Genomic DNA, 111,719 nt, shown 5'->3' on the forward strand with positions numbered 1-111,719 from the left:
GGCCTACAAGCACGCGGGCATCGAGCTCGACGCCGACGGCGGACCGGGCGTGTACCCCGACGACATCAAGGACGACGCCAGCACCGTCATCTACAGCACCCGCAGGTGATGACGTCCCGGTGAACGGAGCGCACATGTCGAAAGCCAGGCGAATTCTCGCCTCCTCCGTCGCGGCGGCCGCAATTGCGGGAACGGCGTTGACCGGCCTGCTCGTCACGCCGGCTCAGGCGGCGGAAATGTCCTCCGACAGCGATTGCACGGAAAAGGTGACGGTCGGGAACTCGCGCTACAAGGGAGACATCTTCCACTCCTACGCGAAACTCGCCCAGGGCACCGACAATCACGTCGGAATCTTTTACACGACGAAAGTCGTCGTGGAAGCGCCTGGCCCCGGCAGCAGGAGCCAGGCCCGCACCGCGGCCACGCTCACGAAGTGCGGTCCCGTCCACAAGATGTACGTCAAGACGACGCAGGCCGGTCGCGACTCGGCGGCCGACCACGCGTACCGAAAGCTCCGCGGCAAGCCGTTCGACACGCACGCCAACAAGAACAAGGTCAACGGCGACCACGAGCTGAACGGCGCGGAACTGGTCTGGCGGGCCTACCGGTCCGTCGACGTCGATCTCGATCGCGACGGCGGAACGGACGTGCACGCCGACGACATCAAGAACGACAGCAGCACCGTCATCTACAACACCCGCAGATGATCACACCCCAGTGAGCGGTGCGGCCCGCCTCGTGCGTGCCGCACCGTCTCCCGCCTGAGAGGACTCATCCGGTGCCCCTGCGCCGACTGGCCGCACTCGTCGTCGGCGCGGTGCTGACGACGACGGCCTGCACCACGCCCGCCGTCGAGCCCGTCGTCAAGCCCGACAAGGCGAAGCTGGGCGACACCGTCCTCGCGTTCTACCTCAGCGCGGACTCCGAGGTTGCGACCGAGCGCCAACCGTCCTACCTGGTCCTCGTGCGGGCGGACGGCGGCAAGGAGCTGGTCGAGACCAACGGGATGCGCGAGCCGCACCTGGCGTGGTCGGGACGCGGCCTGTTCTTCAGCGACGACACCCGTGACTACGTCCTCGGCAGGGACGGACTGACCACCTTCGAGAACAAGAAGTCCTCGCTGCAGCAGTCGGCTTTCGCGCTGCCCGACGACAAGGGGTTCGTGGCGGTCTACAACGAGGGCTTCTCCGACGCGGAATCCGGCTACACCAACCAGGTGGCCGTCACGACCTCGGCCGGTTCGCAGCTGTACCAGGTCGAAGGCAACTACTACATGAACGCGCTGTGCGGTGACGTCCTCAACGGAATCGCCACCCAGTCCGGCACCCACTTCCCGGCGTCGGCCGCCGTTCCCGGCATGCGCTCGAACGTCGACACCTCGGCCGAACCGGAGCTGCTCTCCCAGCTGTACCCCGCGACCCAAGGGCGCGAAAAGGCGCTCGCCTGGCGCGCGGCCTTCAACGCGGGTGACCACAACCGCCACGTGCCGTGCCACGACGGCGTCATCACGTTCCTCTCGGATTACGCCGACGCCGACGACAACCCGCACATGGTCGTTGTTTCCTGGGACACCAAGACCGGCGAGTACGCCGAACGTCCCCTCGTCGACGCGCGAAACCGCCCCATCGCCGAAGAACTGCCCGACCCCGAGACGTTCGCGCAGAAGTCCTACGACGCACGGGCCGTCCGTGACGGCCGGCTCGAATGGCTCGCCGGTGACGGCCGGATCATGAGCACCGACATCGCTTCGGGAGTCACCGCGGCGCGGTTCGACACCGGCCTCGGCTCCAGCGTCACCTCGTCCGGCCAGGCGGTCTTCACGGAGCGGTCGATCCACGTCGTCCAGGAGACGTTCGACGGCAGGACGCCCATCAGGATCAAGCGCTTCGACCGCGCCACCGGGAACCTGGTCAGCGAGACGGCCGTGGCCGGGCTGGCGGAGCAGCTCGGGCTTCAGCTCAACCTGAGGAGCATCGCCGTTCCTCCTGGGGCATGAGGGAACTCCGGGAACCGCGCGTTCGGCGCGGTTCCCGGAGTCGCGGTGCTACTACCCCTGGAGATGTCAGGCGGGGAGCAGGACCGAGTCGATGAGGTACACGGTGGCGTTCGCGGTGTGCACGCCGCCGCAGATCACGTTGGCGTCGTTGACCTTCAGCGCGTCCTTGGTGCCGGAGACCTTGACGGTGCCGGTCTCGACGGTCTTCTGGTCGCCCACGATCTTGTCGGGCGTGATCTGGCCGGGGACGACGTGGTACGTGAGGATCTTGGTCAGCAGCGCGTCGTCCGTCTTGAGCTTCTCGATCGTCGCGGCGTCGATCTTCGCGAACGCCGAGTCCACCGGGGCGAAGACGGTGAACTCGGCGCCGTTCAGGGTCGAGACCAGGTTGACCTTCGGGTTCAGCTTGCCGGAAACGGCATCCACGAGCGTCTTGAGCAGCGGGTTGTTGCTCGCGGCGACGGCGACCGGGTCGGCGGCCATGCCCGCGACGGAACCGGCACCCGACGGGACCTGCTTCGCGTAGTCGGCACAGCCGGGACCCACGAGGTCCTTGGCCGGGTCTGCCATCGCGGCGGACGAGGTGGTGGTCGGGGCGGCCGCGGTGCTGGAGCTGCCGGAGCTCGCCGTGTCAGCCGAGCCGCACGCCGCGCCGAACAGGGCGAGCGAGGCGGCGCCGATGGCCAGGACGGTGTTGCGGACGGTCTTGTTCATGACGGGACATCTCCCAGTGGTGTTCCGGTTGGTGATGCCGGTGATTCGCCACCGCCCGCCGAACGGATGGGTGCGGTTATCGACCCGTTACCAACGAATCCGCAAACATCGCCTCACCAGCACGAATGCCCCTTTCGTCCACAGTGGACTCCAGAAGTCCGTTCACTCGTCCGCGTGACGAGCACTGCAGAATCGCGGGCAATCCGCCCGGCCCCCGGCTCCGAACCACCAGCATGAAACGAGGCGACACCGCTCCGGACTTCACGCTGCCCGACCACCACGGCGACCCGCGCACGCTGTCCGAGTTCCTGGCCACCGGCCCGGTGGTGCTGTTCTTCTACCCGATGGCGTCCTCCGGCGGCTGCACCCAGGAGAGCTGCCACTTCCGCGACCTGGCGGAGGAGTTCGCCGAGGTCGGCGCGCACCGGATCGGCATCAGCCCGGACTCGGTCGGCAAGCAACGGGCGTTCGCCACCGCCAACGGCTTCGACTACCCGCTGCTGTCCGACGTGGACGGTGCCGTGGCGAAGCAGTTCGACGTGTGGCGGCGCTTCAGCCCGTTGCACGCCAAGCGGCGCACGTTCGTCATCGACACCGATCGCCGGATCCTCGACGTGGTCACGGGCGAGCTGAAGTTCGACGTCCACGCCGACCAGGCACTCACCGTGCTGAGGCAACGCGCCGCGTAACCGGCCCGTTCGGCCGTCCAGGTGAGAGTCGCGCCGGAACCACCGCCAGGCCTACCGGCGGTGGTTTTCGCGAGGTAAGCCATGCGGCATGCAGACCAAGAAGGCGGCATGGGGCTCGGTGGCGTTCTTCGTGATCGCTCCGGGTGGTGTGGCCGGGCTCGTCCCCTGGCTGCTCACGCGCTGGCGCTTCGAGCCGTTCTGGCCGCCGTTGCGCGTGGCCGGCGCGGTGCTGCTGGTGGCGGCGCTCGTCGTGCTGATCTCGGCCTTCGCCCGGTTCGTGTCCGAGGGGTTCGGCACGCCCGCGCCGGTCGCCCCACCGGACCGGCTGGTGGTCGGCGGCCTCTACCGGTACGTGCGCAACCCCATGTACCTGGCGGTGTTGTCGCTGATCCTGGGGCAGGCCCTGCTGTTCGGCCAGTGGATCCTGCTGCCCTACACGGCGGCGGTCGCCCTCGCGTTCGCCTCGATGGTCCGCTGGCACGAGGAACCCGTGCTGCTGCGGGACTTCGGCACCCAGTACGAACGCTACCGGGCCGCCGTCCCCGGCTGGTGGCCGCGGCTGCGCCCCTGGTCTGCGGACTGAGGCCGCCGCGTGGTGAGCGAACTCCTGAGGGCCCTGGCGGGCGTCACCGCGTAGGGTCGTTCGCGTGATCGAGACGCTGGAGCCGTTCCGGGTCGAACTGACCGGCTACTGCTACCGCGTCCTCGGCTCCGGTTCCGAGGCCGAGGACGCCGTGCAGGAGACGCTCGTGCGCGCGTGGAAGGCGTACGACACCTACGATTCCGCGCGCGCGTCGCTGCGCACGTGGCTGTACCGGATCGCCACGAACATCTGCGTCGACATGCAGCGCAGTGCTCAGCGGCGGGCCCTGGCGGTCGACCTGGGGCCGTCCGGTGGCGCGCTCGACGCTCCGTTGCTGGAGAACGTGTTCGTGCAGCCCGTGCCCGACGCGCTGGTGCTGCCGGAGGACCAGGCGATCCGGCGGGAGACCGTGCGGCTCGCGTTCGTGGCGGCGTTGCAGCTCTTGCCGCCGCGGCAGCGCGTGGTGCTGATCCTGCGGGACGTGCTGGCGTGGCAGGCGGCCGAGGTGGCTTCGCTGCTGGAGATCTCGGTGGCGGCGGTGAACAGCGCTCTGCAACGGGCGCGGGCGACGTTGCGGGTCGTGGACGCGGGCGAGGCGTTCGATCCGGTCGATCCGGCGCAGAAGTCGTTGCTCAGCCGGTACTGCGAGGCGTTCGCGCGGCACGACGTGGCGACTTTGGTGTCGTTGCTGCACGAGGACGCGACCATGTCGATGCCGCCGTTCAGCTGGTGGCTGCGCGGGCGTGACCTGATCTCCCTGGCGCTGAGCGACCCCGAGGCCTCGTGCGCCGGCGCGTGGCTGGAGCCGGTGCGGGCCAACGGATCGCCCGCCTACTGGCAGATGAGGCCCGGTCTCGACCAGCCGTTCGGGCTGGTGTTCGTCGACGTGCGCGACGGGCTGGTCACGGGCGTCACGACGTACCTGAACGTGGATGAGCTGCTGCCGTTGTTCCGGGAGGGTTCATGATCCGGATCGTGCCGTCGGACGAGGTGCCGTGGGAGGACGTCGAGGCGATCTTCGACGGCTCCGAGCCGCGCAAGTGCCACTGCCAGCGGTACAAGGTCAAGGGCTGGATGTGGCGCGACTCGACGTTCGACGAACGCTACGAGGCGCACTGCGCGCAGTCCGCCCTGGGCAGCGGTCTGGTGGCCTATGTGGACGGTCAGCCCGCCGGGTGGGTGGCGGTCGAGCCGCGTCCGTCGTATCCGAAGCTGCTGGACATGCCCATCCCGTGGAAGGGCCGGTCAGAGGACAAGGACGACCCGGACGTGTGGGCCGTGACGTGTTTCGTGGTGCGCAAGGGTTTCCGCCGGCAGGGGCTCACCTACGAACTGGCGGCGGCGACCGTTGCTCATGCGCGTTCGCGAGGCGCCAGCGCACTCGAGGCGTATCCGATGGTGGCCGATCCCGCTCGTTCCGTGACGTGGGGCGAACTGCACGTCGGCGCGCGGCAGGTGTTCGAGGAGGCCGGGTTCGTGCAGGTCACGCACCCGACGAAGCGGCGGTTCGTGATGAGGGTGGACTTCTGACGTTCTCCGAGATCGTGATCCCGACGGCCCGGCTCGACGTTCCGGCGCTGGTCGCGGGCGACGGCCCGGTCGTCGTGTGCTGGCACGGATTTCCCGACCACCCGGCGTCGTTCGAACCGCTCGCCCAGCGCCTGGTCGCCGCCGGACGCCGGGTCGTGGCACCGTTCCTGCGCGGGCACCACCCGTCGACCGTCTCGTCGCTGCCGTTCAGCGACGGCCTGACGCTCGCTTCGGACGCCGCCGCGCTGAACGAGGCACTCGGCGGCCCGGTCGACGTGATCGGGCACGACATCGGGGCCGGGGTGGCCGGGCGACTCGCGGCCCTGCGGCCCGACCTGGTCCGGCGGGTGGTCACGATGTCGGTGCCGCCACCCGCCGCGTTGGGCCGGATCTTCGCCGACCCCGCGCAGCAGCAACGGTTCTTCTACCTGTTCGTGTTCCAGGTGCCCGGCGTCGGCGAGGCGTTGCTGAACGACACGTTGATCGACTACCTGTGGCGCACCTGGTCACCCGGCCTCTCCGTGCCTTCCTACGTTCGCTCGCTGTACGCGGACCCCGCGATCCGAGCCAACTCTCTGCGGTTGTACCGAGCGAACTTCGACCGTTCGTTGCACGATCCCGAGCTTGCCGAGCTCGCGTCGATCTCGGAGCAACCGGCTTCGGTACCTCTGCTCGTGCTGGGCGGCGCGGACGACGGCTGCATCACGCCCGACAACTACGCCGAAGCCGCCACGGCTCTCGCCCCGGGTTCGCGGGTCGAGATCGTGGCGGGCGGGCACTTCCTCCAGCTAGACAACCCCGACGAGGTCGCGGCGCTGGCGCTGGACTGGTTCCGCTGACTTCCGGACGCGCCCCCACGGCTTGAACACCGACAGCACGTAGGCGATCAGCAGCAGGGTCGGCGCGACCACCACCGGGTACAGCATCTCGCTCGAGATCACCGCCGCCGGGTCACCGCCGAGCATCCGCTCGCCGATGCGCGCCGCCTCCGCCACCCCCGGCCGGAGCGAAAAGGCGATCAGCAACGACATGCCGACGTTCAACACCAGCTTGATCGCGACCCACCAGTACCGGACCAGGCCGTACTTGCTGCCCAGACCGAGCACCACACCGGACACCATGCACACGATGCTGGCCCCGAACATCGGCCAGATCGCGAACAGGTCGATCGACTGGATCGCCACACCGGCGGTGCTCGTGTCCGTTGTGGACAGTGCGACCACGACCAGGATGCCCAGCGCGAGGTCGATGCCGAGCCACGCCGCCGCCGACAGGACGTGCACGAGCAGCACGGCCTTGCGGGCGCGACCGCCGAGCTTGCGGGTGGTGGTAGCCATCGCGATGCACTCTCCTTCTCTCGTGGTGTCGCGTCCTACTCTCGCCACCACGAGGGCGTGCATCATCCGCTCACGTTCTGATCTCGCGTACGTCAGTTTGCGTACGTGTCTGCGCGACGACCATCGCCGCAAGCACAACGGCCGCACCCGCCAACTGCAAGACGGTGAGCTTCTGCCCGACGGCCGCCCACCCGACGACCGCCGCGAACGCTCCCCCGAAGACCACGAGGAACGCGTAGCCGCCGACGTTGCGCGCGGTGAACGCCGACAGGTCTTCGAGCACGAAAGTCAACGGCACCAGCACGAACGAACGCCACCACACTCGCCGCGCGGGAGCCGCCGGGTGAGGGCGAGCAGGATCAGGCCCGCCGGAAGGGCCCGGAGCAGCGACGCCAGCACCGGCCGGTCCGGCGGGAGGTACTCGGTCGTGACGTAGAAGGTCGTCCCCCAGATCGCCGGCGCCAGAGCGGTGGCGGCGACACGATGATTGAGCACCACCCCGAAGTTAGCCGCCCGGCGTGACGATCCCTCTCTCGTAGGCGAACACCACGGCGTGCGTGCGGTCCCGCAGGTTGAGCTTCGTCAGCACGCGCGACACGTGCGTCTTCACCGTCGTCTCCCCCAGGAACAGGGTCGCGGCGATCTCCGCGTTCGACGCGCCCTTGGCGAGTTCCACCAGCACCTCGAACTCACGGTCGGTCAGCTCCGGTGGGCGCGTGCGTTCGCGTGCTGCCGTGCTGAAGCGGGCGATCACACGGCGCGTGACCTCGGGCGAGAGCAACGCGTCGCCGCGGGCCACGACTCGTACGGACTCCACGAGGTCTTCCGGGGAGGCGTTCTTGAGCAGGAAGCCGCTCGCGCCCGCCTGCAACGCCTCGAAGAGGTAGTCCTCGCGGTCGAACGTGGTCAGGATGACGACACGGGTGCCGTGACCTGCGGAAAGGATCTGCCGGGTGGCTTCCAGGCCGTCCATGCGCGGCATCTGGACGTCCATCAGCACGACATCGGGCCGCAGCCGGGCTACCAGGTCGACGGCCTCGCCACCATCGCCTGCCTCGCCGACCACCTCGATGCCGGGTTCGGTGCCGAGGATGACGCGGAAACCGGCGCGGACCAGGTCCTGGTCGTCGGCCAGCACTACTCGCAGGCTCACGCCTTCTCCTCCAACGCGGTCGGCAGTGACGCACGGACCAGATAGCCCGCTTCACGCCGTGGGCCTGCTTCCAGCGAACCGCCGTGCACGGCTAGACGTTCGCGCATGCCGACGAGTCCGAAACCGGGGTTTGTGGGCGTGGCGCGGCCACGGCCGTCGTCGGTGATTTCCAGCTCCAGTGCGCTTTCCAGGAAACGCATGCGCACGTCCACGTGGTGTGCGTCGGCGTGTTTGACCACGTTCGTGAGTGCTTCCTGCACGACGCGATACGCCGACAACGCGACGCCGGACGGCACCTCGCGCGCGTCGCCGTACACGTTGTGCGAGACCTCCAGGCCCGCGGCGCGGGCGCTGTCGAGCAGTTCGGGCAGGTCGTCCAGGCCGGGGGCTGCTTTGAGGTCCGTGTCGGCGTCGGCGCGCAGGACGCCGAGCAGGCCGCGCAGTTCGCTGATGGCGGTGCGGGCCGTTTGCTCGACGGTCTGCAGGGCGTCGCGGGCCAACGCGGGATCCGAGTCCAGCACCCGACGAGCGGCGCCGGCCTGGATGCCCATGACGGACACGTGGTGCGCGACGACGTCGTGCAGGTCGCGGGCGATGCGCATGCGTTCGGCGGCGATGGCGCCGCGGGTGTTCTGCTCCTGCGAGAGGCGCAGTTCCTCGGCCTGGAACTCCAGCTGCGCGCGGCGGCGGGCACCCGACCACGCCATCTCGCCCACCACGTAGGCGAACAGGAAGAAGAAGACGTTGAACTCGAGTCCATAAACGACGGACGCGAGCACCGGGTCCATCGGTCCGGCGGCGTCCTCGAACTCGTCCTTGGGGCCGAGCAACGCGCGCACGAGGTTGAAGCCGAGCCACAGGAACATCGCGACGATCACACCGATGCGCGACCACCGCGCCCGCAGCCGGTCCTGCCCCCAGGCGCCGACGGTGAAGATCGCGCAGAACAGGATCGCGGACGGCACCAGGTTGTCGCCGACGCGGTTCATCTGCGCGGCGATGAACAACGCCGACACCACGAGCATCACGGTCATCGGGTACCGGCGGCGCACGACCAGCGGCACGGACAGCGCGATCACCCAGAGGAGCTGGACGAGCAGGCTCGGCGGGTTGCGGTACGTGAAGGCGCCCATGCTGTTGACCAGCACGGTGACCTCGATGGCGCACAGCAGCACGATGACGGCGATGCCGATGTCGCGCTGCCGTTGCCGGGGCGTCGGACCGGGCCTGCGCCATTCGTCCCACACGGGTTCTTCCTGCACCGGATCAAGGTACCCGGACGGCACTTTCCATCGGTAATCGAAGCTATTACCCACCCCGAGGTGTTCCGGAACACAAAATTGGACGAACGCTGACTCGCTGCTCAATACTGCGCCTCACCGCCGACCGAAATCATCTGCGACAGGGCCGGGAATGTCTATTCGTCATCTATTCTTGTCCACCGTCCTGCTCCTCGGCGCGGTCACCGCCTGCGGTTCCGAACCGAAGTACGCCGAGACCGTTCGCACTGGTCCAGGGGTGTCCCCTGAATCGATCTCGCTCGGTGTGCTCACCGACATGACCGGCCCGTTCAAAGGAACGTCGGTTCTCAGAATTCGCGGATATGAACTTTATCTGGACCAGGTCAACAAACGCGGCGGCGTGTGCGGACGGCGCATCGAACTGAAGCAGAAGGACCACGCGTACGACGTCCAGAAAGCACTGGACGCCTATTTCGAGCTCGAACCCCAGGTGCTCGGATTCATCGACGTGACCGGCCAGCCGATGACCGCCGCGATCGAACCGGACCTGATGCAGACGCGGGCGCTGACCGTACCCAGCTCGTGGGCCGCCTCGCTGCTCGGCAACCCGCACATGATGATCGTCGGCACCACCTACGACCTCGACGTCATCAACGGCCTGGACTTCTACAAGCGCCAGGGCGCCATCACCGACGGCGACACGATCGGCCACCTGCACCTGCGCGGCAGCTTCGGCGACAACGCCCTCGAAGGCACCCGGTTCGTCGGCGAGAGCTGGAACATGAAGGTGTCCGAGCAGGCGGTCACCGAGGCGACCGCGAACCTGACGGAGCAGATCACCGCCCTGAAAACAGCGGGCGCGAAGGTCCTGGTGCTCAGCCTGACCCCGCCGCAGACCGCCGCCGCCGTGGGCATCGCCGCGCAACTCGGCTGGACCGTGCCGATCCTGTCGAGCGCGGTCAGCTACGACCCGGTGATGATGCAGTCGCCGGTCGCGGCCGTGTTCGCCAAGCAGGTGCTGCTGACCTCGCCGGTCGCCCCGTGGAGCGCCGACGCCGAGGGCGTCCGCCAGTTGCGCGCCGGCTACGAGGAACGGTGGCCGGGCGAGCCGGGATCGCTGAACACGGTGCACGGGTTCACCGTCGCGATGGCGTTCGTCTCAGTGCTGGAGAAGGCCTGCGAGAAGAAGGACCTCACCCGCGACGGGATGCTGCGGGCGTTCCACGACACCAGCGCGCTCGACACCGCGGGACTGACCGGGCAGCTGCGGTTCTCGCTGGTGGGACGGCCGTCCGCGACCGAGTCGTACCTGAGCCGCCCGGACGGGAAGGTCGCCGGGACGTTGAAGGTCGAGGAGAACCTGCGCGAGTCGGACCTGGTGAAGCTCAAGGGCACACGGGCACGGTGACCCAACAGTGGTCCGAGGCCACGCGGCCTCGGACCACCGCCGTCAGAGCTGGTTGATGCGCACCAGGTTGCCCGCCGGGTCGCGGAACGAGCAGTCGCGCACACCCCACGGCTGGTCCTCCGGCTCCTGCAGGACCTCGCCGAACCCGGTCTGCTCGACCCACGTGCGGGCCTTGTCGAACGTGCCCTGCAGGTCCTTCGACGCGAGCGACAACGCCGTGTAGACGCCTTTCGCCATGAGAACGGCGATCGTGCGGCGTTCCTCGTCGCTCACACCGGGGTCGGCGGCCGGCGGGTGCAGGACGATGCCGGTCTCCGGCTGGTCGGGCGGGCCCACGGTGATCCAGCGCATGGTGCCCTGGCCGACGTCCTGGCGGACCTCGAAGCCGAGCGCGTCGCGGAAGAAGCCGAGGGACTTCTCGGGGTCGTCTGCGGGCAGGAAGGCCGCGGCGATGATGACTGACATGCGGCCAACCTAATCGGACGGACCGGTCGCCGCTTCTCGATTCCTGATCGGCCGCATCACGGCCTTGGCCAGGCAGTTCGGGATGCCCTGGCCGTCCTCCGCCGCCGTCTTCTTGTACTGACTCGGCGACATGCCGACCAGCTCGGAGAAGCGGGTGCTGAACGTGCCGAGCGACGTGCAGCCGACCTCGAAGCAGACGTCGGTGACCGACATGTCACCCCGGCGCAGCAACGTCATGGCCCGCTCGATCCGGCGGGTCATCAGGTAGCTGTACGGCGACTCGCCGAACGCCGCGCGGAACGCGCGGGAGAGATGGCCCGCCGACAGGTGCACACCACGAGCCAGCGCCGCCACGTCCAACGGCTGGCGGTACTCGCGGTCGATCCTGTCGCGCACCTTGCGGAGCAGCAGGAGTTCCTGCAGGCGCGGGTCCTGGGCGGTCACGAGAGACAGCCTAGTGCCGCGTCAGTCGGCCTTTGCCTCGTATTCGGCGTTCAGACGGTCGCATCGTGGTGCCGGCCCCGCGTCCCTGTACTGGTTGTACCGGGGCGCGGGGCCGGTGCCGCGAGGTGACCTGCTGGGCGTCGAAGACGCGGCGGAGGTTGGCTGGCGCGGCACTAGCACCCGCGCCCGGTCAGAGCTACGAACTAGCAGGCACCCTGGTCACGCCAGACGCCCCACTCGCCGGTGGTGCCGGGCTCCTCGCCCGTCGTCCACCACTGGGCCCGCCACTTGCGGCCCTTGTGCGACACCTCGTTGCCGCCCACGTAGACCTTGCCGCGATCCCACGCCGGCAACGCGCACGTCTGAGGCGTGGTCGTCGTCGTAGTGGTGGTCGTGGTGGTGGTCGTCGTCGTGGTCGTGGTGGAGGTCGGAGTCGTCGTGGTGGTCGAGGTCGGCGTCGTGCCGCCACCGATGCGCGGGTAGTCGGCGCTGATCGCGTACGACTGACCGCCGAAGGTGAAGACGAAGTTCGACGGCGAGGCGATCGGCAGCTGGTAGCTGACGGTCACCTCGATCGACGCGCCCGGTGCGAGCGACTGCCACGACGGCAGCGTGAGCTCCGCCTTCTGGAAGTCGCCGCGAATGCCGCCGACGTTCGCGCCGCTGTGTCCCTTGGAGACGATGCGGAGCCCGAAGCCGGACTGGTCGGCCATGCTGCCGGGAGCGCTGGTGCCGTAGTCGAACGCGATCTTCGTGCCACCGGGGATGGTGACCGTGGAACGGTTCGTGAACTTGATCTTCGGGGTGATCGGGTAGTTGTTGTCGCCCAGCGCGAAGCCGTACACGTCGACGTCCACGGCCAGCACCTGAGACTGCTGCGTCGACGCCTTCAGGTTGCCGTACGGGGCAGCGCCGTTCAGACCGGTGTTGATGGTCGACAGCAGCGTGTCACCCATGAACCACTCGTTCTTGGCGGAGTTGAACCGGTAGTCGCCGGCCAGCTCCCAGATCATGATGCCGCCGAGGCCCTTGTCCTTGACGTACTTGGCCTTCTCCGCGATCGACTGCTCGGTCTCGGTGGAGAGGAACACCTTCTTGTCGTTGTTCCACAGCCATGGCGACTTCAGCGTCGAGTCGTAGTACGGCGTGTACGTGCCGGTGAGGCGGTCGGTCGGGTCGTTGACCGGGTCCAGGCCGTACTGCGAGAGGTACGACGGCGTGATCTTGGCTTCGAGGTTCTTGGTGTGCCACAACGGGTTGGCGCCCGACGGCACCTCGGCGCTACCGGCCGTGACGTCGTGCCAGACGTTGTCGATGCCGACCGCGCCGTTGCCGCACGGCGTGGTCGAGCCGACCGACGAACCCGTGCCGGGCGGGCACTGCGACTGGTTCGGCAGCGGGGCCTTGCCCCACAGGCCGTTCGTGCCACCGGTGACGCCCTGCCAGCCGCGCGAGTAGAACGGCACGCCGATGTTGATGCGTCCGGCCTGCATCGCGCCGCGGAAGTAGTGGTACGCCCAGTCGGTGTTCAGGTAGCCCATGCCCTCGTACTGCCCGGCGCCGTACACGCCACCGGCCGCGAGTTCCGCGTCCTTGCCGTCGTCGTAGAGCGCCGCGTTCGGGCCCACGAACTGGTTCCACGACCCGTGCAGGTCGTAGCTCATGACGTTGAGGTAGTCGAGGTAGCGGGTGACCTGGTAGGCCTCCTGGCCGCGCAGCAGCCAGCCCGAGGCGGGCACGGCGGCGGTCAGCAGGTAGTGCTTGCCGTCGGCGGCACCGGCGCGGTCGAGCTTCTCGCGCAGGGTCTTCATGATCTTCTCGTAACCGGCCCACAGCGTGGCGCGGTTCGCGTTGGAGATCCAGAAGTCGTCCGGGTTGCCGGCGTGGTTGTTCGACGTCGCGTACTCGTAGTCGATGTCAGCGCCGTTGAAGCCGTACTTGCGCAGGAACTCGACGGTGCTGTCGGCGAACGTGTCGATCGCGGCCTGGTTCTGGCCGAGCTTGTAGAAGCCGCCCGACGCGTTGCGCGTGCCGTCGGCGTTGAAGAAGCCTCCGGTCTCCGCCCAGCCGCCGACCGAGATCAGCGTCTTGACGTTCGGGTTGGTCTTCTTGAACTTGGTGAGCTGGTTGAAGTGCCCCTTGTAGGGCAGCGACGGGTCCATCTCGGAACCCGCCACTCCCGGCCACTCCATGCCGATGGAAGGGTTGTTCGCGTCGTTCGCCCCGACCGAGATCTTGTTCTGGGCGTCGATGTGCGCGAACGCGTAGTTCAGGTGCGTGACCTTGTTCCAGGGGATGTCCTTGGCGAGGTACCCCGGCTGACCGTTCTTGCCGGTCCGCCAGCTGGTGAAGTACCCGATGACGCGTCTGGACTTGTCACCCATCTTCTCGCGCCCGGCGGTGTCGTAGGCCGTGCAGTACGGCGATTCGACACCCGGCGTCTTGTACAGCCCGTCCGGCCGGCAGTCCTCGTGGGCTGCGGCTGCGGTCGGTGCGTTGGTCACGGCTATCACGGTCCCGGCTAGCAGGGCTAGCACCGGGACCACTCTGGCGAGCAGTCGCAAGGGAAGGACCTCCTGGCTAGGGCGGCGGCCACTGCCGGGAACGGTAAAATGGTCCAGACCTTTAGGTCAACAGTTGATCACACGACAACGTTGACCCGTTATGGGAGCTTTATCCGCTCCGCAACCGGTACCGAGGGCGTCTACCTGCAATATTCGCCATCACTGACACTTCTTGTCAGTGATGGCTCCTAGCGTCGGGGCCATGAGCGCAAGCGACTTCGACTTCTTCCACGGCCGGTGGCACGTGGCCAACCGCAAGATCGCCGACATCGTCGGACGCGGCTCCGAGTGGGTCGAGTTCGAGGCGGAGTGCGAGGCCAGGCCGTTGCTGGGCGGCGCCGCCATCATCGACAGCTTCTTCGCCGACGGCTGGGAGGGCATGACCCTGCGCCAGTACGACCCGGCGGACGACGTGTGGCGCATCTGGTGGGCCTCCACCCGTGCGCCGGGGCACCTCGACCCGCCGCTCGAGGGCAGGTTCACCGACGGGCACGGCGTCTTCTTCGGCGACGACGTCGTCGGCGGGCACGAGGTGAAGGTGCGGTTCGACTGGACGACCGGCGACCGGCCCACCTGGCGGCAGCGGTTCTCCTACGACGGCGGCGCGACCTGGGCCGAGAACTGGGTGATGACCTTCAGCCGCGCCTGACCCGCCGGAACGAGGGAGTCAGTGGTGGTGCTGGTGAACAACCGCGTGGCCCTTGCCACGCGCGATCATCCACCGGTTCACCGGCACCGTCACGACGAACGCCACGGCCAGCGAGAACGCCAGCGCCGCCCAGAACACCCAGTTGCCGAGACCCGCGTCCATCGCGCCGGGAACCAGCAGCATCACGCCGTTGTCGACGATCTCCATGACCGCGATCGACACGGTGTCCGCCGCGAGCGCGACCCCCAGGGCCGCCTTGAACGCGAGGCCGGACCGCAGCACCGGGCGGATCGTCAGCGAGTAGCCGAAGATGAAGGCGAGCACCACGGCCAGCACGATCGTGGCGAGGTTGCCCCAGCCCAGCGCCGTGCCGATGACCATGCCGAGCACCTCGCCGATCGCACAGCCGGTGAGGCAGTGCAGCGTCGCCGAAATCGCCTGCCTGGTCAGGCTCGCCGGTGCGTGGTGGTCCATGTCGCGCCTCCTCTTCCCCGAAGTCGAGCCGAACCATACCCCTAGGGGGTATCCGTATCAAGGCATACCCCCGTAGGGTGTGTCACATGGCGACGCACCGGCTCACCCAGTGGGTGTTGCTGTGCGCGCTCGTCTTCGCCGTCGTCGGTATGCACCATGTCGCAGCGGCGGAAACTCCGCACGCCGAGCACACGGTCTCCCACCAGCAGGAACCCGAACAGCCGCACGAGCACGACCTGCTGCACCTGTGCCTCGCGGTCCTGGTCGCCGCCGCGGTCGTGCTGCTGGGCTGGTTCCTGGTCAGGACGGCACTCCCCCGGCTCGCCGCGCCGCTCGCGGAAGCGCCGCTGAGCACTCCGCAACGTCCGCCACCGGGCGGCAGACAGCTCCTCACGTCCCTCTGCGTGCTGCGGAACTGAGTTCGCCTCAGTCCACTCGGCACTGTCCACAAACGCAGAGAGAAGACCTGAAGTGAAGAAGTCCCTCATCGGGGCTGTCGTCGGCATGCTCGTGCTAGCTGCCTGCGGTGGTCCCGCGAACAGTCCTGCGGACGTCGAGTTCGCACAGCAGATGATCCCTCACCACCAGCAGGCGCTGGACATGGCGAAGCTCGTGCCGTCCCGCAGCAGTGACGAGAAGGTCCGAGCCCTCGCGCAACGCATCGAGGACGCGCAGGGTCCTGAGATCACGCAGATGAACGACTGGCTCAAGCAATGGGGAGCCACCGCCGCGAAGGACGAACACCAGGGCCACGACGCGGCGGGGCTGGAGAAGGCCAGCGGCGCCGAGTTCGACCGCATGTGGCTCGACATGATGATCGAGCACCACGAAGGCGCGGTCGAGATGGCGAAGAAGGAACTCGCCGACGGCGAGGACGAGAACGCCAAGAAGCTCGCCCAGGCCATCATCGACGGTCAGCAGAAGGAGATCACCGAGATGAGGGAACTCCTGAAGTAGCTACCCGATCTGGGTCAGCGCGAGCCCGCCCGCCATCAGCACGGCGCACGCCAGGCCGTGCACGACGGGGTTGCGCACCAGCAGCGCCACGAACTCCCGCAGGAACGCGCTCGGCACGAAGTACCAGGCCGTGGGCGCGCCGATGACCTGCAACCGCAGGCCCTGGTTGCGGGAGAGCACGGCGGTGCGGAACACGTGGTAGTTGTTCGTGACCGCGACGACCCGGCCGTGGAGACCCCGCTCGGCGAGCAACGCCTTGCTGTAGCGGAGGTTCTCCTCGGTCGTGGTCGCCTGGTCCTCCATCACCACGTCGGCGTCGGGCACGTCGCGTTCGAGCAGGTACTGCCGCATCGCGAACGCCTCGGACACCTGCTCGTCCGCGCCCTGCCCGCCCGTCACGACGATCACCGGTTCGCGGCCCGCCTCGCGTTCGCGCCAGTACAGGCGCATCCCGCGGTCGAGCCGGTTCGCGAGCAGCTTGGGCACGCGGTCGCCGATCAGACCGGCGCCGAGCACCACGATCCCGTCGAACCCGTGGCGGCGGCCGGTGCGGCCGTAGACCACCGAGTACAGCAGCAGGCTCACGAACAGGAACGCGATGTAGGCCGACACCAGGAACAACCCGATCGCGGAGCCGCGGATCCAGTCGTTGGGCTGGAGAACCCCCCAGCCGAAGTAGACCATCTCGCCGAGGAGCGCGAGGCCCGCGAGCAACGACAGCAGGTTGCCGAGCGACCTGCCCTCGCGGCGCAGCATCACCACGCCGTTGGCCAGCAACGCGAGCGGCAGCAGGAACAGCCCGAGCAACGCGAGCAGGAACGCCAGCAGCAGCGGCAGGCTCACCACCGGGTTGTCGCGCCCAGCCTCGGCGAGCAACAGCAGCAGCATCACCAGCGTGACGCCGAGCCAGATGGCGTTGCTCAGCCTCCGGCGATCACGGACCATCCCGACGACGAAGAACGTGGCGGGGATGAGGAACAGCAGGCCGGCGAGCACCGGCACAGCGTAGTACCGATGATCACTCGGTGCTGTCGGTCTGCTCCGGTTTCGGCGCGGGCTTGGGCCGCGGCCGCAACGTCACGGCACCGGCCGTGAGGTCGAGCGGACCGGTCTCCTCGTAGTCCTCGCCGGTGCCCGCGTCCGTCGCCTCGCGCCGGACCTTGGGGCCCGGGAACAACTCACCCAACTGTCCCATGACCCCGACCCTACCCTCAGAACAACGCGATGAGCAGCACGATCACGGCGATGGCGACCGCGAGGAGGATCCACTTCGAATTGGCCGGCCTGCGGTAGTGGCTGCGGACCGTGGTGGAACCGAACCAGCTGTAGGGACGGCTGCGGCGGTGCCGGCGAACCCAGGGCATCTCGTCCTCCTTGCGGGGAGTGGCTTGTCTGCCTCCGGTTACCCGAGTTTCAGGCGTTCGAGTACTCCAGCCAGACCAATCTCAGCGACTTCCGGATCGCCGATGTCGTTGCCGTGGAGGACTTCGTGCCACGGCCCCAGTTGGTGCCAGAGCGACGCCCGTTCCCTCAGTTCGGACGTGACTCCGTAAGCCTCGGCGAGCGCCGCGGCGAACTCCGGCGGGGTCGAGTGCAGCGCCCAGGCGAGGTCGATCGCCGCGTCGCCGACGTGCAGGTCGCCGAAGTCGATCACCCCGGTCAGCACGCCGGCGCGGCCCAGCACGTGTTCGGGGCCGAGATCGCCGTGCACGAGCGTGTCGACGGGCAGGCCGTCGATCCGCGCGAGCAGCTCCTCACCGCCGGGCACCCGGACCTCGGCCCGGAACCGGTCGACGGGCAACGGCATAGGTCCGACGCCCCTCGAAGCAGCCTCGTGGACGGGCACGGCGTGCAGCGCGCGCAGGAACTCCCCCAGCTGACGACCCTGGAAAACGTTGAGCGCCACCAGTTCCTCACCCGGCACCAGCTCGTGCCGCACGACCACCGGGTCCTCGGACACGACCTCCGGCACCGGCACGGGCAACGGCAACAACGGCGCGAGCCACGGCATCACCACGGTCTCGCGCAGCAGCTGCGGGCCGATCTCCGCCCGCCGCGGCCGCCGTTGCACCCACCCGTCGACCAGGACCGCCGTGCTGTCCCAGCCCTCACCCAGATACGTCACGAGCCCAGTGTTACCAGCAACTCCCGCGCGTCGGCAGCGACTTTCCCCTGACCCCGCTCCTCGGCGGCGGCCAGCGCCTCGTGTGCCGTGTGGACGGACCCGGTGAGCTGGGCGCGCACGAGCAGCGCGCGGGAGAGGTCCATCAGGCTGTCGGTCTCGTGGATCGTGCCGAGCGTCTCGTCGATCAGCTCGACGGAGGCGGTGGCGCGGGCGAGCAGGATCGACGCGGTGATCACTCCGGGCCCGTAGCCGATCTCGCGGCCCAGTTCGACCGCCTCCTCCGCGTACCGCCGCGCGTCGCCGGGTGCCAGCACCGCCATCGCGACCAGGCAGTCGATGCGGGCCTTGGGGTGTTCGGCGTCCTTCGCGACCTCGAAGCACCTGGCCGCCACCGCGAGACCTTCGTCGATCTCACCGCGTTCGGCGTGCACCCGAGCGAGCGTGGCCAGCGCGTTGGCGAGCGCGCGTTGCTGGTCCTGGGTCGTGTGCAGGCGCACCGAGTCGTGGCTCGCCTCCAGCGCGAGATCCAGCTCGCCCAGTTCGAACCAGGCGACGGAGACGTTGTCCAGGGCGACCGCGAGCAGGTTGAGCAACCCGAGCCGTTCGCAGATCTCCTTGCACTCCTGGAAGTACTCGGCCGCGAGGCGCAGGTCGCCGCGCATGCCATGAACGATGCCGAGGTTCGTCAGGGTGCTGCCGATGCCGCGCTCGTCACCGATCTGGCGACGGATCTCCAGCGCCGCCTTGAGGTTCTCCTCGGCCTCGCGCCCCTCTCCCATCTCCAGGTGCACGAGCCCGGCCGAGTTCCTGATCGACGCCACCGCGAACGGCGTCTGGGCGAACCTCAGCGCCTCGGCGAAGTCCTCCAGCGCGTCGGAGTACGCGCCGCGCGTCCACTTGGACATGCCCAGGCCGAAGAGCGAGGCGCACTGCCCGACCGCGTCCCCGGCGTCGCGCGCCGTGCGCAGTCCCGCCTGGAACACCAGCGCCTTGTCCGACTCGAACCGGCCGATGTGGAGGTAGATCCGCAGGGCGTCGGCGAGCTGCTGTGCGTACGGCGACGGCGCGGCCACCGCGACGGCGACGAGGTTGGCGTGTTCGGACTCCAGCCACTCGGCCGCCTCGTCGCGGTCCGCGAACCGCAGGCTCGGCCCGTCGAGGTCCGGGTCGGTCATGAGGCTCGTCTCGGGCACGATCTTCAGCACGGCGTTGTGCGCCGTCCTCAGGTACCACCCGTACATGTCCAGCAATGCGGCCCGGTCGTCGTCGTAGGCGGCGTCTGCGGCGAACAACCTGATGAGGTCGTGCAGCTGATAGCGAACGCCCACGTGGTCGACGAGTCCGGCGTTCACGAGCTCGTCGAGCTGCGGTTCGGGGTCGTGGCCCGCGAGCGCGGTGGACGCGTCGAGTCCGATGTCCGCGCCCGGCTGCAACCCGAGCCGCCGGAACACGCTCTTCGCCCCGGTGCTCAACGTCCGGTACGACAGCCCGAACGCGGCGCGCACGGCCGTGTCGCCGTCGATCTCCAGCCCGTCGAGCCGGTCGCCGCGCAGTTCTTGCAGGTAGTCCTCGATGTGACCGTGCGCCGCGTTCGCCCCGGCGATGCGCAACGCGAGCGGCAGGTGCGCGCACAACCGCACGAGCTCGGCGTGGTCCTCAGGCGACCCCTGCACCCGCATGCCCTCCAGCAACGCGTGCGCGTCGTCGTCCGCGAGCACGCCCAGCCGCAGCTGATCGGGCAGGTCGTTGCGGCTCGTGATGATCGCCAGGCAGTCCGGTTCGCGCGGCAGCAGCGGTTCGACCAGGTCCTCGACCGCGTTGTCGAGCACGACCAGCACCTTCTTGTCGGCGAGCTTCTGCTGGTAGAGCTCGGCCTGCGCGTCGAGTTCCGCCGGGATCCCCGCTTGCGGCACGCCGAGCGCCCGCAGGAAGCCGCCGAGCGCCTGCTGCGCGGTGACCGGCGGTGCCGCCGCGAACGCCCGCAGGTTCACGTAGAGCTGGCCGTCGAAGTACCGCTCCCGCAACCGGTGCGCGAGCCGCACGGCCAGCGCGGTCTTCCCGACGCCGGGCGGGCCGGTGATCGCGACCCGGCTCCGGTGTTCCAGGCGCGCGAGTTCGCGTTCGCGGCCGACGAAGTCCGGCAGGTCGGCGGGCAGCTGGCACGGGCCGGGCGTGCGGATCCGCAGCCGGTAGCCCGAGGCGTCGGTGACGATCTCGTCGGGGACGGCCCGGCGCAGCCGCATGACCAGGGTGCGCAGGGCGGGCAACGGGCCCGCGGGCGGCTGGTCGCCCCAGACCTCGCGGATCAGGTCGGCGAACAGCACGGGTTCGCCGGGTCGCGCGGCCAGTGCCCGGTGCAGGGCACGCAGCTTGCCTTCCGGAGTCGCGGCCATTCATCGGATCCTAGGTCGAGTCCGGTCGTCTCGTCCGGTTTCCGCGAAGGGGGCAGAATCAACCGGATGTCCGCCACGGTGTCCTCGAAGCTGCTGTCGCTGCTCGGCACGTTCGACAGCAGGCACCGCCGCCAGACCCTGAGCGGCATCGCCCGGCGGTGCGGCCTGCCGGTCAGCACCACGCACCGGCTGCTGGCCGAGCTCACCGAGTGGGGCGCGGTGCGGCGGCTCGACTCCGGCGAGTACGTGATCGGGCGGCGGATCTGGCGGCTCGGTCTGCTCGCGGCGGGCGAGGTGGACCTGAGCCGGGTCGCGGAGCCGTTCCTGCACGACATCCACGCCGCCACGCGCGCGGTGGTGCACCTGGCCGTGCGCGAAGGAACAGAGGTGCTGTACCTCGACCGCGTGTCGGGGCACGCGTCGGTGCCGATCGTCAGCAGCACGGGCAGCAGGTTGCCGTTGCACTCCACCGGGGTCGGGAAGGTGTTGCTCGCGCACGCCCCGGCGGAGGTGCAGGAGGAGGTGCTCGCACACGGCCTGACGCGCATCACGGCGTTCACGGTCACCGAACCGGGACGGATGCGCGCGCAGCTGCACCGGATCCGCCGCGACGGGTACGCGCAGACGTTCGAGGAGATGACGCTCGGGGCGTGCAGCGTGGCGGTGCCGGTCGAGGTCGAAGGGCACGTCGTGGCGGCACTCGGGATCGTGGTGCCGGACCTGCGCAACGTCCGTGCCCGGCTGGTCGCGGCACTGCAGGTGGCGTCGCGCGGCATCGCCCGGATGCTCGAGCCCAGTTTCCACCCACCGGAAGCCGGGGTTGGCTGAGCAGCCCCGATGCCGCTTGAATCCGTGCCGTGGCAAGCGAAACTCGTGAGCTCTTCATCGGCGGCGACAGCGTTCCGGCGCTGGACGGCCGCACCACCGACGACCTCAACCCCTTCACCGGCGAGGTCCACGCCGTCGTCGCCGCGGGCAGTCCCGCCGACGTCACGCGGGCCGTCGACGCGGCTCAGGCGGCCTTCGCAGGCTGGGCCGCGACCTCACCGTCGGTGAAACGCGGCATCCTGCTCCGCGCCGCCGACGGCCTGGAGGCGCGCACGGCCGAGGTCGTCGCGCTCATGGCCGCCGAGGTCGGCGGCGTCGGCGGCTGGGCCGGGTTCAACGTGATGCTCGCGGCCAACGTGCTGCGCGAGGCGGCCGCCGCCGTCACCCAGCCCATCGGCGAGGTGCTCACCACCGAGGCGCCGGGCCAGCTGTCCCTGGCCGTCCGGGAACCCCTCGGCGTCGTGGCGGCGTTCGCGCCGTGGAACGCGCCGGTCATCCTCAGCACCCGCGCCGTGGCCGCGCCCCTCGCCGCCGGCAACACCGTGGTGCTCAAGCCCAGCGAGGACGCGCCGATCGCGGCCGGGTTGCTGATCGCGGACGTCCTGCACGAGGCAGGACTGCCCGCCGGTGTCCTCAACGTCGTGACGAACGCGCCCGCCGACGCCGCCGCGGTGGCCGAGGCGCTGATCACCGACCCGCGCGTGCGGGCGGTCAACTTCACCGGCTCCACCGAGGTCGGGCGGATCGTCGGAACCCTGGCGGCACAACACCTCAAGCCCGCCGTGCTGGAACTCGGCGGCAAGAACTCGTTGCTGGTGCTGGACGACGCCGACCTCGACCACGCGGTGGACGCGGCGACGTTCGGCTCGTTCCACAACGCCGGGCAGATCTGCATGTCGACCGACCGCATCCTGGTGCACCGCTCCGTCGCCGAGGAGTTCACCGCGAAGCTCGCGGCCAAGGTGGGTTCCCTGCCGCACGGCGATCCCGCCGACCCCGGCACCGTGATCGGCCCGGTGATCAACCCGCGCGCGGCATCACGGGTGGCCGCGCTGGTGGACGAGGCCGTGGCCGCGGGTGCGCGGGTGCGGGCCGGTGGCAACGGCGGCGCGACCGTGCTGGACGAGGTCACGCCGTCGATGCGGGTGTTCCGCGACGAGATCTTCGGACCGGCCGTGGTGGTCGTGCCGGTGGCCGACGACGACGAGGCCGTGGCGATCGCCAACGACACCGAGCACGGGCTGACCGCCGGCATCCTGACCGAGGACTCGCGGCGCGGACTCGGTCTCGCGCAACGGATCCGGACCGGCATCGTGCACGTCGGCAACCAGACGGTGGACGACGAGCCGCAGGCGCCGTTCGGCGGGGTGAAGTCGAGCGGGTACGGCAGGTTCGGCGGCCGGTGGGGGCTGGAGGCGTTCTCGGCGACCCGGTGGGTGACCGTGGCTTCGGAGCACGGCCACTTCCCGTTCTAGCTTCCGGTCAGCCCCGCCTCGTGGGCCACGATGGCCGCCTGGACCCGGTTCTCCGCGCCCAGGCGGCCCAGGATCGCGCTCACGTGCCCCTTCACCGTGCCCTCGACCAGGTCCAGCCGCCGGGCGATCTGCGCGTTCGACAGGCCCTGGCCGAGGAGCTTCAGCACGTCGCGTTCGCGTGCGGTGAGCCCGTCGACCTGGGTGCGCGCGTGGCTCGTCCGGCCGCCCCGGAAGCTCGTGATCATCCGGGCCGCCACCTTCGGCGCGAGGTAGGCGCCACCGGACGCCAGTGCGTGCACGCAGGCGATCAACTCGCGCGGGTCACCCGACTTGAGCAGGAACCCCTTCGCGCCGCCGTCGAGCGCGCGTTCCAGGTAGCCGTCGTCGTTGAAGGTCGTCAGGATCGCCACCGCGAAGCCGAGTTTCGCGAGTTCGGCGGCGGCGTCCAGGCCGTCGAGGCGGGGCATCCGGACGTCGAGCAACGTCACGTCGGGGCGGTGTTTGAGCGCCTTGTCGACGGCGTCGCGGCCGTCCTCCGCCTCGGCGACGACCTCGATGGCGGGGTCGGCGCCGAGGATGGCGCGCACGCCCGCGCGCACCATCGCCTCGTCGTCCGCGAGCAGTACCCGGATCACCGTTCCCCCGTGTGCGGCACCGTCGCGACGAGCTCGAACCGGCCGTCGTGCCGACTGGTCCGGAGCGTACCGCCCGCGATCCGCACCCGTTCGCCCAGCGCCACGAGGCCGAGTCTGCTGCCCGCTCCCCTGCGCCCGCCGACGTCGTTGCTCATCTCCACCACCGTGCTGCCGTCGGCCGACGTCACCCTGATCCGGACTTCCGCTCGTGGCGCGTGTTTGGCCGCGTTCGTCAGTCCTTCCTGGACGATCCGATGCACGGTGCGCTCCACTGTGGAGGGTGGGTCGCCGTCGACGGTGAACTCGACGACCATGCCCGCCTCGGTCGCCCGCTCGACCAGGTCGCGCAGGCTCGTGAGCGCGGCCGGTTCGCCGTCGCGCAGCAGGAACACCAGTGCTGCCAGGCGTTCCGTGGCTTGGGATGCCGTCTCGCGGAGCTGGGCCGCCGCCCGCTGGTGCTCGGGCGGCACCGTCATCTCCAGCGCGCCCGCCTGCAACGCGAGCAGGCTGAGCTCGTGGCCGAGCGAGTCGTGCGCCTCGTGCGCGATGCGGGTGCGTTCCCGCAGGTGAGCGGCCTCGACCTCGGCCCTGGCGAGCGCGGCCTGCTGATACCCGGTCCGCCCGAGGAACCACGGCACCGCCACCGTCACCCCGACCAGCACGACCCCGGTCACCCCACCGGCCGCACCACCCGCGAACACCACCGCCGGCCAATGCGACCTGGTCCGACGCCCAAGCAGGAACGAGATCCCGAACAACGGCAACCACACCGCAGCCGTCCAGGGCGGCACACCGCTGTCCATCGCGAACGACGTCACGACCGCGGCCGCCACGCACCCGGCGAGCGCCGCCGTCCTCACCGCCTCCACCGCACCACCGCCACGCTCAGGTTCATCACGCTGGACACGCCCAACCACACCACAAGCGGCAGCGAATAGTGCATCAGTTGACCGAACGTGATGTCGCGCCCGCCGTACAGCACCCCGATGGTCGTCGTCATCGTCAACAGCACTGCGAGCGGCACGAACCTCAGCACCTGCCACGCCTTGTGGAACCTGCGCGGCCTCCGCAGCGCCCGCACGCCGAGCCCGATCGACAGCAGCGTGAGGCCTGCCAGCACGAGGTCGATCAGCAGCCGGTACGACTCGGGCTCCGGCGGCGTCCGGCCCGCGACGACGTCCGCGATCCCGTTCTCCAGCAGGTAGGTGCCGTCGTTGCCGAGCGTCAACCCGCTGTTGGACAGCACCGCGATGCCGTAGCCGTCCTTCGTGAGCAGCTGCCCGGACGTGCCGGTGAACCAGATCCCGTTGTGCCGCAACCGTCCCTGGTCGTCGTCCACCCAGCCCATGCCCTCCTGCGGCTTGAGCTTCGGCTGCGCGGCGAGCCACTTCGCCATGTCGTCGCCCGTGGTGATCACCCCGTCCGAGCCCGTGACGAACCTGTCGGGTTCGGTGAGCGGCACGTCGAACCCGTAGGCGTAGCCGAAGCCCTTGGGGTAGTCCGGCGGCAGGTCGCGCGGCGTCACGTCGATCGCGGTCGTGTCGCGCATGTCGAGCGGCTCGAAGACGTGCTTCTTGAGATATGCGTTGAAGTTCTCGCCCGACGCCTCCTCGACCACGCGCGCGAGCAGGTGGTAGTTCGTGTTGTTGTACCGGAACTGGTCGTCGGGGACGGTGGTGCGGAGCACTTCCTCGGCTCGCTCGACTGCCTCTTGTGGACTGTTCGGTTGCGGGAGGCTCTTCTCCTTCAACGTCTTGTCGCTGATGCCGGACTTGTGGTTGAGCAGGTTGCGCGTCGTGACCTTCGAGCCGAACACCGGCTGGTCGAGGTCGAGCCTGCCCGCGTCGGCGAGTTGCCGGACGGCCAGCGCGGTGAAGGACTTGCTGACCGACGCGATCGGCATCTTGGTCCTGCCCGTGATCGGCGCGCCGGTCGAGTCGTGGCCGAAGCCCTGCACCGAGACGATCTGGTCGTCCTTGGTGATGGCGACGGCCATGCCCGGAATCGAGGCCTCGCCCATGTACGTGGTCACCAGCAGCGTGAGCGCTGCGCCCCAGGAGATCATGCGGATGAACGTATGGATCAGCGCGCGGGGAAACCCGACCCGAAGGACAGGGCCGACCCCTGACCAAAGTCAGGGATCATGGGTGGGGTGAGCGACGAGAAGTGGGCGGCGAAGCACTGGCTGAACGTGCCGGGGCCCTTCTACACAGGGGACACCGACACGTGCTGGACCGGACGTCTGCACGCACCGCGCCACGTCCTGTACGGCGGCCGGTACCAGAACGAGTTCATCTACCGCCAGCCCAGGACGCCCGACGAGATCCAGAGCGTCCGGGAGGCGGGCGAGCAGGACCCGTTGGACGGCTACGCGGACGACGGCGACGAGCGGTGGACGCCGGGGGCCGTCCGCGCCTGGTGGCACGACCGGGACAAGGTCGTCGAGCACATCACCGAACTGATCGCGGAGTGGACGGCCGGGACCCGCTCGGACGAGCCCGACGCGGCAGAGGGCGGCCGCGACTTCCTCGCCTACCTGGCCGGCGACCTCGAAGCCGACCTCCGCGCGTACGTCTTCCGCCTGGAGAACGGCAGGTACCCGGCCGCGAGCGACCGGGTACCCGAACTCTGAACTCGGGACTCAGTGACCGGCGGCCATCTCCGCCGCCAGCCGGTCGTCCCCGCTCGTCTCCTTGAGCGGCTTCTCCTTGATGAACACCACCGCGAGCAACGCCAGCACCGCGAACGGCGCGCCCACCAGGAAGATCTCCGCGGTCGCCGTCGCGTAGATGTCGGCGATCACGGCCCGGACCTCGGGCGGCAGCACCGACAGGTCCGGCACCTGGTGGCCGCTCGCGCCGCCACCCATGTCACCGAACTTCTCGGCGGCCAGCGACGAGACCTTGTTGGCCAGCACCGCGCCCAGCGCCGAGACGCCGATCGCACCACCCAAAGAGCGGAAGAACGTCAAGGTCGAGGTCGTCGCACCGAGGTCCTTGGCCGGCACGTCGTTCTGCGCCGCCAGCACCAGGTTCTGCATCAGCAGACCGACGCCGACGCCGAGCACGAACATGTGCACGGACACCATGAACACCGTCGTCTGCGCGGTGATCGTGGACAGCAGCAGCATGCCACCGACCATCACGACACCGCCGGAGACCAGGAACGCCTTCCACTTGCCGTACTTCGTGATCAGCTGACCGGCCACTGTGGACGAGATCAGCAGGCCGAAGATCAGCGGCAGGCCCAGCAGGCCGGCCTGGGTCGGCGTCTTGCCCAGCGAGAGCTGGAAGTACTGCGACAGGAACACCGTGCCACCGAACATCGCCACACCGACCAGGGCGCTGGCGATCGTGGTCAGCGACACCGTGCGGTTGCGGAAGATCGACAGCGGCACGATCGGGTCGTGCGCGGTGGCCTCGACGCGAACGGCGGCGACCAGCAGCAGCACGCCCAGCGACACCAGGCCCGCGGTCCAGCCCGACGCCCACTCGAACTTCTGGCCCGCCAGCGACGACCAGATCAGCAGAGTCGACACGCCGGACACGATGAGGAACGCGCCCAGGTAGTCGATCTTCGTCTCCTCCTTGCGCACCACCGGGAGGTTCAGCGTGCGCTGGAGCATGAAGATCGCGGCCAGGGTGAACGGGATGCCGACGAAGAAGCACCAGCGCCAGCCAAGCCACGAGGTGTCGACCAGCACGCCGCCGATCAGCGGGCCCGCGACCGTGCCGACGCCGAAGACGGCGCCGAACATGCCCGAGTACTTGCCCAGCTCGCGCGGCGGGATCATGGCGGCCATCACGATCGTCGCGAGGGCCGTGACGCCACCGGCGCCGAGGCCCTGCACAACGCGGCTGACGATGAGCATCTCGATGTTCTGCGAGAAGCCCGCGATCAGCGAGCCGACGACGAACAGGCTGAGCGACGCCTGGATCAGCAGCTTGCGGCTGTAGAGGTCGGCGAGCTTGCCCCACAACGGGACGGTGGCGGTCATCGCGAGCAGCTCGGTCGTGACGATCCACGCGAACACCGACTGCGAGCCCTGCAGGTCCGCGACGATGCGCGGCAGCGCGTTCGACACGACGGTGCCCGCGAGGATGGCGACGAACATGCCCATCATCAGGCCCCACAGGGCCTGGACGACCTCGCGTTTGCTGTGGACCGGTGTCACTTCTGCTTCGGTGCTCATGATCCCCCTTCGGAACGACTCGGTACGTGAGCCAGCCCGGTGCCGAACAGGTCGAACGCCTCCGCGACGAGAGCCCCCAGCGAGAGGCTGTCGTCGTGGGCCCAGCGCGTCACGGCGCACCGGAACGCGGCGCTGCCCGCGTGCACGATCAGCCGCGGGTACAGGTCGGACTCGGGAAGCCCGGCCCGTGCGGCGACGGCCGCGCTGAGCAGCTGTTCGGACTCGGCGCTGTTGGCGAACGCGCGGACCAGCAGGTCCGGCCGCTGCATCAGGACTTCCTTGCGCAGCAGCCACAGGTCGCGTGCGTTGTTCAGCTCCTCGGTGATCTCGGCGAGCACCGACGACCGGTACGCCTCGAAGGGCGGGACCTCGTCCGCGGCCGACGTGATGCGCTCGGCCATCCGCGGGCCCGCCTCGGGGTCCGCGCCGATGAGCGCCTCGTCCTTGCTCGCGAAGTAGTTGAAGAACGTCCGCACCGACACGTCGGCCTCGGCGGCGATCTCCTCCACGGTGACGTGGTCGTAGCCCCTCTCGGCGGCGAGACGCACGGTCGCCCGCTCGAGCGCGGCACGCGTCCGTCGCTTCTTGCGGTCGCGCAGGCTCTCCCCCGGCTGGTTCACGGGGGCAACGATACGTACCTTTTTGCAGTCACTGCAAGTTTGCAGTGTGTGAACTAGGACTCGCTGTCCGTGAGCTTTGACCAGGGAGTTTCCGGCGTAGCCTGGAGCTCGCCATCGATGAAGAGGTCGACCTTCTCGCTGAAGAAGCAGGCCATGCCGGCGACTTTCTGGCTCTCCGGCAGCGGCGACCGGTAGATCCAGACCAGGTCGTCGTGCACGACCCCGCCGACCTCGACGGACCAGTAGTCGGCGGTCCCCTTGTACGGGCACTGCGTCCGGGTCGCGGAAGGCCTGAGCAGATCGAACCGGACGTCGCTCAACGGCAGGTAGTAGCGCGGTGGAAGGCTCGTCTCGAACAGGATCCGCGGCTGCGCGGAGGCCGCCAGCGTCACCCCGTTCAACGCCACCCGCACGTGCCGTGAGCTGGCCAGGACGTCGACGCGCTTGTACGGGTCACGCGGGTGGACGTAGATCGGCTCGTCCTCCTCGAGCCACTCGTCCATCGCCCCGAAGTCGAACCGGACCAGGTCGCGCAGGTCGTCGGAGTCCGAGAACGTCTTCGCGGCGCCCGCCGCCGTTCCGCCCCGCGTGACGACGTCGAACACGCCGTCCTCCCCCGCCGGCTTCAGCTCCGCGCGCACAGACGCCAACGGCACGTAGTACTGCGGGTAGTGCGGAATCTCCCACACCAGGCGCGGCTCGGTCGTGTCCGCGACCAGCTCGCCGCCGAAGTACGCGCGGACCCGTTTCGCCGAAAGCTCCACCCTCAAGTCGCCCATGTCACATACGAACACGAGCGGAGCTCAGGTGCTTCCCGGCAGGGCCTGTGTCGAAGTCCGGGTTCGATGAGAGGCGCGCCTGAGGTGGTTCCTGGTGGTGCGGCCGGACGGCCCGCATACCGGAGTCGTACGTGGGTCGTCCGGCCGTGCCGCCAGGGGCCGCCTCAGGCCCGGCTATCGCGGACTCGGACTTCGACACAGGCCCTACGCGTTGCCGTCGAACAGGCTCGTCACCGAGCCGTCCTCGAACACCTCCTGGATCGCCCGCGCGAGCAACGGCGCGATGCTCAGCACCGTGAGGCCGGGGAACCGCTTCGAGGCCGGGATCGGCAACGTGTCGGTGAGGATCACCTCGCGCGCCTTGCTCGCGATCAGCCGGTCGTAGGCGTCGCCGGACAGCAGGCCGTGCGTGGCCACGAGGATCACGTCCTTCGCGCCCTGCTCCAGCAACTGCCGGGCGGCCGAGGTGCTCGTCATCGCCGTGTCGATCATGTCGTCGACCACGACGCACGTGCGGCCCTCGACGTCACCGACCACGCGGTTGGCCATGACCTCGTTGGGACGCAACGGATCGCGGGTCTTGTGGATGAACGCGATCGGGCAGCCGCCGAGCAGGTCGGCCCACTTCTCGGCGAGCCGGGTGCGTCCGGCGTCCGGGGAGACGATCGTGAGGTCCTCGCCCCGGTAGCGGCTGCCGACGTGGTCGCACAGCAGCCACATCGCGTGCAGGTGGTCGACCGGGCCGTCGAAGAAGCCCTGCGCCTGGGCGGTGTGCAGGTCGACCGTCACGATCCGGTCCGCACCCGCGGTCTTGAACATGTCCGCGACCAGCCGCGCCGACACCGGTTCCCGTCCGGCGTACTTGCGGTCCTGCCGCGCGTACGGATACGACGGCACCACGGCCGTGATGCGCTTGGCCGAGGCGCGCTTCAACGCGTCGACCATCAGCAGCTGTTCCATCAACCAGTCGTTGATCGGCGCGCTGTGGCTCTGCATGACGAACGCGTCCGCGCCGCGCACCGACTCCTCGAACCGGACGAAGATCTCGCCGTTCGCGAAGTCGTAGGCGGCCTGCGGGGTGATCGACACGCCCAGGTCCTTGGCGACGGCCTCGGCGAGTTCCGGGTGGGCTCTGCCGGTGAGGAGGATGAGCTGTCGCTTGGCCACACCCGGCTTGCCGCTGACCATCTCCCACGCTCCACGCTCGTCCGAACCTGCCCCCGATCGTTCAGCATCCCGTCGCCGTCCCGCAATCCGCGCGTCCGACCGCTGAGATTCCACGTCGCTGCGCAATTCGAGTTAACCCGATCGAGGGCACCCACAGGGGGTCCAATACCAGGGATGGACCTGCACGCTCGGTATAGATCGGGCGAATCGCATTCACCTCTTGGGGTAGAGCCAGAGTGATTTCTTGATCAGCGTCCTTGAGGGGTCAATGACCCTCCCTACGCTCCCCTCCATGCCAGAGAACCCGGACACACCTGGAACAACGACGCAAGCGCCGCCGACGAGCCCGATCGTGATGAGCACGCCGATCCACGACCAGATCGCCGACAGCCTCGGGGTGCGCCAGAAGCACCGGCGGCCGGACTGACCACCCGAGACCCGGTCGCGACTTTCGGCGGTCGACGCGCCCGGTGGTGAGCCGATAGGAAGAGCCCTTCTGCGGACAAGAGGGGAGCTTGTCGATGCGTCTCACCGTGCTGGCCGCCGCGGCCGCGCTCATGATCACCGGCACGCCTGCCGTGCAGGCGTCGGGCGACGTGGCCGTCCCGCGCATCAACTGGGCGTCGTGCGGCCCGGAGAACCCCGGCTTCGAGTGCGCCTCCGTGAAGGTGCCGCTCGACTACGACGAACCGCGTGGCGCGACGACGACGATCGCGTTGGCGCGCAAACCCGCCACGGACAAGGCAGGCCGGATCGGATCGCTGTTCCTGAACCCCGGTGGCCCCGGCGGTTCGGGGGTGAACTTCGCGCTCGGGGCCGGCAACACCCTGTCGGCGAACCTCAAGGGCCGCTTCGACATCGTCGGGTTCGACCCGCGCGGCATCGGCAAGTCGGACCCGCTGCACTGCTTCGCGAGCGAAGCCGAGCTCGACGAGTTCTTCGAGGGCGTTCCCGGCTTCCCGTACCAGGCCGCGCAGGAACGGCCGTTCTACGACCGCTACCGCTCGCTCGGCCCCGAGTGCCGCGACGACCAGCGCATCGCCAGGCACATGAGCACCGCGGACGTGGCCCGCGACCTGGACCTGCTGCGCCGCGCCGTCGGTGACCGCAAGCTCAACTACCTGGGCTTCTCCTACGGTTCGTTCCTCGGCGCGACCTACGCGAACCTCTTCCCGAACAACATCCGCGCGCTCGTCGTCGACGGCGTGCTGAACCCCGAGCTGTGGTCGAGCGGCCGCCAGGTCGAGTCGGACCGCATCGCCACCAAGGAGGAGTTCCGCGAGTTCCTGCGCACCTGCGACGAGGCGCGGTGCGTCTTCGGGCCGAAGTCGGAACAGCGCTGGGACGCGTTGCTGAAGTCGGTGCGCGCCAAGCCGATCCAGCTCGGCGACCAGCTCTACACCTACGACGCCGTGATCGGTGCCGCGATCGGCGCGATGTACTCGCCGTCCGACTGGCCGGACGCCGCCGCGCTGTTCGACCAGCTGTCGGACGCGGCGGGCTCGCTCTCCGTCGCGGCGGAGGCGGACTACTCCAACGGGTTCGACGCCTACAACGGCAACGTGTGCGCGGACATCGAGTTCCCGCGCGCGTTCGAGTCGTACCAGGCGACTTCCCGTTACGCGGCAAGGGGTTCCGAATTCGGTCCGTTCTGGTGGTGGAGCAACGCGGCGTGCGCGAACTGGCCCGTCAACGAGGACCGCTTCACCGGGCCGTGGCGGACCCGCACGAACGCCCCGGTTCTGGTGGTGGGCAACCACTTCGACGGCGTGACGGACTTCCGGGGCGCGCAGGCCGTGAACCGGCAGATCGCCGGCAGCCGGTTGCTGGCGTACGCGGGTTGGGGACACACGGCGTACGGGATCAGCCAGTGCGCCACGGACCACACGAACGCCTACCTGTTGGAGGGCAAGCTGCCTGCCGTGGGGACGGTGTGCCCGGCGAACCCGAACCCGTTCCTGCCGTCGGTCACGGCGGCGGCGGAACCGCTGTTCAAGCCCGCTCGGAGGTGAGTTCCTGAGCCAGTTCGACGGCTGCCCGCGCCGGGTCGTCGCCGAACCGGCTCCCGAACGCGTCGTGCACGCGCCACCCCGCGTGGCGCAGCGCACGCCAGCGCGCGAGATGCGCCTGCACCCCGGCCGGGTGCGGGCGCGTCTCCACCGCGACGGCGTTCTCCTTCTCCCCCACCACGAGGTCGACCCGCCACTGCCCCACCGGGTACCCCGTCCGCACGGTCAGCCCGGCCGCCCGCAGTTCGGCCGCCAGGCTCGCCGTCCAGCCGTCCTCGGGCTCCTCACCGGCGGTCTCGGTCGGCGCGACGTCCGCGTGCCGCAGGTACTCGCCGATCAGGCCGGGCGGTTCGGGCACCGACGTGATCACGTGCACCTGGCGCCGGGCCCGCGTGGTCAGCACGGCGAGCAGGTTGCGGTCGTTCACGAACCGCCACGCGCCCGGCTTGGCGTCGGCGGCCAGGCTGATCACGACCTCGTCGAACTCGCTGCCCTGCACCCCGTGCACGGTGCCCGCGCGGACGCCACCGGTGGTGATCTCGTCCAGTGAGAGCTCGCGGAGCAGGGCTTCCTCGACGGCGTCGGCCTGGGCGCGGAACGGCGTGACGACGCCGATCGACCGCACGCCCGCGGCGACCCGCTTGCGGACGTGGGCGAGCACGGCGTCCACTTCGGCCTGGTTGGCCCTCTTGGTGGTGCGCTCGCCTTCGACGCGTTCGGTGTCGATGCAGTCGACGTCCGCGATCGACGGATGCGTGGTCAGCAGCGCGATCCGGCCGTCGTAGAACCGGGTCGCGGCGAACCCGATCAGGTGCGGCGCGCAGCGGTGGTGCTCGTCGAGCCAGTGCACGCCCGCCGTGGCCGCGCCCGCGTCGAACAGGCTCACCTTCGGCACGTCGAGGCGGTCGCGCAGCGCCTGCGTGCCCTCGGCGTCGACGGCCGCCTGCACGGCCTGGTCGCTGACGAACGACACGTGCCGCAGCTGACGAGGGTCGCCGCCGATGACCGCCGACCTGCCGCGCAGCAACGCGGGTGCGGCGAGCGGCTGGTCGACGTGGCTGGCCTCGTCGATGATCACCAGGTCGAACATGCCCGGCACGGGCGGCAGGATGTCCTCGACGTCGGCCAGCGTGCCGACCCACAACGGCAGGGCCGCCACCAGATCCGCGCTGTCGATCTCGGCGAGTCCACGTCGACGCGCGGCCCGCCCTGACCGCAACGCCTTCGCGAGCGCCGCCACCGCCCGGCGTGCTCCCGCTCCCCTGCGGCTGACCGAGAACTCCTTGAGCCACAAGGCCGTCGCGGCCCGGCTGTCCGCATCGCTCTCCGCCAGCAACGGCCGCAGCTCGCCGAACGTCGTGCCGGTGGTCGCGACCCGGACGGCGGCCGCGCTCTGCTCCGCCGCCGCCACCGCCGCGGCGAGGTCCACTGTGGTCACATCACCCGCGCCGGTGAGCTTGCGGGCCTTGCCCACCGCCCAGTGCGTCCGGAGTCCACCGAGGAATCCGGTGCGCGGCTTCAGAAGCCCTTGCAGCTGACCGAAATCGACGTCCGCCTCGAACGCCCTGGGCGCCACGGACCGGTGTCCCGGCATCAACGCCTGGTGCTTGCGCGCCTCGCCGGCCAGCCGTTCGTCGGTGAGCGAGGCGTCGGCCGCGCGTTCGATCCGGGCGACGGCGGCGGCAGCTTTGGCGCGTTCCCGGTCGAGGTCGGCGAGCTTGCCGGGATCGCTCGTGGCGGTCAACCCGTCGCTGAGCTCGCGCGCCATCTCCTGCCGCAGTTCGGAGTCGCCGAACAGCACAGGTACCGGCCCGCCCGCCTTCCGCAGCGCCGCGCCGAGCACGTCGGCGGCATTGCGGGTGCGGCTCGCCAGCAGCACGGACTTCCCGGCCGCCACGGCGTCGAGCGCCAGCGCGGCGAGCGTGTGCGTCTTGCCCGCGCCGGGAGGGCCACCGACGACCGTGATCCGCGCCCGCCGCGCGTGCTCGACGGCGCGCATCTGGCTGTGGCTGAGCGGCAACGCCGAACTGATCGGCTCGTCGTGCTCGTCCGGTTCGCTGACGGCCCCGTACAGCGCCGCGAACGCCGTACCGTCCAGGCCCTTCTTGCCCGACCAGTCGAACAGCGCCGTGCCGTGCTCGGTCTTCACGACGGGCTCGCCGGCGTGCAACCCCGCACCCATCGCGACCTTGAGCTCGCTGCCGGAGATCAACGACTTGGGGTCGTCGTGCACGATCGGCACGTCCCCGAATCCGGCGAGGCGCAGCGTCTCGGTGATCCACTCCTCGGTCGGCGCGAGCGCGGCCTCCCGTTCGGCCGCCTGCGCCCAGTCGTCGATCAGCGGGATCACGCCGGCGTCACCGGCGACGTGGAAGGAGTAGCCGAGCCCGATCCCGTGGTGCAGCCGTACCGGCCGCGACACCAGCGGCAGGCACACGCGGCGCCGTTGCCCGCCGATCTGCGCGGGCCCGGCCAGAAACGCCCAGCCCAGCCGCAGCAACCGGTCCTCCTGGTGCAACGCGTCGAACGCGGCCAGGTGCGCGACCTCCGCCTTGGCCTGCCTGGGCGCGGTCCACGGCACCGGCGTCCACTGCGGACCCTCCTGCACCAGCGTGATCGCCCGCCACGACGGCTCGTGGTCGCCGAGCCACAGCAGCCCCGCCGCCTTGCTGAGGTCGAGCTGGAGCTTCTGCGGCTGCTCGGCCGCGCTCAGGCGGGCGAGGGTGCGCAGGACGGCGGAGGGGTGCACGCGCGCCATCGTGCCATCCGGGCCGGTAGCGTCGTCGGTCGTGGAGGATCTTCCCGCCGGACTGGCCGACGAGGAACTACGCGCCGGGCTCGTGCGGTTCGGCGTCACCGGCACGCCCGTGTACGCCCCGCTCGGCTTCGGCGACTACCACTGGACGGTGGGCGACCACTTCACGTCCGTCGCGGACCTCACGACGAAACCCCTGGCCGGTCTGCGGCAAGCGATGGAGACGGCGGCGAGCTTGAGCGACCTGCCGTTCGTCGTGGCACCGCTGCGTGCCGACGACGGCTCCGCGGTGGTGCTGCTCAACGACCGGTACGCGCTGAGCGTTTTCCCGTTCGTGCAAGGAGAAACCGGCACGTTCGGCGATCCTCTCCCGGCCGGGATCGACGAGCTGCTGGCCGCGCTGCACGCCACCGAACCGCCACCGCACACCCCGATCGCGGCGATCGACCTGCCGGGACGGGACGCGCTGGCGGCTTTGCTCGACGAGCCCGGCGAGTGGTTCTCCACTCCGGCAAGGGAGGTCTTCGTCGCGCACACCGGCAGGCTCCGGGACGCGCTGACCGAACTGGACCGGCTCGCCGCCGCACTGCCCGACGAGCGCGTGCTCACCCACGGCGAACCGCACGCGGGCAACGTGATCAGCACGGCCGGCGGTCTGAAGCTCGTCGACTGGGACACGGTCGGCCTCGCCCCGCCGGAACGCGATCTGTGGCTCGCGGGCGGCCAGAGCTCGTTCTACTCGTTGCGCTGGAGCCTCGATGACATCGCCCAGTTCAGCGAAAAGCTCCGCGCCCCGCACGAAAAGTCGCGGGACGCGGAGCTCTCGTTGCACTACCTCACCACAACACTAGAAGCCCTTTAGAGCGACAGGGTCCAGGTGTCGATGGTGCCGACGTCGGCCGTGGCCGCGTCGCGGACCCGGAGGGTCCAGGTGCCGTTGCGGGTCTCCGACGACAGGTTGACCGTGTAGGTCTGGTCGATGTTGTCGGCGCTGCCGCCCGTGCGGTTGTGCAGGTTGTAGACGGAGCCGTCCGGCGCCACCAGGTCCACCACGAGGTCACCCTTGTAGGTGTGCTTGATGTGCACCTCGACCGTGCTGCTCGCCGACGCGGTACCGGTGCAGCCGCTGAACACCACCGTGGACGTCACGGTCGCGTTGTCGCGGATCGCGACGTCGGTGCCGTTGGTCTGCGGGGCGCAGGTCGAGGAGCCGACCGTCCACGTGAACGAGGTGCTGCCCGAACCACCGGCGGACGCGGTGGCCGTGGCCGTCACGTTGTAGGTGCCCGCGACGGTCGCGGTGCCGGAGATGACACCGGTCGAGGAGTTGATCGCCAGGCCGGTCGGGAGACCGGTCGCCGACCACGTGTACGGCGAGGTGCCGCCGGACGCCGTGAGCGTCAGGTTCGCCGTGCCGTTGAGAGCGGTCGTCTGGTTGCCCGGGTTGGTGACCGAGACACCCGGCACGCCGCCGACGTTGGTGCGCAGCAACAGGTTCGCCGAGTTGGCACCGGGGTTGGTGACCTTGTTCGGGGTGGCCTGGGCGAGGATCGCCGCGTGCACCTCGGCCGGGGTCTTGCTGGGGTTGTCGGCGAGGTACAGCGCCGCCGCGCCCGCGACGTGCGGGGACGCCATGGACGTGCCGCTCATCGTGGCCGAGCCGGTGTTGTTGCTGTACGAGGCGGAAATGATGTTCTCACCGGGCGCGAACAGGTCGCTGCACGTGCCGTAGGAGGAGAACGACGCGCGGGCGTCGGTGCGGCCCGTCGCCATGACGTTGATCGTCTCGGTGACGCGCTGCGGCGAGTACTTGCAGCTGTCGTCGTTGAAGTTGCCCGCCGCGACGACGTACGTGACGCCGGTGCGGATGGACGCGCGGACGGCGTCGTCGAGCACGCGGCTCGGCTCGTTCGCCACGCCGGTGTAGAGGCTCATGTTCGCGACGGCCGGCAGGACGGCGTTCGCGGTGACCCAGTCGACGCCCGCCGCCTCGGTGGCGACGGAACCGCCACCGGCGCAGTTGAGCACGCGGACGGCCTTGAGCTTGACGTTCTTCGCCACGCCGTAGGTCGCACCGCCGACGGTGCCGGACACGTGCGTGCCGTGGCCCTGGCAGTCCTTGCCGTTGCGGCCGTCGGTGAACGCGTCGAAGCCGAACGAGGCACGACCACCGAAGTCGGCGTGGTCGTAGTTGATGCCGGTGTCGATCACGTACGCGGTCACGTTCGCCGCGCCCGTGCTGTAGCTGTACTTCGAGTCGAGCGGCAGGTTCGCCTGGTCGATGCGGTCGATGCCCCACGACGGCGGGTTGAGCTGGTCGGTCAGGACCTGCACGGTCCGGTCCTGCTCCACGTACGCCACGGACGGGTCCGCGGCGAGGCGCTTGGCCTGCTGCTTGGACAGCGTGGCCGAGAAGCCCTTGAACGCGGCCTTGTACGTGAACCCGAGCTTCGCGCCGTACTGGGCGGCGAGCCCACCGGCGCGCCCGGCCACCTCGGACCGGGTCAGGTTGTCCTTCAGCACCACGATGTAGTTGTCGGGAACCGCGTTGGGCGCGCTCTCGGCAACGATCGGGCCCTCGGGCTGTGCGGCCACAGCCTGGGGAAGCGCGAGCACGGTACTGGCGACGGCGACTGCCGCCACCCCGAGCGTGCGCAGGGTGCGTTGTCTCATCACTGCTCCTCGATCGCAGGGAACCGCGTGCGACCGCGGGCCGGCCCTCGACGGCCCTACTGCGTTGCGGTCACACGCGGTTGCGAAACAGCGTTAGTCCGTTATCGGACGTGATGAGTCTTTAGTTGTGACAAGGAGCGGGACAAGCGACTTTCGTACGGTTGTCAGCCGGCGAGCGCGAAAAGATCGTCCCGGTCGCCGGACTGCTTGAGGACGGCGAGGGACTGCTTCTCGAGCTGACGGATCCGCTCGCGGGTGAGGCCGAGCTCCTCCGCGACCTCCTGCAGGGTGCGGGAACGCCCGTCCTCCAGGCCGTAGCGCAGGCGCATGATGCGGCCCTGCCGTTCGGGCAGGACCTCCAGCAGGGAACGCACACCCTGCGTGAACTCCTGCTGCTCCACCAGGTCGGGCGCCGACACGCCGTCGGTGTCCTGGATGAGGTCGCCCAGGACCGAGTCGCCCTCGTCGCCGACCGGCGTCTCCAGCGAGACGCAGGTGCGGGCGGCGTCGCGCAGGTCCTGCACGCGCTGCGGCGAACACTTGGCCTCGGCGGCGATCTCCTCGACCGTCGCGTCGCGACCGAGAGCCGCCGACAACTTCTGCCCGATCTTCTTCAGCTTGTTGACCTCTTCGACCACGTGCACCGGCAGGCGGACCGTGCGGGTCTGCTCGGCCAGGCCGCGTTCGATCGCCTGACGGATCCACCACATGGCGTAGGTGGAGAACTTGTAGCCCTTGGCGTAGTCGAACTTCTCGACCGCGCGGATCAGGCCGAGGTTCCCCTCCTGCACGACGTCGCCGAACGGCAGGCCGCGGAACGAGTGCTTCTTCGCGACCGACACGACCAGGCGCAGGTTCGCGCGGATCATGTGGTCCTTGGCGCGCTCGCCCTCGGCGACGATCCGGCGCAGCAGGCGCGGCTCGCGCTTGCCGATCTCGCCGGTCTGCAGGAGGTGTGCCGCGTAGACACCCGCCTCGATGCGGCGCGACAGGTCGACCTCTTCCTGCGCAGTGAGCAGCGGTGTGCGGCCCACGTCGCGCAGGTACTGGCCGACCGAGTCCCCGTCCTGCTGTCCGGACGCGCGGTTCTTCAGATCTGCGGGCATGACAAATCCCCCTTGTCCGTTGGCAGGAGTGACAGCCGGAAGTGGCTGCACTGATGTGTAACGGTTAAGAGGTCCACTTCATTCCGCGGTTTTTGCTGTGACCTCAACCTCACTCGCGTGCGAGCGTTTCATCCGGACCAGCGTGATCGCGTGATGCTCGACGCGCCGGACCTCGATCTTCCAACCCGAGACGTCCACGACGTCACCGGGTTCGTCCGGGATGCGGCCGAGAATCAGCAGCATCAGCCCGGCGATCGTCGCGTACTGGCCCTGCGGCGCGTCCCTGAGCTCGACGCCGACGTCGATCAGGTCGTGGACCGGGAACGTGCCGGGCAGCTCGATCGAGCCGTCGGCTTCGGTCCTGACCGCGACCACGTCGGAGTCGGTCTCGTCGTAGATCTCACCGACGATCTCCTCCAGCAGGTCCTCCAGCGTCACGATGCCGTCCACCGCACCGTGTTCGTCCACCACCAGCGCGAGCTGCTCGTGCTCGGCCTTCATGCGCCGCAACGCGTCCGTGACGCGCACCGAGTCCGGCAGCACCATCGGCGCGCGGGCCACCTCGGTGAGCACCGCGGTGTCGTCGAGCAGGTCACGCAGGTGCACCACGCCGAGCACGTCGTCCAGGTGACCGTCCCTGGTCACCGGCGCCCGTGAATGTCCGGACTTCGCAAGGACTTCCCGCGCGGTGGCGGTGCCCAAACCTGATTCGATGATCGTCACCTGCCTGCGCGGCACCAGGACCTCGCGCAGCCGGCGTTCGTGGATCTCCAGCGCGCCGGTCATGATCGTGCGTTGTTCCTGGTTCAGATGTTGTTGCACCTCAACGAGATCACGCAGTTCCTCCGGGGACATCTGCTCGTCGTCGGCGTTCGGGTCGCCGCCGAAGACGCGCACGACGACGTCGGTCGATTTCGAGAGCAACCACACAGCGGGCCGGGAGATCGTCGAGAGGAAGTCGAGCGTGCGGGCGACGATCTTCGTCCAGCGCACGGCGTACTGCATCGCGAGGCGTTTGGGGGCGAGCTCGCCGAAGACGAGTGTGACGAAAGTCAGGACCACGGTCACGAGGGCGATCGCGACGCCGTTCGCGGCGCCGCCGAGGAAACTCAGCAGGGGTACGAGCGGGGCCGCGAGCGACACCGCCGCGGTCGCCGACGCGAGGAACCCGGACAGCGTGATGCCGATCTGGATCGTCGCGAAGTACCTGTTCGGATCACGGGCGAGCCGGACCAGCCTGCGGTGCCCTTCGCGTTCCAGCGACCTGAGTTGACCTTCGCGCAGCGACACGAACGCCATCTCGCTGCCGGCGAACGCCGCGTTGAGCAACACGAGTACCGCGACCAGCGCGAGGTTGAAGCCATAACCATCCACGCGTTTGGGGTAGCACGCACGGTGGTATTTCGCACCCTGACGGCCGTCTTGAGCAGCCAGGAGGGCCAAGCCCCGAACGAGGTGGGATGGAGATGGACACCCCAGAAGTGCTGAGCGCTTCCGCGAGGACCGTGCACACCCTGCCGGAGGACGAGCCCGATCTCGCCGCGATGCGCGTGTGGATCGGGACCCTGCTGAGGGATATCTCGGAGGACATCCGGCTCGACGTCCTCCTCGTGTGCACAGAGCTCGCCAGCAACGCGTACGAGCACGCGGAAGGACCACGTGCCGTGCGGGTACAACGACACACCGACTTCGTCCGGGTGGAGGTCGACGACCACACACCGGCCGACCTACCGCAGTTGGGCAAGTCACGGCTCGGTGACTCCCGTGGACGTGGCCTGACGTTGATCGCCAAGCTCTCCCGGTGCTGGGGCACCAAGGAGTTCGCCGGCGGGAAGACGATCTGGGCCGAGATCGACGCACAGATCGCCTAGGCGTTTCACCCAGACAACTCGTGACACCGCACGGATGGGTATTGCGCCGGGATCGTTCGACTCTCGATGCATGACAACAACCGTGATGCCGGCGCTGCGGTCGCCGGTCGTGCGCCACGGCGCCGAGATGCTCGTGGCGATGCTCGTGGGGATGGCCCTGCTCGGGCCCCTGTGGACGCCGGACCGGGTCGAACTGGCGGCCCTGTGGATGGCGACGGTCATGTCCGTGCCGATGGCGTTGTGGATGCGCTATCGCGGGCACGGCCGGATCTTCGAGATGTGCGCCGCGATGGTCGTGCCGTACGTCGTGCTGCTGGTGCCCTACTGGGCCGGACTCGTCTCCGCCGACGTCGTGGAGATGGGCGGGCACGTGCTGATGCTGCCCGCGATGGCGTTCGTGCTGGTCAAGTACCCGCATGCGCACACAGAGCCGACGACGAACCCGGTGCTGCGGTTCCTCGGCGACCGGTGGCCGTCGGTGCTCTCGCTGGCAGTCACGATCGACTTCTGGGCCGCGCCCGTGGTGCCGCCGGTGTGGACCCTGCTGCTGTGCCAGGTGGCCTACCTGTTCTGGGCGCGGAAGGCGCCCGCGGTGCAGCTCGTGGTGTTCGGGGCCTTCGTGCTGCTGGGCGCGGCCGTGCTGGTGGTGTCGCCGGACCTCGGCGTGCTGCTGATCGCGCTCGGGTGGGCCGCGCACGCCGGGTGGGACCTGGTGCACCACGTGCGCGACGCCGTCGTGCCGCGCTGGTGGGCCGAGGGCTGCGGAGTGTTCGACCTGGTCATCGCGGCCACGATCCTGATGGCGTGGTTCTAGGCTCATGGCGATGAACGACCTTCCGCACACCGCGCTGCGCGGCGCCCTGCACCTGCTGTGGGTGAGCTCGCTGATCGTGCCGCTGGTGTCGGTGCTGCGCGAACCGTCCGCACTGCGCTGGCTCGGCGTGCTGGGCCTGCTGGTGGTGGCCGTGGCGTTCGCGGTGACGTTGCGGGGCGGGCCGCTGTGGGTGCTGGTCGCCGCGGTGGCCCTGTCGATCCCGCTCGTGGCGCCGGTCGGCCCGGACGAGCTGTCGACGTGGGCGTGGATCGGTGGAGCGGCGGCGGGCTTCGCGCCGTTGCTGCTCACCGGTCCGTGGCGGTGGCTCGCGGCCATCGGCGGTGTAGTGCTGTCCGGACTGGTCGGGTTCTTCGTGACCCGCGACCACACGACGTACCAGATGATCGCCGCGTCGGTGGGCGCGGCGATCATCGCGACGGCCGGTCTGCCGATGTGGTTCGCCGGACTCCTCGGCCAGGCGCGGGCAGGCCGCGAAGCTCAGGCGGAGCTCGCGGTGAGCGAGGAACGGCTCCGGTTCGCCCGCGACGTCCACGACCTGCTGGGGCACCGGCTGACGGTGATCGCGTTGAAGGCGGAGCTGGCCGGACGGCTGGCCACTTCGGACCCCGAGCGGTCTTCTGCCGAGGCGTTCGAGGCGCAGCGCCTGGCGTCGTCGGCGTTGGAGGAAGTGCGTGACGCCGTCCACGGCTATCGCGCCGTGGACCTCTCCGACCAACTCGAGGCCGTCCGGAACGTCCTGCAGGAAGCTGGAATCCGATGCACGGTCACTTCTGCGGAGGTCGGCGGCGAACACGCCACGCAGCTCGCCCTGGCGCTGCGCGAGGCCTGCACCAACGTGCTGCGGCACAGCCACGCGACGTGGTGCATGATCGACGTGGCTCTCGCCGACGCGGAGGTGCGGCTGACCGTGACGAACGACGGCACCGAGAAGGACTTCGTTCTCGGCAACGGCATCCGCGGCGTCCGGGAACGGCTCGCGGCCGTGGGCGGTCAGGCGACGGCGGAGAAGTCGGGGGACGTGTTCACCTTGCAGGTAGTGGTACCCACGTGATCAGAGTGCTGCTGGCCGACGACGAGGAACTGATCCGCGACGCCCTCGCGGCCCTCCTCGACCTGGAGCCGGACCTGGAGGTGGTGGCGCGAGCCAGCGACGGCCGCGCCGCCGTGGAGGCCGCCCGAGCCCACCGCCCCGACGTGGCCGTGGTGGACCTGCAGATGCCGCTGATGGACGGCCTGGAGGTCACCGACGAACTCGCCCGCGTGCTCCCGTCGTGCGCCGTGGTGATCCTGACCGGCCGAGGCCGCCCACCCCACCTGCAACAGGCCCTGCACGCGGGCGCCCGAGGCTTCCTGCCCAAGGGCTCGCCCGGCGGCACCCTCGCCGACGTGATCCGCCGAGTCCACGCCGGTGGCCGCTGGGTGGACCCGGCACTGGCCGCCGACGCCCTCGCCGCGCCGCCGTGCCCGCTGACGCAGCGGGAGCTGGAGGTGTTGCGGCTCAGCGAGTTCGGCACGCCGGTGGCGGAGATCGCCTCCCGGACGTCGCTGTCGGCCGGGACCGTGCGCAACCACCTGTCGGCGGCGGTGGCGAAGCTCGGGGTGGCGCACCGGTCGGAGGCGTTCGCGGTGGCGCAGGAGCACGGCTGGCTCTAGTGGTGCGGTTCTAGTTGTTGCCGGTGAGCACGTCGAAGGCGTGCTTGCGGTGCTCGGCGAAGAGCTTCAAGGCGCCTTCCACGTTGCCGAGCCGCAACGCCGCCACCAGGTCGCGGTGCTCGTCGCGGATCTGTTGGAGGTACCCGTCGGAGCTGAGCGCCACGCGGGTGATCAGGAACAGGTGCACCTGCGAGCGGATGGCGTCCCAGGCCTGCGCGAGCCGCACGTGGTCGGCGGCGGCGTACACGGCGTCGTGGAACGCGATGTCGCACCGCACCATCTCGTGCGGCGTGTCCGCTCGTTCCATCTTCTCGGCGGCCAGCGCGATCTTGTCGAGCGACGCGTTGACGGCCACGACCCGTTCGACCGCGAGCACCTCCAGGGCGCCCCGCAGGCTGTCCAGCTCAGCCACGTCCTTCGCCGACAGCTCGGCCACCGTGGAGCCCTTGTGCCACTCGGTGCGCACCAGGCCTTCGCGTTCGAGCTCCTTCAGGGCGTCGCGGACCGGGCCTCGGCTCACTTCCAGGACGTCGGCCAGTTCCACCTCGCGCAGCGCGGTGCCCGGCGGGTAGGTGCCCTCGAAGATCGCCTCGCGGATCACGTCCGCGACCTCGGTGCCCAGACCTCGTCGTCGTGCCGGACCCAGTGCCATGTAGTGATGTTAACAAGACGACATCCTGAGCACTGGACTCCACTTGTCGGAATGTTAACATTCCTACATGCCTAACGTCCCACGCTTCCACCTCGCCATGCCGGTCGACGACCTCGACGCCGCCCGCGCCTTCTACGGCGGCACCCTGGGTCTTGAGCAGGGCCGCAGCTCCGACACGTGGATCGACTGGAACCTGCACGGCCACCAGTTCGTGACGCACCTGGCGCCGAAGACCGAGCGGGTCAGCAACCCGGTCGACGGCCACGACGTGCCGGTCCCCCACTTCGGCCTCGTGCTGACGGTCGACGCGTTCCAGGAGTTGGCCGGCAAGCTGCGCGCCGCGGACACGAAGTTCGTCATCGAGCCGTACGTGCGCTTCAAGGGCGAGCCCGGCGAGCAGTGGACGATGTTCCTGCTCGACCCGGCCGGCAACGCCCTGGAGTTCAAGGCGTTCGCGGACGACGCGCAGGTCTTCGCCGTCTGAAGGCTCAAGCACACGGGCGGCACCTCGAAGCCGGGTGCCGCCCGTTCGCGTTCATTCGACCCAAGCCGTTTAAAGGACGGGCAAAATTCTTGCACGTTGCGCAAGTTTCGGTAGCTTGGAGGTGACGCCGAGCCACGACCCGGTCACCCCGGGTCAGACAAGGGGAATCCCATGACCACGGCCGAGCGGCAGCGCAAAGCGCAGGCACTCTTCCGCCCGCAGCTGCCCGAGGAACTCGTCAACCGGGGCGGCTGCCCGTTCGACCCGAGCCGCGGGCTGACCGAGTTGAGCGAGCGCGGGCGGGTTCACCGGATCGAGCACAACGGCGACAACGTCTGGCTCGTCACCGGCCACGACGAGGCGCGGGCCGTGCTGGCGGCGCCGCAGATGAGTTCGGACCGGGTCAACAGCCCGCGCGCCAAGGCGATGCTCTCGCCGGAGCTGCACGCCGAGCTGTTCCCGCCGGAGCGGCAGGCCGGGTCGTTCATCTTCATGGACGCGCCGGAGCACACGCGCTTCCGCCGGTTGCTCACCGGGCAGTTCACCGTCCGCAGGATGCGGGACCTCACGCCGCGCATCCACGAGATCGTCACGGCGCAGCTCGACGCGATGCTCGAGAAGGGCGCGCCGGCGGACCTCGTGCACGACTTCGCGTTGCCGGTGCCGTCGCTGGTGATCTGCGAACTGCTGGGCGTCGACTACGGCGACCGCGACGAGTTCCAGAAGCGCACGGCCAAGCTGCTCAGCCTGAACACCACGGTGGAAGAGCAGATCAAGAACACCACCGAGATGCGCGCGTTCATGAAGGGCCTAGTGCTCGGCAAGCGGGCCAACCCCGGCAACGACCTGTTGTCCGGGCTCGTGCAGGACACCGACCTCACCGACGACGAGCTCACCGGCATCGCGAACCTGCTGCTGATCGCGGGCCACGAGACGACGGCGAACATGTTGGCGCTCGGCACGTTCGCGTTGCTGGAGCACCCCGACCAGTGGGCGAAGCTGCGCGACAATCCCGAGCTGGTGGACAACGCGGTCGAGGAGTTGCTGCGCTACCTGTCGATCATCAGCTCCGGCGTCTCGCGGCACGCCAAGGAGGACGTCGTGATCGGCGGCGTCACCATCAAGGCAGGGGACACGGTCGTCGTGTCGGTACCCGCGGTGAACCGGGACGACAGCCAGTACGAGGACCCGCACGCGTTGCTGGTCGACCGGCCCCGCGGGCACCACGTGGCGTTCGGGCACGGCATCCATCAGTGCCTCGGCCAGCAGCTGGCCCGCGTCGAGATGGTCGTCGGCTTCACGGAACTGCTCAAGCGGCTGCCCGCGCTCAAGCTCGCCGTGCCCGCGGACGAGGTGCCGCTGCGGACCGACATGTCGATCTACGGCGTGCACTCGCTCCCGGTCACCTGGTGAACCCGGCGCCGAGCTGGTCGATCATCCGGCCGACCAGCTCGGCCGCCGTGTAGCGCTCGGCGGCCTGGGGCGTGTCGAGCCACCACTGCACGACCGCGCGCATCGACGCGAGGATCGTCGAGGCGGTCACCGCCGGATAGGGGTCCACGAGGGGGTCCACTCCGCAGCGCGCCGCGATGGCCGCCGTCAACGCCTGTTCACGGGCCGAGTAGGCGGCGAACACGTGCGGCAGCAACGCGGGGTGGCGGCGCAGTTCGCGCAGTTGCCTCAACCGCTCGAGGTCGACGTGGCGGGGGTAGATCGAGTTCACGGCCTCGCGCAACGCCACCAGCACCGGTTCGCCGACCGGACGCGCGGCGAACTCCTCCACGAACGCCAGAGCGGTGGCCGTGTCCCCGGCGACGACCGCTTCTTCCTTGGAGGAGAAGTAGTTGAAGAACGTCCGCAGCGAGACGCCGGCCGCCCGCGCGATCTGATCCACCGTCACCCGGTCGAGACCGTGCTCCACGCACAGACTCCAGGCGGCGTCCCCCAGGGCTTCCCTGGTCGCCGCCTTCTTGCGTTCACGCAGGCCCGTCACGGCAAAAAGATTAAAGCGTGCCGGAAATTGGTGTAGACCTTGTCTGAGGTGTGAGCGGGTCACTACGGTCCGTGAAACCGCTCCCACAGACACCACGGAGGACCGGGTGCGCCCACTCGGAGTCGTCGTTCTGGCCGGGGCCCTGCTGACCGCGGGCCACGCCCACGCCTCACCCCCACCTGCGGAAACGTCCCCCGTGCCGACCCGCACGGTCACGTTGATCACCGGTGATCAAGTCCAAACCGGACAAAGAGCGATCAAACCGGCACCAGGCCGTGAGCGCGTCCTGTTCTCCACCTACCAGGCCGACGGGCACGAGTTCGTCGTGCCGCACGACGCCATCCCGATGATCGCGGACGGCCGCCTCGACGAACGCCTCTTCGACGTCACCGAACTGGCCACCTACGACGGTGCCCTGCCGGTCATCGTGACCTACCCGCGCGGCACCCTGACCGCGCAGGCGCAGCCCGGCCTCCAGCTGCGCAGCATCAACGGCGTGGCGTTCGACGCCGCCAAGACCCCGCTCGTCGGCGGCCAGTCGCTGACCGCGTCGGGTGCCGAGAAGATCTGGCTCGACGCGAAGCGCCAGGCGAACCTCGACCGCAGCGTCGCGCAGATCAACGCCCCCGCCGCGTACGCCGCAGGCCTCACGGGCAAGGGCGTCAAGGTCGCCGTGCTCGACACCGGCGTCGACAACACCCACCCGGACCTCGCCGACCGCGAGATCGGTGAGCGCAACTTCTCGTCCTCCGCGGACAACGTCGACCGCTACGGCCACGGCACGCACGTGGCGTCGATCGTCGCGGGCACCGGCGCGAAGAGCGGCGGCAAGTACCACGGCGTCGCGCCCGACGCGCAGATCCTCGACGTGAAGGTGCTGGGGGACAACGGTTCCGGCAACGACAGCGGGATCATCGCCGGCATGGAGTGGGCGGTCGAGCAGGGCGCCCAGATCATCAACATGAGCCTCGGGGGCTACGACACCCCCGAGGTGGACCCCCTCGAAGAGGCCGTCAACCGCCTCACCGCCGAGAAGGGCGCGCTGTTCGTCGTGGCCGCGGGCAACCTCGGCCCCGGCGCCCGCACGATCGGCTCGCCCGGCAGCGCCGACGCAGCGCTGACCGTCGGTGCCGTCGACCGCGCCAACAAGATCGCGGAGTTCTCGGCGCGCGGCCCGTCGCAGTCCGGCACGCTCAAGCCCGACCTCACCGCACCCGGCGTCGGCATCGTCGCCGCCCTGCACGCCGCGGGCAGGATCGGCTCGCCCGTCGTCGACGGCTACACCGGCCTCGACGGCACGTCGATGGCCACCCCGCACGTCGCGGGCGCGGCGGCATTGCTGAGCCAGCAGCACCCCGGCCTCTCCGGCACCGAACTGAAGGCCAGGCTCACCGGCACGGCGACCCCGACGTCCGGGCTCACGCCGTTCGAGCAGGGCACCGGCCGCGTGGACGTGGCGAAGCTGATCAAGCAGAACGTGACGTCGTCCCCGACCAGCGTCGACTTCGGCGCACACCAGTGGCCGCACACCGGCGAGGCCACGATCACCCGCGAGATCACCTACTCCAACGCGGGCTCCGAGGCCGTGACGCTCGACCTGTCGGCGGACACCAACGGCTCGTTGTTCAGCGTTTCCCCCGCCCAGCTCACGGTTCCGGCCGGCGGCAGCGCGAAGGCCACCGTCACCGCGGACATCGCGAAGCAGCCCGCGGGCGGCGTGTTCGGCGGCGCGGTCGTCGCGAGCGGCGTGCGCACCGCCGTCGTCGCGGACCTCGAGGTCGAGAGCTACGACGTCAAGGTCGTCGGCATCGAACGGACCGGCGCCACCACGACGTCGACGTTCGCCAACATGATCAACGTGGACACCGGCGCCCGCGTGTGGCCGAACTCCGCCACGGGTGTCGCCCGCGTGGCCAAGGGCCGCTACATCCTGATGGGCAGCGTGATGTCGTCGTCCGGCGCGTACACGCACGACGTCATCAACTACCCGAACCTGACCGTCAGCGGCGCGACCACGATCGAACTCGACGCCCGCAAGGCCAAGCCGGTCAAGGTGACCCTGCCGGTGACGGCGCAACTCTCGTTGCTGCAAACCGGTTTCGAACGCGTCGTCAACGGAACCAGTTACACCATCGGCAACTTCTCGGTCGGCGGCTTCATCGACCACCTCGGCGTGGCGAGCCTCGGCCCCGACTCGAAGGAGGTCACCGGCAAGATCGCGACCTTCTGGACCGCGGGCTCCGACTTCTACGGACTCGCCTGGTACGACAAGGGATCCGCGCCGACCGGCCTGACGAAGACCGTGGCGCGCAAGGACCTGGCGTCCGTCCGCGTCGACATGCCGGCGCTGAAGCCGGGCCAGACCGCCACCATCGGCCACACCTCGTCGCCCGAGGGCCGCGCCGACTGGACGTACGGCTCGCTCGACAACTTCGTCCCGGGCCCGCGCACCGAGTACTACGGCGGCGACGGCGACTGGTCGCGGCGTTTCAACCTGTTCGACGAGACCGGCAACCTCGGCTCGCTGAGCACGCCGCTGCGCCACTACAAGCCCGGCCGCTCCTACGTGGAACCGTTCAACCGAGCGGTGTTCGGCCCGGCCCTGCCCGAGTCGCGCGACGTCCCGCACTCGTTCCGCACGGGCGACTTCGTCCGCATCACCGTCCCGCTCTACGGCGACAACGCGGGCAACGAGGGCTACTCCCCCGTCACCGAGGCCAGGACCGTCCTCTACCGCGACACCGTCAAGGTCCTCGACTCGACCCAGCCGGGTTGGGGTCTCGCCGACGTCGCGCCGGGCGCCGCGAACTACCGCCTCGAAGCGTCCGCGACGCGCCCAGGCCCGTTGAGCACGAAGGTGTCCGGCGTGTGGACGTTCCGCAGCGACACGACGGCCCGCCAGACCGCCCTGCCGCTGTCCGTCGTCCGCTTCAGCCCGCAACTGGACGACGAGGGCTACGGCCGCGCCGGCCAGATGCTCGCTGTGCCGCTGTCCACCCAGTCGCAGGTGGACTCGGTCCGCGTGACGTCCGTCGAGGTCTCCTACGACGGCGGCACGACGTGGAAGCGCACGCAGATCACCGGCAACCGCGTGCTGCTCGCCCACCCGAAGGACGCCAAGTCGGTCTCCTTGCGCGCCAAGGCGTCCGGCCACGGCCAGACCGTGGAGCAGACCATCGTCAGCGCGTACCTGCTCCGCTGAGAAAGGCGCCCGCGCGCTCCCGAGCCCACAAGGCGAACGAGCGCGCGGGCCTCTCCAGCACGTCCTCGACATCTTTTGTGACCGTGTACCCCTGCGCGGGCATGTCCCGCTTCCACCCGAGGATCGCGTCGACCACCTCAACCGGCCGCGTTGCCAGCATCTCCGCGCGCGCCTCGGCTTCGGTCTGCTCGACGTACTCGATCTCCCGCCCGATCGCTGCGCCGATCGTCGCCACCTGTTCCGGCACGGACAACGCCTCGGGCCCCGTCAACGTGTACGCGCGGCCGCCGTGCCCACCCCTCACGAGCACGGCGGCCGCCACCGCGCCGATGTCACCTTCGTGCACGAGCGCACTCCGCGCGTACGCGAACGGCTCGCGCACCACCCCCTCCCGGCGCACCGACTCGGCCCAGACCAGCGCGTTCGACATGAAGTCCACCGGCCGCAACACGGTCCACTCGAGCGAGCTGGCCGTGACCGCCTCCTCCAACGGACTCCGGTAGCCGCTCCACAACACCGTGACCCTGCGGACTCCGGCCTTCTCGGCCCTGAGCACCAACTCCGGCCCGGTCTGCAGTTCGGCGTAGTCGTCACCCGCGTTGGTCAGCAGGTGCACGCCCGTGACGCCGTCGAGCGGAATCGTCTCCGGCCTGGTCAGGTCTCCTTCGACGACCTCGACGCCTGCCGGCAGCCGTGCCGTGGCCGCGTTCCTGGTGAGTGCGCGGACCTGCTGCCCCAGGGCCAGGAGTTCGTGCACCACCTGACGTCCGGCGTTCCCGGTCGCTCCTGCCACGAGAATCGTCATGGCACCGACGCTAGGACCTGTAGTTAGGTGGAGATCAAGCGAAGGAGTCGAGCGGGCGCGACCTGGCGGACGAGATCGTGGTGTCCCAACGTCTTTCCGTCCGCTGAGTCCGCCCCGACCGGAGTGAGCGTCCCGGCCGCCACCCGGACGAGTGAATCCCGTCCTGATCCACGCCTGACGTCGTCTAGTAGATGTCCGGAAACCATGGTCGTCTTCGCCCCGCAAGCGGAAGGGGCGGGTGGGCGGCAGCAGGAATGCGGCAGAAGGAGCGAGTGTGCGCGAGCTGACGGATGAGATCGTGGTGTCCCACCGGCCTCAGCCACCCAAGCCCGCTCCGATCGGGGTGAGCATCCCTGGCCGGCACGTCGCGGAGGTCACGGGGCACCCCGACGGCCGCCTCGCCGTGATCACCTGGTCGTCCCCGGAGATCGATCCCGGCCTGCTGAACCCCGCGCTGCACGTCGTCGCCCCCGACGGCACGATCACCGACCTCGGCCCGACCTCGGCGGACGCCGGGTCGCCGGTGTGGTGGGGCGACGAGGTGCACTACCTGGCGTTGACGCCGCCGCTGCTCCAGGCCGGCAACGCCGTGTTCGACCAGCGCCACCGCAACCTCACCGAGGGCATGCCCGCGTGCCCGATCGACCTCGTGCAGGACGACGGCAGCGCGCCGATCATGGTCGTCGCGGCCGGGTTGGACACCGAGTTCCACCGGCTCGACGGCACATTCTTGGGCAAGGTCAGGGGTTCTCACCTGCCGTCGCCCTACCGCGACCTCGACGGCATCGCGTGGGGTGTCCAGGAACGCCTGAGCTATCAGGCCCGCGACGGCCTCGGACTCGACGGCCTGCTCGTCCTCCCGCTCGGCAAGGCAAGAGAGGACGGGCCGTTTCCGCTCGTCACGATCGTGCACGGCGGGCCGTACGACCGGTTCGCCGACAGCCTGCAGTTGCACTGGGTGCCATCCGCCCAATGGTTCGCACACCAGGGGATCGCAACGTTCCTGCCCAACCCGCGCGGAGGCCTGGGGCACGGGCACGAGTTCGCGAAAGCGGTCGGCGGCAGGGTCGGGCTTGAGGAGTGGCACGACATCGAGGACGGCCTCGATCTGCTGATAAGCGAAGGCGTCGCGGACCCGGACCGGCTCGGCATCGCGGGCTGGAGTCATGGTGGGTTCATGGCCTCCTGGGCCACCACCAGGACCGACAGGTTCAAGGCCGCGCTCGTCGGAGCGGGGATCTCGGACTGGCCGCGGCAGGTCGAGAACGGTGAGTGGGGCGCGTTCGAGGCCGCGCTCGCCGACACCGCACACCTCAGCCCGATCACGTACGCCCACGAGATCACGACGCCGATGTTGATCGTGCACGGCGCCGAGGACACCAACGTGCCGGTGGAGCAAGCCGAACTCCTGCACGCGGCCGTCGAACACTCCGAACTGGTCCTCTACCCCGGCGAGGGGCACTCGCTGCGGCTGCGTGAGCACAGGCTGGATCTGCTGAACCGAACCAGAAGGTTGTTCGCGAAGCTCTGAGTTTTGCGCAAGTCTTACGCAACGGCAGCAAGCCCAGAGCAAGCCCGCGCAAGCGCGCGTATCGAGATCAAATCAATTTTCCCGGCAGGTTCGGGCCCGAACCGACGGCAAAGCCGTCTGTCCAGCTGCTGGTGATCGCCCTTGCGCACGCTGGGACACTGTTCGGACACGTGAACGAACCCCGGTCTTTCCTGTTCAGAGGGCTCTGTCGCAAATTTGCGCAATCACGTCGAGATATTGCGGTAATCTGCTGGTCACTTCTACGGTGAGGCGCGCCACACCCCCTCGCGTCCCCACCGAGAAGGGCCAAGCACGCCATGTCACTGACGACACGCGCTCGCTCCCTGCTAGCCCCCGCCACAGCTCTGATCACCGCAGCGGCGACCCTGACCTTCGTCCCTGCCGCCCAGGCCGCGCCGGTCAGCCTGGACCTCGCGAAGCAGACCCGCATCAGCGAAGTCACCCTGACCAGCGCGAAGAACAGCACCGAGACGTTCGCCGTGCAGACGAGCCTCGACGGCAGAGGCTGGTCGACGCTGGTCGCGGAACGACCACACACGTTCCAGGACGGCAAGGTCACCTTCAAAGTCGACCCGACGCTGGTCAAGCACGTCCGCGCCACCAAGACCACGGCCAAGCTGGCGGTCCAGGAAGCGGAAGCGAGCGCGAAACTCCAAGCCTCGTACAGCGCCAGCAGCTCCAACCAGAACTACGGGCCGGGCAACGCGGGCGACGGCAACCAGTCGACCTACTGGGAGAGCGCCAACAACGCCTTCCCGCAGTGGCTTCAGGCCGATCTCGGCGCCGCGGTCAAGGCCGACCGGGTCGTGCTCAAGCTGCCGACCGGCGGCTGGGGCGCGCGCACCCAGACCCTCGCGGTCCAGGGCAGCACGGACGGCAGCAACTTCACGGATCTGGTGGCCAGCAGGGGTTACGACTTCAACCCCGCCTCCAACAGCACCGTGACCATCGACTTCACCGCCGCCACCACGCGGTACGTCCGGCTGCGGATCACCGCGAACACCGGCTGGCCCGCCGGCCAGATCAGCGAGTTCGAGGTGCAGGGCCCCACCGGGGGTGACACCCAGGCCCCCGCCGCACCCACCAATCTCGCGTTCACCCAGCCCCAGTCCGGCCAGATCCGGCTGACCTGGAACGCGAGCACGGACAACGTCGGCGTCACCGGCTACGACGTCTACGCCAACGGCACGCTGCGCACGAGCGTCACCGGCACGACGTACACCGACAGCCAGCCCGACGGCCTGCGCGTCAGCTACCACGTGATCGCCAAGGACGCGGCCGGCAACCAGTCCCCCGCCAGCAACACCGTCACGCGCGAGGGCGCCACCGGCACGAACCTGGCGCAGGGCAAGCCCGTCACGGCGAACAACAACGTGCACAACTTCGTCGCCGCCAACGCCAACGACGGCAACGTGCAGACCTACTGGGAGTCCAACGGATTCCCCGGCACGCTGACCGTCCAATTGGGAGCGAACGCGGACGTCAGCTCCGTCACGCTCAAGCTCAACCCCGACAACGCCTGGGGTGCGCGCACGCAGAACATCGAGGTCCTCGGCCGCGAGCAGAACGCGACCGCCTTCACGAGCCTGACCCCCGGCCGCGACTACCGCTTCGACCCCGCGACCGGCAACAGCATCACCATCAACGCCGCCGGGCGCGTCGCCGACCTCCAGGTGCGCGGCACGTCCAACACCGGTGCCCCCGGCACGCAGGTGGCGGAGATCCAGGTGTTCGGCACCCCTGCCCCGAACCCCGACCTCACCGTCACCGCCACGTCGTTCACGCCGGCCGCGCCCGTCGAGACCGACCAGATCACGTTGAACGCCACCGTCCGCAACGCGGGCACGGCGGCCAGCACGGCCACCGACGTCACGTTCTTCCTCGGCACCACCGCCGTCGGCACGGCCAACGTCGGCGCTCTCGCCGCCGGTGCGCAGGCGAACGTCAGCACGACGATCTCCGCGCGCCCGGAAGGGTCCTACGAGTTCACCGCGAAGGTCGACGAGACCAAGAAGGTCGCGGAGCAGAACGAGACCAACAACGCTCGCATCCACCCGTCCCCGCTCGTGGTCACCCCGGTCCCGAGCTCGGACCTGGTCGCCGTGCCGACCTGGTCGCCCAGCAACCCGGCCAACGGCCAGACCACGACGTTCAGCGTCGCGATCAAGAACCAGGGCAGCATCGCTTCAGCAGCCGGTGCCCACGGCATCACGGTCACGATCCTGAACAGCAGCGGCCAGACCGTCCGCACGCTGACCGGCAGCCACAACGGCGTGATCAACGCGGGCGCGACCACGGCCGCGGTCAACGTCGGCACGTGGCCTGCTGCCGACGGCCGCTACACGGTGAAGACCGTCATCGCCAACGACGGCAACGAGATCCCGGCCAAGCAGCCCAACAACACCAGTGAGCAGGCGCTGTTCATCGGCCGTGGCGCGAGCGTGCCGTGGCAGCACATCGAGGCCGAGGACGCGACCGTCGGCGGCGGCGCACAGGTCTTGAGTCCGAACAGGACGATCGGCGACCTCGCCGGTGAGGCGTCCGGCCGCCGCGCCGTCACGCTGAACGGCACCGGCCAGTCGGTCGAGTTCACCACCGGCGCCCCGACCAACACGCTCGTCACCCGGTTCTCCATCCCGGACAGCTCCGGTGGCGGCGGCATCAGCAGCACCCTCAACGTCTACGTCAACGGCCAGTTCCACAAGGCCATCGACCTGACGTCGAAGTACATGTGGCTCTACGGCAACGAAGCGTCCCCGGGCAACTCGCCGGGTGCGGGCGGGCCGCGCCACATCTACGACGAGGCGAACGTGATGCTCAACTCGACGTTCCCGGCGGGCACGAAGATCAAGCTGCAGAAGGACGCGGCCAACACCACGAACTACGCGATCGACTTCGTGAACTTCGAACAGGTGCAGGCCGCCGGAAACCCTGATGCCGCACGCTATGCCGTGCCCGCCGGGTTCACCCACCAGGACGTGCAGAACGCGCTCGACCGCGTCCGCATGGACACCACGGGGAACCTGATCGGCGTCTACCTCCCTGCCGGTACCTACCAGACGCAGCAGAAGTTCAACGTCTACGGCAAGGCCGTCCGCGTGGTCGGCGCCGGCCCCTGGTTCACCCGGTTCCAGGCTCCGCCGACGCAGGAGAACACCGATCTCGGCTTCTCCGCCCAGTCGTCCGCGAGCGGCTCGACGTTCAGCGGGTTCGCCGTGTTCGGCAACTACACGCAGCGCAACGACGGCCCCGGCAAGGTGTTCGACTTCGCCGGCGTCCAGAACATGACCATCGAGAACATCTGGGTCGAGCACATGATGTGCCTGTTCTGGGGCAACAACGTCGACAACAACGTCATCAAGGACAGCCGCATCCGCAACATGTACGCGGACGGCCTGAACATGACGAACGGCTCGGCGGGCAACCGGATCGCGAACATCGAGGCCCGCTCGACCGGTGACGACGCGTTCGCGTTGTTCGCCGCCACCGACGGCGGTGGCAGCGGCCAGCAGAACAACGTCTTCGAGAACCTGAGCGTCACGACCCCGTGGCGCGCGGCCGGTCTCGCGGTGTACGGCGGCAAGAACAACATCTTCCGCAACATCTACATCGCGGACACGCTCACCTACTCCGCGGTGACGATCAGCTCGCTCGACTTCGGGTACCCGATGGAGGACTTCGGGCCGGAGCCGACGACGTTCAGCGGCCTCACCCTGGTGCGCTCCGGCGGCCACTTCTGGGGCCAGCAGACGTTTGGCGCGATCTGGATGTTCTCCGCGTCCAAGAAGTACACGGGAATCCGGGTGAGCGACGTCGAGATCATCGATCCGACGTACAGCGGAATCATGTTCCAGACCAAGTACAACGGTGCCGCCGAGAACGTCTTCCAGGACACGGTGCTGTCCAACGTGAGCATCTCGGGTGCGCGCAAGTCCGGTGACGCGTTCGACGCCAAGTCCGGATTCGGGTTGTGGGCCAACGAGATGCCGGAGCCCGGTCAGGGTCCCGCCGTCGGCGAGGTCACGTTCAACGGCCTGAGGTTCGCGAACAACTTCCAGGACGTCAAGAACACCACGACCACCTTCAAGATCAACATCAACAACTGATACCCCTGCCACGAAGGACAATTCAAAATGAGAAACACGCTACTGAAGCGTGCGGTGAGTGCTGCCGTCGTCAGCGCCCTCGCACTGTTCGGATTGACCCCCACGGCAGGTGCAGCGGTTGTCCGGCTGTCCGCGAACCTGACCGCGTCCAGCAGCAACGGCCCGTACGGCGCCGGGAACGCCGGTGACGGCAACCAGGGCAGCTACTGGGAGAGCACGAACGGCGTGTTCCCCCAATGGCTCCAGGCCGACCTCGGGTCGTCCAAGAGCGTCAGCAAGGTCGTGCTGCGCCTGCCCGCCGGGTGGGAACAGCGCTCGCAAACGCTTGCTGTGCAAGGAAGTGCGAACGGCTCGCAGTACAGCGACATCGTCGGATCGGGCGCACGGGTCTTCTCCCCCGGCTCGAACAACACGGTGACACTGGACTTCGCCGCCACCAACGCCCGGTACGTGCGCGTCACGATCACCGCGAACACCGGCTGGTCCGCGGGCCAGCTCAGCGAGTTCGAGGTGCACGGCGAGTCCGGGCCGGTCGACCCGCCGCCCGCCGGCGACAACCTCGCCCAGGGCAAGCCGGTCGAGGAATCCGGGCACGTGCACAACTTCGTTCCCGGCAACGCGGTCGACGGCAACACGGGCACGTACTGGGAGTCTGGCGGCTTCCCCGGTCACCTGACCGCGAAGCTGGGCTCGAACGCCGACATCACCTCGGTCGTCGTGAAGCTCAACCCCGACAACGCCTGGGGTGCGCGGACGCAGAACTTCGAGGTGCTGGGCAAGGAAGCAAGCGCTTCCGCGTTCGCGACCCTGAAGGCGCGCGCCGACTACCGGTTCGACCCGGCGACCGGCAACACCGTCACCATCCCGGTCAGCGGGCGGGCTTCCGACGTGCGGCTGCACTTCTACTCGAACACCGGCGCGCCCGGCGGCCAGGTCGCCGAGTTCCAGGTGTTCGGCGCGTCCGCTCCGGCTCCTGACCTCACCGTCACGAACCTGACGTGGACGCCGGCCAGCCCGTCCGAGGCCGACGCGATCAGGCTCACCGCCACCGTGCGCAACGGCGGCACCGTGGCTTCCACGGCCACGACCGTCAACGCCACGCTCGGCGGCACCGTCGTGGGCAGCGCCGCGGTCGGCGCGCTCGCCCCTGGAGCCACGGCCACCGTCAACGTCGACGCGGGTCGTCGGGGTGCCGGGTCCTACGCGGCCGCGGCCACGGTGGACCCGGCCAACCAGGTCGCGGAGACCAACGAGGGCAACAACACCTTCACCTCCGGCTCTCCCCTGGTCGTCGGCCAGGCCCCGGGACCGGACCTGCAGATCCTCGGCGTCACGCCGAACCCGTCGTCCCCGGCGGCGGGCCAGGCCGTCACGTTCGCGGTGCAGGTCAACAACCGCGGCACGTCGGCGGCAGGCGCTTCGGTGACCCGCGTGACCATCGGCGGCAGCACTCTCAACGCCAACACCGGCGCGATCAACGCCGGGCAGACCGTCACGGTCAACGTCGGCTCCTGGACCGCCACCAACGGCGGCGCCACGGCCACCGCGACCGCCGACGCGACGAACGTCGTGGCGGAGACCAACGAAACCAACAACACCGCCACCCAGTCCATTGTGGTCGGACGCGGCGCCTCGGTGCCGTTCACCAGCTACGAGGCCGAAGCGGGCCGCTACCAGGGCACGCTGCTGCAGGCCGACGCGGAGCGCACGTTCGGGCACACCAACTTCGGGTCCGAGTCCTCGGGCCGCAAGTCGGTGCGCCTCGACGCGCAGGGCCAGTTCGTGGAGATCACCTCGACGGTCAGCACCAACTCGATCGTCGTGCGCAACTCGGTCCCGGACGCCGCCGCCGGTGGTGGCCAGGAGGCGACGATCAGCCTCTACGCGAACGACCAGTTCGTGCAGAAGCTGACGTTCTCGTCGCGGCACAGCTGGCTCTACGGCACCACGGACGACCCCGAGGGCCTCACGAACCGTCCGGGTGGCGACGCCCGCAGGCTGTTCGACGAGACCTCGCAGCTGCTGGCCTCGAGCTACCCGGCCGGCACGAAGTTCAAGCTGCAGCGCGATTCCGGTGACAACGCCCAGTTCTACGTCATCGACCTGATCGACCTGGAGCAGGTCGCCCCGGCCGCGTCGAAGCCGTCCGAGTGCGTCTCGATCACGCAGTACGGTGCCACCGCGAACGACCAGACGGACGACACCGACGCGTTGCAGCGCGCCGTGACGGCCGACCAGAACGGGGAGATCCCCTGCGTCTGGATCCCGGAGGGCAAGTTCCGCCAGGAGAAGAAGATCCTCACCGTGTTCAACAGCGGTGGCGACAACCAGGTCGGCATCCGCAACGTCACGATCCGCGGCGCCGGCATGTGGCACTCGCAGCTGTTCTCGCTGATCCAGCCGCAGGACGCGGACACGATCAACCACCCGCACGAGGGCAACTTCGGGTTCGACATCGACGACAACACCCAGATCTCCGACATCGCGATCTTCGGTTCCGGCCGGATCCGCGGCGGTGACGGCGGTGCCGAGGGCGGCGTCGGCCTCAACGGGCGGTTCGGCAAGAACACCAAGGTCACCAACGTGTGGATCGAGCACGCCAACGTCGGTGTCTGGGTCGGCCGCGACTACACCAACCTGCCGGACCGCTGGAACCCCGGCGACGGCCTGCAGTTCAGCGGCATGCGCATCCGCGACACCTACGCCGACGGCATCAACTTCACCAACGGCACCCGCAACTCCACGGTCTTCAACTCGTCGTTCCGCACCACGGGCGACGACGCGCTGGCCGTGTGGGCGTCGAAGTACGTGAAGGACCAGAACGTCGACATCGGCAGCGGCAACGCGTTCCTCAACAACACGATCGCCCTGCCCTGGCGCGCCAACGGCATCGCGATCTACGGCGGCTCGAACAACCGCGCGGAGAACAACGTCATCTCCGACACCGCCAACTACCCGGGCATCATGCTGGCGACCGACCACGACCCGCTGCCGTTCGGCGGGACCACGACGCTCGCCAACAACGCCCTGTACCGCACCGGCGGCGCGTTCTGGGGTGAGGCGCAGGAGTTCGGCGCCATCACGCTGTTCTCGCAGAACCTGCCGATCCCCGGCGTCGTCATCCGCGACACCGAGATCCTGGACTCCACCTACGACGGGATCCAGTTCAAGGGCGGCGGTTCCGGCATGCCGGACGTGCAGATCACCAACGTCCGCATCGACAAGTCGAACAACGGCTCGGGCATCCTCGCGATGGCCCAGGCCCGCGGCTCGGCGCGGCTGACGAACGTCACGATCACCAACTCGCGGGACGGCAACATCACGATCGAGCCCGGATCGCAGTTCGTCATCAACTAGGCAACTGGCTCGTGGATCACAGTTAGAACCACCTCCGATCGGGTATGCCCCGGTCGGAGGTGGTTTTTATGTCCACGGTCGTGGTCGGTTTCGACGGTTCCGGCCTGGCGCGCCGAGCCGTGCTGTTCGGTGCCGAGGAAGCTTCCCGTTGCGGTGCGGCCCTGCAGGTCGTGCATGCCGTGCGAGCCCCGTTGCCCGAGCCCGTGTTCACGCCGATGTCCGTCCCGCTGCCCGAGTTCGTCACCGAGGAGACGATGTCGCGCGCGGCCGAGGACCACCTCGCCGAACTGGCTGCCGAGATCAAGCAGAGCTGGCCGGACCTGGAGGTCGCCACCCACGTCCGCATCGGGCGCCCGGTCGACGTCCTCGCCGCCGAACCCGGTGACCTGCTCGTGCTCGGCTCGTCCGGGCGCACCGGCATCGCCGAGATGTTCCTGGGGTCCACCGCGGTCGAGCTGGTCTCCTCCGGCGGACGGCCGGTGATCGTGACCCGGTCCGGGCCGGTCGACGGACGCGTGGTCGTCGGCGTCGACGGCTCCGACACCTCCACGGACGCGATCGCGTTCGCCTTCGAGTACGCCGCGCGGCACGGCCGTGAGCTGCTGGCCATCCACGCGTGGAACGACGTCGGCTGGGCCGAACTGCCCGAGCAGGACTTCGACCACGTGCGTGTGGACCTCGCCAAACTGCTGGAAGAACAGCTCGCGCCGCACATCGCGCAGTGGCCCGATGTGCACGTCGCGTCGGAGGTGGCGTTCGACGCACCGGCGCGCGCGTTGCTCCAAGCGGCCGATGGTGCCGCGTTGATCGCGGTGGGAAGTCACGGCCGTGGTGCCGTCACGCGTGCAATCCTGGGTTCAGTGAGCCACGCTGTGCTCCACCACGCGCCGTGCCCGGTCGCCGTGGTTCATCGGAGGTGACGTCGGATGCGCGGGTTAGCTGCCGTGCTGCTGTGTGTGGTCTTGGCTTCGTGTGGGGCCGCACAACCGCCAGCGGGTTCTCCTCAGTCGAACACTGAGTCGTCGAGCCCGTCGCCTGTCGCACCGACCACGACCACACCGAGCCTCCCGCCGCCGTTGCCACCGTCGTCGGCACCGCTCCCACCCACGCTGCCCACGCCGACGCGGGCGCTCGACCCGGACGTGAAGACGGTGCGCGGCACGGTCTCCGCCGGAGTCGAGGCGGGGTGCACGATCCTGACCGCGCCGGGCGAGCAGTACCTGCTGCTCGGCGCCGACCCGGCGATCGCGGTGGCCGGGGCGATGGTCGAGGTGAGCGGGAAGCCCGATCCCGGGGCGATGACGACGTGCCAGCAGGGCACGCCGTTCCACGTCACGAGCACTCGCCGGGGCTGATCGCCCGTTCGGCTCCAGACCGGGGCGCTCCGGTGCCGGAGGATGTGGCCGGTGGAGCGCCCCGAGCCCGAGCCGATCGAGAACGTCGTCGACCACGACGTGCACGGCCTCTTCATCCAGATCGGCAAAGTCAGCCGCGGTGAGACGCCCGTGCCCGAGAAGGGGCTGTGGTGGCCCGCGCTGGTCGTGCTCGTCTGCGGGACCGCGCTCGCCGGGTTCGGCTGCATCGGGCTCCTCGACGTGCAGCACCACCTGGACCCGCTGCCCTCCGGCACGACCCTGGGCACGCTCTACGTGATGGCGTTGATCGTGGGCGCGGTGCTGCTGGCGATCGGCACCGTGATGAGCAGGACGAGGCCCACGACCTGGATTCAGGTCGTGGGCCTCATCCTGTTCGCCGCGCTCGTGGCGGGCCTGGCGCTCACCGCGCTCGTCCCCGGCTTCAGCCCCTGAGGGCGGTGCGGAGGAACGCGCTCGCCTGGCTGATCGCGGCCTCGGCGGCGTGCGTGCCGCGCAACGCGTTCAGCATCACGAAGTCGTGGATGGCGCCCGCGTACCGCACGGCCGTCACCGGCACACCCGCCGCGCGCAGCTTGTCGGCGTAGGCCTCGCCCTCGTCGCGCAGCACGTCGGCCTCGGCGGTGATCACGAGTGCCTGCGGCAGCCCGGCCAGCTGCTCCAGCGTGGCGCGCAACGGCGAGGCGGTGATCTCGGCGCGCTCGGCCTCACTCGTCGTGTACTGGTCCCAGAACCACTGCATGCCGTCGCGGCGCAGGAAGTAGCCCTCGGCGAACTGGAGGTACGAGTCGGTGACGAACGACGCGTCGGTCACCGGGTAGAAGAGCACCTGGGCCTTGAGGTCGATGTCGCCGCGTTCCTTGGCCTGCAACGTCAACGCCGCCGCCATGTTGCCGCCGACCGAGTCACCGGCGACCGCGACCCGCGTGACGTCGAGGCCGTGCGCGGCACCGGAAGCCTGGATCCACTGCGCGGTGGCGTAGTTCTGGTTGATCGCGACCGGGTAGTGGGCCTCGGGCGAGAGCGAGTAGTCGGGGAAGACGACGGCGGCACCGGCGCCCACCGCGAGTTCGCGGACCAGGCGGTCGTGGGTGTGGGCGTTGCCGAAGACCCAGCCGGCGCCGTGGATGTAGAGCACGACCGGGAGCGGGCCCTCGGCACCGGCGGGCTTGACCACGCGGACCTTGAAACCGTCCAGCTCCACCCACTCCTCGTCGACCTCGGGCTTGTCGACGGCACCGGACTGCACCTCGTCGACGGCCTTGCGGCCCTCTTCGGGGGCGATCTCGAACAGGAACGGCGGCTGGTCGGTGGCGGCGGCGAACTCGGCGGCGGCGGGTTCGAGGACGGGGCGCTTCATGGCTTCCTCCTGGCGTTCCTGGGGTGATGCCATAAAGCTAGTGCGCGATTAAATCGTGCACAACGTAATCACGGCCTCAGCGGCGGCGGGAATAGAAACGGCCCCTCGCCCAGCAGGACGAGGGGCCGCAAGACACCGAACTCAGCCGACGGTGAAGCCGGTGGTGGCGCCGGTGAACGGGCTGATCTTGCCGGTCCAGCCCGACTTCTCGTCGCCGTGGTGCACGATCCGGTAGGTGCCGGCGGGGGTGTCCGCCGGGATCTGCCAGGTGATCGTGGCGTTGGAGAAGGAGATGCCGACCCGCGCCCACTGGTAGCGCGTCGACCAGTCGCCGTCGTCGGCCACGCGCACCCAGGAGCCGTTCACCTGCCGCTGCACCTCCAGGAAGGTGTGGTTGCGGTGCAGGTTGTTCTTCGGGTGACCGGTGACGAACACGGCCGTGACCGTCTCGCCGCGCCCGTACGTCGCCTTGGGCGCGATCAGGACGTCGCCGTACTTCTTGTCCATCGGCTTGTCGTCGAGGACGACGCCGGTCTGCAGGTTGATCTCGGTGAACGGCGGCTTGCCGGGCGTCGGGCCGGGAGCGAGCGTCGAACCGGACTTCATCGACGCGGCCAGCTTGCCGAACTCCTGCTGGTAGGCCGGGGTGGTGTTGCGGCCGAACAGGGTGGAGCCGCCCTCGTACTGCTGCGAGTCGTACTCCTCCGGCGTGGTGACGTACTGGCTGTAGTCGTTGGCGTAGCCCTGGATCAGGACGTTCTGCACCGGCGTGCCGAGCTCCGCGGCGACGGACTTGCGGATGCGCAGGCCCGCGGTGATCGTGACCTCACCGGGGACGGCGACCAGCACCAGCTGGCCGATGCGGACGATCTGCAGCGGCACGATGTTCGGGGTCGCGCCGATCAGACCCGTTGGCACCAAAGAGGCCTTGGGGAACTGGCAGTCGCGCAGCCACTGCGGGACCTCCATCTGCAACGGCTCGAAGAGCTTCTTCCACGGCGACTGCATGCCCTCCTCGAAACCGGGGATCGCCGGGCCGTCCTCGATGCTGCCCGCGATGGTCGACGCGCCGACGACGCCCGAGCACGTCGTGCCCGCCTTGCCGTCGGACATGAAGCGCCCATCGACCTGCACGGCGGACATGTCCACGAACCGCATGCGCGCGTCGACACCACCGGACACAGCGCTCAAAGGCCCGTTGTAGATCTCCTGCGCCTTGCGGTTCTGGCGCTCGCCGATGATGCGGGCGTTCTCCCACTCGTTCTCGGTGGGGCCAAAGCCGGGCTTCAGGTTGAGGTTCGGCGACATGTCGCCCGCGTTGGTGTTCGGGAACGCCGCCACGAAGCCCGCGGTGTTGTCCAGGTAGCGGACGCCCTCGTCGTCGTGCTCCCACTGGTACGACGCGTAACCCTTGTTGTCCGGGCTGATCAGGGTGTTGGCGTTGGTGACCGACGTGTTGTGCGTGGCGAACCAGTTGATCGCGCCGACGTTCGTGCCGCCCTGCTGGAACTTCAGCACGGTCATCTGCGGGTCGATGCCGTTCGGGAACGCGCCCTTGTCGGGGTTGCGGTCGAACGCCACGCGCGAGCGGTTGACGGAGGCGTTGGTGAGTTCGCCGACGCCGAGGCTGATCGAACCCGGCTTCACGTCCTCGTGGGCCTCGACGACCGACTCGGTGATGCCGTCGACCACGGCGGCCAGCGCCTGCGGCTGGAGGCCGAGGATCGACAGGTTGTAGGCGATGTTGTGCGACTGGCCGCCGGGGCCGCTGTGCGTGTGCGTGGCGGAGAGCAGCAGGTTCTCGCGCGTGTAGGTGGTGCCGTACTTGGCCTGGAGCTTCGCGAGCACGCCCTCCTGGACCGCGCGGAAGATCATCGCGAGGTCGGCGTTGACGTACGCGACGCGCTTGTTCGTGGCCCGGTCGACCACGACGTAGGCCCGCGACCGCAGCCGCTGGTGGATGCCCGACGTCTTCTGGTCGAACTTCGAGTAGCCCATCATGCCGTTCTCGGCGGCCGGGCCGGTGACGTCGGAGATGCCCCGGCCCACCAGGTACGGCTCGGGTTCCGCCCACGCGAACGGTCCGCTGACCAGCGCCGCACCGACGAGTGCGGCGACCACCGTCAAGACTTTCGTCCGCATGAACACCCCGCTAAGTGAATGGAATTCACATTTCGGGTTGCACGTTAGGTGATCTGGACCACTGACTGCAAGTCACGGCCAGTGCATTCGCGGTGACCACCAGCAAGATTCCAGCCCAATGGTGGAGTGCGAGGGTCTCCCCCAGCAGCAGAAGCCCGGCCAACGCGGCCAGCACGGGGTGCACGCTGCACACCAGTCCGAACAGGCGCGCGGGAACCTTCCGCAACGCGATCACGTCCGCCGCGTAGGGCACGACGCTGCAGAACACGCCCGCCGCCACCGCGTACAGGATCGCCATGCCGTTGAACTGCCCGTTCACCACGAGGAACACCGCGACCGGCACGTAGAGCAACGCGGACACGCTCGTCGCCGCGGCCGGCGCCTGAAGGCCCGGCAGTCGCTGCCCCACCAGGCGGTTGAGCAGGATGTACGCGGCCCAGCTCGCCGCCGCGAGCAGTCCGGCGCCGATGCCGAGCCAGTCGCTCGACGGCCCCGGCAGCACCAGCACGTACACACCCACCGCCGCGATCACCACGAACAGGAAGTCCAGCCGCGTGCGAGACCCGGCCAGCGCCACGCCCAACGGCCCGAGCACCTCCAGCGTCACCGCGAGCCCCAGCCCGATGCGGTCGACGGCGGTGTACAGGCTCAGGTTCATCGTCGCGAACACCAGGCCGAGCGAGAGCGTCGGCCACCACTGGGCCCAGGTGAATCTTCGCGGGTTCGGGCGGGCGACCGGCAGCAACACCGCCGCCGCCACGAACTGGCGCACGGCCACGACCCCGGCCGGGCCGATCGAGGCGAACGCGTGCGCGCCGACGGCCGCACCGAGCTGACTACTGGCGGCACTGGCGGTGATCGTGGCGAATCCACCGAGGCTCTTCATGCCACCCAGCCTGAGCGCGCCCAGGAGATACCGGAAATGCACACCCCGTCTCAACCATACGTCCGGCGTATAGATCGGTTACGCTCTGCGCATGGATCTGCGCCACCTGAAGGCGTTCGTCGCCGTGGTGGACGCCGGGACGTTCACCGACGCCGCCACCGCCCTGGGCCTCACCCAGGCGTCGGTCTCGCGTTCGGTCGCCGCCCTGGAGGCCACGCTCGGGACTCGTCTCCTGCAGCGCTCGCCCCGGCACGTCTCGCTCACCACGACCGGCGCCCAGGTGCTGGAGGGCGCCCGGCGGGTGCTGGACGAGGTCGCGCACCTGCACCGGATCGCCGCGCAGTCGCTCACCGAACTGCGCATCGGTTACGCGTGGTCAGCGCTGGGCAAGCACACCCGGCGCGTGCAGAAGGCGTGGGCGCAGAAGCATCCCGGCATGCCACTGGTGTTCGGGCAGTCCAACTCGCTCACGGCCGGGCTCGCCGAGGGCACCGCCGACGTCGCGGTCGTGCGCAAGGCGCTGGACGACCCGAGGTTCGAGACGGCGTTGCTCGGCACCGAACGCCGCTACGGCGTGGTCGCGACGGACAACCCGTTGGCGCGCAAGCGTTCGCTCAAGCTCGCGGACCTCGCCAGGTACGGCATCGCGGTGGACGACCGCACCGGGACGACCACGCTGGACCTCTGGCAGCCCGGCAAGGCCCCGGCCGTCGTGCGCAACACCCACAGCGTCGACGAGTGGCTGACGCTGATCGCGGCCGGACAGGCCGTCGGCATGACCTCGGAGGCCACCGCGAGCCTCAACCCACGCCCCGGCGTCGCGTACCGGGCCGTGGTCGACGCGCCGCCGATCCCGGTGTGGCTCGCGTGGTGGAAGGACCAGCCGCCGCAGCACCTGACGGACCTGATCACGCTCGCGTGCGACGCCTATCGGGTGTGAGAAAACGCCGCCGCGGCACGGGGATGAGTGGACGTTTCCTCCCTCTCGCGCCCTGACCAGCTCACTTAGGGTCACGTCTCATGGACGGGCTGATGCAACCCCGGCCGCTCACCATCGCGCACATCCTGGAGCGGGCCGAGCGCCTCTACGCGCACAAGCAGATCGTGTCCGACGAGGAGAGGGTCACCTACGCCGACGTCGCCGGGCAGGTCCGGCGGCTCGCCACCGCGCTCGACGCCCTCGACGTGCCGGCCGGCGCCCGCGTGGCCACGTTCGCCACCAACACCCGGCGGCACCTGGAGCTCTACCTCGCGGTGCCGGTCACCAAGCGGGTGTTGCACTCGCTCAACATCCGGCTCTCCGCCGACCACCTCGAGTACATCGTCAACCACGCTCAGGACGACGTGGTGTTCGTCGACCGCGCGCTGCTCCCCCGGATCTGGCCCAGCGCACCGACCACGCCGTCGGTGCGGCACTGGGTCGTGCTGCCCGACGACAGCGGCGAGCCGATCCCCGACGACCCGCGCGTCCTGCTCTACGACGATCTCGTGGCCACCGAACCGTTCCGCGGCTCTTTCGAGGACAACTTCACGCTGGCGGACGAGAACCTGGCGTCCGGCCTCTGCTACACCTCCGGCACGACCGGTCCACCGAAGGGCGTGCTCTACAGCCACCGCTCGACCGTCCTGCACTGCCTCGGCACGCTCGCCGCCGGGTTCATCGGCCTGTGCGAGAACGACGTCGTGATGCCGATCGTGCCGATGTTCCACGCCAACGCCTGGGGCCTGCCCTACGGCGCCATGATGACCGGCGCCTCGCTCGTGCTGCCCGGGCCGTCGAACGAACCGGAGCACCTGCTGTCGTTGATGGAGACCGAACGGGTCACCGTCGCCGGTGCGGTGCCGACGGTCTGGACGAGCCTCGCCCCCGGTCTGCGGTCCCGCGACTTGAGCGCCGTGCGGTTCCTGCTGGGCGGTGGTTCCGCGATCGCCCCGGCACTCTCGGAGACCTACCGCGCCACCATCGGCGTGCCCATCACGCACTCCTGGGGCATGACCGAGATCAGTCCGGTCGGGACGATCGGCGGCACCCGGACCCAGCACGACGCACTGCCCGACGGAGATCAGGTCGCGGTGCGGGCGGCGCAGGGCCAGCCGTTGCCGCTGGTGAACCTGCGGATCGCCGACGTCGAGACGGGCGTGGAACTCCCCCGTGACGGCAAGGCGATCGGTGAGCTCCAGGTGGCGGGCCCGTGGGTCGCGGGCGGCTACTTCCTGGTGGACGCGGCCGACCGGTTCACCGAGGACGGCTGGCTGCGCACCGGCGACCTCGCCACGATCGACGCCCACGGGTACGTCAGGCTGGTCGACCGGATGAAGGACCTGATCAAGTCCGGCGGCGAGTGGATCTCCTCGGTCGAGCTGGAGAGCGCGCTCGCCTCGCACACCGACGTCGTCGAGGTCGCCGTCGTCGCCCGGCCCGACCCGCGCTGGGTCGAACGCCCGGTCGCCTACGTCGTGCTGCGCGACGGCAGCGCCACCACCGGGGAGGACCTGGTGCGGCACATCACGCCGCTGGTCGCGAAGTGGTGGCTGCCCGACGAGGTGTTCTTCCGGACCGCACTGCCGAAGACAGGTACGGGGAAGCTGTCGAAGAGCGCCCTACGAGAGTCCGCCTGAAGACCTCAGCCGGTGCAGTTCCAGCCCGAGGCGCAGTTCCAGGTCGTTCTCGGTGCGCCAGTCGGCACCGAGAACGTCGCCGACCCGATCGAGCCGTTTGAGCAACGTGTTGACGTGCACGTGCAACGCGCGCGCTGTCGCCGCCACGTTCGCGCGGTGGTCGTAGTAGGTGGTGAGCGTGCCGACGAGGTCGGTGCCACGGCGTTCGTCGTGGTTCGCCAGCGGCCCGACCGACGTGGCGAGGAAGCGGTCGAGGTCGTGCACCCGTTCGACGTCGAACACCAAGGCGTACAAGGCATAACGGCCGGTCGTGGCGCCGCGGTCGGTGTGCCCGAGCGCCCGCATGACCGTGCCGCAGCGCCCTGCGAGCGAGAACGCGCGCGCCCAGTCGTGGCTCACCGCCCGCTCTCCCACCACCACAACTGGGCCACCGCAGACGCGCTTGAGACGGCGGTGGACCTCCTCGACGGTGCGGTCGTCGTCGGTGCTGGGGACGATCATCGTGGCCTTGCCGAGGTGTTCGCCGGCGAGCCCCGATCGTTCCCGCGCGATGTCGTGCAGATGCCGCACGAGGTCAGCGGGCGCCTCCGACTCGGCGACCACGACCAGCGCGAGCTTGTCGGCGTTGATGTGGCGAGCGTGCGCACGGGAGCGTTGGGAGGCGCTGATGCCAGGGCTGCCGACCATCAGCTCGGTCAGCAGCTCGCCGCTCAGCCGTTCGCTGGCGTCGGCGACCGCGCGTTCCTTCAGGATCAGCAACCCCAGGATGTGCGTGGCGCGTTCGAGGGTGCGCAGGTCCATCTCGTCGGAGACCCCGTGCTCCGGCAGGGCTTTCCGGCTCCACGACAACGCGCCGAGGTGGCTGTCGCCCGCCCGGATCGGCGCCACGCTGTGCGCGATGCCGTCGGCGACCGACGTCGTGACCCGGCCGGACCGGTGGCCCGCCGCGTCGGCCCGGTCGAGCACGACCACGCTGCCGCCGAGCTGCCCGGCGAGGTGCTGAGCGACGTCGTCCGGGGTGCCGCCTTCGAGCACCACGCCGGTCAACGTCTCGTGGATCGCCTGCGCGCGTTCGACGGACGCGACGTGTTCTTTGAGGCCCCGCAAGGCGATCCGGCTCTCCTCGTAGAGGCGGGCGTTGTCGAGCGCCACTGCAGCGTGGTCGGCGAACGCGCTGAGCAACGCGATCTCGCCCGCGTGGAACGACCGCTCGGAGCGGTAGGCGGCGAACAACGCGCCCACCACCTCGTCGCGGATCACCAGCGGCACGCCGAGCAGCGCGACGAGGTCCTCGGTGCCGACCAGCCGGTCGAAGCCCGCGTCGTGGTCGATGTGGGTCGAGGCGGCGTAATTGCGCACCCACTGCGGACGGCGGGTGGCCATCACCTTGCCGCCGAGCCCGACCCCGGCCGGGATCGTCGCGCTCAGGAACGCCGCCGAGATCGTGCCCTCGGCCGCCTTCGCCGACAGCCTGCCGTCCGCGACCAGCGAGAGGTACGTGAAGTCCGTGCCCATCAGGTCGTGGGCGTGCCGGACGATCGACTGCAGCACGTCGTCGAGTTCGCCGAGCGCGGTCAGCGACTTCGCCGTCGCGTACAACGACGCGAGTTCCCGCTGCCGGCGCACGAGTTCGTCCGTTTCGGTCACCGGCCCATTCTCACTCAGAAATCGGTGGAGGAAAGGTCCACCAGATCCGGGCCTGCGGTGTGTGATCCGGACCTCGGCTCGCCAGGCCCGCCGCCCTAGCGTTGGCCGTCATCACCTGCCGGTTCATCGACGAAGGCGGCATGTATGACGACCCCTGTGGCCCAGCCGGAACAGACCCGGCGGCGCGGCTTCCGCAAGCTCCTCACCGCGGGCCTGATCGGCAGTTCGATCGAGTGGTACGACTTCTTCCTCTACGGCACCGCGGCCGCGCTGGTGTTCCCCAAGGTGTTCTTCCCGCAGTCGTCGGCGCTGACCGGCACGCTGCTCGCGTTCAGCACGTTCTGGGCCGGGTTCGTGGCGCGGCCGGTCGGCGGGGTGCTCGCCGGGCACTTCGGTGACAAGTACGGGCGCAAGCCGGTCGTCGTCACGTGCCTCGCGTTGATGGGCGCCGCGACGTTCCTGATCGGCTGCCTGCCCAGCGCGTCGTCGGTGGGGGCGCTGGCGCCGATCCTGCTGGTGACGCTGCGGTTCCTGCAGGGACTCGCGGCGGGTGGGCAGTGGGGTGGGATCATGTTGCTGCTCACCGAGTCCGCGAGCCCTAAACGGCGCGGGTTCGCCGGGACGTTCGGGCAGACCAGCGTCCCGGTCGCGGTGATCATCTCGAACCTGATCTTCGTGGCCGCGAGCGGGCTGATGCCGAACGACGCGTTCCTCAGCTGGGGCTGGCGGATCCCGTTCCTGCTCAGCATCGTGATGTTCGGCGTGGTCCTGTACGTGCAGTCCAAAGTGGAGGACACGCCGGAGTTCCGCGCGTTGCAGAGCGAGGTGGCCCGGCCGGAACGCGCGGTGGTGCGGGCGCCGCTCGCTCAGGTGATCCGCTCCCGGTGGGGAACGATCCTGCTCGCCTGCGGGATCCTCTCGGCGACCAACAGCCTGTTCTACGTCAGCATCGCCGGACTGCTGAACTACGGCACCACGTCGTTGAAGCTCGACCGCAACGGGCTGCTCACGGTGGTGCTGCTCAGTTCCGTGGCGATGCTCGCGGTGCTGCCGTGGTCCGGGCACGTGTCCGACCGGATCGGACGGCGGCCGTTGATCCTGATCGGCGGGCTGGGCGTGGCGTTGTGGGGCTTCCCCTACTTCGGGCTGGTCAACACCGCGTCGCTGCCGCTGATCTTCGTCGCCGTGGTGGTGGGCTTCATCTTCCAGAGCCTCACCTACGGCCCGATCGCGAGCTTCCTCGGCGAGCTGTTCGCGCCCAACGTCCGGTACTCCGGCGCGTCGCTGTCCTACCAGCTGTCCGCGATCGTGATCAGCGGTGGCACGCCGTTCCTGATGACCGCGCTGATCGCGGAGACCGGCAGCACCCTGCCCGTGGCCGCCTACATCACGCTGATGGGGCTGATCACGTTCGTCTGCGCGTGGTTCCTGCCCGAGACGAACCCGGCCGAGGTCCGCTCGGACCCCGAGGCCGTTCCCGGCACGCACCTCTACCGTTGAAAGGACACCGGTGGTGAAGACCCCCGTCGTGCTGGCCGCCGCGGTTCTGCTGCTCGGCGGAACCCCGGCTCTCGCAACGCCTTCCGCGTCCTGTGCCTCGTTGGCCGGGGTGGCGATCCCGGCCTCCGCGATCAGCCTGCCCACTCGGGGAGGCCAGGTCACCTCGGCCATCGCCACGTCGAGTGTCGTGAGTGGACGGACGATCGAGTACTGCCAGGTGGACGCCGACCTGCGTCCGGTGGACCGGTCCGCGCCCGCGATCAAGATGCGGGTGGCGTTGCCGGAAGGGTGGAACCGCAAGGCGTTGATGTTCGGCGGTGGCGGGTACAACGGCACGATTCCCTCGTTGACGGGCACCGTGCCGTTCGCCGCCGGGGACGCACCGCTGGCCCGCCGGTACGTCACGTTCGCCAGCGACTCGGGTCATCAGCAGACGCCCGGAACCGTTCCGTCGCTGGACGGGTCGTTCGGGGTGAACGACGAGGCGTTGCGGAACTTCGCCGCCGGGGACGCGCTCAAGAAGACCTTCGACGCCAGCATGTTCCTGGTGCGGCGGGCTTATGGGCGCGGTCCGGCGCAGACGTTCTTCGCCGGCGGCTCGACGGGTGGCCGGGAGGCGCTCGTCGTCGCACAGCGGTGGCCGGACGCGTTCGACGGCGTGATCTCCGGTTTCCCGGCGTGGAACAACCTCGCCGAAGGCCTGTACCTGGGGTACCTGACGCAGGTGCTGGCGCAGCCCGGCGCGTTCCCCGGACCGGCCGAGCAGACGTTGTTGTACACCAGCGTGATCAGCGCGTGCGACGGCGCGGACGGGGTGCGCGACGGCGTCGTCTCGAACCCCGATTGCCGGTTCGACCCCCGCACGTTGCGGTGCCCGCAGGCCGCCGGGTGCCTGACGGACGCGCAGATCGAGGCGGTGACGGCCATGTCCACGCCGTTCCGCTGGCCGTACCAGGTCGCGAGCGGCGAGACGAACTACCCCGGCTTCCCGTTCCTGTCCGGCGCGGACATGCGGACGCCGTTCCTCGGGTTCGGCACCACCGCCCCGGCGAACCCGATGCCCACCACCAGCGGGTACGGCATGCAGTACTGGGACCAGTGGGTGAAGCACTTCCTGACCCGCGACCCCGGCTTCAGCGCTCTCGACCTCGACCCGCGCAAGCCCGGCAAGTGGCTCTCCCGAATCAGCGAGCTGTCGTTGATCCAGGACCGCAACAACACCGACCTGCGCCCGTTCGCACGATCCGGCGGCAAGCTGATCCTGTTGCACGGCAACGCGGACGAGCTCGTCTCGCACCGGTCGACCAACGACTACTACGAACGCGTGCGCGACCGGCTCGGGCCCAGGGCGACGGACGAGTTCCTGCGGTACTACCTCGTGCCCGGCGCCAACCACGCGAACTTCGGCACCCCGGCGTTCGCCGCGGGCTGGGACTCGCTCACCGCGCTCGAACAGTGGGTCGCAAGTGGACGGTCGCCGCGCTCCCCGGTCGTCACGGACCTGACGCACGCCAGGACGCGGCCGCTGTGCGAGTACCCGGCCTGGCCTCGTTACCGCACAGGCGATCCGAACGTCGCGGCGAGCTTCAGCTGCGTGGCTCCCCGAGCCTGAACACCTCGTGGATGACGCCGATCAACGCCCTGGTGGCGGCGCTCGGCCTGCGTCCGGCGGGCCACGCGAGCCCGAGCGGCCAGCGCAGGTCCGCGCCCGTCACCTTGAGCGTCTTCACCCCGGCCGCCGCCCCGATGATGTAGTCGGGCAGCAGCACCACGCCGAGGCCGTGCCGCACGAAGTCGACGCCTGTGTAGATGTCGGACATCTCCACGGTCACCCGGCGCGGCACGGCGTTGGCGGCGAACGCCCGGTCGGCCACCATCCGGTTGCCGTAGCCGAGCGGTGAGTCGATGAAGTCGAGCCCGGCGAGGTCGCTGATCGGCACCTCGTCGCGCGCGGCCAGCGGGTGACCGACCGGCACGACCAGGTCCATCGGCGAGTGGGACAGCTCGTCGAGCACGATGCCGTCCGGCACCGCGCCGGGCAGCGACACGAAGGACAGGTCGAGGCTGCGGTCGAGTAGCTGCTCCACCAGCCCGAGCGAGCCGGACGTCGCCGCGTTCGTGCGCACCAGCACGCCGGGGTGGCGCCGGTGGAACTCGCCGAGCAGCTCGGGCAGGTTGATCAGCGTCACCGACGTCAGCGTGCCGAGCCGGACCGTGCCGGTGAGCCCGCCCCTGACCTGCGCGACCGCATCCCTGGCCGCCGTGACGGCGTCGAGCACGGCCTGGGCTTTCGGCAGCAACGCCTCGCCCTCGTCGGTCAGCAGCACCCTCTTGGAGTTGCGGTCGAGCAGGGACGCGCCGAGCTCGCGTTCGAGGGTCTTGATCGCGGCCGACACGGCGCTCTGCACGACGTGCACGCGGGCGGCGGCGCGGGTGAAGCTCGCCTCCTCGGCGACCGCGACGAAGTACTCCAGCTGACGCAGGTCCACACCAGCGAGTATCTCATATTCTGATGATCGCTAGCTCCAGCTTTCGTTGGACGTGATGCTTGCAGGTCGGCACAGTGATGGCATGTCTCTGGTCCTCGATTCACCGCCGGTCGCCGAACGACCTGCCGAGAGCAAGCACCACGGCCGCGGCTTCTGGGCCGTCGCCCTCACGTTCCTCGTCGCGAGCGCCTACTCCACCGTCCCCGCTCCCCTGTTCCCGCTCTACGTGGCCCGCGAGGGCTTCACGACGTTCGACATCACGGTGGTGTTCGCGGCGTTCGCGGTCGGTGTGGTGATCAGCCTCGTGCTGGCCGGGCACATCTCGGACTGGGTGGGGCGCAAGGCGATCCTCATCCCGGCGCTGACGTTGGAGATCATCTCCGCGCTGCTGTTCCTGACCAGCACCTCGCTGCCGGTGCTGATCGTGGCGCGGGTGATCAACGGCCTGGGCATCGGCATGACCGTCGCCACCTCCACCGCGTTCCTCTACGACCTGCACACCCGGCATCGCCCCGGTGCCACGCCGCGCCGGTTCGAGATCGTGTCGACGGCCACGAACATCGGTGGCCTGGGCGTCGGCGCGCTGATCGCGGGCGTGCTCGCGGAGTACGTGCCGTCGCCGTTGAGCACTCCGTACGTCGTGCTGGCCGTGCTGCTGGTGGTGTCGGTCGCCGCTGTCGCTCTCACCCCGGAGACCGTCGACCGCCGTCGGGTGCCGTACCGGCCGCAGCGGATCTCCGCCGATCACGGTGACCGACGTGGATACGTGGCCGCCGGTGCCGGTGCGTTCGCCGCGTTCTCGGTGTTCGGCGTGTTCACGTCGGTGGCGCCGGGGTTCGTGGCGGGCGAACTGCACCACCCGTCCCGGCTGCTGGCCGGGCTCGTGGTGTTCCTGGTGTTCGGCGGCGCGGCCGTGGCGCAGACGCTGACCGGTTCGTTGTCCGTGGGCGTTCGCCGGGTCCTCGGGCTCGGTGGTCAGGCTCTGGGTGTGCTGCTGGTGGTCGCCGGGATCTACGCGACGAGCTTCCCGTTGTTCCTGGTCGGTGGCGCCGTCGCCGGCATCGGGGCGGGCGTGCAGTTCAAGGCGTCGATCGGCGCGGTCGCCGCGATGGCCGCTCCGGCCAAGCGCGGTGAGGCGCTGGCGACGTTGTTCTTCATCGCCTACCTCGGACTGAGCGTGCCATCGCTGTCGATCGGCCTCGCGACCCGCTACCTGGCGCCGGCCACCGTGATGACGTGGTTCGCCGGTGTGTTGCTGGTGCTGCTGGCCGGGGTGGCGGCGCTCAGTCGACGTACACCGCGATCGGGTGCCTGACGTCCTGCGGACACGTGAAGACGTTCAGGTTGCCCGCGTCGCCGAACTCCCACTCGACGTCCTCACCGGACGGTTCGTGCGTCGCGAGCGACAGGGTCTGGCGTTGCGCCGCACCGCAGTCAGGGCAGGCGAACTCGACGGGCCCGCTCCACGCCGTCCAGCCGCCGATCTTCGTGCCGCCGGAGACCTTGTCCTCGTGCTCGCCGAACCGGATGGGCTCGAGCGCGTTCACCGTCGGGACGTACAGCTCTTCCTGTTCGGACGGCTCGGGCTCCTCCTCGATCAACTCGAAGACCGTCGTGGAGTCGCGCCACACCAGCTCGACGTCCGGGCCGTAGCTGCCGCTCGGGAGGACGTGGTGCACCGTGCAGAGGAAGACCTGGAGCAGGTCCGTGCCCTCGGGGAAAGGCAGCTCCGGGTAGTCGCGGCGGTAGAGCTGCAGGGCGCCGACGAACGGCTCGGCGCCGCTCGCGGGGTCGTGGGCCGCGCCATCGCAGTGCGGCCACGGGTCGTCGATCGGCCACAGCATCGGGCCGCCGATGTGGCTGTCGGCGTCCGTCGGGTCGCCGGCCAGGGGGTTGAGCAGCACCGCGGGCCTGACCCGCTCAGCGTCGATCGACACAAGCTGTGAGGCTAGCGGAGTGGCTCAAAACGCTGGCGGCGTATCCGTGCCCAGCAGGCCGCGTCGCGGCACCGCCCCCACGCCCCCGTACAACCAGTACGAGTACGCGGGGGCGGCACCCCGACACGACCGTCTGGACACGAATACACCGGCAGCGTTTTGAGCCACCCCGCTAGCGGGGTAACGATGTCCCGCTTCGCACCGACCCCGGTGGCATGAGGTTCTTGATCGCGCTGCTCGCCGTCCTCGCCGCCGGGTGCAGCACCGAGGTCACCGGCTCCGGTTCGGGGTCCACGACGCAAACGACGACCACGACCACCGAACAGGCGCCGGTCACCACCACCGAGGCGGCGGAGAAGACCGCTTTGGACGGTGTGGCGCCGGACGAGTACGAGGGCATGCCGTCGCAGTACTGCGAGCAGCCGTTCGTCGGCGCCCTGGGCAAACCGATGCTGGCGGTCGTGATGGAGACGCCGTCGGGCCGGTTGAACTGCGACCGGGCCGGTGCCGTGCTGTTCGACTACTACGCCGAGCGCTCGGACCCCAAGACGGGACTGCCGCCGCTCAAGATCGGGACCATGTCCTGCAACCAGGTTCCCGAGGGGATCATGCCGCAGGTCGTGTGCGCGGACGCGGACGACGTCATCTACTCGATGTGGCCCCAGACATGAGAGAACGGGGTGGGAGCGCGCAGCTCCCACCCCGTTCCCGTTCAGAAGAAGACTAGTCCGTGCCGAACTCCATCGCGGCCGCGTCGAGCAGCTCGTCGGCCTCCGACACCTCACCGCGCGAGGCGATCGCCTCGGCGCCGCCGTCCGGCACCTCGCCGATCAGCTGGGTCGGCTCGGGCTGGGCGGAGATGAGCGCCGACTGGCGGGTGCCGACCATGCCGAGGCCCGCGAAGAGCTCCAGCTTGGCGCGGGAGTCCGCGATGTCGAGGTTGCGCATGGTCAGCTGGCCGATGCGGTCGACCGGGCCGAACGCCGAGTCCTCGGTGCGTTCCATCGACAGCTTGTCCGGGTGGTAGCTGAACGCCGGGCCGGACGTGTCGAGGATCGAGTAGTCGTCGCCCCGGCGCAGCCGCAGCGTGACCTCACCGGTGACGGCGGCACCGACCCAGCGCTGCAGCGACTCGCGCAGCATCAGCGACTGCGGGTCGAGCCAGCGGCCTTCGTACAGCAGCCGGCCGAGCTTGCGGCCCTCGTTGTGGTACGCCGCGACGGTGTCCTCGTTGTGGATCGCGTTCACGAGGCGGTCGTAGGCGATGTAGAGCAACGCCATGCCGGGCGCCTCGTAGATGCCGCGGCTCTTGGCCTCGATGATGCGGTTCTCGATCTGGTCGGACATGCCGAGACCGTGGCGGCCGCCGATGGCGTTCGCCTCCAGCACGAGGTCCACCGAGTCGTGGAACTCCTTGCCGTTGATCGTGACCGGGCGGCCCTGGTCGAAGCCGACGGTGACGTCCTCGGTCGCGATCTCGACCGACGGGTCCCAGAACTTGACGCCCATGATCGGCTCGACGATCTCGATGCCCTCGTTGAGCAGTTCGAGCGACTTGGCCTCGTGGGTGGCGCCCCAGATGTTCGCGTCGGTCGAGTACGCCTTCTCCACCGACGAGCGGTAGGGCAGGTCACGCTCGAGCAGCCACTCGGACATCTCCTTGCGGCCGCCGAGTTCGCTCACGAACGCCGCGTCGAGCCACGGCTTGTAGATGCGCAGCGACGGGTTGGCGAGCAGACCGTAGCGGTAGAACCGCTCGATGTCGTTGCCCTTGTAGGTGGAGCCGTCGCCCCAGATCTGGACGTCGTCGTCGAGCATGGCGCGCACGAGCATGGTGCCCGTGACGGCCCGCCCGAGCGGGGTCGTGTTGAAGTACGCGCGGCCACCGGAGCGGATGTGGAACGCGCCGCAGGCGAGCGCCGCGAGACCCTCCTCGACCAGCGCGGAGCGGCAGTCGACCAGCCGCGCGATCTCGGCACCGTACGTCCCGGCGCGGCCGGGGACGGTGTCGATCTCGGGCTCGTCGTACTGCCCGATGTCCGCGGTGTACGTGCAGGGCACAGCGCCCTTCTCACGCATCCACGCGACCGCGACGGAGGTGTCGAGACCACCGGAGAAGGCGATGCCGACGCGTTCGCCGGCTGGGAGTGAAGTGAGCACCTTGGACACGTTGAGAATTATGCACGAAGATGTATGCCCATGCACGCCTGGGTTCGTGTTAGCTGCAACTCATAGGTGTTTCCCCAGTTCGCGGGGCGTTCAGGCCAGGTCGAGCTCGTCCGCCCTGGCCCGCATGTACTCGATGTCGCCCCCGCCGTCCGACGAGCGCATGGCCGTGAGCGCGGCGTACAGGTGCGCGCCGGCGTACGGGTCCTGCTCCTTGCGTTCGTAGACCTCGTTGAGCGTCGGGTCGTACATGGCGTGCGTCATCGCAGCGAGGAGTGCGCGCGCTCGGACCGCGACTCCCTTCGGCGCGGAGGCGTCGAGGATCGGCGTGACCTTCGCCCACACCTCGTCCGGCGCGCCGGGCGGGTGGAATTGGTTGAGCGCGAGCAGTCCGTTCTCGAGCGCTCCCATCACGAGCCGGACCTCGGCGTCGTCCTCGGGCAACGCGCGCGCGACGGCGTCGGCGTCCCGGTCGTGATAGGCGATGGCGAGCCTGAGGCCGGCGGCCTGGCTGCGGTTCTTGCTCTCAGGCTCTTCGAACCACCACTGCTGTTGCGCGGTCCTGGGGAACATGTCCGCAGTGTGCGCCATCGATGACGATCTCGCCCAAGGGTTTAGGTAAGCCTAACCAAAGGTGTACGTTGCTCCCATGTCGCGCTACTCCGCCTTCGAGAGGTTCACCCTCAAGGCCGCCACCAAGGCCGCCGAGCTGGTGATGGCCCCCGCGAACCGCCGCGAGGTCTTCGACCAGTTCGTCATGACCGTCACCGCGGTCACCGAACTCAGCGACCACATGCGGCGGATCACGTTCCACGCACCGGAGTTCTCCTCGTTCGCGGTCACCGGCCCCGACGAGTACTTCGGCCTGCTGATGGCGTCCGGCCGCGACCTCGTGATGCCACCCGACGACCGCATCAACGTCCGCACCTCCCTGCGCGCCATGCCGGAGGAGACCCGCCCCGACCTGCGTTGGTACACGGTCCGAGCGCACCGCCCCGCCGCGGCAGAGATCGACGTGGACTTCGTGGTGCACGGCGACGCCGGCCCCGGGACTCGCTGGGCGCGCCGCGCGATCGCCGGCGACCAGGCCGGGTTCCGCGCGGGTGGCTCGGCCTACCGCCCGCCCACCGACGGCTCGGTGCTGCTCGCGGCGGACGAGACGGCGTTGCCCGCGCTCGCCGCGATCCTGGAGGTGGAGACGCGGCCGTTGCACGTGTTCGTCGAGGTGCCGGACGAGTCCTTCTGCGTCGACCTGGAGGCGGAGTGGGTGTTCCGCGGCGACGGCGAGCCGGGTTCCGCCGTGCTGAAGGCGATCCAGGGGACGACGCTGTCCACTGTGGAGTACGCGTGGGCGTGCGGGGAGTCGGCGCTCGCGACCGGGGTGCGGCGGCACCTCGTGAAGGACCGCGGGGTGGACCGGAAGGCGATCATGTTCAGCGGGTACTGGAAGGTCGGGTCAGCGCGCGAGTGACACGCCGCTGAGCCGCAACGTCCGTTCCACCACCGGGTCCGAAGGCGCCACCCCGTAGCGGTGTTCGTAGACCGCGACCACGATCCGTTCGAGGTCGTCGGACGCCGCCGGGGTCTGCTCGACGTAGTCCGCGGCCATCAGCAGCATCGGGTAGCCGGCGCTGCCCTGCGGTGGCAGGTAGCCGTTGACCGGCAGCAGCACGGCGCCGAGGCGGCGGTAGAACTCGATGCGACGGCGCCGGATCCGTTCCTCGGCCTGGTCGATGCCGTGCTGGGCCGGGTCTTCGACGTCGTAGACGATGCGGGTGTGACCGGCGCCGGTCATGGCGGTGCGCAGGTGGGTCCAGAGGTGTTCGCCCAGTCCTCTGCCCTTCTCCCCCACGGTGAAGTAGCGCAGGTAGACCCAGCCGGTGTCGCCCAGCACGCGCAGGACGGCCAGCCCCAGCGGTTTGTCGTCCATCAGCACCAGGGCGGTGTCGGCCAGGAGGTTGTCGAAGGACGCGCGCAGGTGCGGTTCGAAGCCGTCGAAGTAGATCTGTTCGACGGCCGTCAGTTCGGCCGGTGTCAGGGTCGACGCGGCTACGAGCTCCATCGGAACTGTCCCCCCACCATCGTGCGCAGCACTCGGATGTCCTTGATGCGGTCTGTCGTCGCCGGATTGCCGGAGAGGACGACGAGGTCGGCGAGTTTGCCCACCGACAACGATCCTTTCAGGTGTTCCTGCTTCGAGGCGTAGGCGGAGCCGTAGGTGAAGGCGCGCAACGCTTCCAGGCCCGTGACGGCTTCGGACGCGGTGAACTCGGCACCGGACGACGTCAGTTGGTTGACCATGTCGTGCATGCCCAGCAACGGGGCGCCACTCACCACCGGGCGGTCGGAGCTACCCGGGACGATCAGGCCCGCGTCGAGCAGTGAGCGCTGGCGGTACGCCCACGCCGAACGTTCGGGACCCAGTGCGCGCAGCATGCCGTCGCCGATCTCGTTGACGAAACGGCCCTGGGGCACGGGGATCACGCCCAGCCGCGAGGCCCGCGAGACCTGGTCGGGGCGGGAGACGCCGAAGTGTTCGATGCGGTGGCGGGGGTCGGAGCGCGGGGCCAAGCGCTGGGCTTCCTCGTAGGCGTCGAGGACCAGGTCGATGGCGGCGTCGCCGATGGCGTGGGTGGCCACCCTCCAGCCCGCGCGGTGAGCGGCGATGATCCGGGACCGCAACGCCTCCGCGTCGTCCTGGAGGTAGCCCTGGTTGCCCGGGGTGTCGGCGAAGTCGTGGCACATCGCGGCGGTGTGGCCGATCAGGGAGCCGTCGGAGAAGATCTTGGTGGGGCCGATGCGCAGCCAGTCGTCGCCGAAGCCGGTGCGCAGGCCCAGGTCCAGGCCGAGGCCGAGTTCGACCACCTCGTGCAACGCGTCGGCGGCGATCATGAGCTCGACCCGGACGTGCAGGTTGCCCTGATCGCGGGCCCGGTGGTACGCCTCGAGTTCGACCGGGGACTTGCCGATCCAGCCGCCGCCGATGCCCGCCTCGACGCAGCTGGTGATGCCCTCGCTCAGGTACACGCGGCCCGCTCGGTCGATCGCGTCGACCAGCGTGTCGATCGGGTAGGGCAGCACCAGCGGGTTGACCAGTTGCTGGGCCTGTTCCTGCAACAACCCGGTGGGACGGCCGGCACCATCCGTGACCACCAGGCCACCGGACACCTCCACGGCGGAGTCCGCCAGCCCCAACGCTTCCAGGACCGGGGTGTTGACCACGCACATGTGTCCGGACGTGTGCTTGATCCACACCTTGCGGCCGCGCGCCACGCGGTCGAGGCCGTCACGGGTCGGGTGGCCGCCGCACTTGTTCTGGTCGTAGCCGAAGCCGACGACCCACTCGCCGCCGGGCGCGGCCTCCACCGCCGCGTACAGGGCGTCCAGGCTCGTGACGCGGCAGTCCACTTCGGACAGTGTGAGGCCGAACCACGCCATGTGGTTGTGGGCGTCGTGGAACCCCGGGGTGACCACCGCGCCACCCAGGTCGACGACCTCGTGGGCCGGTACTTCTTCCAGGGCCACGATCCGGTCGCCCAGCACGGCCAGCGCGGAGGCCGGACCGTCCAGCGTCACGAACTCGGCGTTGGTGAGCAGCAGGTCTGCCTTGATCATGAGAGCCCTTCGAAGGCCATGCGGTACCACTCGCTCCAGGGCGCGGGACGGCCGTCGGCGCCCACCTTGACGATCACGCGGTAGCCGGAGGCGTACCGGCCGCAGCGGAAGCCGTAGCGGGCGCTGGTGGTGCCGATGCGGTCGGCGGTGATCTCGACCGGTAAGACGCCGGGTGCGGTGAAGGCCGCGTTGAACTCGATGTGCAGTTCCTTCACCACGTAGTTCAGGTCCGGGTCGCGGTCGGCGTAGGTGGACCAGCCGAAGCCCATCGACTCGAACAGGGCGGATTGGGCGCGTTCGACGTGCAGGGCGAAGCGCGAGTTGTGCAGTGTGCCGTTCAGGTCGAGCTCGTCGAAGTAGACAGGGCTCTCGAAGTGGAAGCTCACCGCAGCTGCTCCTTGGCGACGCGTTCGGACGGGGTGCGCGGTAGATCTTCGCGGAACTCCCAGAAACGCGGAACCTTGAACGACGCCAGCCTTTCCGCGCAGTACTCGGCGAGCTCCTGATCAGTGACTTCGCCGACCACGAACGCTTTGACCTCCTCACCGCGAATGTCGTCCGGCACGCCGATCACGGCCGCGAGGCGCACCGCGGGGTGCGACATCAGCACTTCCTCGACCTCGTGCGCCGCCACGTTCTCGCCGCCGCGCCGGATCATGTCCTTGCTGCGCCCGAGGTGGTAGACGCGGCCGTCCTCCATCCGGGCGAGGTCGCCGGTGCGGAACCAGCCGTCGTGAAACGGCGAGGGCAGGCCGAGGTAGCCGTCCATCATTCCCGGGCCGCGCAACCACAACTCGCCGTCGACGATCTTCGCCTCGCGGTGCGGGGCGGGCAGGCCGAGGCAGCCGGTGCCGACGAACCTGTCGTGGTCTTCCCGGGTGATCCGCAGGTCGGCACCGGTCTCGGTCATGCCGAACGCCTCGAACCAGCCGACGCCCCACCGCTTTTCCAACTCGGCGTGCGACGCGGGCGGAATCGCGGAAGCCTGCACGATCCGAACGGAATGCTGGCGGTCCAACGGATCGGGAGGCATGCGCAGCAGCAACGTCGGCATCGCGCCGAGGCAGTAGAAGTACGTGACGCCGTGCTCGCGCACCTTCGCCCAGAACGACGACGGGTGGAAGCCGTCCAGCACGACGAGATGCGCGCCCGCCAGCATCGCCGCGACGACGTTCCATTGTGGATCGATGTAGTGGAACGGTTGCGCGGTGAGCATCACGTCATCGGACGTCAGGTGCGGGAAGTGCTCGACCAGGCTGCCGCCGAGAGTCATCCAGTACGAATGCGAGAGCACGCAGGCCTTCGGCTTCCCGGTGGTGCCCGAGGTGAACTGGAGGCTGACCGGCGCGGACACCGGCCCCTGCACGAACCCCTCGACGGGCTCCAGCTCCTCGACGTAGTGCACCAACTCTGCGGCGAGCAACGGCCGGAACTCCTCGGTGCTCACCACCGCCGCCACCTCGGCCGTCCGCAGCACGTGCCCCGCGTCGGCCGAGCGGTACCTGACGTTCAGCGGCACCGCCGTGGCCCCGAGCTTGACCAGCGCGAACCAGATCAGCGGGAACTCCGGCACGTTGCGGAGCATGATCGCGACCCGGTCCCCGGAGCTAATCCCCCTGTCCCGCAACGCCTGCGCGTACCCGTCGGACAGGCCGTCGATCTCGGCGAACGTGAACGAGCCGCCCGGATCGAACGTCCACGCGACCTTGTCCGGCCACCTCAGCACGGCCGTGCGCAGCGCCGACAGAAGGTCAGCCACGGCCGAACTCCTCGCGCGGCGCCTCGTTCTCCCCGGACAGGCTGGTCAGGATCGCGTGATCGACCTCGGTGGCCAGCGCGGCCTCCATCGACGCATCGGCACCGAGGTCCAGCACCCGCTTGGCCAGCGACACCGCGACCGGCGGGCGGGAGGCCAGTTCGGCAGCCAACTCCAGCGCCGTCTTCTCGTGATCGGACGTGACCCGGTTGACCAGCCCCCACTCGTAGGCGCGCGCCGCCGAAACCCGTTCTCCCAGCAGCAGAAGCTCCTTGGCGCGCGGCAGCCCGACCATCCGCGGCAACAGGGCGGAGATGCCGCCGGTCACGCTCAACCCCACGCTCACCTCGGGGAACCCGAACTGCGCGTCCTCGTGCGCGACCACCAGATCGCAGCCCAGCGCAAACTCGCAGCCTGCCCCGAGCGCGTACCCGTGCACCGCCGCGATCACGACCCCGGGGAAGTCCCGCACGGCCCGCGTCACGTCCTGGATGCGTTCCAGTCGCGCCCGCGTCTCCAGCACGGTCTCGACCGGCACCGGCTCCTTGAGGTCGTGGCCGGCGCAGAACGCCCGCCCACGCCCCGCCAGCACGGCGACACGGGCCTCCGAACGCGCCCGCTCGAACGCCGCCAGCAGGTCGTCCACCAGGGCCGGGACCACGGCGTTCAGCCGTTCCGGACGGTTCAGGCGCAGCACGGCCACACCCTCGTGGCACGCGTAGTCGACGGTCATCGCTCCCCTTCGATCGATCGATCGATTGGGCCTGACGCTAGAGTGAGCACGAACAGCCGGTCAAGAGGAGGCAGCGATGACGACGGAGGAACGGGTCCGCGAGGCCGCCGTGCGGTTGTTCGCCGAACGCGGCTTCCACGGCACCGGCATCCGCGACCTCGCGCAGGCCGCCGGGCTCTCGTCCGCGACGCTCTACCACTACATGGGTACGAAGGAAGACCTGCTGGTCAGCATCATGCGCACCAGCCTCACCGAGCTGATCACCCAGGCCGAGGCCATCGCCGCACGAGCAGCGAACGAGACGGACCGGCTCGTCGCGCTGGTCGAGATGCACGTCCAGGCGCACGCCGAGAAGCCGCGCGAGACCGCGGTCGTCGACGGCGAGATGCGGGCGCTGACGGGCGATCGGCGCGCGGAGATCGTGGCGTTGCGCGACCGCTACGAGCAGATCTGGCAGGACGCGATCGTCGACGGCGTCCAGGCCGGACGGCTGAACGTCACCGAACCGAGCGTCGCGCGGCTCGCGTTGCTGGAGATGTGCAGCGGGGTGTCGCGGTGGTACTCGCCGGACGGGCCGCTGAAGTTGACCGATCTCACCATCCAGTACGGCGCCATGGCGCTGGGCATGCTCGGCGCGGCCCGCTAGTCTCGATCACGCCAGCGGTTCACCTGGGCTCGTTCCGGGTGGAGCAAAAGGGAACCCGGTGCGAATCCGGGACTGCCCCGCAGCGGTGAGTGGGAACGAAAGCCGTCAAGAAAGCACTGGGTCTCCACGAGACCTGGGAAGCGACGGCCGGTAGGCGAACGCACGGCGCCCACGAGTCCGAAGACCTGCCGCAGGTGCGCGCACCGACCGGTGCGCGCTGCTCCGGAGCCTCTCGGGCGGGCTGACGGGCAGGCTTCGTGCTGCCTCGCGCTTTCCGGGAGTTCCGGTGCTTCCGCACGCTCGCGAGGAGAGAGCCTGTGACCATCGGCAGCACCGTGTTCGGCTACCCCCGGATCGGCCCGAAGCGCGAACTGAAGCGCGCCGTTGAGCAGTACTGGGCGGGCAGGATCGACGAAGCCGCCCTCCAGCAGACCGCCCGGCAACTCCGCGCCGGCACCTGGGCCGAACTGTCCGAACTGGACTCGATCCCGTCGAACACGTTCTCGTTCTACGACCAGGTGCTCGACACCACCCAGCTGTTCGGCGCCGTCCCGCAACGCTTCCGCGACCTCGGACTGTCCGAACTGGACACCTACTTCGCCGCCGCACGAGGCCGTGACGGCGCCGCCGCCCTCGAACTGACCAAGTGGTTCGACACCAACTACCACTACCTGGTGCCGGAACTGGGCCCGGACACCGAGTTCCGGCTGGCGGGCGACAAGCCGATCGCCGAGTACCGCGAGGCGCTCGACCTCGGCGTCACGACCAGGCCGGTGCTGCTCGGCCCGGTCACCTACCTGCTGCTGGCCAAGAGCACGGTCCCCGGCTTCGAGCCGATCGCGTTGCTCGACAACCTGGTCGAGGCCTACGTCGAACTGCTCGGCAGGCTGCGCGTCGAGGGCGTCGAGTGGGTGCAGATCGACGAACCGGCGTTCGCCGCCGACCGCTCCCCCGCCGAACTGGACGCCCTGCGGCGTGCCTACCGGACGTTGGGTGGCCTGCCCGGACGGCCGAAGCTGCTCGTCACCGGCTACTACGGCGACCTCGGCGAGGCGTTCGGAGTCCTCGCCGAGTCGCAGGTCGAGGCGATCGGCGTCGACCTCGTCAGCGCGCCGGACACGTCGGTCACGATCCCCGCGATGCGCGACAAGATCCTCGTCGCGGGCCTGGTCGACGGCCGCAACGTCTGGCGCACCGACCTGCACGCCGCCCTCGCGAAAGCCGCGTCGCTGCTGGGTTCCGCGCGCGAAGTCGTCGTCTCGTCGTCGTCAACGCTGCTGCACGTGCCGTACGACCTCGACGCCGAGACGCTCGCCCCGGACGTGCAGGCGCGGCTGGCGTTCGCCCGGCAGAAGGTCCGCGAGATCGTGGTGCTGGGCAACGCTTTGCGCACCGGCGCCGACGGAGCGTGGGCCGACGAGGCGACGCGCGACCTGCCGAGCCCGCGCCGGGACGACCACGTCCGGGCGCGCATCGAGGCACTCAAGCCCGAGCACCGCACCCGCGCGCCGTACCAGGAACGTGCTGCCGCCCAACAGGAACGCCTCGGCCTGCCGCCACTCGCGACCACGACGATCGGCTCGTTCCCGCAGACCGGCGACATCCGCAAGGCCCGCGCCGCCGTCCGCAGGGCCGAGATCACCGAGGACGAGTACGGGCAGCGGATGCGGGACGAGATCGCGCGCGTGATCGACCTGCAGGAGAGCATCGGCCTGGACGTGCTGGTGCACGGCGAACCCGAGCGCAACGACATGGTCCAGTACTTCGCCGAACACCTCGAAGGCTTCGCCGGCACGGAGTTCGGGTGGGTGCAGTCCTACGGGTCGCGGTGCGTGCGGCCGCCGATCATCCACGGCGACGTCTCGCGCCCGGCCCCGATGACGGTCGCGTGGAGCACCTACGCGCAGTCGCTCACGGCCAAGCCGGTCAAGGGCATGCTGACCGGGCCGGTCACGATCCTCGCGTGGTCGTTCGTGCGCGACGACCAGCCGCTCGCCGACACCGCGGCCCAGGTGGCGCTGGCGTTGCGGGACGAGATCCGCGACCTGGAGGCCGCCGGGATCGGCATCATCCAGGTCGACGAACCGGCGTTGCGCGAGCTGCTTCCATTGCGGGAGAAGGACCAGGCGGCCTACCTGGAGTGGTCGGTCGGCGCGTTCCGGCTCGCCACCTCGGGCGCGACGACGGGCACGCAGGTCCACACGCACCTGTGCTACTCGGAGTTCGGCGAGGTGATCGGCGCGATCTCCGACCTCGACGCCGACGTCACGACGATCGAGGCGGCCCGGTCCAAGATGGAGATCCTGGAGGGCCTGGACTTCCCGCGCGGCATCGGTCCCGGCGTCTACGACATCCACTCGCCGCTGGTGCCGACCGAGGACGACGTCGTCGCGCTGATCACCGAGGCGGTGCGGGCGGTGCCAGGTGAACGTTTGTGGATCAACCCCGACTGCGGCCTGAAGACGCGCGGTTACGCCGAAGTGGAGCCCGCGTTGCGCAACCTGGTCGCGGCGGCCAACCGGGTGCGCGCCGACCTGCGGTAACGCGGTGAGCAGCCCTGGGACGTGATCGATTCCGTTCCAGGGCTGTGAATTTCCCGGTACGGCAAAGATTTGGCGAAGCACCTAGACGTGAAGGCGGTTCATATACCACCGTCTGCCTCGCAAGCCTCTTTAGTTACCCCTGCATCCCCGGAGGCCTCTGTTGAGGAAGAAGTTCCTGTCCGCGCTCGCCGGCGCCCTGCTGCTGACAGCACTGGTCCCCGGTGTCGCGTTCGCCGCCCCGCCCCAGGCCATCCCCGCCAACTACGAGGAGGCCGACGGCAAGTGGCAGCCGGCGTTCGACTACGACGGCGACGGCTGCTACCCCACGCCGGCGATCTCGCCCAACGGTGACATCGCGCCCGGCCTGAAGAACTCGGGCCAGCTCTACGGCGACTGCCACGACAGGGCAGACCTGGACAACACCAACTCGTACAGCCGTTCCAAGTGCAACAACGGCTGGTGCGCCTACCTGTACGACCTGTACTTCGAGAAGGACCAGGCCGTTCCGTTCCTGGACTGCTGCGGCCACCGCCACGACATCGAGCACGTGGTCGTGTGGGTGCAGAACGACGTGGCGCAGTACGTGGCGACGTCGGAGCACGGCAAGTACAAGGTGCACCCGCGCGCGAACGTGCAGTGGGAAGGCACCCACCCGAAGATCATCTACCACAAGGACGGCGCCAGCACGCACTGCTTCCGGCTCGCGAACTACAACGAGCAGGCGGAGAACCACTACGGGGTCTACCAGTACCCCGACCTGGTCAGCTGGGATCGCTTCCCGGCCGGGGTGCGCGACAAGCTCGTGAACGCGAACTTCGGCAGCGCGTCCCTGGCGATCAAGGACAGCGCGTTCAACTACAACCTGAGCATCTCGAAGCCGGCGGGCATCCCGTTCGACCCGAACGCTTAGTGCCGCGTCAGTCAGCCTTTGCCCCGGATTCGGCGTTCAGACGGTCGCATCGTGGTGCCGGCCCCGCGTCCCTGTACTGGTTGTACCGGGGCGCGGGGCCGGTGCCGCGAGGCGGCCTGCTGAGCGTCGAAAACGCGGCGAAGGCTGGCTGACGCGACACCAGGTCATTTCGCAACCCGGTCGAGCCACTCGGCCAAGAGGACCCGCTCCGCTGGCGACAGCATCTGGGGCGGGTCCTCCTGCATCGCCGTCCGCAACGCGATCGCCCGGCTCGGGATGTCCGTCGACTCCTCCGGCGCGGCGTCCGTCGTGATCGCCCCGATCACCTTCTCCTGCGTGAACGCGATCAGGCTCAGGTCCCGTTCCGCCTCCGGCGTCGCGATCAGCGCCAGCACGACCCCCATGCCGGCCGCGTGCACGAACTGCGCCGCCTGCTCGACGGGGACCGCCAACCGGCCCGCCGACGCGATGCGGCTGATGATCTCGCGCAGCATCGCGTCCGCCTCCAGTCGCGCCTCGCGCTTGCGCGGCTCCCCGTACATCAGCAGGTAGAACGCCGGCATCGCGAGACCGAAGCCGATGTGCAGTTCCATGCCCCGCTTCAGGTCGCCCACCGGGTCGCCGGTGGCCCCCATCGCGTGCTTCGACGCCAGGTAGTCGGCGAACCCGTAGCCCGCCACCGCGTCGAGCAGCCCGTCCTTGTCACCGAACAGCCGGTACAGCGTGGGCGCCTGCACCCCTGCCGCGGCCGCCACGGCGCGCGTGGAGACCGCTTCCTTGCCACCCTCGATCAGCAGGTCGGCCGCGGCCTTCACCAGACGCTCTCTCGTGTCCATGTAACGACGATAACACATCAGCAGTAGCGCTGATTCGATATCAGTGCTACTGTTCGACCCATAACACCGGAAACACCAGCTAGGAGCTTTGACATGACTCGCGTTGCGATCGTCACCGGCGGTTCCAGGGGCATCGGGCGGGCAGCCGCCGAGCGCCTCGCCGCCGACGGACAGGCCGTCGTCATCGTCTACGCCGGCAACAAGACCGCCGCCGACGAGGTCGTCGAGGGCATCAGGGCAAACGGTGGCCAGGCCGTCGCCCAGCAGGGTGACGTCGGCGACGAGGACGCCATGGCCGCCGCGTTCCAGCTCGCCGAGGACACCTTCGGCGGCGTGGACGTCGTCGTGAACTCGGCCGGCATCATGCCGCTCGGCACCGTCGCGGACATGGACCTCGACACGTTCGACAAGATCATGCGCACCAACGCCCGCGGCACGTTCATCATCGGCCAGCAGGCGGCCCGCCGGCTCCGCAACGGCGGCGCGATCATCAACATCTCGTCGTCGGTCGTGGGCCTGCGCTTCCCGCAGTACGGCGCCTACGCGATGTCGAAGGGCGGCGTCGAAGCGCTCACCCTGATCCTCGCCCGCGAACTGCGCGGCCGCGACATCACCGTGAACACCGTCGCCCCCGGCCCCACGGCCACCGACCTGTTCCTGAACGGCAAGGACCAGGCCACGATCGACACCCTCGCGAAGCAGCCGCCGCTCGAGCGCCTCGGCCAGGGCGACGACATCGCCGAGGTCATCTCCTTCCTGGCCGGCCCGGCCCGCTGGGTCAACGGCCAGACCATTCGTGCGAACGGAGGCATCATCTGATGGGCAAGGTCATCGTCGTAACGGGAGCGTCCAGCGGCTTCGGAGCACTGGCGGTCCGCAAACTGGCCCTGGCGGGCCACACCGTCTACGCGGGCATGCGCGACACCAAGGGCCGCAACGCCACCGCGGTCACCGACCTCAAGACGTTCGGCACGGACAACAAAGCCGACGTGCACGCCGTAGAACTCGACGTCCAGTCCCAGGAGTCCGCCGACGCGGCCATCGGCACGATCATCCTCGAACAGGGCAAGCTCGACGTGGTGATCCACAACGCGGGCCACATGGTCACCGGCCCGGCCGAGGCCTTCACCCCGGAGCAGTACGCCGACCTCTACGACGTCAACGTCCTGGGCACCCAACGAGTCAACCGCGCGGCCCTCCCCCACCTCCGCGGCCAACACGCGGGCCACGTCGTCTGGGTGGGCTCCAGCTCAACGCGCGGCGGCACTCCTCCTTACCTGGCCCCGTACTTCGCGGCCAAGGCAGCCATGGACGCCGTGGCCGTCTCCTACCGAGCCGAACTCCTGAGGTTCGGCATCGAGACCACCATCGTCGTCCCCGGCGCCTTCACCCACGGCACCAACCACTTCGCGCACAGCGGCACCCCGGCGGACACCTCAAGGGCAGCCGAGTACGAGGAGTTCTACCCAGGCCTCATGGACCAGGTAGGAGGCCGCCTGGCCGAACTGGAGCCGTCGTGGGCAGACGTAGGCGCAGTGGCCGACGCCATCGTGAACGTCGTCAACGCCACCAAGCCCCCGTTCCGAGTGCACGTCGACCCGTCCGAGGACGGCGCGGAAGTCGTCAACGCGGTGGCCGACCGAGTCCGCAGCGAGTTCCTGCGCCGAGTGGAACTGGCCGACCTGATCTAACGCCCGGCAAGGAGCGCGGACACCGTCAAGAACCGGTACCCGCGCTCCTTAAGGCCAACGATGACCGGCTTGAGGGCCTGCCGAGTCTGCTCCCGCGCCCCGTACATGGGGTGCAGCAGGATGATCGACCCGGGCTTCACCTCGCGCAGCGTCTGCTGTGCGATCTCCTGAGCACTCGGCGACCCCGCGGAGTCCGGCTCCACGTCCCACATGACCGTCGTCCGGTCGTGCTTCTCCAAATACCGCGGCAACTCGAACAACTTCTTGCCGTTGGGCGGCCTGAAGTGGATGTCTCCGCTGTACCCGGTCTTCCGAATCTCCGCGTCGGTGTCCTCGACCTCGCGCGCCACCGTCTCCGCACTCACCCCGATCATGCGCTGGTGGTTGTAAGTGTGGTTGCCGATCTCGTGCCCCGCCTCAGCGATCTTCTTCCCGAGCTCGGGATGCGCAGCCAGGTCGCGACCCATCAGGAAGAACGTCGCCGGAATCTCCTCCGCCTCCAACAGGTCCAGGACCTGCTCGGCACCGGCGGGGTCGGGCCCGTCGTCAAAGGTGAGCGCCACGATCTTGTCGTTCGTCTCGACCCGATCGACCAGGTTGCCGAAGAACTGGTAGGTGCGGGAGCTGCCGATGTTCCACAGGGACGCTGCGGCGCCCACCACTAAGGCGAGGCTAACCGCCACGATGATCGTTGGCTTGCGGCGCAACCACTTCATGCGCTCACTATGACCACAGTGGATTTCCCGGTACGCACCGCCCCAGCCAGGCAGGCAGCAGACGTGCATGGGCGCACGCACCCGCAGTCGCGAACGCAAGCCGACCACCGTCTTGGCCCGGCGCGAGCACGCAACCGGACAGCCGCAAACGCAGGCCAACCACCTACGAGGCCTGGTGCGCGAAGCCGAAGGCGAGCCCGAACGGGCTGATGCCAGGTTGAGAGCCGGTTACGCCGTTCTTGGCGATTGGGGCTTGACCTTGAGGGGCTGGATGCCAACCTGTCCGGTCCGGCCGGGGAGCTTCTATCCCCGGCTTTTGAGGCCGCGAATGCATCCAGCTAGAGGCTCAAGGTCAAGCCCCAATCGCAACCCACTTCAAACGTCACTGCCTGATGGACCACCCTCGCAACCGCAGCCCAACCAACAAAACGCAACCAACCCCCGCCCCAACAGGAACCGGCCTACGCAACCAGACCCGCAGGCCCAACCCTCAACACCCCGGAATCCAGCGGCACACACCGAATCCCTCCACGCCCCCGCAACCCCTTGAACGCCCCAGGCGCGATCACGACATCCATCCACGCACAGGGATGAGCCGCCCGCCCAACCTCAAACCGCACCGGCCCGTCCCCAGAATCCAAACTGAACACGGCCCCACGCTCCAACGAGTCCACATCAAACCCGCGAACAACCACATTCCGCCGAGCCAAAAGCGGATCCACACCCCAAGGCTCAACAGACTCAGCCGAGATGAACGTAACCGCAGCATTCCGATGAGCAGCCTGGTTGAAGTACCGATCCCCCACGATCCCCAACCGAGCCCGAACCTCAACGCAGTCCCGGGAACCACCCCCAGAACCGGCTCGAGGGCCGTCCACCGGACGACCCTCGAACGCATGCACCTCAGAAGCCAGCAACCCGACGATCTCTACCTCTCGCCGAGCTGCCATTCCGGCCTCACGTAGTGGCAGGTGTACCCGTTGGGGTACCGCTCCAGATAATCCTGGTGCTCCGGCTCGGCCTCCCAGAAGTCACCCTCCTGCACAACCTCGGTGACAACCTTCCCAGGCCACTTCCCGGAAGCGTCGACAGCAGCGATCGTCTCCTCGGCCACCTTCTTCTGCGCGTCGTCCACGTAGAAGATCGCCGACCGGTAGCTGGCCCCGATGTCGTTGCCCTGCCGGTTGCGAGTCGACGGGTCGTGGATCTGGAAGAAGAATCCCAGGATCTGCCCGTAGCTGAGCTGGGCCGGGTCGAACACGATCTCGATCGCCTCGGCGTGGTTGCCGTGGTTGCGGTAGGTCGCGTTAGGCGTGCTGGAGTCGCCGGTGTAACCGACGCGGGTGGAGACGACGCCGGGGTGGCGGCGGAACAGGTCCTGCATGCCCCAGAAACAGCCGCCCGCGAGAACTGCCTTCTCCGTCACAGTGTCACTCCCTCTTCTCAGGTCTTCACTCAGGAGAACGTTCGGTCTCCCCCGGTTCATCCCCGTCAGGTTGTGACGTAACTATTACGGAGCGGGCTTCGATCACTTCGCCCAGGTAGCGCATCACCACAGCCACCGCCGCGGCCACCGGAACCGAGAAGAACGCCCCCGCGATGCCGTACAGAGAGGTACCCGCGGTGACGACCAGCAACACCACGGCGGCGTGCAGGCGCAGGCTGCGGGACTGCAGGATGGGCTGCAGGACGTTGCCCTCGACCTGCTGCACCACGATGACGATCACCAGCATGATGATGGCCGTGGTCAGGCCGTTGCTCACCAGCGCCACGAGCACCGCCAACGCACCCGCGATGAACGCACCGATGATCGGGATGAAGCCGCCGAGGAACGTCAGCGCGGCCAACGGCACCGCCAGCGGCACGCCGAGGATGAGCAGACCGGCGCCGATGAAGACGGCGTCGATCAACGAGACGATCGCCTGACTGCGGATGAAGCTGCCGAGCGTGACCCAGATGCGCTCCAGCACGGTGGTGACGTGCCCGCCCGCGCGCTCGCCGATCAGGCCGCGCAGCCACGGCGTGAAGCGCACGCCGTCCTTCACGAAGAAGAACGCCAGCAGCAGCGCCACCAGGCCGGTCACCACGCCGGACGTGACGGCACCGGCGCCGGTCAGCAGGCCGCCCGCGATGGAGCCGATGCTCGACTTGATCTGGTCGACGCCCTGCGAGATGAGCCGGTCGAGGTCGCTGCCCTTCAGGTTGAACGGCGGCCCGGAGGCCCAGTCCTGCAGCTGCGTGACGGCCTTCTGCGCGCTCTGCGCGATCTCCGGCACACCGGAGGCGATCGACGACGAGATCGCCGCGATCACGCCGCCCAGCACACCGAGGCCGACGATCAGCACGATCGTGGCCGCCAGCGCCGAGTTGAGGCCCTTCGACATCATCCACCGCGCCGGAGGCCACAGCACGGTGGTGATCAGCAGGCCGAGCAGCACGGGCATGACGACCACCCACAGCTGCCCGACCAGCCAGAAGACCATCCAGAAGCCGAGGGCGGCCAGTGCCGCCCGCAGACTCCACCGGGCGAGCCAGCTCACGCCGTGCCCGATGGCCTCACCCTTGTCCGCCCACCTGCGATCCCGTTCCACGACGCACAGTGTGTCGTGATCTAGCCCGTTCGGGTGGCGAGACGCGCCGAATTCATCCCTGACCCCAGAACGCGTCCTCCTCGGCGGGGTCGGCGGTGAACAGCCACACCTCGACGACCTTGCCGTCGGCGACGCGCATCAGGTCGACGCCGACGCCGTCCATCTCGGCGCCGGACCGCTTGGCCGTCCAGTGCACCGGCGCGGCCACGGTGTCGCCGTTGAGCATCAGCGGAGCGTTGCGCTTCAACGAGAAGGTGCCCTCGGACACCTCCATCATCCCGCCGATCATGGCGCCGACGGCGGCACTGCTGCGGTGGACACCCGAGAACCGGTTGTCGCCGGGCTGGTGCCACACGACGTCGTCGGCGAACTGGGCGGCGACGGTGGCGAAGTCACCGGACTCGAGCGCCTCGAAGTAGGTGGTGACGACGGCGAGCGGGGTGGTCATGGGGTTTCTCCAATTCGTTGGGGTTGCCCTATGCTCACCAAAAGTAACCAATTACCTCAACGTAACTAATGGACGGAAGTGCGCCATGTCACAGACGATGCCGGACTTCAGCGTGCTCGCGGCCACGTGCCCGTCCCGCACGAGCCTGGCGCGCATCGCGAACAAGTGGACGGCCATGGTCGTCTCGGTGCTGGGCAACGGCCGCACGAGGTTCGGCGACCTCAAGGTTCAACTCGACGGCATCAGCGGCAAGGTGCTCACCGAGACGTTGCGGGACCTCGAACGGGACGGCCTCATCACCCGGCACGTGCACGCCGAGGTGCCGCCGCGGGTCGAGTACGAACTGACCGCGCTCGGGCGCACGCTCTACGACCCGCTGTTCGCGTTGTGCCGCTGGGCCGAGGAGCACATCGCCGAGGTGCTCACCCACCGCGAGGCCTACGACGCCCGTTAGCGCAGGCTCGCCGCGCACTCCAGCACGGTGTCGCGGGCCGGGCGCGGTGCCCAGCCGAGCATCGACGACGCCTTGTCGTGCGAGTACGTGTAGTTGCGGCCGAGCATGGGCACCAAGGGCCGCATGTCCTTGGCCACCACCGAAGCCGCGCGCACCACGAAGTTCGGCATCTCCCGTGACGGCGCGTCGAGCGTGCGCGCCACCTCGGACATCCACATGAACCCGCTGACCGCGATGAACCTCTCCCCCGCCGCGTCCGGCGCCGTCATCGCGCGGATGTGCAGATCGGCGACGTCGCGGACGTCGACGATGTTGAGCCCGATCCGCGGCACGCCCGGCATGCCGCCCATGACCCGTTCGATCACCCGCACCGACCCCATGTTGTCGCGCGTCTGGATCGGCCCGAACACCGCGCCGGGCAGCACCGTCGCGAACGAGGTCTTCTTGCCGCGCATGAACTCCCACGCCGCCTGCTCGGCCAGCAGCTTCGACCGGCGGTACTCGTCGATCTTCACTCCGGACGGGTCCGTCCACACCGTCTCGTCGAACGACCCGGTCGCGCCTTCGGGCGGAGTCGCCGCAGCACACGACGACGTCATCACCACCCGCTCCACCCCGGCCGCCACCGCAAACCGCAGCACGCGCAACGTGCCCTCCCGCGCGGGCCCGATCAGGTCGTCGCCCCCGGTCATGGGCGACGCCACGTGCAGGACGTACTGGACGCCCTCCATGGCCTCGGCCCAGCCCTCGTCGGACATCAGGTCGGCCTTCACGACCTCGTACTTCCCGGGCACGGCCGGACGCCGGCCCCGCGTGGTCGTGCGCACCTCGTACCCCTGCTCCAGCAACGCGGCGATGGTCCAGCCGGCCACGAACCCCGTGCCACCGGTCACCAGGACGGTCATGACTCCTCCAAGACTTCGTTAGCCGTTCGGCTAACGAAACTGACTGTACCATCGCCGCATGACTCGCGCCGCGCAAGCCGAACGCACCCGTGCGACGATCCTCGTCACGGCGCGGAAGCTGTTCGCCTCCCACGGGTACGACGCGACGTCGCTGCAGACGATCGCGGACGAGATGGACGTGACGAAGGCAAACGTCTACTACTACTTCAAGACCAAGTCCGCGATCCTGGAAGCGTTGCTGGACAACAACATCGCGTTCTTCGAGGTCCTCATCGCGGACGCCGCGAAGATCAGGGGCAAGCGGGCGCGCACCGAACACCTCGTCGACGGGTTCGTGGACCAGGTGATCGGCAACAGGGCACTGTCCCCGCTCGGCCAGACCGACCCGAGCGTGCGCCGCAACGAGCGGATCAACGCCGAACTGGCGCGGCTCTCCGGCCAGGCCATCGAGCTGATCTACGGCCCGGACCCGACCGACGACCAGCGGGCCGCGTGGTTCGCGGTGAGCGACGTCGGCCCGGTGATCGCCGCGTTCCCCCACCTGAGCGACGACGAACTGCGCGAGGTGCTCAGGCGGCTGTGCCTGCGGGTGCTGAAGGTGTGAGCACGCCGTCGACGTCCGGCGCGACCGAACCGCGGATCAGGTTCCGCACCACGGGCAGCCCGGAGAGCCGGAACGCCAGGTCCCGCACCGAGATCCGCCACGCCGACGCCGGCGCCATCCAGCCGATGAACCGCCGCCCGAACTCCTGGGTGTGCTCCACCGCGGGCTTCAGCCGCGCCTGATATCGGTCGAACGCCCCGTCGAACCCGGCCGTGAGCTCCTCCGCCAGCACGTGCGCGCCGGTCATCGCGAGCGACGCGCCGTGCCCGGCGAACAACGACACCGCGCCACCCGCGTCCCCGACGAGCACGACCTTGCCGCGATGCCAGACCGGCACGTCCACTTGGGACGCTTCGTCGAGGTAGACATCGCCCGGCACCACGGAAAGCAGGTCGGGCGCGACCCACCCGAGGTCGCCGAAGCGCGCCCGCAACTCCGCCGCCGGATCGGCGGGCAGCGCGGGCGACTCCGCGCGGTAGAGCATCAAAGCCGCCATCGACCCGTCCCGCACGGCGTAGCAGCCGATCATCCGGTGCGGCACGGTCAGCATCTGGTACCGGTACCCGATCCGCGCGCTCAACTCCTCGTCCCGGAACGAGAACGCCGCCACGTGGTGCCCGAGGAACCGCACGAACTCCTCGTCAGGCCCGAACACCAACTCGCGCACCCGCGAGTGCACCCCGTCCGCCCCCACGACGAGGTCGAACTCGTCGACCGTCCCGTCGGAGAACGTCACCCGGCCGTCGTCGATCGCGGACACCGTGGTGCCGTACCGGATCGGCGACCGCACGTCGTCCCGGATCACCTCGGCCAGATCGCCGCGCAACAGGCTGATCACCCCGTCCGCCACGGCTTCGTACGCGGCCGTCGAGATCTCGCCGCGCTTGCGCCCGCGCGAGTCGACGCTGGTCACCGACGAGATCGGCGCCCGCCGCCGTTCCAGCGCCGGCAGCAGGCCCATCCGCCGCGCCACCTCGTGACCCGGCCCGAAGAAATCGATCATGAAGCCGCCCGCCCGGAACGACGGCGCCCGCTCCACCACGAGGACGTCCCACCCCGCGCGCTCCAGCCACCAGGCGGACGTGAGCCCGGCGATCCCCGCTCCGACGATCAACGCCCGCTGTTGGGCACTCGACTTAGGCATATGCCCAATCTAGCACCGGGCCAACCTCAGGGATGCATCTTGCGACTGCTCCGACCGCTCGTCCAGAACCACAAACCGGCCACGACCAGCGCCAACACCCCCAGACTGATCGCGCCGTCCGGTATCCCCTCGTCCTGCGGCTGCGCCTGCTGGTACTGCTGGTTCGCCTGCGGCAGCGGCGGAATAGACGGCGTAGGAGCGATCGACGACGGCTGCGCGACGAGCGCGAGCGGGATCGCGTCGGTGTCGTTGAAGTCGACCATCCCGGTGGCTTCGAGCACCGTCATGTGGTCGAGCACGGTGTCCATGCAGACCTTGGCGTAGTCGCGGATCGCGGTGTTGCGCGTGCCGGTGCGCACGGTGGCGAGGAACTTGTAGACCACGCCGTGCGCGGCCCGCAGCCGGTTCGCGAAGACCTTGTCGAACTCCTGACTGCGCGCGGGCGCGGCCTGCATCTCGTTCAGCCAGCCCTGCTGCGCCTCGTTGGGCTGCGTGGGCAGCTGCACCCCGAAGGTCCTGGAGAGCTCGGCGGTCCGGCGGTCGAGGTCGGCGTGGCCCTCGATGAGGTGCCGACCGGCTTCCTGCACCTTCGGGTTCGACGACTTCTCGAGCCCCATCCGCCCGGCAGGCCCCTCCCACAACCCGGCGAGGGCCACCTTCTGGAGCAGGTCGACCCCGGCGGGACCCATGGGTCCGAACTGGGTCTGCACGTAGTCGGGTCCGAAGTTCGGCTGCGCGAACGCGGGCTGCGCGCCCACCAACAGCGTCAGCACTGCGACGAGGAGTATGCGCATGCCGGGGGTTACGGACAGACCCCGGCGCCCCGACCGTTGCACAGTGCAATGTTTATCGTTTCGTTACCTGGCGCGCACCCTGTAGAACTGGGCCGGTGAGCGATGTCGACGACCTGACCGACGCGGTCCTCACCGCGTCCCGCCTGCTCGTGGCCGTCTCGGCGCGGTCCCTCGCCGCCGTCGAGGAGACGCTCACGCTGCCGCAGTTCCGGATGGTGGTCCTGCTCGAGTCACGCGGCCCGATGAGCCTCACCGCGCTCGCCGACCTCCTCCAGGTCAACCCGTCCACAGCCAAGCGCATGATCGACCGGCTGGTCACGTCCGGCATGGTCGACCGCGAGCCGAACCCCGCCACGAAACGCGAGGTCGTGGTCGTGGCGAGCGCCGAGGGCAGCCGGGTGGTGGGCCAGGTGATGGCCCGCCGCCGCGCCGAGATCAGCACGATCGTCGCCCGCATGCCGGAGCACCTGCGGCACGGCCTGGTCGAGGCGCTGACCGCGTTCGCCGAGGCCGGGGGCGAACCGCGCTGGTCAGCCTCCGACGAGACGCCGCAACGGCCCCGCGACCACGCCGAAGTCGACTGACGGGTCCAGCGCCCGGTGCAGGACCAGCCCGTCGATGGACGCACTGAGCAGCAACGCCACCGCGTCCGCGTCCGGCACCCCGGCGGCTCGCAGCCAGTCGGCGATCCGCGCCCGGAAGTCCACGACCAGCGCCGAGAGGCCGTCCCGCAGCGCCGGCAGCCGGTGCGCCGCGAGGAACGCCTCCGCCAGCAGCAACGACTCCGGGTCGGTGCCGGTGAAGCGGGCCAGGTCCGCGAAGATCCGCTCGACGCCCTCGGCCGGTGCCACGGCCCGCACCGCGTCCGCCGACTCGGCCAGGATCCGGGTCGCGAACTGCAGCGCGGCCGTCGAGAGCAGGTCGGACACCGACGAGAAGTGGTAGTGCACGAGCGCCGGGTTCACCCCCGCCCGTTCGGCGACCAGCCGGGTGGTCACCGCACCCCAGCCGACCTCGCCCACGAGCTGAGCCGCGGCGTCGATCAGTTGTTCACGGGTGCGGCGGCCTCGATCGGCTGAGTTGGGCACCTGATCAAACTACTGGTGCGACTCGGGAGTCGCCCGTCCCCCCGAGGACGCGCAACTCCCGAGTCGCCTGTTCCTCCCGCGCCCCGAACGCGGGTGGAAGCTACTTCCCGCCCTGCGAGTCCACGATCCTCGTGGTCACCGACGAGGACTGGCGGACGGTGCCCTTGTCGAGGCCGCCCTGGTCGTCGGGCAGGTCCTCGGCGATGGTCTCGCGGCCGCCGATGTAGTCACCGTTCTCCGGGTCGATGATGATCTCGGTGAACTCGGACACGATCTGGACGCCGAGCGCGACGCCCTGCTTGCCGTCGAGGTTCGCCCGCTGCTCGGTCACGACCAGGCCGGGCAGCAACGCCAGCGCGCGGAAGATGTTCGCGCGCACCTCGGCCGGGAACTGGCCGGACTGCAACGCCTCGCGGGCCTGCTGCAGCGCGCGGCCCTCGGGACCACCGCCCGCGTTCAGCCTCTCCAGCAGCGCCTTCGGGTCCTTCGGCAGCGAGGCGATGAACTCCGGCGTGGGGTTGTGGAAGTCCCCTGCCGTGCACCTGTCCGGCTGCCCCTCCGCCATGTAGGAGTACTTGCCGCAGGCGCCGCGGAACTCCTCGCCGTTCTTGAACGCCGAGCCCGACTCCGGCTCACCCGTGCCCTCGTGGCCCGCCACCCACTTCGACGGCTGGACGGTCGCCCGCAGCAACCACTCGTCGTTCCGGTTCGCCGGGATCCACTCCTCGTTGGTCATGTCCGTGGACCACGCCTTCGCGCCCTCCGCCGAGGTGATGCCCTCGTACCGGGTGCGCACGTAGCGGAACTGACCGGGAGCGAGCGGCCGGTCGACCACGCGGGAGGCGAGGTCGGCGGCCTTGATCAGCTCTTCGGCGGCGGTGGCGGAGTTGCCGCCGGTGCCGGTGAGGTCGACGGTCGAGGCGGCGAGGCCCGTGCCGGTCAGCACGGTGACGGCGGCCGCGGCGGCGAGCCACCGGACCTTGTTCCTCTTCTTCGGCGGCGCCACCGCGCGGGTCTTGAGCGCGGTGGCCAGGGCGGCCTTGCCGGCGGCGACGTCGAACCGGACAGGTTCGTCACCGGCCTTCGCGAGGGTGGCGTCGAGCACGCGGTCGAGGGTCTCTGGCTGATCAGACATGGCTGTCCTCGGTGAAGTCGTGGGCGGTCGCGGCGAGACGGGTGCGCAGCCGGGCGCGGCCGCGGTGCAGACGGGTCCGCACGGTGGCCATCGGGACGTCGAGCGCCACGGCGATCTCGGCGGGCGTGAAATCCGCCCACGCGTGCAGCAGCAGCACCTCGCGTTCCTCGATCCGCAGCTCGGCGAGCCATGCGGTGAGCGGTCCGGCGAGGACGTCGGCGTCCGCGGCGGCACTCACCTGGTCGCCGATGTCGGCCACGTCGGTGCGCGCCGCGTGCTCCTTGCTCCACGCCCGCAGCTTGCGCTCCTCGGCGCGGACGTGACCGCGCAGCAGGTTCGTCGCCACGCCGTAGAGCCACGCCCGCACCGCGTCGGCGGCGTACGGCTGCCCGGCGCGCTGGTCCCACAGCACCAGGAACGCCTCGGAGACCACGTCCTGCGCGGTGTCGGGACCGACCCGCCTGGCCACGTAGCGGTGCAGCCGCTCGGCCGTCGTTTCGTACAGCTCCAGCAGCGCGGCCTCGTCCAGCACGGCCGGCGCCACTTCTGGTGTCAGCGCCACGGGCGCCACCTCGGTTCGCACAGACCTACCTGGACGCAGGCCCCCGGAGCGTTCCCGCCGTGTGCCCACCGCCACATCGTGGGCCAGGCGGTCAGATCTCGCGCGGGAACGGGTGCCGGTCCGCGAACTCCGCGGCCAGCATCCCGAACATCACCATGTCGTGGTGCCGCCCGGCGAAGAACTCGTGGTCGCGCAGCCTGCCCTCCTCCGTGTAGCCGAGCTTGCGGTGCAACGCGATCGAGGCGTCGTTGAACGCCCACACACCCGACTCGCACTTGTGGAACCTGCGTTCCCCGAACATGTAGCCGAGCAACAGCCGCACGGACTCCGTGCCGTAGCCGCGGCCCTGGTGCTGGTTCCCGATCGTGATCCCGTACTGGAACCGGCCCGCGTGGTAGTCGGCCATGGCGGTCGAGATCAGGCCCACCGGCGCCCGGTCGGCCAGCGACTCGATGGTGAGCATCATCCTGTCGTTCTCGGATTCCTTCAGCGCGAGTTTCTGCGCCCATTCCCGTTGTCCCGCAGCGGAGCGGGGCGGCAGGATCCGCCCGGCCCTGCGCGCGTCGTGCGTGTTGGCGTCGAAGGCGTGCAACGGTTCCCAGTCCTCGGGTTCGACGCCGCGCAGCCGGACGAGGTCTCCTACCCAGAGAGAGGTCATGAGCATGATCGAACGACCACCCGATCGTGTTTGGCAACCGGATTACTACTATCGCCGGATGACCGCCTACGACGATCTCGAACTCGACACGACGGTGCTGCCGGAACGCCAGCAGATGATCCTCGTCGCCATCCGCGACTGGGTCGTCGAGCACGGCTACTCCCCCAGCACCCGTGAGATCGGCGAGGCCGTCGGGCTCAAGTCGTCGTCCAGCGTGTCGAAGCACCTGGCGGCGTTGGAGGACAAGGGTTTCCTCAAGCGCGGCGGTTCGGTGACGCGGCCGATGGACGTGCGGGTGTTCCTCAGCGGCACACCGGTCGTGCCGGGCATGCCGTCGGAGGACTCGATCTCGGTGCCGGTCGTCGGTGACATCGCCGCCGGTTCGCCGATCTCCGCCATCGAGCACGTCGACGAGGTGCTGAACCTGCCGCGCGGGCTGGTCGGGCGCGGCAGCAACGTGTTCGCGTTGCGCGTGCGCGGTGACTCGATGATCGACGCCGCGATCTGCGACGGCGACACGGTCGTGGTGCGGCAGACGCACGAGGCGTACAACGGCCAGATCGTCGCCGCCATGATCGAGGAAGAGGCGACGGTGAAGGTGTACCAGCGCCGGGGCGGCCACGTGTACCTGGAGCCGCGCAACGAGGCGTACCCGGTGATCGACGGCGACAAGGCCGTGATCCTCGGCATCGTCGTCTCAGTTCTTCGGAGCGTCTGAGAAGAGCTGCTGGGCGACGGTCGTGCAGACCTGGGCGCCCGCGAGGTGGTCGGTGCTGCGCACCCGCGTCAGCACCGCGAGCGACCAGCCGTCCCAGAGCGCCAGGCAGGTGACGGTCCACGTGTCGTCGTGCTGGGTCCAGCCGTTCTTGACGGCGAGCGGCTTGCCCTGCAACGCGGGTGCCTGCGGGATGCCGAACCGGCCGTCCGGGGAGATGTCGCGCATCATCGCGAGCAGCTTCTCCCTCCACTCAGGACTGATCCCCGGGCCGATCTCCAGGCACTGCCCGATTCTCGCCGCGTCGTTCGCCGAGACCTTGGTCTTCGACCACCAGTTCGGGGTGATGGCGGTCTCCAGCAGGCCGCACGTGCTGATCATCCGCCGCACCGAGGCGTCGCCGCCGAGGTTGAGGTAGAACCGCTGCGCGATCTTGTCGTCGCTCTCGCGGATCATCTTCGCCATCGCCGCCGTGTCCGCGTCGGACACCACCGAGTTCTTCGCCGTGATCAGGTCGAGCGCCAGCCACGCCTTGATCATCGACTCGGTGAACGTGCGGATGTCCTGGCCGCCGACGAGCACGATCCCGTTGCCCCGCAACGCCCACGTGTACTCGCCGGCGAACTGCACGGACACGTGGTCGGGGTTGGGCTGCCACTTCTTCTCGGCCACCTTGGACGGTGCGGCCGGTGCCGCCGGTGCCGCCGGTGCCTCGGCGGGCACCGGGACGGGTTCGGCCGCCAGGGGTGCGGGGGCCTGGCACGCGGTGAGCAGGAGCACGAGTGGAATCCAGCGCTTCATGGCCGCCGATGCAAGGCCGACCGCGATGAAGAAACGACGAAGAGCCGGTCAGGGCGCCGTTCGAACGAGCGAATTCACGACGCCCAGACCGCGCCTTCATCGTTCCTTCACGGCCGTCGCGCAGTATGGAACGCGTGAGCGCGCGCATCCTCGTCGCCGAGGACGATCCGAAGCAGTCGCACCTGATCAGGGCCTATCTGGAGCACGAGGGCCACAGCGTGCTGGTGGCGCGCGACGGCAGGGCGGCGATCGACCTGGCGCGGGCCCGCACGCCGGACCTGGTGGTGCTCGACGTGATGATGCCCGAGGTCGACGGCCTGGACGTGTGCCGGGTGCTGCGGGCCGAGTCGCAGGTCCCGATCCTGATGCTGACCGCCCGTTCGACCGAGGCGGACCTGCTGCTGGGGCTCGACCTCGGCGCCGACGACTACGTCGTGAAGCCCTACAGCCCTCGCGAGCTGGTGGCGCGGGTGCGGGCGTTGCTGCGGCGCTCGGGTGCGCCGGAGGTCAGCGGGCCGATCCGCGCGCTCGACGTGGAGATCGACGCCGACCGGTTCGAGGTGCGGATCGGCGGTGAGCTGGTGGCGCTGACCGCGAAGGAGTTCGAGCTGCTGCGGGTGCTGGCGTCCGCGCCGGGCAAGGCGTTCTCGCGGGGCCAGCTGCTGCAGGAGACGTTCGGGTTCGACCACAACGTGCAGGAGCGGACGGTGGACGCGCACGTGATGAACCTGCGGCGCAAGATCGAACCCGACCCGGCGGCACCGAAGTACGTGCTGACCGTGCCCGGCCGCGGCTACAAGTTCGCCGGATGAGCCGGTTCGCGCTCAAGATCGCCGCCCTGGTCGTCGTCACGGTCGTGGCGGCGGTGGCGGCGACGGCCTGGCTGACGTTGCGCGAGACCACCCGGCAGGTCGAGAAGTCCGTCGAGGTGGCCTGGCAGGAACTCGACGACGTGGCGCAGGAGATCAAGCTGCACGGGCTGTTGCGCGGGTCGTGGGATGACGTCGGGACCGTGCTGCCCGCGCTCGCGCAGCGACTTGGCCAGCGGGTGCGGGTGGTGCTGACGGACGGCACGGTGCTCGCCGACACCCAGCCCGGCACGTCGCCCCGGCAGTCGGTCGCGGTGCAGACGCGGCCGGAGAGCACGTTCGTCACCGAGTTCGAGGCGACCAAGGCGCTCAACAGGTACGAGATCGACCTGGCGCTGGGGAGGTGCATGCAGGCCCAGGGGGTGCGGGTGCAGGTCCTGTCGCGCAACGACGGCATGCCCAGCTTCTACACGGAGAACGCCGTGCCGCAGCTGTGCCTCCCGGTCCTGGGCTACGCCGAGTCCACCATCGCGGTGCGGTGCGCCTTCGACAAGGGGTGCGTGCAGCGGGAGTTCGCGGCCAAACTCGCCACCCTCATGCCCCCACCCGTGCTGGTGCAGGCGGGAGCGATCAACCAGCCGCAGCAGGCGAAGGTGTCGCTGCTGCCGATCCTGCTGAGCACCGGACTCGTGGCGTTGCTCGCGCTCGTGGTGTCGTTGCTGATCAGCCGCGGAGCGTTGCGGCCGATCAGCGCGCTGGTCACGTCCGCGCGGCGGTTCGGGGCCGGTGACCTGTCCGGACGGGTGCCGGAGAAGGGCGACCTGGTGGAGCTCACGCGCGCGTTCAACGCGATGGCGGAGTCGTTGCAGCGCAGCCGGGAGCAGCAGCACAACATGATCGCCGACATCGCGCACGAGCTGCGCACCCCGCTCGCGAACATCCGCGGGTACATCGAGGGGGTGCGCGACGGGGTGCTCCCGGCCGACGACGAGCTGTACCGGTCGTTGTACGAGGAAGCCCTGTTGCAGCAACGACTCATCGACGACCTGCAGGACCTCGCGCTGGCGGAGGCGGGGTCGCTGGTCTACCACATGTCCACTGTGGACCTGGCGGACCTGCTGACGACCTACCGAGCGGCCGGGGTGATCGTCGAGGCGCCCGAGCCCGTGGTGGTGCACGCGGACCACGACCGGCTCCGGCAGGTCGTGGGCAACCTCGTCACGAACGCGCAGCGGGCGGGCGCGTTCTCGGTGACGTTGCGCTGCCGGGTGGACGGGCTGTGGGCGGTGGTCGAGGTGGCCGACAACGGGTGGGGCATCGCGGCCGGGCAGCTGCCGCACGTGTTCGACCGGTTCTGGCGGGCGGACAACGCCCGCGGCCGCGAGACCGGCGGGCGAGGGCTGGGGCTCGCGATCGCGCGGGAGATCATCACCGCGCACCGGGGCTCGATCTCGGTGGCGAGCGCGGTCGGGGTGGGCACCACGTTCACCGTGCGCCTACCCCTACAGGGCACCCCAATCGCGTGACCTGAGGTGCTCGACGACCGCGTTCGTGGCGGTCGTCGTGTCCCGGGTGACGACGTAGAGGGTGTTGAGCGGCGGGATCTCCGGGTGGTGCAGCTGCTCCACCGAGCCGGCCGCGATGGCCGGGTCGGCCAGGTAGCGCGGCAGTGCCGACACGCCGGCGCCCGCGACGACGGCGGCCAGCACCGCGCGCAGGTCGGGGACGGTGACGGCGACGGTGTTGCGCGGGCGTTCGCCGAACTCGCTGCGCCAGTAGCGGCGCAGGATCGGCAGGGTCGCGTCGTAGGCGACGAGCGGCAGGTGTTCGAGGGCTCGTCGCGGGTCCTCGTCGAGGACCTGCCGGTCGATCGTCCTGGCCAGCAGGGGTGGGCCGACCAGCACGAACTCCTCGTCGGTGAACGGGGTGGCGGTGAACCCGGCCGGCGGGCGGATCGACGAGAGCACCACGTCGAGCTGCCCGGCCTTCAGCGCTCTGAGCAGGTCGTCGGCGAGGCCGAACGCGACCTCGAACCGGAGCCCCCTGCGGGTGAGCGGGGCGAGCGCGGGCAGACCCCGGACCGTCATGAACTCGGCGGCTCCCCCGATCCTCACCGTGCCGTCGAGGGCCGCTGCGGGGTCGAGCGCGGTGCGGAGCTGGTCGAGGTGCTGGCCGATCCTCCTGGCCAGCTCGTCGGCACGGGGTGTGGGGGTGACCCCACGACTGCCCCGGACGAACAGCCGGGTGTCCAGCTGACTCTCCAGTTTTGCGAGCTGGCCGCTGACCGCGGGCTGGGTGAGGCCCCGCCGGGTGGCCGCGCTGGTGAGCGAGCCGCCCCGGTAGATCTCCAGGAACGTCTCCAGCAGATCCAGGTCCGTCAAGCGCTGAGCCATAAGGCAGCTTATAGCTTCATCTGCTCGTTCTGCTGATTTGTGATGTCCTGGGTGACATGAAGAAGCTGCTCATGGTCGTGTCCGCCGCCGACTCGCTGACGTTGGCGGACGGCACGAGCCATCCCACCGGGTTCTGGGCCGAGGAGGTCGTGGAGTCCGTCCGCGTGCTGCGCGAGGCCGGTGTCGCGGTCACCCTGGCGACGCCGGGCGGTGTCGTGCCCACGGTCGACAAGGCCAGTCTCGACGGAACGTTCGACGAAGCCGTTGCGTCGCTGGAGGATCTGCGCACACCTGTGGTGCTGGACGGCGTGCAGGCCGCTGATTTCGACGCGATCTACCTGCCGGGCGGGCACGGTCCGATGGCGGACCTGGCGTCCGACGCGACGCTGGGCGCGTTGCTCGCGGAGTTCCACGACGGCGGCAAGCTGGTCGCGGCGCTGTGCCACGGTCCGGCCGGGTTGCTGAGCGCGGTCCGCGCGGACGGCACGTTCGTGTTCGCGGGCAAGGAGATGGCGGTGTTCTCCGACGAGGAGGAACGCCAGGGTGGCCTGGCGGTCCCCTACTCGGTCGCCGGACGTCTCGCCTCGCTCGGCGCGCGGATCTCGTCCGGTGAGCCGTGGTCGAGCACGGTGGTCGTGGACGGCGGGCTCGTGACGGGCCAGAACCCGCAGTCCACTGTGGCCACCGCTGCTCGGGTCGCGTCTTTGCTCGTTTAGGCGAGCGCGGCCGCGATCCGTTGCAGGAGGCGGAGTTCGTCGGCCTTGGTGACCGGGATCTCGGACGGGGCGTTGTCCCAGTCGATGTGGTCGAGCGCCAGCACGGACTTCCGGTCGAAGTCGAGCGCCCGATGCCGCAGTTCCGGCTCGAGCAGGGTGATGACGACGCCGGTGTTCACCGTCGTGACCTCGGCCAGCAGCGCCGCGTCGTAGAGGTCCTTGGCCTGCGGGTAGCTGTCGGTGACGAGCCACTGGAGCTTCCACGCGAGGGAGAGCTCCTGGTCGGCGGCGAGCAACGTCGTGCCGGCGATCTCGATCGGCTGCGGCGCGATCGGCAGGTCCTCGTTGAACACGAGGTCGATCTGGATCGCGCCGTCCGGGAGCCCCTCGACCTCGAACGGGAACACGATCCGCAGGCCGGGCACCCGTTCGTAGGTCCAGATCGGCTCCACGACGGACGGCGCGACCAGCTCCCGCAGGCCCGCGACGAGTTCGTCCGCCTGCGGGCTCTCGACCGCGATGTCCTTCGGTGTCACCACGAAGTCGAGGTCACCGGGCTCGCGCGCGGCGTCGCCGAACCACGCGCGCATCAGCGTGCTGCCGCGCAACACCAGGTGCTCGGCCCACTTCGTCGCGCCGATGGCGTTGAGGGTCTGCGCCATGACCTCGCGCCGCTTCTCCAGCCACCGCACGCCGTCCGCGGGGTTCCCGAACTTCGGGTCCCCTCCCCGGAATGCGTGCTGGTGGTGTTTCAGCGCCGGGTCGAACACGGCACGCTGCTTGATGTCGTGCCGCGGCTTCAGCGCGAGCGGCTGGTAGGTGTCCGGGAACCCGTGCTGCCCGGCCGGCGCCTGCCGCAGCTGTTCGTCGCTGCTGTAGCCGGTCTTGCCGTGGATCCAGCCATCGTCGATGTGCAGCGCGTCGTCGTCGACGACGTACTCCTCCTCGACCTCCAACACTTCGTACGCCTCGAGGTCTTTGAGCAGCGCGTCGAGCCGTTGCCTGGCCGTGGCCCGCCCGACCCCGAAGCACCGCTGCGTGACGAACCGCTCCTCGGACCCGTCGTCCCGCGTCCGGCGCGCGTTCTCCGACACATGTGCCTCGTGCGGCTTCATCGCCTGGAAGAGCCCGAAGTAGTAGTCACGCCAGTTGCCGACGAACCGGCATTTCACGTGGTGCTCGAAGTACAGCGCCGGGTCGGCCTCGTCGTCGGTCTGCGGCACCCCGTCGTTCCACGGCGCGGCCTCGATCTTCACCCGCACCACGAACAGGTCGGCGTCGAGCAACCGCTCCCGCCACTGCCCGGCGACCGCGCGCACCTCGTCGATCGTGCCCTTCGCACCGATCGTCAGCATCGGCTGCGAATAGAGCTTCCCGCTGTGCAGCTTGATGTGCGTGAACTTGACCTGGTGTTCCCCCGCGAACCGCGCCAGCTCCTCCACCTGCCACTCGGAGCCGGTCAGATGTAACTCGAACTCATCCGCGAACACATTGCCCCCTTACACGAACGCTTGCACCACGGCGAGGACCGCCAGCAACGCGGGCCCCCGGCTCAACTGCACGATGAGCCCCAGCGGCGTAGGCCCGAACAATCCGAAGTCGACGATCGCGGCACCGTAGTCCACCGGCGGCCGAGTGGCGATCCGATATGCGACAGCCACCGCCCCCACCGCCGAGATCACCCCGTTCACCACCGACACGTGCGGCGTGAACGCCGTGCTGGCCGCACACCAAACCACGGCCCCCACCGCCGGAACCACCAGGTGCGCCAACCGAAGCTGCCGATCCGGCACCCCCAGCGCCCGCCTCAACGCCCGCGACCGGCACACCGCCTTGAGCCCCGCCGCCAACCGATCGGTGGCGAAGAACGCGGCCACGACCTGAACCCCGGCAACCGCGTTCTCCTCACCCCCCAACGCCACCAACGCGGGCGCGGGCAGGAGCGCCGCCCAAACAAGGACAGCGTTGGGCGCCCGACGCACCCGCAGCACATCGGTCCAGGCAAGCGCGACGACTCGCGACCGCGGACCAGCCAGTCGCGCCGACTTCACTCGCCCCAGAGCACGCGCGCGACGTTCGGCGAGAACGGCCCCCAGCAGCGCCAAGTCGAACCAGCTCACCGACACCCGTGCCACCCCGGCGAGGGCGGCACCGGCCGCCAGCTCAGACCGCCGCAACCGCCCCGCAGAAACGACCGCCATCACCGCCAGCGCCAGCGCCAGCGCCACGCCCCACACAACCCCCACCGGCCCAGCGCTCTCAAACCCACCCGCCCAGCCGCCCACCCCACCGAGCCCGCCCGGCACCCCACCGAGCCCACCTGGCATCCCACCCGACCCCAGCACCTCCAACCGCCCGGCCGGCACCAGCAGCGCCACCACCGCCAGTCCCACCAGCCCGCTCAACCACCCCTGCGGCGCCACCCCGACCCGTTGCAACACCACAGCCCCAGCCACCACCGCCACCCCGACAGCGGCCCCCACCGCCACCGCGACCACCGGCGGCACAACCGCCCCCACCACCCCGAACACCACGGCGGGCCACACCGCCCCCAAAGCAGCCCCGCCCACCACCAACAACCCCAACCGGGGCCGCAACAACCCACCCCGCGACACCGGCGCGCTCACCACCCAGAACATCCGGTCCGCCCCCACGAACACCGGCCCGAACGCCAACGCCACCTTCATCAGCACCACAGCGCCCACCACCGACAACCACAGCGCCGTCCACGCACTCCCCACCTGGGGTGTCTTGGTCAACCCGGCGGACACCAGCCCGTACCCGACCGCACCGACGATCGAGAAGTTCACCGCCCGTGAGTACAGCCGCACGACCCGAAACCGCCACGGCACCGGCACCGCCAACCGCCGGGCAACGGCGAACGCGCTCACAGCGTGACGGTCCGGCACGCCACCGCCTCGACCAAAGAAACTTCGTGCGACGCGAACACCACAGCCACCCCGGCCGCCTTCTCCGCCAGCAACCGATCCCGCAGCCAGGCACGGCCCGCGACGTCGAGCCGTTGCTCGGGTTCGTCGAGCACGAGCACGGACCGCGGCCGCACGAAACAGGAAGCCAGCCCGAGCCGGTGCCGCTGCCCGGACGACAACGTCGGCGGCAACTGGTCCGCCACGGCCTCCAGCCCCAACTCCACCAGCAGCCCCTCGACATCCTCCGAAGACCCGTGCAGCCAAGCCAGCAACCGCAGGTGCTCCACAACGGACACGTCGGGGAAGTAGTCGGCGTCGTCCAACAACGACGCGACCGCCGACCGAAACGCGGCCGACGACTCGTCCAGTTCCTCACCGCGGAACAGCACGGTGCCGGTGTCCAGCACCTCGGCCCCCACCAGGCACCGGAGCAGCGTCGACTTGCCCGAACCGTTCGCCCCCACCACGGCCACGGCCTCACCTGGGCCGGCAACGAACGACAGACCTGCGAAAACGGGAACTCCGCCATAGCCGAAGCCGGCGTCCCCCACGCCCAGTGACATGTGATCAGGGTAATGGGAATGGATCCGGCGCCCGTGCGTTACAGTAGATGCAGACGCATTAGTCACCATAAGGTGACCGAAGACAGAAGGAGGCGGGTGCCGTGCAGTTCGGAATCTTCTCGGTGAGCGACATCACCAGGGACCCGGTGAGCGGCGAGACCCCCAGCGAGGCCGAGCGGATCGACGCGATCGTGCAGATCGCCGAGAAGGCCGAGGAGGTCGGGCTCGACGTGTTCGCGATCGGCGAGCACCACAACCCGCCGTTCTTCTCGTCCTCGCCGACCACGTTGCTCAGCCACATCGCGGCGAAGACCAAGAAGCTCACGGTCAGCACCGCGACCACGTTGATCACCACGAACGACCCGGTGCGCATCGCCGAGGAGTACGCGATGCTCCAGCACCTGGCGAAGGGCCGCATGGACCTGATGCTGGGCCGCGGCAACACCGCGCCGGTCTACCCGTGGTTCGGCGCGGACATCCGGCAGAGCCTGCCGCTCGCGCTGGAGAACTACAACCTGCTGCACCGGTTGTGGCGCGAGGACGTCGTGGACTGGGAAGGCAAGTTCCGCACGCCGTTGCAGGGATTCACCAGCACGCCCCGGCCGTTGGACGACCTGCCGCCGTTCGTGTGGCACGGCTCGATCCGCACGCCGGAGATCGCGGAGCAGGCAGCCTTCTACGGTGACGGCTTCTTCGCCAACAACATCTTCTGGCCGAAGGAGCACTACATCCGGCTGATCAAGTTCTACCGCCAGCGGTACGCGCACTACGGCCACGGCACGGAGAAGCAGGCCATCGTCGGTCTCGGCGGTCAGGCCTACATCGCCAAGCGGTCGCAGGACGCGCTCAAGGAGTTCCGCCCGTACTTCAACGAGGCGCCCGTCTACGGCCACGGCCCGAAGATGGAGGACTTCATGGAGATGACGCCGCTGTCGGTCGGCAGCCCGCAGGAGGTCATCGACAAGACGCTGACGTTCCGCGAGCACTTCGGCGACTACCAGCGCCAAATGTTCCTGATGGACCACGCGGGCCTGCCGCTCAAGATGGTGCTGAACCAGCTCGACCTGCTCGGCGAGGAGGTCGTTCCGGTGCTGCGCAAGGAGATCGAGGCGCGCCAGGACCCGGAGACCGCCAAGCCGCCGACGCACGCCAAGCGCCTGAAGGACAAGTACGGCGACGGCCCGGCCCGCCAGCCGAAGCCGAACGCCAACCGGGGTGACAACGTCACGGGCGGCTCGCCCTACCAGGATTCGGAATGACGCGAGCGAACGAGGCCTGGGAGTCCCTGATGAGGGCGTACTCGGTGTTGATGAAGCAGTTCAACGCCGAGGACATCTGGGGCGACCTGACCATGCGGGAGTACGACGTGCTCT

The 111,719-nt window shown here is 69.4% G+C and carries 112 protein-coding genes and 1 riboswitch (2 of these 113 cut by a window edge); of the genes, 52 read left to right on the forward strand and 60 right to left on the reverse strand.

Annotated features, from left to right (window positions below):
• The 3 genes from JNUCC0626_RS15150 to JNUCC0626_RS15160 form a co-directional block, all read left to right on the forward strand.
• A protein-coding gene (locus tag JNUCC0626_RS15150) for a hypothetical protein (protein ID WP_394620386.1) crosses the window boundary here: on the forward strand, positions 1–109 show its end. Its footprint begins 479 nt before the window's first position; the window shows 109 of its 588 coding nt (coding positions 480–588); its start codon lies off the left edge, out of view; the stop codon is at positions 107–109.
• A gap of 25 nt (positions 110–134) precedes the next feature.
• On the forward strand, positions 135–707 hold the full coding sequence (locus JNUCC0626_RS15155) for a hypothetical protein (RefSeq protein WP_394620387.1): 573 nt from the start codon (positions 135–137) through the stop codon (positions 705–707).
• A 71-nt stretch (positions 708–778) separates the two neighbouring features.
• Positions 779–1,996, forward strand: coding sequence for a hypothetical protein (locus JNUCC0626_RS15160; RefSeq protein WP_394620388.1), 1,218 nt, complete (start codon positions 779–781; stop codon positions 1,994–1,996).
• Positions 1,997–2,062: 66 nt separating this feature from the next.
• Here the strand turns inward: JNUCC0626_RS15160 and JNUCC0626_RS15165 are convergent, their stop codons facing one another.
• Complete coding sequence (locus tag JNUCC0626_RS15165; protein ID WP_394620389.1) at positions 2,063–2,710, reverse strand: fasciclin domain-containing protein; 648 nt, start codon at positions 2,708–2,710, stop codon at positions 2,063–2,065.
• Between the two features lie 233 nt (positions 2,711–2,943).
• Between JNUCC0626_RS15165 and JNUCC0626_RS15170 the strand changes: the two genes are divergently transcribed.
• The 5 genes from JNUCC0626_RS15170 (at position 2,944) to JNUCC0626_RS15190 (ending at position 6,351) form a co-directional block, all read left to right on the forward strand.
• A complete protein-coding gene (locus JNUCC0626_RS15170) occupies positions 2,944–3,399 on the forward strand; it encodes a peroxiredoxin (protein ID WP_285641448.1) in 456 nt (151 codons plus the stop codon).
• An 88-nt stretch (positions 3,400–3,487) separates the two neighbouring features.
• Positions 3,488–3,982 (forward strand): methyltransferase family protein, encoded by a 495-nt coding sequence (locus JNUCC0626_RS15175; RefSeq protein WP_394620390.1) that lies wholly within the window; start codon positions 3,488–3,490, stop codon positions 3,980–3,982.
• Between the two features lie 64 nt (positions 3,983–4,046).
• On the forward strand, positions 4,047–4,949 hold the full coding sequence (locus JNUCC0626_RS15180) for an RNA polymerase subunit sigma-70 (RefSeq protein ID WP_394620391.1): 903 nt from the start codon (positions 4,047–4,049) through the stop codon (positions 4,947–4,949).
• On the forward strand, positions 4,946–5,512 hold the full coding sequence (locus JNUCC0626_RS15185; protein WP_394620392.1) for a GNAT family N-acetyltransferase: 567 nt from the start codon (positions 4,946–4,948) through the stop codon (positions 5,510–5,512). The genes JNUCC0626_RS15180 and JNUCC0626_RS15185 overlap by 4 nt, the downstream gene beginning before the upstream one ends.
• Positions 5,513–5,526: 14 nt before the next feature.
• On the forward strand, positions 5,527–6,351 hold the full coding sequence (locus tag JNUCC0626_RS15190; RefSeq protein ID WP_394620393.1) for an alpha/beta fold hydrolase: 825 nt from the start codon (positions 5,527–5,529) through the stop codon (positions 6,349–6,351).
• Here the strand turns inward: JNUCC0626_RS15190 and JNUCC0626_RS15195 are convergent.
• The 5 genes from JNUCC0626_RS15195 to JNUCC0626_RS15215 form a co-directional block, all read right to left on the reverse strand.
• Entirely contained in the window at positions 6,301–6,849 is a 549-nt protein-coding gene (locus JNUCC0626_RS15195; RefSeq protein ID WP_394620394.1) for a hypothetical protein, read from the reverse strand. The two genes, JNUCC0626_RS15190 and JNUCC0626_RS15195, sit on opposite strands and share 51 nt — an antisense overlap.
• 70 nt (positions 6,850–6,919) lie before the next feature.
• The gene (locus tag JNUCC0626_RS15200) at positions 6,920–7,147 is read right to left on the reverse strand and encodes a hypothetical protein (RefSeq protein ID WP_394620395.1); all 228 of its coding nucleotides are present in this window, start codon (positions 7,145–7,147) and stop codon (positions 6,920–6,922) included.
• Positions 7,138–7,344 (reverse strand): hypothetical protein, encoded by a 207-nt coding sequence (locus tag JNUCC0626_RS15205; protein ID WP_394620397.1) that lies wholly within the window; start codon positions 7,342–7,344, stop codon positions 7,138–7,140. The genes JNUCC0626_RS15200 and JNUCC0626_RS15205 overlap by 10 nt, the downstream gene beginning before the upstream one ends.
• 10 nt (positions 7,345–7,354) lie before the next feature.
• A complete protein-coding gene (locus JNUCC0626_RS15210) occupies positions 7,355–8,002 on the reverse strand; it encodes a response regulator (RefSeq protein ID WP_394620398.1) in 648 nt (215 codons plus the stop codon).
• Complete coding sequence (locus JNUCC0626_RS15215; RefSeq protein ID WP_394620399.1) at positions 7,999–9,264, reverse strand: sensor histidine kinase; 1,266 nt, start codon at positions 9,262–9,264, stop codon at positions 7,999–8,001. Before JNUCC0626_RS15215 ends, JNUCC0626_RS15210 begins: the two co-directional genes overlap by 4 nt.
• Before the next feature lie 172 nt (positions 9,265–9,436).
• On the opposite strand from JNUCC0626_RS15215, the gene JNUCC0626_RS15220 reads away from it, so the two are divergent.
• Positions 9,437–10,651 (forward strand): ABC transporter substrate-binding protein, encoded by a 1,215-nt coding sequence (locus JNUCC0626_RS15220; RefSeq protein WP_394620400.1) that lies wholly within the window; start codon positions 9,437–9,439, stop codon positions 10,649–10,651.
• Between the two features lie 42 nt (positions 10,652–10,693).
• Here JNUCC0626_RS15220 and JNUCC0626_RS15225 read toward each other — a convergent pair whose 3' ends face one another.
• The 3 genes from JNUCC0626_RS15225 to JNUCC0626_RS15235 form a co-directional block, all read right to left on the reverse strand.
• On the reverse strand, positions 10,694–11,116 hold the full coding sequence (locus JNUCC0626_RS15225; protein WP_382444800.1) for a VOC family protein: 423 nt from the start codon (positions 11,114–11,116) through the stop codon (positions 10,694–10,696).
• Between the two features lie 9 nt (positions 11,117–11,125).
• Positions 11,126–11,560: a helix-turn-helix transcriptional regulator gene (locus JNUCC0626_RS15230; protein ID WP_394620401.1), complete on the reverse strand. Its 435-nt coding sequence runs from the start codon at positions 11,558–11,560 to the stop codon at positions 11,126–11,128.
• A gap of 203 nt (positions 11,561–11,763) precedes the next feature.
• Entirely contained in the window at positions 11,764–14,064 is a 2,301-nt protein-coding gene (locus JNUCC0626_RS15235) for a glycosyl hydrolase family 18 protein (protein WP_394620402.1), read from the reverse strand.
• 262 nt (positions 14,065–14,326) lie between these two features.
• Here JNUCC0626_RS15235 and JNUCC0626_RS15240 point away from each other — a divergent pair, with 262 nt between their 5' ends.
• Positions 14,327–14,773 (forward strand): hypothetical protein, encoded by a 447-nt coding sequence (locus JNUCC0626_RS15240; protein ID WP_394620403.1) that lies wholly within the window; start codon positions 14,327–14,329, stop codon positions 14,771–14,773.
• An 18-nt stretch (positions 14,774–14,791) separates the two neighbouring features.
• On the opposite strand, the gene JNUCC0626_RS15245 is transcribed toward JNUCC0626_RS15240, so the two are convergent.
• Positions 14,792–15,247 carry a DUF4396 domain-containing protein gene (locus tag JNUCC0626_RS15245; RefSeq protein WP_394620405.1) on the reverse strand — a complete coding sequence of 152 codons (456 nt, stop codon included), beginning with the start codon at positions 15,245–15,247 and terminating at the stop codon, positions 14,792–14,794.
• Between the two features lie 86 nt (positions 15,248–15,333).
• Here JNUCC0626_RS15245 and JNUCC0626_RS15250 point away from each other — a divergent pair, with 86 nt between their 5' ends.
• Both JNUCC0626_RS15250 and JNUCC0626_RS15255 read left to right on the forward strand, forming a co-directional pair.
• Entirely contained in the window at positions 15,334–15,666 is a 333-nt protein-coding gene (locus tag JNUCC0626_RS15250; protein WP_394620406.1) for a hypothetical protein, read from the forward strand.
• Positions 15,667–15,718: 52 nt separating this feature from the next.
• A complete protein-coding gene (locus JNUCC0626_RS15255) occupies positions 15,719–16,204 on the forward strand; it encodes a DUF305 domain-containing protein (RefSeq protein ID WP_394620407.1) in 486 nt (161 codons plus the stop codon).
• On the opposite strand, the gene JNUCC0626_RS15260 is transcribed toward JNUCC0626_RS15255, so the two are convergent.
• From JNUCC0626_RS15260 to JNUCC0626_RS15280, 5 genes are read right to left on the reverse strand one after another with little or no spacing between them, the layout of a single operon-like run.
• Positions 16,205–17,200: a YdcF family protein gene (locus JNUCC0626_RS15260; protein ID WP_394620408.1), complete on the reverse strand. Its 996-nt coding sequence runs from the start codon at positions 17,198–17,200 to the stop codon at positions 16,205–16,207.
• Between the two features lie 22 nt (positions 17,201–17,222).
• On the reverse strand, positions 17,223–17,399 hold the full coding sequence (locus tag JNUCC0626_RS15265) for a hypothetical protein (protein WP_382444793.1): 177 nt from the start codon (positions 17,397–17,399) through the stop codon (positions 17,223–17,225).
• Between the two features lie 16 nt (positions 17,400–17,415).
• Positions 17,416–17,568: a hypothetical protein gene (locus JNUCC0626_RS15270; RefSeq protein WP_382444792.1), complete on the reverse strand. Its 153-nt coding sequence runs from the start codon at positions 17,566–17,568 to the stop codon at positions 17,416–17,418.
• A 38-nt stretch (positions 17,569–17,606) separates the two neighbouring features.
• Complete coding sequence (locus JNUCC0626_RS15275; RefSeq protein WP_394620409.1) at positions 17,607–18,329, reverse strand: phosphotransferase; 723 nt, start codon at positions 18,327–18,329, stop codon at positions 17,607–17,609.
• Positions 18,326–20,722, reverse strand: coding sequence for a tetratricopeptide repeat protein (locus JNUCC0626_RS15280; protein ID WP_394620410.1), 2,397 nt, complete (start codon positions 20,720–20,722; stop codon positions 18,326–18,328). Before JNUCC0626_RS15280 ends, JNUCC0626_RS15275 begins: the two co-directional genes overlap by 4 nt.
• 66 nt (positions 20,723–20,788) lie before the next feature.
• Here JNUCC0626_RS15280 and JNUCC0626_RS15285 point away from each other — a divergent pair, with 66 nt between their 5' ends.
• Together JNUCC0626_RS15285 and JNUCC0626_RS15290 are read left to right on the forward strand one after the other, a co-directional pair.
• Entirely contained in the window at positions 20,789–21,550 is a 762-nt protein-coding gene (locus JNUCC0626_RS15285) for an IclR family transcriptional regulator (protein ID WP_394620411.1), read from the forward strand.
• A 29-nt stretch (positions 21,551–21,579) separates the two neighbouring features.
• Positions 21,580–23,025 (forward strand): aldehyde dehydrogenase family protein, encoded by a 1,446-nt coding sequence (locus JNUCC0626_RS15290; RefSeq protein WP_394620412.1) that lies wholly within the window; start codon positions 21,580–21,582, stop codon positions 23,023–23,025.
• Here the strand turns inward: JNUCC0626_RS15290 and JNUCC0626_RS15295 are convergent.
• Genes JNUCC0626_RS15295 through JNUCC0626_RS15305 form a run of 3 tightly spaced genes read right to left on the reverse strand, consistent with a single transcriptional unit; the run spans position 23,022 to position 25,725 of the window.
• Positions 23,022–23,660: a response regulator gene (locus JNUCC0626_RS15295; RefSeq protein ID WP_394620413.1), complete on the reverse strand. Its 639-nt coding sequence runs from the start codon at positions 23,658–23,660 to the stop codon at positions 23,022–23,024. The genes JNUCC0626_RS15290 and JNUCC0626_RS15295 overlap by 4 nt on opposite strands.
• Positions 23,657–24,529 (reverse strand): sensor histidine kinase, encoded by an 873-nt coding sequence (locus tag JNUCC0626_RS15300; RefSeq protein ID WP_394620414.1) that lies wholly within the window; start codon positions 24,527–24,529, stop codon positions 23,657–23,659. The genes JNUCC0626_RS15295 and JNUCC0626_RS15300 overlap by 4 nt, the downstream gene beginning before the upstream one ends.
• The gene (locus JNUCC0626_RS15305) at positions 24,517–25,725 is read right to left on the reverse strand and encodes a serine hydrolase (protein WP_394620415.1); all 1,209 of its coding nucleotides are present in this window, start codon (positions 25,723–25,725) and stop codon (positions 24,517–24,519) included. The genes JNUCC0626_RS15300 and JNUCC0626_RS15305 overlap by 13 nt, the downstream gene beginning before the upstream one ends.
• 87 nt (positions 25,726–25,812) lie before the next feature.
• Between JNUCC0626_RS15305 and JNUCC0626_RS15310 the strand changes: the two genes are divergently transcribed.
• Positions 25,813–26,292 carry a hypothetical protein gene (locus JNUCC0626_RS15310; RefSeq protein WP_394620416.1) on the forward strand — a complete coding sequence of 160 codons (480 nt, stop codon included), beginning with the start codon at positions 25,813–25,815 and terminating at the stop codon, positions 26,290–26,292.
• Positions 26,293–26,301: 9 nt separating this feature from the next.
• Here JNUCC0626_RS15310 and JNUCC0626_RS15315 read toward each other — a convergent pair whose 3' ends face one another.
• From JNUCC0626_RS15315 to JNUCC0626_RS15330, 4 genes are all read right to left on the reverse strand, one after another.
• The gene (locus JNUCC0626_RS15315) at positions 26,302–27,852 is read right to left on the reverse strand and encodes an MDR family MFS transporter (RefSeq protein ID WP_394620417.1); all 1,551 of its coding nucleotides are present in this window, start codon (positions 27,850–27,852) and stop codon (positions 26,302–26,304) included.
• Positions 27,849–28,472, reverse strand: coding sequence for a TetR/AcrR family transcriptional regulator (locus JNUCC0626_RS15320; RefSeq protein ID WP_394620418.1), 624 nt, complete (start codon positions 28,470–28,472; stop codon positions 27,849–27,851). Before JNUCC0626_RS15320 ends, JNUCC0626_RS15315 begins: the two co-directional genes overlap by 4 nt.
• 53 nt (positions 28,473–28,525) lie before the next feature.
• Positions 28,526–29,251 (reverse strand): DUF427 domain-containing protein, encoded by a 726-nt coding sequence (locus tag JNUCC0626_RS15325; RefSeq protein ID WP_394620419.1) that lies wholly within the window; start codon positions 29,249–29,251, stop codon positions 28,526–28,528.
• Positions 29,252–29,455: 204 nt separating this feature from the next.
• Complete coding sequence (locus tag JNUCC0626_RS15330) at positions 29,456–30,439, reverse strand: ribose-phosphate diphosphokinase (protein WP_394620420.1); 984 nt, start codon at positions 30,437–30,439, stop codon at positions 29,456–29,458.
• A gap of 271 nt (positions 30,440–30,710) precedes the next feature.
• Here JNUCC0626_RS15330 and JNUCC0626_RS15335 point away from each other — a divergent pair, with 271 nt between their 5' ends.
• Both JNUCC0626_RS15335 and JNUCC0626_RS15340 read left to right on the forward strand, forming a co-directional pair.
• Entirely contained in the window at positions 30,711–30,845 is a 135-nt protein-coding gene (locus JNUCC0626_RS15335) for a hypothetical protein (RefSeq protein ID WP_394620421.1), read from the forward strand.
• 94 nt (positions 30,846–30,939) lie between these two features.
• Positions 30,940–32,430 carry an alpha/beta hydrolase gene (locus JNUCC0626_RS15340; RefSeq protein ID WP_394620422.1) on the forward strand — a complete coding sequence of 497 codons (1,491 nt, stop codon included), beginning with the start codon at positions 30,940–30,942 and terminating at the stop codon, positions 32,428–32,430.
• Here the strand turns inward: JNUCC0626_RS15340 and JNUCC0626_RS15345 are convergent.
• Complete coding sequence (locus tag JNUCC0626_RS15345) at positions 32,411–35,176, reverse strand: AAA domain-containing protein (RefSeq protein WP_394620423.1); 2,766 nt, start codon at positions 35,174–35,176, stop codon at positions 32,411–32,413. The genes JNUCC0626_RS15340 and JNUCC0626_RS15345 overlap by 20 nt on opposite strands.
• A gap of 40 nt (positions 35,177–35,216) precedes the next feature.
• On the opposite strand from JNUCC0626_RS15345, the gene JNUCC0626_RS15350 reads away from it, so the two are divergent.
• Complete coding sequence (locus JNUCC0626_RS15350; RefSeq protein WP_394620424.1) at positions 35,217–36,044, forward strand: phosphotransferase; 828 nt, start codon at positions 35,217–35,219, stop codon at positions 36,042–36,044.
• Here JNUCC0626_RS15350 and JNUCC0626_RS15355 read toward each other — a convergent pair.
• From JNUCC0626_RS15355 to JNUCC0626_RS15365, 3 genes are all read right to left on the reverse strand, one after another.
• Positions 36,041–37,855, reverse strand: coding sequence for a S8 family peptidase (locus tag JNUCC0626_RS15355; RefSeq protein WP_394620425.1), 1,815 nt, complete (start codon positions 37,853–37,855; stop codon positions 36,041–36,043). The genes JNUCC0626_RS15350 and JNUCC0626_RS15355 overlap by 4 nt on opposite strands.
• Positions 37,856–38,019: 164 nt before the next feature.
• Positions 38,020–38,961 (reverse strand): sigma-70 family RNA polymerase sigma factor, encoded by a 942-nt coding sequence (locus JNUCC0626_RS15360; RefSeq protein WP_394620426.1) that lies wholly within the window; start codon positions 38,959–38,961, stop codon positions 38,020–38,022.
• Positions 38,962–39,039: 78 nt separating this feature from the next.
• Positions 39,040–40,335, reverse strand: coding sequence for a hemolysin family protein (locus tag JNUCC0626_RS15365; protein WP_394620427.1), 1,296 nt, complete (start codon positions 40,333–40,335; stop codon positions 39,040–39,042).
• Between the two features lie 92 nt (positions 40,336–40,427).
• Between JNUCC0626_RS15365 and JNUCC0626_RS15370 the strand changes: the two genes are divergently transcribed.
• The 4 genes from JNUCC0626_RS15370 (at position 40,428) to JNUCC0626_RS15385 (ending at position 43,320) form a co-directional block, all read left to right on the forward strand.
• Positions 40,428–40,832: an ATP-binding protein gene (locus tag JNUCC0626_RS15370; RefSeq protein WP_394620428.1), complete on the forward strand. Its 405-nt coding sequence runs from the start codon at positions 40,428–40,430 to the stop codon at positions 40,830–40,832.
• A 70-nt stretch (positions 40,833–40,902) separates the two neighbouring features.
• Positions 40,903–41,646 carry a hypothetical protein gene (locus JNUCC0626_RS15375; protein WP_394620429.1) on the forward strand — a complete coding sequence of 248 codons (744 nt, stop codon included), beginning with the start codon at positions 40,903–40,905 and terminating at the stop codon, positions 41,644–41,646.
• Between the two features lie 10 nt (positions 41,647–41,656).
• On the forward strand, positions 41,657–42,718 hold the full coding sequence (locus tag JNUCC0626_RS15380) for a sensor histidine kinase (RefSeq protein ID WP_394620430.1): 1,062 nt from the start codon (positions 41,657–41,659) through the stop codon (positions 42,716–42,718).
• Positions 42,715–43,320 carry a response regulator transcription factor gene (locus JNUCC0626_RS15385; protein ID WP_394620431.1) on the forward strand — a complete coding sequence of 202 codons (606 nt, stop codon included), beginning with the start codon at positions 42,715–42,717 and terminating at the stop codon, positions 43,318–43,320. The genes JNUCC0626_RS15380 and JNUCC0626_RS15385 overlap by 4 nt, the downstream gene beginning before the upstream one ends.
• A gap of 10 nt (positions 43,321–43,330) precedes the next feature.
• Here JNUCC0626_RS15385 and JNUCC0626_RS15390 read toward each other — a convergent pair whose 3' ends face one another.
• Positions 43,331–43,972 (reverse strand): GntR family transcriptional regulator, encoded by a 642-nt coding sequence (locus tag JNUCC0626_RS15390; protein ID WP_394620432.1) that lies wholly within the window; start codon positions 43,970–43,972, stop codon positions 43,331–43,333.
• 67 nt (positions 43,973–44,039) lie between these two features.
• On the opposite strand from JNUCC0626_RS15390, the gene JNUCC0626_RS15395 reads away from it, so the two are divergent.
• Both JNUCC0626_RS15395 and JNUCC0626_RS15400 read left to right on the forward strand, forming a co-directional pair.
• A complete protein-coding gene (locus JNUCC0626_RS15395; protein ID WP_394620433.1) occupies positions 44,040–44,456 on the forward strand; it encodes a VOC family protein in 417 nt (138 codons plus the stop codon).
• Between the two features lie 171 nt (positions 44,457–44,627).
• Positions 44,628–45,869 carry a cytochrome P450 gene (locus JNUCC0626_RS15400; protein WP_394620434.1) on the forward strand — a complete coding sequence of 414 codons (1,242 nt, stop codon included), beginning with the start codon at positions 44,628–44,630 and terminating at the stop codon, positions 45,867–45,869.
• On the opposite strand, the gene JNUCC0626_RS15405 is transcribed toward JNUCC0626_RS15400, so the two are convergent.
• Positions 45,859–46,449, reverse strand: coding sequence for a TetR/AcrR family transcriptional regulator (locus JNUCC0626_RS15405; protein ID WP_394620435.1), 591 nt, complete (start codon positions 46,447–46,449; stop codon positions 45,859–45,861). The two genes, JNUCC0626_RS15400 and JNUCC0626_RS15405, sit on opposite strands and share 11 nt — an antisense overlap.
• Positions 46,450–46,555: 106 nt before the next feature.
• Here JNUCC0626_RS15405 and JNUCC0626_RS15410 point away from each other — a divergent pair, with 106 nt between their 5' ends.
• Positions 46,556–49,651, forward strand: coding sequence for a S8 family peptidase (locus tag JNUCC0626_RS15410; RefSeq protein WP_394620436.1), 3,096 nt, complete (start codon positions 46,556–46,558; stop codon positions 49,649–49,651).
• On the opposite strand, the gene JNUCC0626_RS15415 is transcribed toward JNUCC0626_RS15410, so the two are convergent.
• On the reverse strand, positions 49,629–50,456 hold the full coding sequence (locus JNUCC0626_RS15415) for an NmrA family NAD(P)-binding protein (protein ID WP_394620437.1): 828 nt from the start codon (positions 50,454–50,456) through the stop codon (positions 49,629–49,631). The genes JNUCC0626_RS15410 and JNUCC0626_RS15415 overlap by 23 nt on opposite strands.
• Before the next feature lie 274 nt (positions 50,457–50,730).
• Between JNUCC0626_RS15415 and JNUCC0626_RS15420 the strand changes: the two genes are divergently transcribed.
• From JNUCC0626_RS15420 to JNUCC0626_RS15435, 4 genes are all read left to right on the forward strand, one after another.
• A complete protein-coding gene (locus tag JNUCC0626_RS15420; RefSeq protein WP_394620438.1) occupies positions 50,731–51,987 on the forward strand; it encodes an alpha/beta hydrolase family protein in 1,257 nt (418 codons plus the stop codon).
• Positions 51,988–52,304: 317 nt separating this feature from the next.
• Positions 52,305–56,114 carry a discoidin domain-containing protein gene (locus JNUCC0626_RS15425; protein WP_394620439.1) on the forward strand — a complete coding sequence of 1,270 codons (3,810 nt, stop codon included), beginning with the start codon at positions 52,305–52,307 and terminating at the stop codon, positions 56,112–56,114.
• A 27-nt stretch (positions 56,115–56,141) separates the two neighbouring features.
• On the forward strand, positions 56,142–59,471 hold the full coding sequence (locus tag JNUCC0626_RS15430; RefSeq protein ID WP_394620440.1) for a CARDB domain-containing protein: 3,330 nt from the start codon (positions 56,142–56,144) through the stop codon (positions 59,469–59,471).
• Positions 59,472–59,539: 68 nt separating this feature from the next.
• On the forward strand, positions 59,540–60,391 hold the full coding sequence (locus JNUCC0626_RS15435) for a universal stress protein (RefSeq protein WP_394620441.1): 852 nt from the start codon (positions 59,540–59,542) through the stop codon (positions 60,389–60,391).
• Between the two features lie 83 nt (positions 60,392–60,474).
• Here the strand turns inward: JNUCC0626_RS15435 and JNUCC0626_RS15440 are convergent, their stop codons facing one another.
• On the reverse strand, positions 60,475–60,633 hold the full coding sequence (locus tag JNUCC0626_RS15440) for a hypothetical protein (RefSeq protein ID WP_394620442.1): 159 nt from the start codon (positions 60,631–60,633) through the stop codon (positions 60,475–60,477).
• Between JNUCC0626_RS15440 and JNUCC0626_RS15445 the strand changes: the two genes are divergently transcribed.
• Both JNUCC0626_RS15445 and JNUCC0626_RS15450 read left to right on the forward strand, forming a co-directional pair.
• Entirely contained in the window at positions 60,623–60,826 is a 204-nt protein-coding gene (locus JNUCC0626_RS15445) for a hypothetical protein (RefSeq protein WP_394620443.1), read from the forward strand. The genes JNUCC0626_RS15440 and JNUCC0626_RS15445 overlap by 11 nt on opposite strands.
• Positions 60,827–60,877: 51 nt before the next feature.
• Entirely contained in the window at positions 60,878–61,279 is a 402-nt protein-coding gene (locus tag JNUCC0626_RS15450) for a hypothetical protein (RefSeq protein WP_394620444.1), read from the forward strand.
• On the opposite strand, the gene JNUCC0626_RS15455 is transcribed toward JNUCC0626_RS15450, so the two are convergent.
• The 3 genes from JNUCC0626_RS15455 to JNUCC0626_RS15465 form a co-directional block, all read right to left on the reverse strand.
• Positions 61,269–62,204, reverse strand: coding sequence for an alpha/beta hydrolase (locus tag JNUCC0626_RS15455; RefSeq protein WP_394620445.1), 936 nt, complete (start codon positions 62,202–62,204; stop codon positions 61,269–61,271). The genes JNUCC0626_RS15450 and JNUCC0626_RS15455 overlap by 11 nt on opposite strands.
• A gap of 141 nt (positions 62,205–62,345) precedes the next feature.
• The gene (locus tag JNUCC0626_RS15460; RefSeq protein WP_394620446.1) at positions 62,346–64,346 is read right to left on the reverse strand and encodes a neutral/alkaline ceramidase; all 2,001 of its coding nucleotides are present in this window, start codon (positions 64,344–64,346) and stop codon (positions 62,346–62,348) included.
• Positions 64,347–64,371: 25 nt separating this feature from the next.
• Entirely contained in the window at positions 64,372–65,232 is an 861-nt protein-coding gene (locus JNUCC0626_RS15465) for an EamA family transporter (protein WP_394620447.1), read from the reverse strand.
• Positions 65,233–65,323: 91 nt separating this feature from the next.
• Between JNUCC0626_RS15465 and JNUCC0626_RS15470 the strand changes: the two genes are divergently transcribed.
• On the forward strand, positions 65,324–66,172 hold the full coding sequence (locus JNUCC0626_RS15470; protein ID WP_394620448.1) for a LysR family transcriptional regulator: 849 nt from the start codon (positions 65,324–65,326) through the stop codon (positions 66,170–66,172).
• Positions 66,173–66,252: 80 nt separating this feature from the next.
• Positions 66,253–67,851 (forward strand): long-chain fatty acid--CoA ligase, encoded by a 1,599-nt coding sequence (locus tag JNUCC0626_RS15475; RefSeq protein WP_394620449.1) that lies wholly within the window; start codon positions 66,253–66,255, stop codon positions 67,849–67,851.
• Here JNUCC0626_RS15475 and JNUCC0626_RS15480 read toward each other — a convergent pair.
• Positions 67,834–69,498: a helix-turn-helix domain-containing protein gene (locus JNUCC0626_RS15480; protein WP_394620450.1), complete on the reverse strand. Its 1,665-nt coding sequence runs from the start codon at positions 69,496–69,498 to the stop codon at positions 67,834–67,836. The genes JNUCC0626_RS15475 and JNUCC0626_RS15480 overlap by 18 nt on opposite strands.
• Positions 69,499–69,642: 144 nt before the next feature.
• Between JNUCC0626_RS15480 and JNUCC0626_RS15485 the strand changes: the two genes are divergently transcribed.
• Positions 69,643–70,998: an MFS transporter gene (locus JNUCC0626_RS15485; protein ID WP_394620451.1), complete on the forward strand. Its 1,356-nt coding sequence runs from the start codon at positions 69,643–69,645 to the stop codon at positions 70,996–70,998.
• A gap of 13 nt (positions 70,999–71,011) precedes the next feature.
• Positions 71,012–72,610 carry a tannase/feruloyl esterase family alpha/beta hydrolase gene (locus tag JNUCC0626_RS15490; protein ID WP_394620452.1) on the forward strand — a complete coding sequence of 533 codons (1,599 nt, stop codon included), beginning with the start codon at positions 71,012–71,014 and terminating at the stop codon, positions 72,608–72,610.
• Here the strand turns inward: JNUCC0626_RS15490 and JNUCC0626_RS15495 are convergent.
• Entirely contained in the window at positions 72,585–73,487 is a 903-nt protein-coding gene (locus tag JNUCC0626_RS15495; protein ID WP_394620453.1) for a LysR family transcriptional regulator, read from the reverse strand. The genes JNUCC0626_RS15490 and JNUCC0626_RS15495 overlap by 26 nt on opposite strands.
• Before the next feature lie 82 nt (positions 73,488–73,569).
• On the opposite strand from JNUCC0626_RS15495, the gene JNUCC0626_RS15500 reads away from it, so the two are divergent.
• Positions 73,570–74,802: an MFS transporter gene (locus JNUCC0626_RS15500; RefSeq protein ID WP_394620454.1), complete on the forward strand. Its 1,233-nt coding sequence runs from the start codon at positions 73,570–73,572 to the stop codon at positions 74,800–74,802.
• On the opposite strand, the gene JNUCC0626_RS15505 is transcribed toward JNUCC0626_RS15500, so the two are convergent.
• Entirely contained in the window at positions 74,771–75,424 is a 654-nt protein-coding gene (locus tag JNUCC0626_RS15505) for a hypothetical protein (protein WP_394620455.1), read from the reverse strand. The two genes, JNUCC0626_RS15500 and JNUCC0626_RS15505, sit on opposite strands and share 32 nt — an antisense overlap.
• Positions 75,425–75,639: 215 nt before the next feature.
• Here JNUCC0626_RS15505 and JNUCC0626_RS15510 point away from each other — a divergent pair, with 215 nt between their 5' ends.
• Positions 75,640–76,095 carry a hypothetical protein gene (locus JNUCC0626_RS15510; protein WP_394620456.1) on the forward strand — a complete coding sequence of 152 codons (456 nt, stop codon included), beginning with the start codon at positions 75,640–75,642 and terminating at the stop codon, positions 76,093–76,095.
• Positions 76,096–76,147: 52 nt separating this feature from the next.
• Here the strand turns inward: JNUCC0626_RS15510 and argG are convergent, their stop codons facing one another.
• Both argG and JNUCC0626_RS15520 read right to left on the reverse strand, forming a co-directional pair.
• Positions 76,148–77,593: an argininosuccinate synthase gene (argG, locus tag JNUCC0626_RS15515; RefSeq protein WP_285641521.1), complete on the reverse strand. Its 1,446-nt coding sequence runs from the start codon at positions 77,591–77,593 to the stop codon at positions 76,148–76,150.
• Positions 77,594–77,683: 90 nt separating this feature from the next.
• Entirely contained in the window at positions 77,684–78,163 is a 480-nt protein-coding gene (locus tag JNUCC0626_RS15520) for a hypothetical protein (protein WP_394620457.1), read from the reverse strand.
• A 76-nt stretch (positions 78,164–78,239) separates the two neighbouring features.
• Here JNUCC0626_RS15520 and JNUCC0626_RS15525 point away from each other — a divergent pair, with 76 nt between their 5' ends.
• A complete protein-coding gene (locus JNUCC0626_RS15525) occupies positions 78,240–79,061 on the forward strand; it encodes a siderophore-interacting protein (protein WP_394620458.1) in 822 nt (273 codons plus the stop codon).
• Here JNUCC0626_RS15525 and JNUCC0626_RS15530 read toward each other — a convergent pair.
• From JNUCC0626_RS15530 to JNUCC0626_RS15550, 5 genes are read right to left on the reverse strand one after another with little or no spacing between them, the layout of a single operon-like run.
• Positions 79,047–79,652 (reverse strand): hypothetical protein, encoded by a 606-nt coding sequence (locus JNUCC0626_RS15530; RefSeq protein WP_394620459.1) that lies wholly within the window; start codon positions 79,650–79,652, stop codon positions 79,047–79,049. The genes JNUCC0626_RS15525 and JNUCC0626_RS15530 overlap by 15 nt on opposite strands.
• A complete protein-coding gene (locus tag JNUCC0626_RS15535) occupies positions 79,640–81,205 on the reverse strand; it encodes an amidohydrolase (RefSeq protein WP_394620460.1) in 1,566 nt (521 codons plus the stop codon). Before JNUCC0626_RS15535 ends, JNUCC0626_RS15530 begins: the two co-directional genes overlap by 13 nt.
• Positions 81,202–81,591: an acyl-CoA thioesterase gene (locus tag JNUCC0626_RS15540; RefSeq protein ID WP_394620461.1), complete on the reverse strand. Its 390-nt coding sequence runs from the start codon at positions 81,589–81,591 to the stop codon at positions 81,202–81,204. Before JNUCC0626_RS15540 ends, JNUCC0626_RS15535 begins: the two co-directional genes overlap by 4 nt.
• Positions 81,588–82,964 (reverse strand): AMP-binding protein, encoded by a 1,377-nt coding sequence (locus JNUCC0626_RS15545; RefSeq protein ID WP_394620462.1) that lies wholly within the window; start codon positions 82,962–82,964, stop codon positions 81,588–81,590. Before JNUCC0626_RS15545 ends, JNUCC0626_RS15540 begins: the two co-directional genes overlap by 4 nt.
• Entirely contained in the window at positions 82,957–83,694 is a 738-nt protein-coding gene (locus JNUCC0626_RS15550; protein WP_394620463.1) for an enoyl-CoA hydratase/isomerase family protein, read from the reverse strand. Before JNUCC0626_RS15550 ends, JNUCC0626_RS15545 begins: the two co-directional genes overlap by 8 nt.
• Positions 83,695–83,770: 76 nt before the next feature.
• Here JNUCC0626_RS15550 and JNUCC0626_RS15555 point away from each other — a divergent pair, with 76 nt between their 5' ends.
• From JNUCC0626_RS15555 to JNUCC0626_RS15565, 3 genes are all read left to right on the forward strand, one after another.
• Positions 83,771–84,340: a TetR/AcrR family transcriptional regulator gene (locus JNUCC0626_RS15555; protein ID WP_394620464.1), complete on the forward strand. Its 570-nt coding sequence runs from the start codon at positions 83,771–83,773 to the stop codon at positions 84,338–84,340.
• A riboswitch (cobalamin riboswitch) is annotated at positions 84,339–84,547 on the forward strand. (Overlaps the previous gene by 2 nt.)
• Positions 84,548–84,657: 110 nt before the next feature.
• A complete protein-coding gene (gene metE / locus JNUCC0626_RS15560; RefSeq protein ID WP_394620465.1) occupies positions 84,658–86,883 on the forward strand; it encodes a 5-methyltetrahydropteroyltriglutamate--homocysteine S-methyltransferase in 2,226 nt (741 codons plus the stop codon).
• A 160-nt stretch (positions 86,884–87,043) separates the two neighbouring features.
• A complete protein-coding gene (locus tag JNUCC0626_RS15565) occupies positions 87,044–87,793 on the forward strand; it encodes an NPP1 family protein (protein WP_394620466.1) in 750 nt (249 codons plus the stop codon).
• Positions 87,794–87,957: 164 nt separating this feature from the next.
• On the opposite strand, the gene JNUCC0626_RS15570 is transcribed toward JNUCC0626_RS15565, so the two are convergent.
• Positions 87,958–88,629, reverse strand: a complete 672-nt coding sequence (locus JNUCC0626_RS15570) for a TetR/AcrR family transcriptional regulator (RefSeq protein WP_394620467.1) — start codon at positions 88,627–88,629, stop codon at positions 87,958–87,960.
• 93 nt (positions 88,630–88,722) lie between these two features.
• Between JNUCC0626_RS15570 and JNUCC0626_RS15575 the strand changes: the two genes are divergently transcribed.
• Both JNUCC0626_RS15575 and JNUCC0626_RS15580 read left to right on the forward strand, forming a co-directional pair.
• Positions 88,723–89,448, forward strand: a complete 726-nt coding sequence (locus JNUCC0626_RS15575; protein ID WP_394620468.1) for an SDR family oxidoreductase — start codon at positions 88,723–88,725, stop codon at positions 89,446–89,448.
• Positions 89,448–90,320: an SDR family oxidoreductase gene (locus tag JNUCC0626_RS15580; RefSeq protein WP_394620469.1), complete on the forward strand. Its 873-nt coding sequence runs from the start codon at positions 89,448–89,450 to the stop codon at positions 90,318–90,320. Before JNUCC0626_RS15575 ends, JNUCC0626_RS15580 begins: the two co-directional genes overlap by 1 nt.
• On the opposite strand, the gene JNUCC0626_RS15585 is transcribed toward JNUCC0626_RS15580, so the two are convergent.
• The 4 genes from JNUCC0626_RS15585 to JNUCC0626_RS15600 all read right to left on the reverse strand — a co-directional run bounded on the left by JNUCC0626_RS15585 (position 90,317) and on the right by JNUCC0626_RS15600 (position 94,075).
• Positions 90,317–91,036, reverse strand: a complete 720-nt coding sequence (locus JNUCC0626_RS15585) for a polysaccharide deacetylase family protein (RefSeq protein WP_394620470.1) — start codon at positions 91,034–91,036, stop codon at positions 90,317–90,319. The genes JNUCC0626_RS15580 and JNUCC0626_RS15585 overlap by 4 nt on opposite strands.
• Before the next feature lie 928 nt (positions 91,037–91,964).
• A complete protein-coding gene (gene msrA, locus JNUCC0626_RS15590; RefSeq protein WP_394620471.1) occupies positions 91,965–92,462 on the reverse strand; it encodes a peptide-methionine (S)-S-oxide reductase MsrA in 498 nt (165 codons plus the stop codon).
• A 25-nt stretch (positions 92,463–92,487) separates the two neighbouring features.
• Complete coding sequence (locus JNUCC0626_RS15595) at positions 92,488–93,627, reverse strand: AI-2E family transporter (RefSeq protein ID WP_394620472.1); 1,140 nt, start codon at positions 93,625–93,627, stop codon at positions 92,488–92,490.
• A 52-nt stretch (positions 93,628–93,679) separates the two neighbouring features.
• A complete protein-coding gene (locus JNUCC0626_RS15600; RefSeq protein ID WP_394620473.1) occupies positions 93,680–94,075 on the reverse strand; it encodes a nuclear transport factor 2 family protein in 396 nt (131 codons plus the stop codon).
• A gap of 85 nt (positions 94,076–94,160) precedes the next feature.
• On the opposite strand from JNUCC0626_RS15600, the gene JNUCC0626_RS15605 reads away from it, so the two are divergent.
• Positions 94,161–94,529 (forward strand): winged helix-turn-helix transcriptional regulator, encoded by a 369-nt coding sequence (locus JNUCC0626_RS15605; RefSeq protein WP_394620474.1) that lies wholly within the window; start codon positions 94,161–94,163, stop codon positions 94,527–94,529.
• On the opposite strand, the gene JNUCC0626_RS15610 is transcribed toward JNUCC0626_RS15605, so the two are convergent.
• Positions 94,526–95,434 carry an NAD-dependent epimerase/dehydratase family protein gene (locus JNUCC0626_RS15610; RefSeq protein ID WP_394620475.1) on the reverse strand — a complete coding sequence of 303 codons (909 nt, stop codon included), beginning with the start codon at positions 95,432–95,434 and terminating at the stop codon, positions 94,526–94,528. The two genes, JNUCC0626_RS15605 and JNUCC0626_RS15610, sit on opposite strands and share 4 nt — an antisense overlap.
• 58 nt (positions 95,435–95,492) lie before the next feature.
• Between JNUCC0626_RS15610 and JNUCC0626_RS15615 the strand changes: the two genes are divergently transcribed.
• Complete coding sequence (locus tag JNUCC0626_RS15615) at positions 95,493–96,038, forward strand: TetR/AcrR family transcriptional regulator (RefSeq protein WP_394620476.1); 546 nt, start codon at positions 95,493–95,495, stop codon at positions 96,036–96,038.
• Here the strand turns inward: JNUCC0626_RS15615 and JNUCC0626_RS15620 are convergent.
• Together JNUCC0626_RS15620 and JNUCC0626_RS15625 are read right to left on the reverse strand one after the other, a co-directional pair.
• Entirely contained in the window at positions 96,004–97,182 is a 1,179-nt protein-coding gene (locus JNUCC0626_RS15620) for an FAD-dependent oxidoreductase (protein WP_394620477.1), read from the reverse strand. The two genes, JNUCC0626_RS15615 and JNUCC0626_RS15620, sit on opposite strands and share 35 nt — an antisense overlap.
• Positions 97,183–97,208: 26 nt before the next feature.
• The gene (locus JNUCC0626_RS15625) at positions 97,209–97,976 is read right to left on the reverse strand and encodes a DUF4142 domain-containing protein (protein ID WP_394620478.1); all 768 of its coding nucleotides are present in this window, start codon (positions 97,974–97,976) and stop codon (positions 97,209–97,211) included.
• A 95-nt stretch (positions 97,977–98,071) separates the two neighbouring features.
• On the opposite strand from JNUCC0626_RS15625, the gene JNUCC0626_RS15630 reads away from it, so the two are divergent.
• Positions 98,072–98,560, forward strand: coding sequence for a MarR family winged helix-turn-helix transcriptional regulator (locus tag JNUCC0626_RS15630; protein ID WP_394620479.1), 489 nt, complete (start codon positions 98,072–98,074; stop codon positions 98,558–98,560).
• Here the strand turns inward: JNUCC0626_RS15630 and JNUCC0626_RS15635 are convergent.
• The 4 genes from JNUCC0626_RS15635 to JNUCC0626_RS15650 all read right to left on the reverse strand — a co-directional run bounded on the left by JNUCC0626_RS15635 (position 98,507) and on the right by JNUCC0626_RS15650 (position 101,419).
• Positions 98,507–99,064 carry a TetR/AcrR family transcriptional regulator gene (locus tag JNUCC0626_RS15635; RefSeq protein WP_394620480.1) on the reverse strand — a complete coding sequence of 186 codons (558 nt, stop codon included), beginning with the start codon at positions 99,062–99,064 and terminating at the stop codon, positions 98,507–98,509. The two genes, JNUCC0626_RS15630 and JNUCC0626_RS15635, sit on opposite strands and share 54 nt — an antisense overlap.
• A 100-nt stretch (positions 99,065–99,164) precedes the next feature.
• Positions 99,165–100,199 (reverse strand): CU044_5270 family protein, encoded by a 1,035-nt coding sequence (locus JNUCC0626_RS15640; RefSeq protein ID WP_394620481.1) that lies wholly within the window; start codon positions 100,197–100,199, stop codon positions 99,165–99,167.
• Positions 100,192–100,761, reverse strand: a complete 570-nt coding sequence (locus JNUCC0626_RS15645; protein WP_394620482.1) for an RNA polymerase sigma factor — start codon at positions 100,759–100,761, stop codon at positions 100,192–100,194. Before JNUCC0626_RS15645 ends, JNUCC0626_RS15640 begins: the two co-directional genes overlap by 8 nt.
• Positions 100,762–100,852: 91 nt before the next feature.
• Complete coding sequence (locus JNUCC0626_RS15650; protein WP_394620483.1) at positions 100,853–101,419, reverse strand: GNAT family N-acetyltransferase; 567 nt, start codon at positions 101,417–101,419, stop codon at positions 100,853–100,855.
• A gap of 58 nt (positions 101,420–101,477) precedes the next feature.
• On the opposite strand from JNUCC0626_RS15650, the gene lexA reads away from it, so the two are divergent.
• A complete protein-coding gene (lexA, locus tag JNUCC0626_RS15655; protein WP_394620484.1) occupies positions 101,478–102,137 on the forward strand; it encodes a transcriptional repressor LexA in 660 nt (219 codons plus the stop codon).
• Here lexA and JNUCC0626_RS15660 read toward each other — a convergent pair.
• Positions 102,117–102,935 carry a hypothetical protein gene (locus tag JNUCC0626_RS15660; protein ID WP_394620485.1) on the reverse strand — a complete coding sequence of 273 codons (819 nt, stop codon included), beginning with the start codon at positions 102,933–102,935 and terminating at the stop codon, positions 102,117–102,119. The two genes, lexA and JNUCC0626_RS15660, sit on opposite strands and share 21 nt — an antisense overlap.
• A gap of 134 nt (positions 102,936–103,069) precedes the next feature.
• On the opposite strand from JNUCC0626_RS15660, the gene JNUCC0626_RS15665 reads away from it, so the two are divergent.
• On the forward strand, positions 103,070–103,747 hold the full coding sequence (locus tag JNUCC0626_RS15665; protein WP_394620486.1) for a response regulator transcription factor: 678 nt from the start codon (positions 103,070–103,072) through the stop codon (positions 103,745–103,747).
• On the forward strand, positions 103,744–105,270 hold the full coding sequence (locus JNUCC0626_RS15670; protein WP_394620487.1) for a sensor histidine kinase: 1,527 nt from the start codon (positions 103,744–103,746) through the stop codon (positions 105,268–105,270). The genes JNUCC0626_RS15665 and JNUCC0626_RS15670 overlap by 4 nt, the downstream gene beginning before the upstream one ends.
• Here the strand turns inward: JNUCC0626_RS15670 and JNUCC0626_RS15675 are convergent.
• Positions 105,247–106,125, reverse strand: coding sequence for a LysR family transcriptional regulator (locus JNUCC0626_RS15675; RefSeq protein WP_394620488.1), 879 nt, complete (start codon positions 106,123–106,125; stop codon positions 105,247–105,249). The genes JNUCC0626_RS15670 and JNUCC0626_RS15675 overlap by 24 nt on opposite strands.
• A gap of 68 nt (positions 106,126–106,193) precedes the next feature.
• Between JNUCC0626_RS15675 and JNUCC0626_RS15680 the strand changes: the two genes are divergently transcribed.
• On the forward strand, positions 106,194–106,853 hold the full coding sequence (locus JNUCC0626_RS15680; protein WP_394620489.1) for a type 1 glutamine amidotransferase domain-containing protein: 660 nt from the start codon (positions 106,194–106,196) through the stop codon (positions 106,851–106,853).
• Here the strand turns inward: JNUCC0626_RS15680 and JNUCC0626_RS15685 are convergent.
• The 3 genes from JNUCC0626_RS15685 to JNUCC0626_RS15695 are packed head-to-tail and all read right to left on the reverse strand — an operon-like array spanning position 106,850 to position 110,346.
• Entirely contained in the window at positions 106,850–108,295 is a 1,446-nt protein-coding gene (locus tag JNUCC0626_RS15685) for a nucleotidyl transferase AbiEii/AbiGii toxin family protein (RefSeq protein WP_394620490.1), read from the reverse strand. The genes JNUCC0626_RS15680 and JNUCC0626_RS15685 overlap by 4 nt on opposite strands.
• A 57-nt stretch (positions 108,296–108,352) precedes the next feature.
• Entirely contained in the window at positions 108,353–109,744 is a 1,392-nt protein-coding gene (locus JNUCC0626_RS15690; protein ID WP_394620491.1) for a DUF6297 family protein, read from the reverse strand.
• A complete protein-coding gene (locus JNUCC0626_RS15695) occupies positions 109,741–110,346 on the reverse strand; it encodes an ABC transporter ATP-binding protein (RefSeq protein ID WP_394620492.1) in 606 nt (201 codons plus the stop codon). Before JNUCC0626_RS15695 ends, JNUCC0626_RS15690 begins: the two co-directional genes overlap by 4 nt.
• A 101-nt stretch (positions 110,347–110,447) precedes the next feature.
• On the opposite strand from JNUCC0626_RS15695, the gene JNUCC0626_RS15700 reads away from it, so the two are divergent.
• Together JNUCC0626_RS15700 and JNUCC0626_RS15705 are read left to right on the forward strand one after the other, a co-directional pair.
• Complete coding sequence (locus JNUCC0626_RS15700; RefSeq protein ID WP_394620493.1) at positions 110,448–111,605, forward strand: LLM class flavin-dependent oxidoreductase; 1,158 nt, start codon at positions 110,448–110,450, stop codon at positions 111,603–111,605.
• Positions 111,602–111,719, forward strand: partial view of a MarR family winged helix-turn-helix transcriptional regulator gene (locus tag JNUCC0626_RS15705; protein WP_394620494.1) — the beginning only. It continues 305 nt past the right edge of the window; 118 of the gene's 423 nt are visible here — the first part of the coding sequence; it begins with the start codon at positions 111,602–111,604; its stop codon lies off the right edge, out of view. The genes JNUCC0626_RS15700 and JNUCC0626_RS15705 overlap by 4 nt, the downstream gene beginning before the upstream one ends.

The sequence above is a fragment of the Lentzea sp. JNUCC 0626 genome (assembly GCF_043632865.1).
Lineage (GTDB): Bacteria > Actinomycetota > Actinomycetes > Mycobacteriales > Pseudonocardiaceae > Lentzea.

Coding starts and splice junctions, on each gene's coding strand:
- JNUCC0626_RS15370 (WP_394620428.1), top strand. CDS start 40,428: ATGGACACCCCAGAAGTGCTGAGCGCTTCCGCGAGGACCGTGCACACC.
- JNUCC0626_RS15670 (WP_394620487.1), top strand. CDS start 103,744: ATGAGCCGGTTCGCGCTCAAGATCGCCGCCCTGGTCGTCGTCACGGTC.
- JNUCC0626_RS15475 (WP_394620449.1), top strand. CDS start 66,253: ATGGACGGGCTGATGCAACCCCGGCCGCTCACCATCGCGCACATCCTG.
- JNUCC0626_RS15330 (WP_394620420.1), bottom strand. CDS start 30,439: ATGGTCAGCGGCAAGCCGGGTGTGGCCAAGCGACAGCTCATCCTCCTC.
- JNUCC0626_RS15400 (WP_394620434.1), top strand. CDS start 44,628: ATGACCACGGCCGAGCGGCAGCGCAAAGCGCAGGCACTCTTCCGCCCG.
- JNUCC0626_RS15425 (WP_394620439.1), top strand. CDS start 52,305: ATGTCACTGACGACACGCGCTCGCTCCCTGCTAGCCCCCGCCACAGCT.
- JNUCC0626_RS15620 (WP_394620477.1), bottom strand. CDS start 97,182: ATGCCTAAGTCGAGTGCCCAACAGCGGGCGTTGATCGTCGGAGCGGGG.
- JNUCC0626_RS15225 (WP_382444800.1), bottom strand. CDS start 11,116: ATGTCAGTCATCATCGCCGCGGCCTTCCTGCCCGCAGACGACCCCGAG.
- JNUCC0626_RS15175 (WP_394620390.1), top strand. CDS start 3,488: ATGCAGACCAAGAAGGCGGCATGGGGCTCGGTGGCGTTCTTCGTGATC.
- JNUCC0626_RS15695 (WP_394620492.1), bottom strand. CDS start 110,346: ATGTCACTGGGCGTGGGGGACGCCGGCTTCGGCTATGGCGGAGTTCCC.
- JNUCC0626_RS15395 (WP_394620433.1), top strand. CDS start 44,040: ATGCCTAACGTCCCACGCTTCCACCTCGCCATGCCGGTCGACGACCTC.
- JNUCC0626_RS15270 (WP_382444792.1), bottom strand. CDS start 17,568: ATGCCCTGGGTTCGCCGGCACCGCCGCAGCCGTCCCTACAGCTGGTTC.
- JNUCC0626_RS15660 (WP_394620485.1), bottom strand. CDS start 102,935: ATGAAGCGCTGGATTCCACTCGTGCTCCTGCTCACCGCGTGCCAGGCC.
- JNUCC0626_RS15510 (WP_394620456.1), top strand. CDS start 75,640: ATGAGGTTCTTGATCGCGCTGCTCGCCGTCCTCGCCGCCGGGTGCAGC.
- JNUCC0626_RS15650 (WP_394620483.1), bottom strand. CDS start 101,419: ATGACCTCTCTCTGGGTAGGAGACCTCGTCCGGCTGCGCGGCGTCGAA.
- JNUCC0626_RS15430 (WP_394620440.1), top strand. CDS start 56,142: ATGAGAAACACGCTACTGAAGCGTGCGGTGAGTGCTGCCGTCGTCAGC.
- JNUCC0626_RS15340 (WP_394620422.1), top strand. CDS start 30,940: ATGCGTCTCACCGTGCTGGCCGCCGCGGCCGCGCTCATGATCACCGGC.
- JNUCC0626_RS15460 (WP_394620446.1), bottom strand. CDS start 64,346: ATGCGGACGAAAGTCTTGACGGTGGTCGCCGCACTCGTCGGTGCGGCG.
- JNUCC0626_RS15315 (WP_394620417.1), bottom strand. CDS start 27,852: ATGAGCACCGAAGCAGAAGTGACACCGGTCCACAGCAAACGCGAGGTC.
- JNUCC0626_RS15305 (WP_394620415.1), bottom strand. CDS start 25,725: ATGATCTCCTGGGGCGCAGCGCTCACGCTGCTGGTGACCACGTACATG.
- JNUCC0626_RS15580 (WP_394620469.1), top strand. CDS start 89,448: ATGGGCAAGGTCATCGTCGTAACGGGAGCGTCCAGCGGCTTCGGAGCA.
- JNUCC0626_RS15375 (WP_394620429.1), top strand. CDS start 40,903: ATGACAACAACCGTGATGCCGGCGCTGCGGTCGCCGGTCGTGCGCCAC.
- JNUCC0626_RS15380 (WP_394620430.1), top strand. CDS start 41,657: ATGAACGACCTTCCGCACACCGCGCTGCGCGGCGCCCTGCACCTGCTG.
- JNUCC0626_RS15470 (WP_394620448.1), top strand. CDS start 65,324: ATGGATCTGCGCCACCTGAAGGCGTTCGTCGCCGTGGTGGACGCCGGG.
- JNUCC0626_RS15195 (WP_394620394.1), bottom strand. CDS start 6,849: ATGGCTACCACCACCCGCAAGCTCGGCGGTCGCGCCCGCAAGGCCGTG.
- JNUCC0626_RS15600 (WP_394620473.1), bottom strand. CDS start 94,075: ATGACCACCCCGCTCGCCGTCGTCACCACCTACTTCGAGGCGCTCGAG.
- JNUCC0626_RS15500 (WP_394620454.1), top strand. CDS start 73,570: ATGTCTCTGGTCCTCGATTCACCGCCGGTCGCCGAACGACCTGCCGAG.
- JNUCC0626_RS15525 (WP_394620458.1), top strand. CDS start 78,240: ATGTCGCGCTACTCCGCCTTCGAGAGGTTCACCCTCAAGGCCGCCACC.
- JNUCC0626_RS15335 (WP_394620421.1), top strand. CDS start 30,711: ATGCCAGAGAACCCGGACACACCTGGAACAACGACGCAAGCGCCGCCG.
- JNUCC0626_RS15610 (WP_394620475.1), bottom strand. CDS start 95,434: ATGACCGTCCTGGTGACCGGTGGCACGGGGTTCGTGGCCGGCTGGACC.
- JNUCC0626_RS15615 (WP_394620476.1), top strand. CDS start 95,493: ATGACTCGCGCCGCGCAAGCCGAACGCACCCGTGCGACGATCCTCGTC.
- JNUCC0626_RS15435 (WP_394620441.1), top strand. CDS start 59,540: ATGTCCACGGTCGTGGTCGGTTTCGACGGTTCCGGCCTGGCGCGCCGA.
- JNUCC0626_RS15280 (WP_394620410.1), bottom strand. CDS start 20,722: ATGGCCGCGACTCCGGAAGGCAAGCTGCGTGCCCTGCACCGGGCACTG.
- JNUCC0626_RS15530 (WP_394620459.1), bottom strand. CDS start 79,652: ATGGAGCTCGTAGCCGCGTCGACCCTGACACCGGCCGAACTGACGGCC.
- JNUCC0626_RS15485 (WP_394620451.1), top strand. CDS start 69,643: ATGACGACCCCTGTGGCCCAGCCGGAACAGACCCGGCGGCGCGGCTTC.
- JNUCC0626_RS15360 (WP_394620426.1), bottom strand. CDS start 38,961: ATGCCCGCAGATCTGAAGAACCGCGCGTCCGGACAGCAGGACGGGGAC.
- JNUCC0626_RS15625 (WP_394620478.1), bottom strand. CDS start 97,976: ATGCGCATACTCCTCGTCGCAGTGCTGACGCTGTTGGTGGGCGCGCAG.
- JNUCC0626_RS15415 (WP_394620437.1), bottom strand. CDS start 50,456: ATGACGATTCTCGTGGCAGGAGCGACCGGGAACGCCGGACGTCAGGTG.
- JNUCC0626_RS15680 (WP_394620489.1), top strand. CDS start 106,194: ATGAAGAAGCTGCTCATGGTCGTGTCCGCCGCCGACTCGCTGACGTTG.
- JNUCC0626_RS15605 (WP_394620474.1), top strand. CDS start 94,161: ATGTCACAGACGATGCCGGACTTCAGCGTGCTCGCGGCCACGTGCCCG.
- JNUCC0626_RS15465 (WP_394620447.1), bottom strand. CDS start 65,232: ATGAAGAGCCTCGGTGGATTCGCCACGATCACCGCCAGTGCCGCCAGT.
- JNUCC0626_RS15325 (WP_394620419.1), bottom strand. CDS start 29,251: ATGGGCGACTTGAGGGTGGAGCTTTCGGCGAAACGGGTCCGCGCGTAC.
- JNUCC0626_RS15550 (WP_394620463.1), bottom strand. CDS start 83,694: ATGACCGTCGACTACGCGTGCCACGAGGGTGTGGCCGTGCTGCGCCTG.
- JNUCC0626_RS15585 (WP_394620470.1), bottom strand. CDS start 91,036: ATGAAGTGGTTGCGCCGCAAGCCAACGATCATCGTGGCGGTTAGCCTC.
- lexA (WP_394620484.1), top strand. CDS start 101,478: ATGACCGCCTACGACGATCTCGAACTCGACACGACGGTGCTGCCGGAA.
- JNUCC0626_RS15245 (WP_394620405.1), bottom strand. CDS start 15,247: ATGGACCACCACGCACCGGCGAGCCTGACCAGGCAGGCGATTTCGGCG.
- JNUCC0626_RS15185 (WP_394620392.1), top strand. CDS start 4,946: ATGATCCGGATCGTGCCGTCGGACGAGGTGCCGTGGGAGGACGTCGAG.
- JNUCC0626_RS15455 (WP_394620445.1), bottom strand. CDS start 62,204: ATGAAGCGCCCCGTCCTCGAACCCGCCGCCGCCGAGTTCGCCGCCGCC.
- JNUCC0626_RS15555 (WP_394620464.1), top strand. CDS start 83,771: ATGACGACGGAGGAACGGGTCCGCGAGGCCGCCGTGCGGTTGTTCGCC.
- JNUCC0626_RS15520 (WP_394620457.1), bottom strand. CDS start 78,163: ATGTTCCCCAGGACCGCGCAACAGCAGTGGTGGTTCGAAGAGCCTGAG.
- JNUCC0626_RS15285 (WP_394620411.1), top strand. CDS start 20,789: ATGTCCGCCACGGTGTCCTCGAAGCTGCTGTCGCTGCTCGGCACGTTC.
- JNUCC0626_RS15570 (WP_394620467.1), bottom strand. CDS start 88,629: ATGGACACGAGAGAGCGTCTGGTGAAGGCCGCGGCCGACCTGCTGATC.
- JNUCC0626_RS15265 (WP_382444793.1), bottom strand. CDS start 17,399: ATGGGACAGTTGGGTGAGTTGTTCCCGGGCCCCAAGGTCCGGCGCGAG.
- JNUCC0626_RS15390 (WP_394620432.1), bottom strand. CDS start 43,972: ATGGCACTGGGTCCGGCACGACGACGAGGTCTGGGCACCGAGGTCGCG.
- JNUCC0626_RS15155 (WP_394620387.1), top strand. CDS start 135: ATGTCGAAAGCCAGGCGAATTCTCGCCTCCTCCGTCGCGGCGGCCGCA.
- JNUCC0626_RS15240 (WP_394620403.1), top strand. CDS start 14,327: ATGAGCGCAAGCGACTTCGACTTCTTCCACGGCCGGTGGCACGTGGCC.
- JNUCC0626_RS15170 (WP_285641448.1), top strand. CDS start 2,944: ATGAAACGAGGCGACACCGCTCCGGACTTCACGCTGCCCGACCACCAC.
- JNUCC0626_RS15640 (WP_394620481.1), bottom strand. CDS start 100,199: ATGTCTGATCAGCCAGAGACCCTCGACCGCGTGCTCGACGCCACCCTC.
- JNUCC0626_RS15355 (WP_394620425.1), bottom strand. CDS start 37,855: ATGAGACAACGCACCCTGCGCACGCTCGGGGTGGCGGCAGTCGCCGTC.
- JNUCC0626_RS15575 (WP_394620468.1), top strand. CDS start 88,723: ATGACTCGCGTTGCGATCGTCACCGGCGGTTCCAGGGGCATCGGGCGG.
- JNUCC0626_RS15535 (WP_394620460.1), bottom strand. CDS start 81,205: ATGATCAAGGCAGACCTGCTGCTCACCAACGCCGAGTTCGTGACGCTG.
- JNUCC0626_RS15250 (WP_394620406.1), top strand. CDS start 15,334: ATGGCGACGCACCGGCTCACCCAGTGGGTGTTGCTGTGCGCGCTCGTC.
- JNUCC0626_RS15165 (WP_394620389.1), bottom strand. CDS start 2,710: ATGAACAAGACCGTCCGCAACACCGTCCTGGCCATCGGCGCCGCCTCG.